Annotated in this window: 81 protein-coding genes, 2 tRNA genes, 1 other RNA gene and 2 pseudogenes; 58 read left to right on the plus strand and 28 right to left on the minus strand. The window is 66.9% G+C overall.

What is annotated here, in order from left to right; all coding sequences use genetic code 11:
* Positions 1 to 717, minus strand: a 717-nt coding sequence (trmB, locus tag ACTIMF_RS09435) for a tRNA (guanosine(46)-N7)-methyltransferase TrmB (protein ID WP_442350030.1), incomplete at its 3' end; no start/stop codon positions are given.
* Between the two features lie 102 nt (positions 718 to 819).
* Here trmB and ACTIMF_RS09440 point away from each other — a divergent pair.
* The 7 genes from ACTIMF_RS09440 to ACTIMF_RS09470 all read left to right on the plus strand — a co-directional run bounded on the left by ACTIMF_RS09440 (position 820) and on the right by ACTIMF_RS09470 (position 9036).
* Positions 820 to 1494 carry a hypothetical protein gene (locus tag ACTIMF_RS09440; protein ID WP_442350031.1) on the plus strand — a complete coding sequence of 225 codons (675 nt, stop codon included), beginning with the start codon at positions 820 to 822 and terminating at the stop codon, positions 1492 to 1494.
* On the plus strand, positions 1491 to 2597 hold the full coding sequence (locus ACTIMF_RS09445) for a hypothetical protein (RefSeq protein ID WP_442350032.1): 1107 nt from the start codon (positions 1491 to 1493) through the stop codon (positions 2595 to 2597). Before ACTIMF_RS09440 ends, ACTIMF_RS09445 begins: the two co-directional genes overlap by 4 nt.
* A 25-nt stretch (positions 2598 to 2622) precedes the next feature.
* Complete coding sequence (locus ACTIMF_RS09450) at positions 2623 to 2952, plus strand: DUF6802 family protein (protein WP_442350033.1); 330 nt, start codon at positions 2623 to 2625, stop codon at positions 2950 to 2952.
* Positions 2953 to 3066: 114 nt separating this feature from the next.
* On the plus strand, positions 3067 to 4887 hold the full coding sequence (locus ACTIMF_RS09455) for a phosphoenolpyruvate carboxykinase (GTP) (RefSeq protein WP_442350034.1): 1821 nt from the start codon (positions 3067 to 3069) through the stop codon (positions 4885 to 4887).
* Between the two features lie 290 nt (positions 4888 to 5177).
* Entirely contained in the window at positions 5178 to 5963 is a 786-nt protein-coding gene (locus tag ACTIMF_RS09460) for an ABC transporter ATP-binding protein (protein WP_442350035.1), read from the plus strand.
* Between the two features lie 2 nt (positions 5964 to 5965).
* Positions 5966 to 8536, plus strand: a complete 2571-nt coding sequence (locus tag ACTIMF_RS09465) for an ABC transporter permease (RefSeq protein ID WP_442350109.1) — start codon at positions 5966 to 5968, stop codon at positions 8534 to 8536.
* A complete protein-coding gene (locus tag ACTIMF_RS09470) occupies positions 8533 to 9036 on the plus strand; it encodes a hypothetical protein (protein ID WP_442350036.1) in 504 nt (167 codons plus the stop codon). The genes ACTIMF_RS09465 and ACTIMF_RS09470 overlap by 4 nt, the downstream gene beginning before the upstream one ends.
* A gap of 42 nt (positions 9037 to 9078) precedes the next feature.
* Here ACTIMF_RS09470 and ACTIMF_RS09475 read toward each other — a convergent pair whose 3' ends face one another.
* Positions 9079 to 9840 carry a class I SAM-dependent methyltransferase gene (locus ACTIMF_RS09475; protein ID WP_442350037.1) on the minus strand — a complete coding sequence of 254 codons (762 nt, stop codon included), beginning with the start codon at positions 9838 to 9840 and terminating at the stop codon, positions 9079 to 9081.
* A 28-nt stretch (positions 9841 to 9868) separates the two neighbouring features.
* On the opposite strand from ACTIMF_RS09475, the gene ACTIMF_RS09480 reads away from it, so the two are divergent.
* Positions 9869 to 10993: a glycosyltransferase family 4 protein gene (locus tag ACTIMF_RS09480; RefSeq protein ID WP_442350038.1), complete on the plus strand. Its 1125-nt coding sequence runs from the start codon at positions 9869 to 9871 to the stop codon at positions 10991 to 10993.
* 39 nt (positions 10994 to 11032) lie between these two features.
* Here the strand turns inward: ACTIMF_RS09480 and ACTIMF_RS09485 are convergent, their stop codons facing one another.
* Both ACTIMF_RS09485 and ACTIMF_RS09490 read right to left on the minus strand, forming a co-directional pair.
* Entirely contained in the window at positions 11033 to 12688 is a 1656-nt protein-coding gene (locus ACTIMF_RS09485) for a hypothetical protein (protein WP_442350039.1), read from the minus strand.
* A 4-nt stretch (positions 12689 to 12692) separates the two neighbouring features.
* Positions 12693 to 13604 carry an HpcH/HpaI aldolase/citrate lyase family protein gene (locus ACTIMF_RS09490; RefSeq protein ID WP_442350040.1) on the minus strand — a complete coding sequence of 304 codons (912 nt, stop codon included), beginning with the start codon at positions 13602 to 13604 and terminating at the stop codon, positions 12693 to 12695.
* 87 nt (positions 13605 to 13691) lie between these two features.
* Here ACTIMF_RS09490 and ACTIMF_RS09495 point away from each other — a divergent pair, with 87 nt between their 5' ends.
* The gene (locus tag ACTIMF_RS09495; protein ID WP_442350041.1) at positions 13692 to 14948 is read left to right on the plus strand and encodes a lipopolysaccharide biosynthesis protein; all 1257 of its coding nucleotides are present in this window, start codon (positions 13692 to 13694) and stop codon (positions 14946 to 14948) included.
* Here ACTIMF_RS09495 and ACTIMF_RS09500 read toward each other — a convergent pair.
* Positions 14920 to 15996 carry a DUF3068 domain-containing protein gene (locus tag ACTIMF_RS09500; RefSeq protein WP_442350042.1) on the minus strand — a complete coding sequence of 359 codons (1077 nt, stop codon included), beginning with the start codon at positions 15994 to 15996 and terminating at the stop codon, positions 14920 to 14922. The genes ACTIMF_RS09495 and ACTIMF_RS09500 overlap by 29 nt on opposite strands.
* Before the next feature lie 67 nt (positions 15997 to 16063).
* Between ACTIMF_RS09500 and ACTIMF_RS09505 the strand changes: the two genes are divergently transcribed.
* The gene (locus ACTIMF_RS09505) at positions 16064 to 17251 is read left to right on the plus strand and encodes an acyltransferase family protein (RefSeq protein ID WP_442350043.1); all 1188 of its coding nucleotides are present in this window, start codon (positions 16064 to 16066) and stop codon (positions 17249 to 17251) included.
* Here the strand turns inward: ACTIMF_RS09505 and ACTIMF_RS09510 are convergent.
* Both ACTIMF_RS09510 and ACTIMF_RS09515 read right to left on the minus strand, forming a co-directional pair.
* A complete protein-coding gene (locus tag ACTIMF_RS09510) occupies positions 17143 to 21525 on the minus strand; it encodes an alpha-(1->3)-arabinofuranosyltransferase (RefSeq protein WP_442350044.1) in 4383 nt (1460 codons plus the stop codon). The two genes, ACTIMF_RS09505 and ACTIMF_RS09510, sit on opposite strands and share 109 nt — an antisense overlap.
* Before the next feature lie 24 nt (positions 21526 to 21549).
* A complete protein-coding gene (locus ACTIMF_RS09515) occupies positions 21550 to 21753 on the minus strand; it encodes a DUF2613 family protein (protein WP_442350045.1) in 204 nt (67 codons plus the stop codon).
* Positions 21754 to 21806: 53 nt separating this feature from the next.
* On the opposite strand from ACTIMF_RS09515, the gene ACTIMF_RS09520 reads away from it, so the two are divergent.
* On the plus strand, positions 21807 to 22985 hold the full coding sequence (locus ACTIMF_RS09520) for a glycoside hydrolase family 3 N-terminal domain-containing protein (RefSeq protein ID WP_442350046.1): 1179 nt from the start codon (positions 21807 to 21809) through the stop codon (positions 22983 to 22985).
* A gap of 30 nt (positions 22986 to 23015) precedes the next feature.
* Positions 23016 to 23630: a TetR/AcrR family transcriptional regulator gene (locus tag ACTIMF_RS09525; protein WP_442350047.1), complete on the plus strand. Its 615-nt coding sequence runs from the start codon at positions 23016 to 23018 to the stop codon at positions 23628 to 23630.
* A gap of 95 nt (positions 23631 to 23725) precedes the next feature.
* On the opposite strand, the gene ACTIMF_RS09530 is transcribed toward ACTIMF_RS09525, so the two are convergent.
* A complete protein-coding gene (locus ACTIMF_RS09530; protein ID WP_442350048.1) occupies positions 23726 to 24607 on the minus strand; it encodes a MaoC family dehydratase in 882 nt (293 codons plus the stop codon).
* Complete coding sequence (locus tag ACTIMF_RS09535; RefSeq protein WP_442350049.1) at positions 24607 to 25968, minus strand: 3-oxoacyl-ACP reductase; 1362 nt, start codon at positions 25966 to 25968, stop codon at positions 24607 to 24609. The genes ACTIMF_RS09530 and ACTIMF_RS09535 overlap by 1 nt, the downstream gene beginning before the upstream one ends.
* 148 nt (positions 25969 to 26116) lie before the next feature.
* Between ACTIMF_RS09535 and ACTIMF_RS09540 the strand changes: the two genes are divergently transcribed.
* From ACTIMF_RS09540 to ACTIMF_RS09565, 6 genes are all read left to right on the plus strand, one after another.
* Complete coding sequence (locus tag ACTIMF_RS09540) at positions 26117 to 27460, plus strand: acetyl-CoA C-acetyltransferase (RefSeq protein ID WP_442350050.1); 1344 nt, start codon at positions 26117 to 26119, stop codon at positions 27458 to 27460.
* A 134-nt stretch (positions 27461 to 27594) separates the two neighbouring features.
* Positions 27595 to 29205, plus strand: a complete 1611-nt coding sequence (locus ACTIMF_RS09545; RefSeq protein ID WP_442350051.1) for an MFS transporter — start codon at positions 27595 to 27597, stop codon at positions 29203 to 29205.
* Positions 29202 to 29669: a MarR family winged helix-turn-helix transcriptional regulator gene (locus ACTIMF_RS09550; RefSeq protein ID WP_442350052.1), complete on the plus strand. Its 468-nt coding sequence runs from the start codon at positions 29202 to 29204 to the stop codon at positions 29667 to 29669. Before ACTIMF_RS09545 ends, ACTIMF_RS09550 begins: the two co-directional genes overlap by 4 nt.
* Before the next feature lie 142 nt (positions 29670 to 29811).
* Positions 29812 to 31506 carry a VanW family protein gene (locus tag ACTIMF_RS09555; RefSeq protein ID WP_442350053.1) on the plus strand — a complete coding sequence of 565 codons (1695 nt, stop codon included), beginning with the start codon at positions 29812 to 29814 and terminating at the stop codon, positions 31504 to 31506.
* Between the two features lie 84 nt (positions 31507 to 31590).
* Positions 31591 to 32367 carry an SDR family NAD(P)-dependent oxidoreductase gene (locus ACTIMF_RS09560; RefSeq protein WP_442350054.1) on the plus strand — a complete coding sequence of 259 codons (777 nt, stop codon included), beginning with the start codon at positions 31591 to 31593 and terminating at the stop codon, positions 32365 to 32367.
* Positions 32368 to 33012: 645 nt separating this feature from the next.
* Positions 33013 to 33528: a glycine cleavage system protein R gene (locus tag ACTIMF_RS09565; protein ID WP_442350055.1), complete on the plus strand. Its 516-nt coding sequence runs from the start codon at positions 33013 to 33015 to the stop codon at positions 33526 to 33528.
* Here the strand turns inward: ACTIMF_RS09565 and ACTIMF_RS09570 are convergent.
* On the minus strand, positions 33499 to 34773 hold the full coding sequence (locus ACTIMF_RS09570; protein WP_442350056.1) for an MFS transporter: 1275 nt from the start codon (positions 34771 to 34773) through the stop codon (positions 33499 to 33501). The two genes, ACTIMF_RS09565 and ACTIMF_RS09570, sit on opposite strands and share 30 nt — an antisense overlap.
* Before the next feature lie 121 nt (positions 34774 to 34894).
* Here ACTIMF_RS09570 and ACTIMF_RS09575 point away from each other — a divergent pair, with 121 nt between their 5' ends.
* A complete protein-coding gene (locus tag ACTIMF_RS09575; protein ID WP_442350057.1) occupies positions 34895 to 35206 on the plus strand; it encodes an ArsR/SmtB family transcription factor in 312 nt (103 codons plus the stop codon).
* A gap of 94 nt (positions 35207 to 35300) precedes the next feature.
* On the opposite strand, the gene ACTIMF_RS09580 is transcribed toward ACTIMF_RS09575, so the two are convergent.
* The 3 genes from ACTIMF_RS09580 to ACTIMF_RS09590 all read right to left on the minus strand — a co-directional run bounded on the left by ACTIMF_RS09580 (position 35301) and on the right by ACTIMF_RS09590 (position 38953).
* A complete protein-coding gene (locus ACTIMF_RS09580) occupies positions 35301 to 37127 on the minus strand; it encodes an acyl-CoA dehydrogenase (RefSeq protein ID WP_442350058.1) in 1827 nt (608 codons plus the stop codon).
* A 151-nt stretch (positions 37128 to 37278) separates the two neighbouring features.
* Positions 37279 to 38046, minus strand: a complete 768-nt coding sequence (locus tag ACTIMF_RS09585) for a deoxyribonuclease IV (protein ID WP_442350059.1) — start codon at positions 38044 to 38046, stop codon at positions 37279 to 37281.
* 40 nt (positions 38047 to 38086) lie between these two features.
* Complete coding sequence (locus ACTIMF_RS09590) at positions 38087 to 38953, minus strand: acyl-CoA thioesterase domain-containing protein (RefSeq protein ID WP_442350060.1); 867 nt, start codon at positions 38951 to 38953, stop codon at positions 38087 to 38089.
* Between the two features lie 24 nt (positions 38954 to 38977).
* On the opposite strand from ACTIMF_RS09590, the gene ACTIMF_RS09595 reads away from it, so the two are divergent.
* Positions 38978 to 39583, plus strand: coding sequence for an HdeD family acid-resistance protein (locus ACTIMF_RS09595; protein ID WP_442350061.1), 606 nt, complete (start codon positions 38978 to 38980; stop codon positions 39581 to 39583).
* On the opposite strand, the gene ACTIMF_RS09600 is transcribed toward ACTIMF_RS09595, so the two are convergent.
* Positions 39580 to 40152 carry a hypothetical protein gene (locus ACTIMF_RS09600; RefSeq protein ID WP_442350062.1) on the minus strand — a complete coding sequence of 191 codons (573 nt, stop codon included), beginning with the start codon at positions 40150 to 40152 and terminating at the stop codon, positions 39580 to 39582. The genes ACTIMF_RS09595 and ACTIMF_RS09600 overlap by 4 nt on opposite strands.
* A gap of 144 nt (positions 40153 to 40296) precedes the next feature.
* Here ACTIMF_RS09600 and ACTIMF_RS09605 point away from each other — a divergent pair, with 144 nt between their 5' ends.
* From ACTIMF_RS09605 to ACTIMF_RS09635, 7 genes are all read left to right on the plus strand, one after another.
* Complete coding sequence (locus tag ACTIMF_RS09605; protein ID WP_442350063.1) at positions 40297 to 41193, plus strand: cation diffusion facilitator family transporter; 897 nt, start codon at positions 40297 to 40299, stop codon at positions 41191 to 41193.
* 17 nt (positions 41194 to 41210) lie between these two features.
* Positions 41211 to 41573, plus strand: a complete 363-nt coding sequence (locus ACTIMF_RS09610; RefSeq protein ID WP_442350064.1) for a DUF5709 domain-containing protein — start codon at positions 41211 to 41213, stop codon at positions 41571 to 41573.
* A 53-nt stretch (positions 41574 to 41626) separates the two neighbouring features.
* A complete protein-coding gene (locus ACTIMF_RS09615) occupies positions 41627 to 42172 on the plus strand; it encodes a TetR/AcrR family transcriptional regulator (protein WP_442350065.1) in 546 nt (181 codons plus the stop codon).
* Positions 42173 to 42203: 31 nt separating this feature from the next.
* Positions 42204 to 44300: a phosphate acetyltransferase gene (pta, locus tag ACTIMF_RS09620; RefSeq protein ID WP_442350066.1), complete on the plus strand. Its 2097-nt coding sequence runs from the start codon at positions 42204 to 42206 to the stop codon at positions 44298 to 44300.
* Positions 44293 to 45495, plus strand: coding sequence for an acetate kinase (locus ACTIMF_RS09625; protein WP_442350067.1), 1203 nt, complete (start codon positions 44293 to 44295; stop codon positions 45493 to 45495). The genes pta and ACTIMF_RS09625 overlap by 8 nt, the downstream gene beginning before the upstream one ends.
* 189 nt (positions 45496 to 45684) lie before the next feature.
* On the plus strand, positions 45685 to 45876 hold the full coding sequence (locus ACTIMF_RS09630; RefSeq protein ID WP_442350068.1) for a hypothetical protein: 192 nt from the start codon (positions 45685 to 45687) through the stop codon (positions 45874 to 45876).
* 150 nt (positions 45877 to 46026) lie between these two features.
* Positions 46027 to 46791, plus strand: a complete 765-nt coding sequence (locus tag ACTIMF_RS09635) for a sulfite exporter TauE/SafE family protein (protein ID WP_442350069.1) — start codon at positions 46027 to 46029, stop codon at positions 46789 to 46791.
* A gap of 15 nt (positions 46792 to 46806) precedes the next feature.
* On the opposite strand, the gene ACTIMF_RS09640 is transcribed toward ACTIMF_RS09635, so the two are convergent.
* Together ACTIMF_RS09640 and ACTIMF_RS09645 are read right to left on the minus strand one after the other, a co-directional pair.
* On the minus strand, positions 46807 to 47076 hold the full coding sequence (locus ACTIMF_RS09640) for a hypothetical protein (protein ID WP_442350070.1): 270 nt from the start codon (positions 47074 to 47076) through the stop codon (positions 46807 to 46809).
* Between the two features lie 213 nt (positions 47077 to 47289).
* Positions 47290 to 47378: transfer RNA gene (locus tag ACTIMF_RS09645), tRNA-Ser, on the minus strand.
* Positions 47379 to 47436: 58 nt separating this feature from the next.
* On the opposite strand from ACTIMF_RS09645, the gene ffs reads away from it, so the two are divergent.
* From ffs to ACTIMF_RS09665, 4 genes are all read left to right on the plus strand, one after another.
* Positions 47437 to 47531: signal recognition particle sRNA small type (gene ffs / locus ACTIMF_RS09650), an RNA gene on the plus strand.
* Between the two features lie 52 nt (positions 47532 to 47583).
* Positions 47584 to 48855: an aminotransferase class I/II-fold pyridoxal phosphate-dependent enzyme gene (locus ACTIMF_RS09655; RefSeq protein ID WP_442350071.1), complete on the plus strand. Its 1272-nt coding sequence runs from the start codon at positions 47584 to 47586 to the stop codon at positions 48853 to 48855.
* A gap of 10 nt (positions 48856 to 48865) precedes the next feature.
* A complete protein-coding gene (locus ACTIMF_RS09660; protein ID WP_442350072.1) occupies positions 48866 to 50143 on the plus strand; it encodes a glycosyltransferase 87 family protein in 1278 nt (425 codons plus the stop codon).
* 9 nt (positions 50144 to 50152) lie between these two features.
* Positions 50153 to 52327: a DNA polymerase III subunit gamma and tau gene (locus tag ACTIMF_RS09665; RefSeq protein ID WP_442350073.1), complete on the plus strand. Its 2175-nt coding sequence runs from the start codon at positions 50153 to 50155 to the stop codon at positions 52325 to 52327.
* Positions 52328 to 52362: 35 nt separating this feature from the next.
* Here ACTIMF_RS09665 and ACTIMF_RS09670 read toward each other — a convergent pair whose 3' ends face one another.
* On the minus strand, positions 52363 to 53631 hold the full coding sequence (locus tag ACTIMF_RS09670; protein ID WP_442350074.1) for a class I SAM-dependent methyltransferase: 1269 nt from the start codon (positions 53629 to 53631) through the stop codon (positions 52363 to 52365).
* Complete coding sequence (locus ACTIMF_RS09675; RefSeq protein ID WP_442350075.1) at positions 53628 to 55043, minus strand: FAD-binding protein; 1416 nt, start codon at positions 55041 to 55043, stop codon at positions 53628 to 53630. Before ACTIMF_RS09675 ends, ACTIMF_RS09670 begins: the two co-directional genes overlap by 4 nt.
* Positions 55044 to 55150: 107 nt before the next feature.
* Here ACTIMF_RS09675 and ACTIMF_RS09680 point away from each other — a divergent pair, with 107 nt between their 5' ends.
* The 6 genes from ACTIMF_RS09680 (at position 55151) to ACTIMF_RS09705 (ending at position 58482) form a co-directional block, all read left to right on the plus strand.
* Positions 55151 to 55588, plus strand: a complete 438-nt coding sequence (locus tag ACTIMF_RS09680; RefSeq protein WP_442350076.1) for an SRPBCC family protein — start codon at positions 55151 to 55153, stop codon at positions 55586 to 55588.
* Between the two features lie 67 nt (positions 55589 to 55655).
* Positions 55656 to 56516 (plus strand): pseudouridine synthase, encoded by an 861-nt coding sequence (locus tag ACTIMF_RS09685; RefSeq protein WP_442350077.1) that lies wholly within the window; start codon positions 55656 to 55658, stop codon positions 56514 to 56516.
* A gap of 57 nt (positions 56517 to 56573) precedes the next feature.
* Complete coding sequence (locus tag ACTIMF_RS09690) at positions 56574 to 56903, plus strand: hypothetical protein (RefSeq protein ID WP_442350078.1); 330 nt, start codon at positions 56574 to 56576, stop codon at positions 56901 to 56903.
* A 23-nt stretch (positions 56904 to 56926) separates the two neighbouring features.
* On the plus strand, positions 56927 to 57280 hold the full coding sequence (locus tag ACTIMF_RS09695; protein WP_442350079.1) for a YbaB/EbfC family nucleoid-associated protein: 354 nt from the start codon (positions 56927 to 56929) through the stop codon (positions 57278 to 57280).
* A 6-nt stretch (positions 57281 to 57286) separates the two neighbouring features.
* Positions 57287 to 57898 (plus strand): recombination mediator RecR, encoded by a 612-nt coding sequence (gene recR / locus ACTIMF_RS09700; RefSeq protein ID WP_442350080.1) that lies wholly within the window; start codon positions 57287 to 57289, stop codon positions 57896 to 57898.
* A 2-nt stretch (positions 57899 to 57900) separates the two neighbouring features.
* Entirely contained in the window at positions 57901 to 58482 is a 582-nt protein-coding gene (locus ACTIMF_RS09705) for a uridine kinase family protein (RefSeq protein WP_442350081.1), read from the plus strand.
* 2 nt (positions 58483 to 58484) lie between these two features.
* On the opposite strand, the gene ACTIMF_RS09710 is transcribed toward ACTIMF_RS09705, so the two are convergent.
* Positions 58485 to 58955, minus strand: a complete 471-nt coding sequence (locus tag ACTIMF_RS09710; protein ID WP_442350082.1) for a hypothetical protein — start codon at positions 58953 to 58955, stop codon at positions 58485 to 58487.
* Positions 58956 to 59119: 164 nt separating this feature from the next.
* Between ACTIMF_RS09710 and ACTIMF_RS09715 the strand changes: the two genes are divergently transcribed.
* Positions 59120 to 59848: a hypothetical protein gene (locus ACTIMF_RS09715; RefSeq protein WP_442350083.1), complete on the plus strand. Its 729-nt coding sequence runs from the start codon at positions 59120 to 59122 to the stop codon at positions 59846 to 59848.
* Between the two features lie 65 nt (positions 59849 to 59913).
* A complete protein-coding gene (locus ACTIMF_RS09720) occupies positions 59914 to 61515 on the plus strand; it encodes an alpha/beta fold hydrolase (RefSeq protein WP_442350084.1) in 1602 nt (533 codons plus the stop codon).
* 10 nt (positions 61516 to 61525) lie between these two features.
* Here ACTIMF_RS09720 and ACTIMF_RS09725 read toward each other — a convergent pair whose 3' ends face one another.
* A complete protein-coding gene (locus ACTIMF_RS09725) occupies positions 61526 to 62239 on the minus strand; it encodes a type 1 glutamine amidotransferase (protein WP_442350085.1) in 714 nt (237 codons plus the stop codon).
* Entirely contained in the window at positions 62236 to 63588 is a 1353-nt protein-coding gene (locus ACTIMF_RS09730) for a MurT ligase domain-containing protein (protein ID WP_442350086.1), read from the minus strand. Before ACTIMF_RS09730 ends, ACTIMF_RS09725 begins: the two co-directional genes overlap by 4 nt.
* Positions 63589 to 63714: 126 nt before the next feature.
* On the opposite strand from ACTIMF_RS09730, the gene ACTIMF_RS09735 reads away from it, so the two are divergent.
* Positions 63715 to 65172 (plus strand): sugar porter family MFS transporter, encoded by a 1458-nt coding sequence (locus tag ACTIMF_RS09735; RefSeq protein WP_442350087.1) that lies wholly within the window; start codon positions 63715 to 63717, stop codon positions 65170 to 65172.
* Between the two features lie 45 nt (positions 65173 to 65217).
* On the plus strand, positions 65218 to 66276 hold the full coding sequence (locus tag ACTIMF_RS09740) for an alpha/beta hydrolase (RefSeq protein ID WP_442350088.1): 1059 nt from the start codon (positions 65218 to 65220) through the stop codon (positions 66274 to 66276).
* A gap of 3 nt (positions 66277 to 66279) precedes the next feature.
* On the opposite strand, the gene ACTIMF_RS09745 is transcribed toward ACTIMF_RS09740, so the two are convergent.
* A complete protein-coding gene (locus tag ACTIMF_RS09745) occupies positions 66280 to 67731 on the minus strand; it encodes an MFS transporter (RefSeq protein WP_442350089.1) in 1452 nt (483 codons plus the stop codon).
* A 130-nt stretch (positions 67732 to 67861) separates the two neighbouring features.
* Here ACTIMF_RS09745 and ACTIMF_RS09750 point away from each other — a divergent pair, with 130 nt between their 5' ends.
* Positions 67862 to 68839: a helix-turn-helix transcriptional regulator gene (locus tag ACTIMF_RS09750; protein WP_442350110.1), complete on the plus strand. Its 978-nt coding sequence runs from the start codon at positions 67862 to 67864 to the stop codon at positions 68837 to 68839.
* A 44-nt stretch (positions 68840 to 68883) separates the two neighbouring features.
* On the opposite strand, the gene leuA is transcribed toward ACTIMF_RS09750, so the two are convergent.
* The 5 genes and pseudogenes from leuA to ACTIMF_RS09775 all read right to left on the minus strand — a co-directional run bounded on the left by leuA (position 68884) and on the right by ACTIMF_RS09775 (position 73605).
* Positions 68884 to 70731 carry a 2-isopropylmalate synthase gene (gene leuA / locus ACTIMF_RS09755; RefSeq protein WP_442350090.1) on the minus strand — a complete coding sequence of 616 codons (1848 nt, stop codon included), beginning with the start codon at positions 70729 to 70731 and terminating at the stop codon, positions 68884 to 68886.
* 283 nt (positions 70732 to 71014) lie between these two features.
* Positions 71015 to 71449 carry an MFS transporter gene (locus tag ACTIMF_RS09760; protein WP_442350091.1) on the minus strand — a complete coding sequence of 145 codons (435 nt, stop codon included), beginning with the start codon at positions 71447 to 71449 and terminating at the stop codon, positions 71015 to 71017.
* A gap of 242 nt (positions 71450 to 71691) precedes the next feature.
* Positions 71692 to 71994: pseudogene (locus ACTIMF_RS09765) on the minus strand (sterol desaturase family protein); the annotation flags it as partial.
* Positions 71994 to 72391 (minus strand): annotated as a pseudogene (locus ACTIMF_RS09770) (MFS transporter); the annotation flags it as partial. The pseudogenes ACTIMF_RS09770 and ACTIMF_RS09765, both read right to left, overlap by 1 nt.
* A 62-nt stretch (positions 72392 to 72453) precedes the next feature.
* On the minus strand, positions 72454 to 73605 hold the full coding sequence (locus ACTIMF_RS09775; RefSeq protein WP_442350092.1) for a hypothetical protein: 1152 nt from the start codon (positions 73603 to 73605) through the stop codon (positions 72454 to 72456).
* Between the two features lie 127 nt (positions 73606 to 73732).
* Between ACTIMF_RS09775 and ACTIMF_RS09780 the strand changes: the two genes are divergently transcribed.
* The 12 genes from ACTIMF_RS09780 to ACTIMF_RS09835 all read left to right on the plus strand — a co-directional run bounded on the left by ACTIMF_RS09780 (position 73733) and on the right by ACTIMF_RS09835 (position 85472).
* Complete coding sequence (locus ACTIMF_RS09780) at positions 73733 to 74998, plus strand: aspartate kinase (protein ID WP_442350093.1); 1266 nt, start codon at positions 73733 to 73735, stop codon at positions 74996 to 74998.
* A 42-nt stretch (positions 74999 to 75040) separates the two neighbouring features.
* Complete coding sequence (locus ACTIMF_RS09785; RefSeq protein ID WP_442350094.1) at positions 75041 to 76066, plus strand: aspartate-semialdehyde dehydrogenase; 1026 nt, start codon at positions 75041 to 75043, stop codon at positions 76064 to 76066.
* 134 nt (positions 76067 to 76200) lie between these two features.
* Positions 76201 to 77493, plus strand: coding sequence for a lipase family protein (locus ACTIMF_RS09790; protein WP_442350095.1), 1293 nt, complete (start codon positions 76201 to 76203; stop codon positions 77491 to 77493).
* A gap of 67 nt (positions 77494 to 77560) precedes the next feature.
* The gene (locus ACTIMF_RS09795) at positions 77561 to 78967 is read left to right on the plus strand and encodes a hypothetical protein (RefSeq protein WP_442350096.1); all 1407 of its coding nucleotides are present in this window, start codon (positions 77561 to 77563) and stop codon (positions 78965 to 78967) included.
* The gene (locus tag ACTIMF_RS09800) at positions 78964 to 79614 is read left to right on the plus strand and encodes a hypothetical protein (protein ID WP_442350097.1); all 651 of its coding nucleotides are present in this window, start codon (positions 78964 to 78966) and stop codon (positions 79612 to 79614) included. The genes ACTIMF_RS09795 and ACTIMF_RS09800 overlap by 4 nt, the downstream gene beginning before the upstream one ends.
* Positions 79615 to 79673: 59 nt before the next feature.
* Positions 79674 to 80105, plus strand: coding sequence for an organic hydroperoxide resistance protein (locus ACTIMF_RS09805; protein ID WP_442350098.1), 432 nt, complete (start codon positions 79674 to 79676; stop codon positions 80103 to 80105).
* 43 nt (positions 80106 to 80148) lie between these two features.
* Positions 80149 to 80607 (plus strand): hypothetical protein, encoded by a 459-nt coding sequence (locus tag ACTIMF_RS09810; RefSeq protein WP_442350099.1) that lies wholly within the window; start codon positions 80149 to 80151, stop codon positions 80605 to 80607.
* Entirely contained in the window at positions 80604 to 82055 is a 1452-nt protein-coding gene (locus ACTIMF_RS09815) for a hypothetical protein (protein ID WP_442350100.1), read from the plus strand. The genes ACTIMF_RS09810 and ACTIMF_RS09815 overlap by 4 nt, the downstream gene beginning before the upstream one ends.
* A 122-nt stretch (positions 82056 to 82177) precedes the next feature.
* Positions 82178 to 82251, plus strand: a tRNA-Pro gene (locus tag ACTIMF_RS09820).
* Between the two features lie 238 nt (positions 82252 to 82489).
* Positions 82490 to 83563, plus strand: a complete 1074-nt coding sequence (locus ACTIMF_RS09825; RefSeq protein WP_442350101.1) for a FecCD family ABC transporter permease — start codon at positions 82490 to 82492, stop codon at positions 83561 to 83563.
* A 5-nt stretch (positions 83564 to 83568) separates the two neighbouring features.
* Entirely contained in the window at positions 83569 to 84663 is a 1095-nt protein-coding gene (locus tag ACTIMF_RS09830; RefSeq protein WP_442350102.1) for a FecCD family ABC transporter permease, read from the plus strand.
* Positions 84660 to 85472, plus strand: coding sequence for an ABC transporter ATP-binding protein (locus ACTIMF_RS09835; RefSeq protein ID WP_442350103.1), 813 nt, complete (start codon positions 84660 to 84662; stop codon positions 85470 to 85472). The genes ACTIMF_RS09830 and ACTIMF_RS09835 overlap by 4 nt, the downstream gene beginning before the upstream one ends.
* 7 nt (positions 85473 to 85479) lie before the next feature.
* Here the strand turns inward: ACTIMF_RS09835 and ACTIMF_RS09840 are convergent, their stop codons facing one another.
* A complete protein-coding gene (locus ACTIMF_RS09840) occupies positions 85480 to 86520 on the minus strand; it encodes an AraC family transcriptional regulator ligand-binding domain-containing protein (RefSeq protein WP_442350104.1) in 1041 nt (346 codons plus the stop codon).
* A gap of 117 nt (positions 86521 to 86637) precedes the next feature.
* Between ACTIMF_RS09840 and ACTIMF_RS09845 the strand changes: the two genes are divergently transcribed.
* The 4 genes from ACTIMF_RS09845 to ACTIMF_RS09860 form a co-directional block, all read left to right on the plus strand.
* Positions 86638 to 88086, plus strand: coding sequence for an aldehyde dehydrogenase (locus ACTIMF_RS09845; protein WP_442350105.1), 1449 nt, complete (start codon positions 86638 to 86640; stop codon positions 88084 to 88086).
* 42 nt (positions 88087 to 88128) lie between these two features.
* Positions 88129 to 88926, plus strand: coding sequence for a maleylpyruvate isomerase N-terminal domain-containing protein (locus ACTIMF_RS09850; RefSeq protein WP_442350106.1), 798 nt, complete (start codon positions 88129 to 88131; stop codon positions 88924 to 88926).
* A 65-nt stretch (positions 88927 to 88991) separates the two neighbouring features.
* The gene (locus ACTIMF_RS09855) at positions 88992 to 89828 is read left to right on the plus strand and encodes an SDR family oxidoreductase (RefSeq protein ID WP_442350107.1); all 837 of its coding nucleotides are present in this window, start codon (positions 88992 to 88994) and stop codon (positions 89826 to 89828) included.
* Between the two features lie 19 nt (positions 89829 to 89847).
* The coding region (locus tag ACTIMF_RS09860) for an acyl-CoA synthetase (RefSeq protein ID WP_442350108.1) at positions 89848 to 91274 on the plus strand (1427 nt) is incomplete at its 3' end.

A 91274-nucleotide genomic window follows, 5' to 3' on the forward strand; every position in this document is an offset into this window, starting at 1 on the left:
CCCTTCGAACTTAGTCGTCGGTCGCTCCAACAGGATGGGCGAATCGAAGGTCAACGGCACCACGTGAGGTCGGTCGGGGTGTTGGGTGGCGAGGAGTTCGGCGATCCACAGCGCGTAGTCCGCGTGGTCGGTCGCGATGTGCAGCACGCCGCCGGGTGCCAGACGGTCGGCGATCAACTCGATCGTCCCCGACTGGAGGAATCGGCGTTTGTGATGTCGCGTCTTGGGCCACGGGTCCGGGAAGAACACTCGGACACCGGTCAGGGTGTTCGACGCCACGAGTTCGCTGAACACGACGGTCGCGTCGCCTCGGATCATGCGAACGTTCTCGAGGCCGCCGCGATCGATGAGGCCGACGAGTTGAGCGAGGCCCGGCTGATAGACCTCGACGGCCACGACGTCGACGTCGGGTTCGGCCTCGGCCATCGCAGCCGTGGAGATACCGGTGCCGCTGCCGACTTCGACGACCAGCGGAGCCTCCCGGCCGAACCACTCCTTCTCATCGAGCGGTGGCTCGTCGACGGCGTCCGGGCCGGTCCGCAGATCGCGGCCGAGCGTCGGCCACAGCGTCTCCCAGTTGCGCCGCTGCCCGGTGGTCAGCGAGCCGCGGCGGAATCGGAAGCTCGTGACGCGTGGGTACAGGCGCGAGTTGTCGCGGGCGGCGGCCGGGTCGTCGACGGGGTTCTCGTCGTTGTTCACCGCTCCATGGTGTCGCACGTCGGGCGGTTATCCACAACCGACACCCGAATGTCTGCAAGCCGCGCCGCGGGCGATCGACGGCGGGTAGCGTCGGGTCCGACCTCGGGGGAAGGCGTCGACATGGGGGAAGTTCAGACGTTCGCAGAGGCTCGCCGACGGCGTATGGCGCCGCTCGCGGTGGCCGTCAGCGGGCATACAGGTGTCGGATCGCAGGCGATGGCCGCAGCTCTGCGGTCACGGTTTCGGTTGTCCTGCACGGTGATCGGTGACAGTGACCCGCCCGGCGCTGCGGATCTGCTCGTCCGGGTGATCGGTGCCGGGGTCCGCAGATGCGATATCCGCGCATGTTCTGCGCAGACGCCGCTGATCGTCGTCTCCGGCAAGGCCGACGTCCGTGACGATGCTGGAGCCGACGCCGCCGCGGCTGCCGAGGTCCTCGGCCGCCCGGTTCTCGCTGTCTCAGCGCTCTGGGCCTGCGCGACTGTCGGCCCGAACGCGCTCGATGTGCTGCGCGCAGGTGAAGCCGATGAGGACCTGCTGGGGCGATACGGAATCGGCGGGGTCGCAGCCGCCCAGGACTGGCTCGCCGCGGAGCCCCTGCTGTCTGGGGACGACATCGCGACGCGGCTGCACGACGCGAGTGGGATCGACGCCGTGGCCGACGCTGTCCGCGCTGTGTCTCGGGAGGTGGCGGCGCTGCGGGACCACAGGCTGCGAGCGGCCCTGCGACTGCTCGCCGCGCGCGGGGTGGCACGTCGCGAAGCCGAACAGTCCCTCGTCGTGGCGTGCTCATGAACGGCGCGCGCGTCGTCGGTGTCATCGGCGCTGATCCGGAAGGACTGGCGGCCGCCCTCGGTGGAGCCGCCGAGCCTGCCGGAGAAGGGGCAGTCGTGCTCGCGCTGGATCTCTCGTGCGCGCCGGGTGCCGAGGAACGTGAACTGTTGTGCGATCTCGCCGACCGGGGCGTGTCGACGGCGCTCGTCGCGACCCGCGTCGACAGATACCACGACTGGCCGGGCCTCGTCGCACGTGCTCGAGAGGCACTCGATCCGGATCGTCGGCTCGCGCTGTTCGCGGTCTCGGTGCAGACAGGTGGCGGCTTGGACGATTTGACGCGCTGGTGTGCGAGCGTCGAGCCGGGGGAGTCGGTGCCGGTGCGCCCTCGGACGGCGATCGTCGCGCTCGGTACTACGCGGTACTCGGCACGAATCGAGCGGCCGCAGGCGGTCGGACCGTCGCGTGCCGACCGGCTGGCCGGGGTTCGCGCCGGAGTCGGTGCGACGCGCGCCGATGTCCTCACCGCCACTCGCGAGAGCATCCAGGGACTCGCGGTGACCGCGGACCGAATGTGCGCGCGAGTGCGGCGCCGCGACGTCGACGCGTATACGCGGTGGATGAGCGATGCGGTCGCCGCCGTCGACGTGGCTGCCGACGCGCTGCTCACCGAGCGACTCGACCGTGTGCGCAGCGTGGCGGCCCTCGGTTCGTCGGACGGCGGTGGCTCCCGGGCTCCGAACTCGCCACCGAGTTCGGCGACGACCGGGGTGCTCGCGCCGCCTCCCGAACGTCGCCCCGGTGCGGAGGACGCCGTGATGTTGTTGTTCGGCGTCACCGCAGGCTTCGGCGCGGGCCGGATGCTCGTGTCGCCCATGGTGCAGTGGGCCGGTCTGGGCTGGACGGGGACGGTGCTGACCGCACTGACCGGCCTGGCCGCGGCGGCCTGGATTGTCGGAGTGCGCCGGACGGCGTCGACTCGCGCAGCACTGCGGCGGTGGACGTCGGACACAGTCGCCTTGCGTCGGACGGCGTTGGAGCATCGGCTCGCCACGCGGCTGAGCGAAGTCGAAACGGTGGTGGGACGACAAGCGTGGAACCGAACGCCTGCGCGGAACGTCTAACTTATAGAGGCAGACGGAAGGCACGATGGAGGACTGGTTCGGATTCGACTCCGCGGACGGCGGCATCGCCGACGCGGAGTCACCTGCTGCCGCGCAAGCCGGTGACGGTCTCTGGATCTACGACGACGGACAGTTGTGGGACCTCGGTCCCGCGGAACTGGACGCCGACGCCGACGGCGTGCCCGACTCGATCACGAGCGACGTCTCGGGCGATCCGGTGATCCTCACCGACACCGACGGAGACGGCCAGGTGGACCGCATGACGCGGCTCGACCAGTCGGGCGGGGTCACCGTCTCGGATGAATGCGACGAACCGCTTCCATGGAGACCTACATCACTCGGTCGCCTACCGTGACGAATTCCTCGCCCAACCGTCTGCCGGAGCGCGGTGCACAACGCGTATCCTCGACGACAACTACGCCTGGACGGAACTACTGGCGTGGGCATTGCCGTTACTGAGGAGATCCGCATGACCGCTGCGACCATTCCGGGCCTCGAACCCGGAAACGCCCCGACCACACACGCCGGACTGCTTGCCTGGGTGGCTGAGGTCGCCGAGCTCACGCAGCCCGACCAGGTGGTCTGGTCGGACGGTAGTGACGAGGAGTGGACTCGCCTGTCCAGCGAGCTCGTCGAATCCGGCACCATGGTGAAGCTGAACGACGACAAGAAGCCGAACTCGTTCCTGGCGCTGTCCGATCCCGCCGACGTCGCGCGCGTCGAGTCGCGCACGTTCATCTGCTCGAAGACCGAGGAGTCAGCCGGACCGACCAACAATTGGGTCGACCCGGACGAGATGCGCGAGACGATGACCGAGCTGTACCGCGGCAGCATGCGCGGCCGCACCATGTACGTCGTCCCGTTCTGCATGGGCCCGCTCGGCTCGGAGGACCCGAAGCTTGGCGTGGAGATCACCGACTCCGCGTACGTCGTCATGTCGATGCGTGTCATGACGCGGGTCGGCCCGAAGGTCCTGGAGATTCTCGGCACCGAGGGCTTCTTCGTGCGGGCACTGCACTCGGTCGGCGCTCCCCTCGAGCCCGGCCAGGAAGACGTGCCGTGGCCGTGCAACCCGGACAAGTACATCGTCCAGTTCCCCGAAGACCGCGTGATCTGGTCGTACGGCTCGGGCTACGGCGGCAATGCGTTGCTCGGCAAGAAGTGCTACGCGCTGCGTATCGCGTCGGCGATGGCGCACGACGAGGGCTGGCTGGCCGAGCACATGCTGATCCTCAAGCTGATCTCCCCCGAGGACAAGGTCTACTACGTCGCCGCCGCGTTCCCGTCGGCCTGCGGTAAGACCAACCTCGCAATGATCCTGCCGACCCTGCCGGGGTGGCGCGCCGAGACCGTCGGCGACGACATCGCCTGGATGCGGTACGGCCAGGATGGTCGCCTCTACGCCGTCAACCCGGAGTTCGGCTTCTTCGGTGTCGCACCCGGAACCGGCATGGACTCGAACCCGACCGCGATGCAGACCATCGAGGCGGGCAACACCCTGTACACGAACGTCGCCCGCACAGACGACGGCGACGTGTGGTGGGAGGGCATCGGCGAGGCACCCGACCACCTCATCGATTGGCGCGGGAACGATTGGACGCCCGACTCGGACGCCAAGGCCGCGCACCCGAACTCGCGGTACTGCACCCCGATGTCGCAGTGCCCGACGCTGGCTCCGGAGTGGGACGACCCGCAGGGTGTGCCCATCTCCGCGATCCTGTTCGGTGGACGCCGCAAGACGACGGTCCCGCTGGTCACGCAGGCTCGCGACTGGGAGCACGCCGTCTTCATGGGTGCGACAGTCGGTTCGGAGCAGACCGCTGCCGCCGAGGGAAAGGTCGGCACCGTCCGCCGCGACCCGATGGCGATGCTGCCGTTCCTCGGCTACCACGTCGGCGACTACTTCGAGCACTGGCTGAACATCGGCCGGCGCAACGGAGCCGACCTGCCTGCCGTGTTCTACGTCAACTGGTTCCGCCGGGGAGCCGACGGTCGCTTCCTGTGGCCGGGATTCGGCGAGAACAGCCGTGTCCTCAAATGGATGGTCGACCGCATCGAAGGACGCGTCGAGGGTGTCGAGACGCCGATCGGTATCGTCGCCAAGCCCGAGGAGATGGACCTGACCGGGTTGGACGTATCCGTCGACGACCTGGCCGAGGCCCTCGCCGTGGACCCCGACGAGTGGCGCGATGAACTGCCGAGCATCGAGGAGTGGTTCTCCTTCGTCGGCGACAAGTTGCCGACCTCGCTCCGTAACGAGCTCGACGGCCTCCGCGAGCGCCTGAGCTGATTCAGCGGTAACTTGCTGATTCAGCGGCAACTTGCTGATCGAGCAGTACCTCTGCTGATCGAGCAGTACCTCTGCTGATCGAGCGGAGTCGAGATCTCTTCGGCTCCGCTCGTTCCATTTCACTGCCGATTCGCACCGTTGTCTCACAACACAGTTCGTCCGTATTGTCCGGCGACCGGTCGCCCTGAACAGGGCAGATCAACGGCGGGGAGGTACCCGCATATGAATCACGATCGTCCTCAGGGAGATTCCGGATAGCGCTTCGCCCCAGTGTTTGGAACTCTTGACCTATGACACACGCAGCCAGCGCCCAGGATGAGCAGATAGCCGCACGCGCCGAGGGCGTGGTCAAGACATACGGATCGGGCGACACCGTCGTCCATGCGCTGCGGGGCGTCACCATCGAGTTCCGGACGGGTGAGTTCACGGCGATCATGGGGCCGTCGGGTTCGGGGAAGTCGACGCTCACGCACTGTCTCGCCGGTCTGGACACCGCATCGGCGGGCGCGGTGCGGATCGGGTCCGTCGAACTGGCCGGGCTGTCCGACAAGGAGATGACCAAGCTGCGGCGCGACCGCATCGGCTTCGTGTTTCAGGCCTTCAACTTGGTGCCGACGCTGACCGCTGAGGAGAACATCACGCTGCCGCAGGGCATCGCGGGCCGCGACGTCGACCGCGAATGGTTCGACACGGTGATCGGCAGGCTCGGGATCAATGATCGGTTGAGCCACCGTCCGAGCGAATTGTCCGGCGGTCAGCAGCAGCGCGTCGCGTGTGCCCGTGCCCTCGTCGGACGACCAGACATCATTTTCGGCGACGAGCCGACCGGCAACCTCGACTCCCGCTCGTCCGGCGAGGTCTTGGACATTCTGCGTGCGGCGACCGACGAGTTCGGGCAAACCGTCGTCATCGTCACCCACGACCCGCGCGCGGCGGCCTACGCCGACCGGGTGGTGTTCCTGGCCGACGGCGCGCTGGTCCGCGAGTTGCGTAGGCCGACCGCCGACGACGTCTTCGAGGTCATGAAGCACCTCGACGACGCAGCGCCCGGCTCTGCGACTACCGGGCAGCAGTGATCATGGCGTCCTCGGTGATGCGGAAGGTCTCGATCCGCAGTCTCTCCTCGCACAAGCTTCGACTCGTCCTCACGGTCTTTTCCGTGGTGCTCGGCACGAGTTTCGTCGCAGCGGCGCTCATCTTCACGTCAACGGTCTCGTCGGCGTTCAACTCGATCTTCGACAACGCTGCGCGCGGCGTCGCCGTCGAGGTGACGGCCGCCGATTCGCAGTCGCCGGGTGTTCCCGTCGACGTCGTCGATCAACTTCGCAAGCAGAAGGACCACCTGGGCATCGACCGACTCGTCGAGAACGTCAGCGGCCCCGTCACCGTTGCCGACTCGTCGGGCAACGCGATCCAGACCGGTGGGGCGCCGAGCGTCGGGTCGGCGTACCTGCCGCCGGATCGAGGCATCGGCGATTCGGCCAATACGATCGTCGACGGTCGTGCGCCGACGAAAGACGGCGAGATCTTGATCAACAAGGACGCGGCCGACAAGGCCGGTCTGCACGTCGGATCGAAGACGACGGTTGTGCTGGGAACCGGTATCTCAGATCCCCTGCAAGTCACGGTCGTCGGGCTGTCCGACATGCCGACGTCCACCGGCGGCTTCGTCGGCATCGCCTTCGACGAGGACACTGCGAACGGGTACTTCTCCGACGGCGAGTACGTCTCCGTCGTCGACATGACCGCCAAGCCCGGTGTCTCCGACACCCAGTTGCGAGACGCCGTCCACGGTGCGCTCGGCGACGCGAAGACAGTCGACGACCTGTACCAGGTCCGCACGGGCGACCAAGTGCGTGAAGACCAGAAGGCCCAGGTCGACCAGTTCCTCACGATCATTCAGGCGGTGTTCCTCGCTTTCGCCGCGATCGGGCTGCTCGTCGGAACGTTCATCATCTACAACACTTTCTCGATGATCGTCGCCCAACGGAACAAGGAGTTGGCGCTCCTCCGTGCGATCGGCGCGAGCCGGAAGGACGTGTCGCGGTCGGTGTTGTTGGAGGCGTCCATCGTCGGCGTGATCGGCGGGCTCGTCGGGCTCGGGCTCGGCATCGGCGTTGCGGCGCTGCTGCTCGCATTCACCGAGTCGCAGGGCTTGCCGTCCAACGGCATTCAGATCGGTGCGACCGCAGTCATCGCCGCACTGTTGGTCGGCATCGTCGTCACCATGCTCAGCGCGTGGATACCGGCGCGTCGCGCGTCGCGCATCCCGCCGGTCGAAGCCATGCGGTCGAGCACGGTGGAACCAGGAGCGGGTTCACTGCGCAAGCGGACGCTCGTCGGCGCGATCCTCGGGGTGCTCGGCATCCTCGCCCTGGTTATCGGAGGCCTCGGCGAGGGTACCGGCCGGGCGTTGATCGTGGGGCTCGGTGCGCTACTCGCGGTGATCGCCGTCGTCCTGGGGGCACCGGCTCTGTCGCAGCCGGTCGTCGGCGCTGTGGGCGCGCTCTTCGCCAAGCCGTTCGGGACCGTCGGCAAGCTCGCTCACACCAACGCAGTCCGGAATCCGCGCCGCTCGGCGGCCACGGCGTTCGCGTTGACCCTCGGACTGATGCTCGTCGTCGTCATCGGCACCATCGGCACCTCATTCAAGGGGACGGTGAACAGCGCGGTCGACAAGGGTGTGACCGCCGACTTCATCATGTCGTCCACCAACAATGGGCCGCTGCCGATCGGCGTCGCCGACACCGTTCGTGCCAAGGTCCCCGACGCCGGAGTCGTCATCAGTCAGGCCGTCGCGACCGCAAAGGTCGACGACAAACCGATCTGGATGACGGCGGCATTGGGCGGATCGCTCAACGAGGTTGCCGTCGTCGACACCGTCCAGGGCAGCATCGACGTCCCGGGCGACGGCCTCGCGATCGACGAGTCGACCGCACGCGACGAGGGGTGGAAGATCGGCGACCCGATCACCTTGACCGCGCCTACCGGCGACGCCGTTCCCGTCACGATCACCGGCGTGTACGAGGACAGCGAAGTCATCGGTCCGCGAATCGTCGGCGCCGAAGCCTACCGGAAGCTGGTGCCGGTCGAGTCGATGCGGCAGGCCGCACCCATCTGGATCAAGGGCAAGGCAGGCGTCGACGTCGACGAGTTGCGCACCCAGATCGTGGATGCGACGAAGCAGTACCTGGTCGTTCAGGTTCAGGACCGCGAAGAGTTCAAGAGTTCGGTGTCGTCCACCGTCGACCAGATGCTGGTGACGCTGTACGCGCTCCTCGCGCTGTCGTTGGCTATCGCCGTCCTCGGCATCGTCAACACCCTGGCCTTGTCGGTTGTGGAGCGCAAGAAGGAGATCGGCATGCTCCGCGCCGTCGGTATGGCCAGGTCCCAGGTCCGCCGCTCCATCTATCTCGAGTCGACGTACATCGCCGTGTTCGGCGCGTTGCTCGGCGTGGTCCTCGGATTGGCGATCGCGATTCCGCTCGTCCGGACTCTCGCGTATTGGGGGCTCGACGGCGTCGTCATCCCGTGGGGGCTGATCGGGGGGACGCTCGTCGGAGCCGCGGTGGTCGGCGTGGTCGCGTCGTTGTGGCCTGCGATCACCGCTGCCCGGACTCGGCCGCTGGAGGCGATCGTAGAATCGTGACGCCTCGACCGAACACCACGCGGACCGTTGTGCTCTCGGTCGTCGCGTTGCTCGCGCTGGCCGCCGTGGTCGTCGTCGCGGTGCTTATCGTCAGGGACAAGACGTCCTCGCCCGATGCGGCCGCGCCGACGACGGTCGTCGTCGGGCCGCCGTCCACCAGCACGTCGACGCCGACCTCGACGTCGACACCGAGATCGACCACCACTTCCGAGCCGACGCACACCCGACCTACCGGTGCGCCGGGCAGCGTGATCTACCAGCTCACCGGCGACGGAGAAGTCGTCGGCGTCGCCTACCGATCGGGCAGCAAGAAGCAGGTGGTCGTCATCACCGGAACCCCGTGGCAGCAGAAGACCACCCTCACCGGCAGGCACGCGGAACTGTCCGGCATCGTCGTCCGCGGCCGGATCACCTGCACGATCATGCAGGGCGAAGAACTGTTGGCATCGTCGACCTCAGGCGGCGGTCCGTTCTCGTGCAAGGCGAACCTGCCGCACTGAGCTGGCCCCCTGGGCCGACCGCCACTGGCTGCGGTGTCACCGTTACCGCTTGACCAGCACGAGTACGAGATTGGTCGCGCCGACTTCCCGCACCCCGGGAACCCTCACCACCGGCCAGGCCCAGCGAGGCAGGTATCGGGGGAAGGCCAGGCACAGCGTCGCGTCGGACGCCGCTCGTGCCCAGCGCAGACCGGCCGCTGCGGTGATCGGGAACAGTGACTCGCCGAACAGGTTCTTCGGCGGATGCCCGTGCCGTCGTTGGTACATGCGTGCCGCGCGGTGGCCGCCCAGGTAGTGGGTCAACCCCATCTCGTGGCCGCCGAACGGACCCCACCACAGGGTGTAGCTGAGGACGATCATTCCGCCGGGCCTGGTCACGCGCACCATCTCGTCGGCCATCTCCCACGGCCGATCGGTGTGCTCGGCGACGTTCGACGAGTAGCAGACGTCGACACTCGCCGTCCGGAAGGGCAGGTGCTGCCCTTGCGCACGGACCGCTGTCCGGTGATCGAGGCCCGCCGCGTGCATCTCGCCCGCGTCGGGTTCCACCGACAGGTAGTCGGCGCCGCGGGCGGTGAACGCGTCCGCGAAGAACCCCGGTCCGCCCCCGACGTCGAGGACTGTGGAACCGGCGATCGCACCAGGGTACAGATCGCCGATCATGGTCGCGGTGTCGTCGGCCAGAGCGCTGTAGAAGCGGTCGGGATCGGTCTGCTCGTGACGGAATTCGCGGAATAGGCGAACTGAACGGGCGACGGTGGCCCGGCGCGCGAACCTCGACCGCATCGATCTCGACGGGGGCATCGCCCTAGCGTCGCATACCCTGGATCGGGTGACCCCGCCGACCGACGTGCTGCTCTTGTGCTGGCGCGACACCGGGCACCCGCAAGGCGGCGGCAGCGAACGCTACCTCGAACGCGTAGGCGCCGAGCTCGCGCGGCGAGGGTCTCGGGTCACGCTTCTCACCGCGGCGTATCCGGGGGCTCCGCGCCGTCAGACGTCCGCGGGAATGCGTGTGCTCCGAGGCGGGGGACGGCTCACCGTCTACCTCCGGGCCGCCGCGACGCTCGTGGCCGCGCGGTTCGGTCGGGGCAGGCTCGCAGGCTATCGACCGGACATCGTCGTCGACACCCAGAACGGGGTCCCGTTCTTCGCACGTCTGCTGGTCGACGCTCCAACGGTCCTGCTGGTCCATCACTGCCATCGCGAGCAGTGGCCGGTTGCCGGTCCGGTGCTGGCGCGCATCGGCTGGTTCGTCGAGTCCGAGGTGTCACCGCGCCTTCATCGCTCGAGCAGCTATGTCACAGTGTCTGAGCCGTCGGCCACCGAACTCGTCGAACTCGGCGTCGACCGCAGTCGGATCACCGTGATCCGCAACGGCGTCGACCCGGTACCCGAGGGCGTTGGCGGGCAACGCCGCCATACCGGGGTCCGGTTGATCGCCGTGTCCCGCCTGGTTCCGCACAAGCAGGTCGAGCACGCGTTGCAGGTCGTCGCGGCTCTCGCCTCGCGGGGTGTCGACGTGCACCTGGACGTCGTGGGCGGCGGCTGGTGGAACGACGAACTACGCACAGCCGCAACCGATCTGGGGATCACTGACCGGGTGAGGTTTCACGGTCACGTCGACGAGGAGCGCAAGCACGAGTTACTCGCTCGCGCCGACCTCCACCTGATGCCGTCCCGGAAGGAGGGGTGGGGGCTGGCCGTCGTCGAAGCCGCGCAGCACGGCGTACCGACCATCGGCTACCGGAGTTCGGCGGGCCTGACCGATTCGATCGTCGACGGCGTGACCGGACTGCTCGTCGACGACCTCGACCACTTCACCGAGGCCGTTGCGGCGCTCGTCGCGAACCCCGACAGACTCACCCGGCTCGGTGACGCCGCTCAGAAGCGGTCCGGCGACTACTCCTGGGCGTCGACCGCAGACGGCTTCGCAGACCTGTTTCGTGACCTCTAACCCTCTCGTTGGTGTCACCAGGTGACATCTACGAGAGGGTTAAGCGGGTTGGGAGCGGCGGCCGATGGCGGCGACGGCCCCGGCGATCACGGCGCAGAACCACAGAGCGAGGGCAGTGATCGCGGCGATCCAGGTCGAGGTGCCCGGTGACGGGGCGGGTGCGGCGCCCGCGATAGCGAACAGGCGGAGGTGGTCGGTCGCGTCGACCCGATCGGCGCCTGCCGCGAGCGGGGGCGGCACGCTCGACTCCTCTACGACCACCCAGCCGACGCCGAGTTCGGCGAGACGGGCCGGATCGCCGCCGGCACCCAGCGTCGAGGCGATCTCGGCGGTCCGACCGCTCGGAGTGTCGAGCGATTCGCCGTCGACGATCAGCGTCCCGTCGACGACGACGGGAGCGTCGATCATCCGAGGGAGCACCGACAACGACGGCCCGTGCGTCCACGACAGATTCCGAACGGTGCTACTCGGCCAGAGCGCGACCGACGTTCCGCCGCCGTCGCCGATCGCGTCGGCGACCTGCGTGTAGTCGGACGGGATCTCGACCGATCGGACCTGGCCACCGACACCCCAGACGAGGTCGGGCAACGGTGCGACGATCAGGAGTCCGACTGCGGCTGCGGCGAAACCCCCGGGGACCAACCGACGGAGCGCGCCGACAGCAGCCGCGCCTGCGAGCGCCGCGAACGGGGCCGCCAACGCCAGATACTTCTGCCCATCACGCAGCAGTCCGGCGCCCGGAACGTGGGCGAGCAGTCCGTCCATCACGCTCACTCCGGGGCCCGTCGACGCGACCGCCGTGAGGATGACGACGGTCACGGCGAGTAGGCCGAGAGCGAGGACGGGGCCCGTCGACTCGCGGCGTTCCCGCAGCAAAGCGAACGCTCCGGCCGCGACCACGGCCAGGAAGACGATCGTGGCGACCGCAGCCCACCAGGAGGATCGGCTGCCGGGTACGGCGTCGGCGTTCCAGATCCCGCCCAGACCGAGCGCAGTGCCGAACGGCCCGAGCCCTGGTTCGGCGCGCAGGGCGAACGCGCTTGCACCGCTCGATGAACCGGCGTTGTCGGAGACCGCTGAGGCCACGAGCCAGGGAGTCGCCGTCGCCACCCAGCCGACAAGGCACAGCAGCGTCGTGCGCAGGCCGGGCCGCGCCGCGATCGCAGTCACGGCCGCGATCGTCAACGCCAGAATCGAACCGGTCGGCGTGAAGCCCGCGACCCCGAACAGGCCGACGAGGATCAGGATGAGCCGCACCGAACGCTCGCGAGCGAGACTTAGGACTGTCGCCACGATGGGACCGAGCGTCGCGTAGCCGATCAGCAGGCTCGGTTGCCCCTGCAGGAGTCGCTCGGCGACGAACGGATTCCAGATCCCGACGACCGCGGCGACGACCGCGCCCGCGGTGCCTGCCTGCGGCACGAGTCGCCGCGCGAGCAGACCGAATCCGACGCCCGCGCCGAACACCGCAGCCGTCGTCAGGAGCGCGACGACCCAGCCGCCGTCGACGGCTCGCGACACCAACCCGAGGACCGCGTCCTGCGGGACGGCGCGCGGCGCCGAGCCGTCGATCCCGAATGCAGCCGCCGACAGCGAGAACTGCGGAACCGATACCGCGTCGCGGTACACGAGGTAGCCGGGGAAGAGCGGTCCACAGATCAGCGCCGTGAGGAGGGCACTGACCAGGTAGAGCATCGGATCAGTAGTGGAAGGTGTCGGTCGACGCGTGCGACTGATCGGACACGCCATAGTCTTTCGACACGATGTTGTACGAGCGGGCCAGGTCGAGGATCTTCGTCGCCCGCGCGATGCGCGGCAGATCCGAGCCGTTGCGGATCTCGCCGCCGTCGTCCTCGAACTCGGAGAAGAACTCGCGTGCCCAGCTGATGTCGTCCAACGAGGGTGACAAGCCGTCGTTGACCGCCGCGCACTGGTCGGGGGTGAGGCAGATCTTACCGCTCATGCCGAACTCGGAGCTGACGGCCGTCGCCTCGTTGAGCTTGAGCGGGCTCGATCCGACGGTCGGTCCGTCGATGGCCGACGGCAGGCCCGCAGCCTTCGCTGCGATGGTGAACCGTGATCGGGCGTACGCGAGAGTCGTCGGGTTGTCGCCGAATCCGGTGTCGCGGCGAAAGTCGCCGATGCCGAACGCGAGGCGGAACGTCCCCTTGGCCGATGCGATCTCGGTGATGCGTTCCAGACCGCGGGCCGTCTCCACGAGCGCGACGACCGGGATGTTCGGCAGCCGTCGTGCCGTCTCGGTCACGTGGTCAACGGATTCGACCATCGCGAGCATGACGCCGCCGACGGACGTCGACGCGAGAGCCGCGAGATCTGCCGACCACCACGGGGTGCCGAAACCGTTGATGCGCACCCAGTCGGCATGTCCGTCGCCCAGCCAGCGCAGCACGTTGTCGCGGGCGGTGTCCTTGTCCTTCGGAGCGACAGCGTCCTCGATGTCGAGGACCACGATATCGGCGCGCGAGTGCGACGCCGCTTCGAAACGATCAGGTTGGGCGCCGTTGACGAGCAGCCAGCTACGTGCGAGTACCGGGTCGATCCGGGATCCGATGTCGGTGGGATCGGGCGCGGTGAATTCGGTGTCGTACATCGACTCTCTGCCTGGTGTCGTGCTCTACGGGTGGTCCGGCGGATGCCGCCGCGCAAGTCTACCCGCCGGTACGGGCACACTGGTTTCATGACGATCACCGCGCGTGCGCAGCGGCCGGGTGGCGCCGTGCGCGCCCTCGGCGCGGTCACCGTCGGAACGCTGCTGGCGAATCTGCTCGCCTACGTCGTACAGGTGCCGGCCAGTCGTGTGCTCGGGCCGGACGGGTTCGGTGAGTTCTCCGTTCTCAACGCGGCGATGCTCGTGCTCTCGGTGCCTGCCCTCGCACTGCAAGCCGTGGTCGCCCGCGAAGTGGTGACCGGGGCCTCGCGGCATCGCCTGTGGCGACTGACCGGAGTGGTCGGCGTGCTCGTCGCGATCGGCTCGGCCATCGGCGTCGGCGTGATGATGCAGATCGCGCACACGTCGTGGTCGACGACCCTTGCCGCATTGGCCGGTGCAGCGCCGTTGGCCGTCGTCGCGGGTGGACAGGGATTTCTCCAGGGCGCTGGCCGCTTCGGCCTCCTCGGCGGTGTGCTCGCCGGGGTCGGCGTCGCAAAATCGGTTCCGATCGTCGTCGCACTCGCCGGGGGCGCGGGCCCGACCGGCGCGCTGGCCGCGGGAACGGTCGGCACCGCGGTCGCCGCGGTCGTCGTCGCAGGCATTGCGGCCGGTGGTGCGCGATCGATCGATGACACTCGTTCGGCACTCGAGACGCCCGCCAGGTCCGGGGCGTCGATGACCGATGTGTTGTCGGCGTCGAGCGTCCAGTTCGTGATGATCGTCGCGGTGTCGGTCGACCTCCTGCTGTCGCGGTCGGTCCTGGCCGCGGGCGACGCCGGTGTGTACGCCTTGGGCGCAGTCGCGACCAAGGCGGCATTCTGGCTGCCGCAGGCGATCGGCGTGGTGGTCTATCCGCGGTTGGCCGATCCCGTCCGGTCCGCCGACGCATTGCGGCGGGCTGTGGGGGTGCTCGCCGCAATCGGGTGCACGGTGACTGTACTCGCCGCCGTCTGCGGGCCGCTGGTGCCGGTGGTGATCTCGCAGGACTACCGCCCCGTCGCCGCGTGGATGTGGCTGTTCGCGCTGACCGGGGCACTGCTCGCTGTGCTGCAGTTGATGCTGCTCGCTGCGATCGCTCGCAACCGGGCCCGCGGCGCGGTCCCGGCCTTCGCGGTGCTCGTTGTCGAGGTGGTGTTGATCGTGACTGTCGCCGACTCGGTGGTCACGCTCGCGACGGTCGCAGCGGGTGCGGCCGCATCCGCCGTGGTGGGGACGTGGGCGTGGGTGCGATCAGCTCGGTCAGTCGTGCCCGCGCCTACGCACGGCGCCGATCCCGCACCGTGACGACGACGCCGAACGCCAGCGCCGCGAGCCCGAGCACGCCGAACGCGATCGGCAGAACCAGCGTGGTCAGCAGGACGGGCCAGTCGCGGGACGATGCGGCGTCGGCGGCGTCGTGAAGACTCTCCCGGTCGCCGTGCAGAGTGGTGTCGACGTTGGTCAGCGCGAAGTCGGCGAGTTCCGGCGACCGCGAGGCGATCGCCGGCGTGAAGCGGTACTCCTCGAGGAGTCGGACCCGCTCGTCGATGACGACGCCGGTCGTCTCGTCGACGAACAGATCGCGTTCGGCCCGATGGTGCAGCGTCGCCGTCAGCGACTCGTCGGGGCGGACACCGGGGAACGAACCGAACCACGACGCCTGCCGGGTGATCACCGCGCGAGTGTCGGACCGCGACAGGTCAGTGTCGGCGATCGACGCGGTGAAATGCGACGTCTCTCGTCCCGCGACGGTCTCGGTGCCCTTGCGCACCAAGGGCACCGAGGAGCGGCTCACGACGTCGAAATACTGCAGGTCCGAACCGGAGAATTCGAAGGGCAGCAGATATGTGAACCCGGTCCGGTCGGGGAGTTGCACGGCTCCCTTCTCGTCGTCGTACTGGACTTCTGACGGTTGCCCGGCGGGGAGCGCGGTGCGGCGGTCGATCGTCACCCGGTCGATCGTCGCCGACAGCGTCTGCTCGTCGCACACGTCGTCGGCGTCCACCGACTTCCCGTCGACGTCGTACTCGCTGACGCCGAGCGACGTGCCCGCCTGCAATGTGAGGACGTCTGAGTCGGCCGGGTGGACCGCGACGATTCGTCGTCGCTGTTGGACCTGCGCGTCGAGTACCTGAGCGCGCGGCTCGTCGATGGAGCAGCGATTCAACACGCGTGAGCCGTCTGAGCTGTCGGCGACCCACGTCAGGTCCACGTCGAGTGGCACCTTCTTCAACGACTCGCCGACGACCGGCCCCACCGCGATCGCGGCGGCGATCAACAATGCACTGAGGAAGAACGCCACCGGTGCCAGCAGATCTCGCGCACGCAGACGTGGTGCCGGGGTCTCGGTCATGACGTCGACTGTAAGGCACGGTGCTGAGCGGGCCGGTTAGTGTGTACCCGACTATGAAAGACCGGACATGACAGCTGCGAGCGCGCCGACCAGGCGCTTCTATCCGCAGCTCGAGGGAATGCGAGCCGTCGCCGCCCTCGGCGTCCTCACCACTCACGTCGCCTTCCAGACCCGATCACTGCACTGGCCGGTGATCGGCCCCGTCCTTGGGAGGCTGGACCTCGCCGTCGCGCTGTTCTTCGCGTTGAGCGGGTTCCTGCTGTGGCGGCCGTACGCGAGCGCGGCTCGGGGCCAGAACGACCTGCCGAACGTGCGTCGATATCTCCGCCACCGATTCGTACGGATCTGGCCCGCGTACGCCATCGTCGTGACCGCGGTCCTGCTGATGCTGCCGCAAGCGCGTGACGCGTCACCGACCGTGTGGATCGCCAACCTGACGCTCACCCAGGTGTTCGTCCCGCTCACGCTGGCGCCCGGGCTCACCCAGATGTGGAGCCTGTCCGTCGAAGTCGCGTTCTACCTGCTGCTTCCGCTCATCGGATACGGACTGATCGCGCTGCGTGGGCGGCGTGCGCGCCGCCGGATCCCGTTGATCGTCGGTGTGAGCGTGCTCAGCCTCGGCTGGGCGTGGCTGGCGAACCTGCTACCGCTCGCAGATGGCGTCGAAGGCAAGAACTGGGTCTTCGGGCATCTGCCGTGGTTCGCTGCCGGCCTCGTCCTCGCCGAGGTGGTGGCCGCGGTCCGCGCGGACGAGATCGCGACGGGGTCGCCGATCGTCCGCGTCTCGACCAACCGGCCGCTGATGATCGCAGTCCTGGTGATCGCCTACGGTCTCGCGTCAACGCCGCTCGCCGGCCCGGTCGGTCTCGCGCCCATGAACGATCCGCAGTACGCCGCGAAGATGGTGCTCGGTGGCCTCGGTGCGTACGCGATTCTCGCGCCGCTCGTCCTGCGCGACGACCCGTTCCGATTCCTCGACTCGCCCGTCATGGCCGCCCTCGGACGGTGGTCGTACGGCATCTTCATTTGGCACGTCGCCGTGCTCACCGTGGTGTTCGGCCTGTTCGGGATCCCCACGTTCGACGGACACTTCGTCAGTGTTTGGCTACTGACCGTCGCCGTCACCGTGCCGGTCTCGGCCGCCAGCTACACCTTCGTCGAAGAACCGTGTCGGCGAGCTCTCACCCGGCGGGAGCAACGGGGTGCCGCTACCGCGAACAGGGCCGCGGACACCGCGACCAGTGCCGCCGACTGAGGCACGACGCCGTATCCGGCATAGGCGGTTCCCGAATTCCACGGACCCGCCGCCAGTGCGATGGTAGCGACCGACATGGCGCCGAAGACCAGCGTGACCCGCGTCGTGGGCGAGGCGTACGCCACGACGACACCCGTGACCGCTGCTATTGCCAGACCCCACGGTCCGGTCAGCAGGTAGGCGGCGGCCAGGGGGAGGGCGGCTGCGAGCGCGACGCGGAGCGGGGTGTCGGCCGCGGCTCTCCTGAGCGGGGTCTCGACTTCGGTTCTCCTGAGCGGGGTCTCGACTTCGCTCGACCGGCGAGATGCGCTCGACCGGCGGGATGCGCTCGACCGGCGGGATGCGCTCGACCGGCGGGATGCGCTCGACCGGCGAGATGCGCTCGACCGGCGGGATGGGCTCGACCGGCGGGAAGAGCTCGACCGGCGGTGAGGCCGCGGGAGGAAGGCCACCGCGAACAGGGCGGCGACCAGGAGGAAGCCGACGAGCAGGGCCCAGCGGTACGGGGCGTCCAGGCCGAAAGTCAGGGCGACGGTTCCGGCGGCGCCCGCGGGGACGATCCAGCCCTGCTGCCAACCGTTGACGACGATCGGCTCCAGTTCGCTGCCGTCGATGCGGGCATGCCAGCCGGAGTTGGTGCTTTCGGGGACCGACAGGATCCGCGGCGAGTCGGCGGCGTCGACGGACACCTCGCGTGAGGTCGTGTCCCACGATCCGGTCTGTGCGGGAACACTCTCGCCGCGCGGATCGGGTACGGGTGTGCGCAGTTCCAGGGAGTCGACGGTGAACGCATCGCCCGGATTGACCGTAACCTCCTGCTCGCCCGCAGGCAGACGCAGCGGCTCCCCGGGACATACGGTGGCGACGACCGGGTCACCGTTGCGCAAGGCGCGCGCCGTCGTCGACATCTGTAATCGTTGGACTCGCCCGCCTGCGGACAATCCGAGACCGAGCGGACCCTGCGGGTCGGTGTCGCACCCGATGGCGATCGGCCGGTCGACATCAGACGACGGCGTCGGGACGGTCGGCAGTACCGCGATCTCGGCGATGCCCGCGGGTGACTGCCGCGCGAAGCCGAGATCGTTGACGTCGATCAGATCGTTGCTCTCGTCGACCGTCACCACGATCCGATCCGTCCGCGCAGGCGCCAACGGCACCGTTCCGTCGTCGCGGACTCGGACACTCTGTTCGCCGTCGCCGAGGTCCACGGTGACGCGGGTCGGCCGCGCCGGATAGTCGTCGGGAAGCGTCAGTCTCAGTCCGGATACCTCGCGCTCGGTCGGCAGATGAAGGGTGAGCGAGGGCTTCACCGGCTTCTTCTTGTCGGTCGTCATCGGCGCCTCGGACGCGGTCCACACGGTGCGCGGGTCTCCGTCGACGGCGGCCGACGCGTTGCCTCGCGGGTCGCTGACATTCGACGCCCCGTCCGCGACGACGACCCCCGACCTGGTGAGGAGATCGCTGAGCGCACCGCCGGGCTTCGGCCGCAACACGAGACTCGGGTTCACCGCGGTGTCGGTGGGAACCGACAGCGTGCGACCGAACGCCCCGGGAGCTTCCGGCGAGATCCCGAGCGTCGGGGCGCACCGGACACGATCGTCGTTCCACACGCATTCGGCACGACTGCCCAGCTCGTTGTGCAGTACCCACGCGTCGACGTGATCGGCCGCATCGAGTTCGGGAAGCACGATCCGGTGTCGGACCGAGTAGTCGAGACCGGTGTCCGCATCCGACAGAGAGACGTCGGCGAGCGCGAACTGGTTGCCTGCCGTGTTGTTCGACGTGCGGGTCGCGCGGATCTCCACCCGTTTGGTCTCACCTGCGGGCGCGACGATCCTCGTGGGAACCCCGGGTTCCACATCGGTGACCACGGTGCTGCCCGCATCGGTCGTCACCAGCAGCGACGACACGTCGGGTCCGAGGGCTTTCGCCGTCGTCACGGTGAGGGCGAGCGCTCGACGAGGCTGCGTGAACTCGAGTGCCACCCATCGGCCGACAGCGGACTCGAGGCCGCGGCTGACCCACGCGGTGTTCGCGTCGCCGTCGAACGCCGCCGCCGTCGATGCGGCGGGCACCGTCCGGCCCGGCTGGGTGGCGTCCGACGCCGACCCCGACGACGTGACCCGTACCTGCCCCGGCTCGTTGTTGAGCAGCCATTCGCCCCGGACGGGCGCCGCGCCGTCGACGGGATAGTCGGCGACCGCGTTCTTGGTCAGCCGCGGATCACCTGCTGCGCGGATCGCCGAGGAATGGTCGTCGACGCGACCGAAGTCGGTCTCCCGGTCGGCCGGGGTGTCGGTGACGGTCAAGCCCGGTCCGTCGCCGACTCCGCTGCGGCGGGCGTCCGGTGTCAGGAGCGCCGTTCCGAGCGTCGGGCGGCCGGCGCGCGCACGGGCCTCATTGATCGCGGCGAGCGACTCCGGGCCGCCGTCGACACGCGGCGTCTCGTCGAGCGGGGTCAGCAACGGGCCGACGCCGCGCCCCGATCCGACGCGATACACGGTCACCGCGGGCATCGTCGGACGCAGACCGTCATCGACCACCACGCCGTCGACGGTCGGCGGAGCCACCTCGGGGCCGAACTGCGCGACCCGATCGATTCCGGGGGAACGGCGCAGCGCGTCGGCGACGACGATCGGTCGCGCCGACCGCGACGTCTTCGGGTCGAGGTCGGCGCGCAGTACGACGTAGCCGACTCCCTGCGCGGTCAGCGTGTCGGCGAGTGCCGCCGACCCGCGTCCCGACACGAGCGCGCGTTGAACGGAGTCCATCGCGCGGATCGCGCCCGGCGGTGTCAATGGGATCGCGTCGCGCACCGCCCATGGCGCATCGGACAACGCTTGGAGGGGTTCGTCGCGGGTCAGCCCCCAGATCTGGTCGGCGAATGGAGCGCCGGGGACGACGAGAGCGCGGGAGTCGCCCGCATGTTCGTCGAGCCAGTCGGCCGTATGGTGCCAGTACTCGGGGATCGCGTCATAACTGGACGTTGGCGCGATTCCGCCCGTCCACGCCAGCGAGCCGGTGCCGAACGCCGCCGTCACGACGACCATCGCCGCGACCGCCGGACGAGCCCAGTCGTTGGCCTTCGACGGCGCCGCCGCCAGCGTGCGGAACGGCACTCGGGCGAGGAGGTGCGCCACGCCGAAGACCAGTGGAAGGCGGACCAGCGGCTCGAATTTGTGGACGTTTCGCAGCGCGGCGCCGCTGCCGTCGAGGAAGCTCCGCACGGTCTCGGCGATCGGCGATCCGAGCGCGCCCGGGTAGCCGAGACACATGCAGGCGAGGCCGATCACCAGTAGTGCCAACCACCGTCGACGGTGTGGCATGGCGCGCATCGAGAGTCCGGCGAGACCTGCCGCCGCGAGCACGCCCGTTGCGAGCACCGCGGCCGACTCGGACACGAGGACGGCGCCTGCCGCGCGCTCGCCGGACACGAACGGCGTCCATGACGACGTCCCACGCAGCACCTCGGTCAGTGACGTCCACTCGGTGGTGACCTGAGCCGACTCAATGAAGTCGAGGAACGGCGGCGACACCCGCGCCGATATGAGAAGCGGGACGATCCACCACAGGCAGGCCGCGGCGAGCGCCGGGATCCAGACTAGGCCGAACCGCAGCCCGGTGCGACGACGAATCCGCTCGCGGGAGGAGGTCGCCGCGATCCACCACAGGACCGAGACGCTCACTGCGGCGCCCGTCGCGACGGCGTTCACCGCGCCCATCAGCGCGACCGCGCATGCCGACCGCGCGGCCTCTCGCCACCACGGCTTGTCCGACGTCGCGTCGAGGGCGCGGATCACTGGCAACAGCACCCACGGCGCCAGCATCAGCGGGAGCGTCTCCGACGAGATGGTGCCGATGGTGGTGAGCACGCGCGGCGACGCGACGAACACGCACGCCGCGATGAGTCGCGAACCGAACGACCCGATTCGCAGGGCCTCGACGACGCGGACGACGCCGACGAACCCCACGGTCAGCAGGATCGCCCACCAGAGCCGCTGGATCACCCACGGCGGGAGGTGCGCGAGGTCGCCGAGCGCGAAGAAGGCGCCGTGCGGGAACAGGTAGCCGTACGCCTGATTCTGGATCTGCCCCATCGGCATCGTGGACGACCACAAATGGGTGGCCCTCGCGAGGAACCCGATGGGATCGGCGGTGAGGTCGAGTTTCGTGTCCGGAGACACCCGACCGGGCGCCTGCCAGAAGGACAGGAGGGTGAGGATCGCCGCTGTGACGCCGATGCCCCGTCGCGTGAGAAGACGGTCGTGGCTCACCGAGATGTCAGGAGACGCCGGGCGTCAGGAGTTGTCGGACCCGGTACCGCCGCGGGAACCGTACTCGACGGAGCCCTGCACGAACCCGTCCTGGCCGTTGAAGCTGTTCACATCGGTCGAGGGCTTCGTCTCGGAGGCGAGTACACCGCCCAGAAAGACGCCGCCGACGCCGACGACTACGCCGACGACCGCGGCGACAATCCCGTAGATCAACCGGTCGCGAACCATGAAGCACAAGGTACCACCCGAGAACCGGTGGACCGTCGTGCGAAACTGGTCGCATGCGTGCTTCTCGTCGCCTCATCGCCGTCGTCACGGCTGCCGGGCTGCTCTCGGTGGCCGCCTGCAGCAGTTCAGAGCCGGAGGCCGCGCCGTCGTCGACGATGACGAGTGCATCCACCGCGTCGAGCACCACGTCGACTCCGGCGAGTACTTCGGCGCCGCAGGCGTGCGGTGCATCCGAGATCAAGTCGATGTCGTTGCGTGACAAGCTCGCTCAGCTCCTCGTCGTCGGAGTCACCGGATCGGCCGACGCGAAGCAGGTTGTGTCCGAGGAACACATCGGCGGGGTGTTCGTCGGTAGCTGGAGTGATCTCGGCATGCTCTCCGACGGGTCCGTCCGCACACTGTCGAAGGCGCAGAAGTATCCGCTGATGGTGACCGTCGATCAGGAGGGCGGCCGGGTGAGCCGACTCTCAAAGCTAGGCATCGACATGCCGTCCGCGCGCGTCCTCGCCCAGACCAAGACGCCCGCTCAGGTCCGTTCCCTGGCGAAGGACGCGGGTCAGAAGATGCGCAAGCTCGGCATCACCGTCGACTTCGCGCCGAGCGCCGACGTCAGCGACGAAGACGACGACGAGGTGATCGGCGATCGATCCTTCTCGAATGATCCGGCCGTCGTCACCGAGTACGCTGGCGCCTTCGCGAAGGGCCTCGAGGACGCCGGGATCATGCCCGTCTACAAGCACTTCCCGGGTCACGGCCACGGATCGGGCGACTCGCACACCGGCAACGTGCAGACGCCGCCGCTCAGCTCGCTCATCGAGAGCGACCTCGTCCCCTATAAGACGCTGCTGAAGAATCCGGGCGACGCAGGCGTGATGGTCGGTCACCTGATCGTCCCCGGCCTGACCGGCCCGGAGACACCGTCAAGCATCAGTCCGCGCGCGATCGGCATGCTCCGTAAGGGGACGCGGTACGGCGGCACACCGTTCGACGGCGTCGTGTTCTCCGATGACCTGTCCGGGATGAAGTCGATCAGCGAGAAGTACCCGATCGAGATCGCGGTCCGAAAGGCGATCAACGCGGGATCGGACGTCGCCCTGTGGCTGAGCACCGACAAGGTCGGTTTCGTGCTCGACTCGCTCGAGAAGGCGGTTGCCGACAAGAAGCTGACGCGACAGCGTGTCGACCAGTCGGTCGTCCGCATTCTGCGCGCGAAAGGCGTGATCACCTGCTGACGCAACTTACCGGGTGGTAAGTTCGAGGGTATGGTGAGCGGGACGAAGCGGCTGCCCCGTGCAGTCCGCGAGCAGCAGATGTTGGATGCGGCGATCGCCGTATTCGCCGAACACGGCTACTCCGACAGTTCGATGGACGCCATCGCCGCGCGGGCGAAGATCTCCAAGCCCATGCTGTACCTCTACTACGGCTCCAAGGACGAGCTGTTCAGCGCGTGCATTGCGCGGGAGTCCGACCGCTTTCTCGAGGCGATGAGCGCAGGCTTCGATCCCGAACTGCGGCAACGTGATCAGGCACGAACGCTGGTCCGCGAGTTTCTGCGGTTCGTGTACGAGAACGCGCAGTCATGGCGCGTCCTGTACCGCGTGTCGATCGGGACCGCGGCGTTCGCGGACGTCGTCATCGAGAGCAGGAGCGGGATCACCCGGATGATCACCGATCTGATCCGTCGCGGCACCACCGTCGAGGGGACGCGCGACATCGACTTCGAGCTCACCGCAGTCGCGCTCGTCGGGGCGGGCGAGGCCGTCGCAGACCGCATCTCCGACGGCGACATCGACCTCGACGACGCCACGGATCTGCTGCTTGGCATCACCTGGCGTGGGCTCGTCGGCGTCGGCTCATCGTTCGACGACGAGACCTGAGCCTGCGGCAACCCCTCGCCGGGAACTGAGAACACTTCGGCACCTTCTTTCGGCCTACGCCGAAAGAAGGTGCCGAAGTGTGTCGAGCTAGGGAATCAGTCGCGCGGACGGACCGTCGCCGTCAGATGCGGGTAGCCCTTCTTGCGATTGAGCAGCGATACGTCGTAGCCGCCGTCGGCCGCCGTGGTGTATTCGTTCACCTTGGCGGGCAACAGAATCGGCTTGCCGAACCGCACCGAGTACGTGACCGCGCCGGGCAACGATCCTTCGATGTTCGCCAGCGCCGTCGCGGCGGACCACATGCCGTGCGCGATGGCCCGGGAGAAGCCGAAGGCCTTGGCCGTCAGATCGGCCATGTGGATCGGATTCCGGTCACCGGAAGCCTCCGCGTACTGCCTGATGAGACCGAGGTCCACCGAGACGATACGGTCGGGCGGCGGCGGCGTGGCGTCCTTGGGTGCGGGGCCGCGCTCGCCGCCGGACAGACTCGTTCGCTGTTGCTTGAGGAACGTGCTGGTCTGGACGGCGACGCGTTCACGGCCTACGAAGAACTCCGAGACCATGTCGACGAGGATGCCCTTGCGGTGCTCGCGCAGGTTCTCGGCGTGTGTCTCAACGGTCAACGGCTCGTCGACACCGATCGCGCGGAACCGCTCGATCGTGTTCTCGACGTGTACCGAGCCGATCGCCCCCAGCGGGAACTTCGGGTCGACCATCACCGTCATCGCGAGCGGGAACGACAGCACGAAGAGGTACGTGACCGGGACCGTCGCCCCGAACGGCAGTCCCGTTGTACGGCAGTACCGCTGCAGCTCGCCGCTGTCGATCCGGACGTCCTCGAGTCGGTAGACGGTGTCCGGAACGACGGCGTCCGCAGCGACGTGAGCCGGCTTGCCGATGACCGGAAGCATCGCGCCGACGGCCTTGGGGTAAATCGTCGCCGGTCCGGGAACCGTGGTGAGGCTGACGGTGGACATCAGGCGCCCAGCAGGCTCTGGCCGCACACGCGGACGACGTTGCCGGTCACCGCGTTGCTTGCGGGGTTGGCGAAGTAGGCGACTGTCTCGGCGACGTCTACGGTCTGGCCGCCCTGCTGCATCGAGTTCATGCGACGGCCGGCCTCACGGGTGGCCAGCGGGATCGCAGCGGTCATGGCCGTCTCGATGAAGCCGGGCGCGACCGCGTTGATCGTGATGCCCTGCTTCGCGAGGATCGGGGCGTAGGTGTCGACCAGTCCGATGACGCCTGCCTTCGAGGTGCCGTAGTTCGTCTGGCCGCGGTTGCCCGCGATGCCTGCGATTGACGAGACGTCGATCACCGCGCCGCCTTCGCGCAGAGCCTTGCGCTCGACGAGCTCGTTGACGAGGGTCTGCGGAGCGATCAGGTTGACGCCGATCACCGAGTTCCAGCGACCCGAATCCATATTGGCGAGCAGCTTGTCGCGGGTGATGCCTGCGTTGTTGACGATGATGTCGAGGCCGCCGTGGCGTTCCAGGACGTGCTCGGCGAGCTTCTCGCCCGCGTCGTCTGCGGTCACGTCCAGGGGCAACGCGGTGCCGCCGACCTTGTTCGCCGTCTCCGACAGGGCTTCGCCCGCGGCCGGGATGTCGGCGGCGATCACATGCGCGCCGTCGCGCGAGAGCACCTCGGCGATCGTGGCACCGATGCCGCGAGCTGCACCGGTGACCAGCGCGACCTTGCCTGCCAGGGGCTTGTCCCAGTTCTCGACTGCGGCACCCGAGGCGTCACCGACACGGATCACCTGGGCGTCGACGTACGCAGACTTGCCCGACAGCAGGAATCGCAGGGTCGACTCGAGACCCGACAGGCCGGTCTTGGCCTTGGGGGAGACGTAGACGAGCTGCGCGGTTGCGCCGTTGCGGAGTTCCTTGCCGAGCGAACGCGTGAAGCCTTCGAGCGCACGCTGCGCGACGTGCTCGTCCGGGCTCTTGGTCAGCTCGGGCGTGGTGCCGAGAACGACGAAGCGTGCGGAGTTGCCGGTGGAACGCATGATCGGCGTGAAGAACTCGAACAGCTCCTCCAACTCGGCGGGCTTGGTGATGCCGGTCGCATCGAACACCGCGGCGCCGAGCTTGTCGGCACTGCGACCGCCCGCGTTGTTCTCGACCAGAGCGTAATCGTCGCCTGCCGAGAGGATCTCGCGGATCGGCTCGACGAGCCGGCCGGAGCCGCCGAGGAGGACAGGTCCGCCGAGCGGGGCCTTCGTCGCCGAGTAGCGGCGCAGGTGCGGCGGCTGCGGAAGGCCGACGCGGCTGGCGATGAAACCGCCGGGGCCCGAGTTCACGAAAGACGAGTAGAGGTCGGTGTTTCCTGCCACGACGGACTCCTTTGATGGGTCGTTGACTGTATGAGTCGTTGCCTTCTTCAGTGACCATAGGTGCGCCGGGTCGTCGCTTGCACGAGTCGAGGCTGTGACCCTAAACGCAGATCACTGAGGTCGACAAACAACTTACTCGGGAGTAAGAATGTTGACAACAGTCGGTCCGATCACAGGAGAGCATGTGGCCTCGTACACGCCCCGCAAGCCCGAAACCCGTCAGCTGCGGCCGGTCGCCATCCTCGGCGGCAACCGCATTCCGTTCGCTCGGCAGGACCGGGCGTACGCCACGGCCAGCAACCAGGAGATGTTCACCGCGGCGCTCCAGGGTCTCGTCAGCCGATTCAACCTGCAGGGCGAACAGCTCGGCATGGTCGCAGGCGGCGCCGTCCTCAAGCATTCGCGCGATTTCAATCTGATCCGTGAGTCGGTCCTCGGCTCCGGCCTCTCGCCGTACACCCCGGCGTTCGACCTCCAGCAGGCGTGCGGCACCGGACTGCAGGCCATCGCCGCAGTCAGTGACGGCATCGCGTCGAGTCGCTACGACGTTGCCGTCGGCGGCGGCGTCGACACCACGTCGGATGCCCCGATCGGCGTCTCCGAGGAGATGCGTCGTCAGATGCTCGAGATCAACCGCGCCAAGAGCACTGCAGACCGCATCAAGGCCGCACTGGGTCTTGCGACCAAGCTCGGCATCGAGATCCCCCGCAACGGTGAGCCCCGCACCGGAATGTCGATGGGCGAGCACGCCGCGATCACCGCCAAGGAGTTCGGCGTCAAGCGCGAGGATCAGGACGAGCTCGCGGCGGCCAGCCACCAGAAGATGGGCGCAGCATACGATCGCGGCTTCTTCGACGACCTGGTCACTCCGTTCATGGGCCTGACCCGCGACGAGAACCTCCGTCCGGACTCGAAGGTGGAGAAGCTCGCCACGCTCAAGCCGGTGTTCGGTGTGGGCCTCGGCGATGCGACCATGACCGCGGGAAACTCGACTCCGCTCACAGACGGCGCATCGACCGTGCTGCTCGCCAGCGACGACTGGGCCGCCGAGCATAAGCTCCCGGTGCTGGCTTACTTGCGCGACACCGAGACCGCTGCGGTCGACTACGTGAACGGTCCCGACGGCTTGCTCATGGCTCCGACGTACGCTGTGCCTCGCCTGCTGGCCCGCAACGGCCTCACTCTGCAGGACTTCGACTTCTACGAGATCCACGAAGCGTTCGCGTCTGTCGTGCTCGCCACGCTCGCTGCGTGGGAGTCGGAGGAGTACTGCCGTGAGCGTCTCGGACTCGACCGGCCGCTCGGCGCGATCGACCGCAGCAAGCTGAACGTCAACGGCTCGTCGCTCGCGGCAGGGCACCCGTTCGCCGCTACCGGCGGCCGCATCATCGCGCAGGCCGCGAAGCAGATCAAGGAGAACGGCGGCGGTCGCGCCCTCGTCTCGATCTGTGCGGCAGGCGGCCAGGGTGTCACTGCCATCGTCGAAGGCTGATCCGCTCGGCGTCACAGACACGTTCGCCGGTCCGACCACACGGTCGGGCCGGCGAACTGTATCTGTGGTGAGGTTCCTCACCCGAAGGCGTTTTCGCTTAGCGCCGTGAATCAAGGGCTTGATTCAATGTCGGGATGAGTGTGCGGAGTGACGAGACGGCATTGCGGTCAGACGAGGGGCCGTCAGAGGAGAATCCGAAGCAGAGAACCGGACCGATCGCCGCGGTCGCGTGCGCGGGGATCTTCGTCGGCTACCTGCCGATCATGGCGGCGACTGTCGGGTTGTCGGAGATCGCCCGCGCGACCCAAGCCAGCGCCTCCGACCTCGAGTGGGTCGTGTCGATGCTCGTGCTGCCGATGGCCGCCCTCATTCTCGCGTTCGGAGCATGGGCGGAGAAGTGGGGGCGTCGACGGGTCCTCACCGCGGGACTCGTCCTCGCCTTTGTGGGCGGGGTCGTTGCCACGTCGGCAGGCCTCGTCGACGGGGACTCCGCCATCTACTTCATCTGGGTCGGTCAAGGACTTGCGGGCGCGGGCGCGGCCGCGTTGATCCCGACGACGTTGTCGATCATCAGCGTCGCCCAGCCGGATCACCGTCGACGCGCCGTGCTCATCGCGGCCTGGTCGGGCGCGATGATGGCGGCGATGGCGGTCGCCGCGTATGTCTCGGCGTTGATCCTCGATCTGCTGTCCTGGTACTGGCTGTTCAGCCCCGTCCTCGTCGCCGCGGCGCTCGTGCTCGTTCTCGGCGTCAGGTTGGTTCCGGAGAGTCGTGGCGGCGCAGGCGCGCCGCTGGACGTTCCCGGGCAGATCCTCACCGCGCTCGGTGTCGCTGCTCTTGTCTACGGCGTGATCAACGGTGGTGCAGAAGGGTTCTCGAGCGGGAAGTCGATCGCGGCATTCATCGTCGCCGTCGTCGCGATCGGCGGTTTCATCGTCGTCGAGCTGCGGTCCACCGCGCCGTTGCTCGACCTCCGGGTGTTCTCCAACATCAACTTCTCGATGTCGGCGTTGGTCGCCGCCATCGCGATGTTCGCGTACCTCGGCGTCAACTTCGGTCTGGCCCTGTACTTCAGCGCCCTCGATCTGAGTCCGATCGAGGTGGCCAACCGGTACATCTTCATCATCGGCGGATCGGTCCTCGGTTCGAACATCGCCGGCCGCACGCTGCATCGGTTCAATGCGCAGAGCGTGCTCGCCGCAGCCTGCGTATGGACCGCGCTCGCCATGGCGGTCCTCTCGTTCATCGATGCTGACGCGCCCGTCTGGCAAGCAGATCTACGACTGCTCCTGACGGGCATCGGTATCGGCGGGGTGCTGGCCACTGTCACGGCTGCAGCCGTCAATGCCGTCCCGTTCCAGCAAGCGGGCATGGCCAGTGCCGCGATCAACGCAGTCCGGCAGACGGGCGGAGCGCTCGGTCCCGCGGTCTTCTCGATCATGTCCGCGTCCTGGGCACTGAGCGCGCTGCCCGACAAGCTGCTCGATGCGGGTGTCGACGGCCCCTCGTCGGCGGCCGTCGAAGAGATCGTCGAGTCCCAGGGGATCCAGCACGGCGGAGCCGTCGCCCAGGCACGGTTCCCTGAACTCGGACTCCACAATGCATTGAGCGGGGCCCAGGCGCACGGGTTCAGCCTCGCCGCCGTCGCCGCCGCGATCGTCTTCGGTCTCCTGGGCATCGGATGCGCGGTTCTGCGCGTCGTCGGCCGACGTGGCGCCTCCGAGGAGACGGTGAGCCTGACATGACCCGACTGTCTTCGTCGAACACCGACGACCCTGCGTTGAGGTTCGCGCTCATGACCCGCGACCTCAACCTCGCCTTGTTCCGCAAGGCTGCGCCCGGCCTGGCCGAGTTGGGTCTGTCGCAGGCTCAGATCCCGGTGCTAGCCGCGATCGACCGACTGCCGGGCAGCACGGGATGTGAGTTGGCCGAAGCCACGCATTCAACGCCTCAGGCGGTCAGTCAGGTGCTGACCAGGCTCGCCGAATGCGGAATGGTTCGCCGCGAGTGGCTCGGTGGGCGGGCGATGGGCCACCACGTCACAGACGATGGTCGAGAGGCGCTGTACGCCGCGCGCACGAGACTGGCGAGCCTGACTGAGAGCTTCCTCACCGGACTCGACGAGGAGGAGCGGCGGGTGATGATCGACGCGATGTGGCGGGTTCTGCGCACGATAACCCGCGATGACCAGGAAGAACCCGACGTGTAACGCAGATCGATAAGAAAGTTTCGCGTGATGTGTAACGTCCACAGAACGCAGAGCTATAAACCTGGTAGCTCCGGCTGAACCGCCAGACCCCCGACCCGGCGGTTCAGCCGGAGTCTTGCTATCCGCATATGATCGAACTGCTGTGAAATCACGACGACGCGAACGCCGCGCGGGCGCCAGATGGTGGGTCGTGCGAGGACTCCTCGCCGCGATCCTGCTCGTCGGCCTCGGATTCGCCCTCGACTACGCGCTCGGGCACGGTAAGACCGCTCGGGGTGTGCACATCGCCGAGTTCGATCTCGGCAACAAATCCGACACCGAGGCGCGGGAGATCCTGAGCCGTCTCGACGTCGTCGCACACGGACCGATCACGGTCCGGACATCGTCGGGGACTGCGACGATCGATCCGCAGACGTTGGGCGCCAGATTCGATGTCGACGCGACGCTCGACGTATTGAAGACACAGCCTCGCAACCCGCTCGCCAGAGCGTCCGCGTTGTTCGGCAGTCACCGCGACGTCCATCCCGTGGTCCGCATCGACCGGGCCGCGTTCGACGCTGCCCTCGACAAGCAGAAACCGGTACTGGAAAAGGCGGCCGTCGAAGGGGGCGTGCACTTCGACGGCATCACGCCGGTCGCGGAGTACCCGGCCAAGGGCATGCGGATCGATCGGGACTCGGCGTTGCATGCCGTCGAAGACGAATGGCTCGCCGGCGGACCGATAGATCTGAAGATGGAGCCGTTCTCGCCGACGGTGTCGGCTCAGACCGTCGACGCCGTCGTCGCCGATCAGGCTCGGACGGTCACGTCGTCACCGGTCCGGTTGGACGGACGTGGTCAGACGATCTCGGTGGATCGGCGAGATCTCGGCGAACTCGTCACGTTCGTGGCCGATGGTCGTGGCGGATTGAAGCCTCGCGTCGACAGGGCGGAGGCCAAGAAGGTACTCGGCGACCGCACTGCGCCTACCGAGTCCGAGCCGATCGACGCGACGTTCCGGATGTCGGGCGGATCGCCCCGCGTCGTACCGTCGAGCGACGGAGCCCGTGTCGACTGGCGCAAGACGGCGTCAACGATCGCCACGGCGGCCCTCTCCGACGACGACCGTTCGGACACGTTGCCGTATCGGATCCGTAAGCCGTCGCTCGACACCGCTGCGGCCCGCAAACTCGGCGTCACCGAGGTGGTCTCGGAATTCACCACCGGTGACTTCACCGGGCCGTCCGGCGAGAACATCCGGCTCGTCGCCGACGAGGTCGACGGCGCCGTCGTACGGCCGGGGAAGACCTTCTCGCTCAACGGATACACGGGAACACGCGGTACCGCGCAGGGGTATGTCGAATCGGGAATCATCGACCACGGGCGGCCGTCGAAGGCCGTCGGCGGTGGCATCTCCCAGTTCGCGACCACGCTGTACAACGCCGCGTACTTCGCGGGTCTCGAGGACGCCGGTCACACCGAGCACGCCTACTACATATCGCGGTATCCCGAGGCACGCGAGGCGACGGTCTTCGAAGGGCTGATCGACCTGCAGTTCACAAACAACACGCCGCACGGAATCTACATCGAGACGCAGTGGTCCCCGTCGAGCATCACCGTGCGTATGTGGAGCACCAAGACGCTCGACGTCGAGTCGGTGACCGGTCCGCGGGTCGCCGCGACCTCTCCGGAAGTCGTGAATGTGCCAGCCGGGGAGGACTGCGTACCGAGCAGCGGCATCGGCGGATTCACCGCGTCGAACACCCGGATCATCAGCGATCACAAGTCGGGTAGGGAGATCTCGCGGCACACCCGCACGGTGAAGTACGCCCCGGAGCCCATCGTCCGCTGCCGCTGAGCCGCTGCCGTTCCGCTGCCCCGGACACGTGGAGATCGCGCACCCTCCCTGTGTCTCCTGTCACCGATTAGTTAAGCTCCGAACATGGAACTGGATGGATCAAGTGCAATCGTCACCGGTGGCGCGTCCGGCATCGGCGCGGCGTCGGCCCGTCGTCTCGCCGCGCAGGGCGCCAAAGTCGTCATCGCGGACCTCAAGGCCGAAGACGGCGAGGCCCTCGCCAAGGAGATCGATGGCGTCTTCGTCTCCGTCGACGTCACCGACACCGAGCAGATCGAAGCAGCGGTCACCAAGGCCACCGAGCTCGGCCCGCTGAAGGCCGTCGTCAACTCGGCGGGTATCGGTTGGGCACAGCGCACCGTCGGCCGCGACGGCGAGTTCGCCTCGGCCCACAACCTCGACCTGTACAAGAAGGTCATCGCGATCAACTTGGTCGGCACCTTCGACTCGGTCCGACTGGCGGCGACCGCGATGAGCCGCAACGAGCCGAATGAGAACGGTGAGCGCGGTGCGATCGTCAACCTCGCCAGCGTTGCGGCGTTCGACGGCCAGATCGGGCAGGCCGCGTACTCGTCGTCCAAGGGCGGCGTCGTCGGTATGACTCTGCCGGTTGCGCGCGACCTGTCGGCAGTCGGCATCCGCGTCAATTGCATCGCCCCGGGCCTGATCAACACCCCGATCTACGGTGAGGGACCGGACGCCGAGGCGTTCAAGGCGAAACTTGGCGAGAGCGTGCTGTTCCCGAAGCGTCTGGGCGTGCCGGACGAGCTGGCCTCGATGGTGGAGGAGCTCATCACCAACTCCTACATGAACGCCGAAGTGATCCGCGTCGACGGCGGCATCCGGATGCCACCGAAGTAGGTCGGAACCAACCGAACACGTAGAACGGCCGCCGCTGTCTCGACAGCGGCGGCCGTTTGTATGCATTACAACTGCCGCCAGCCTGCATGTGCGGCGCGCTCGTGCCAGCCCGGGGGGGATCCACCCTGCCGTGATGAATTGTGGGTGCTGTGCGTACCTGATTCGTGCCCAGATCGTGAATGCTAGTTCGGCCCAACAGGATTCGAGGATCCACGTGATCGGCCCGTTTACGGATTGGCCTGCGAACTGAACTTGGCCGGGCCCCACCATGGTCATGGAGTGGATGGAGCCGAAGTCCCACTGGAAGTACTTGTACGGTGTCGCGAAATGAAGGTGGTGAGTGCTGACCCAGAAGTCTCCTGCATCGATCGGCGTCCACCGTGGCTGGGCCGCGCGTTGTGCGGCGGCACGTCTCTTGCGATTGCCAACGGCCTGCGTCAGTGCGAAACTGCCCGCCGCGGCGATGCCGACGGCGCCGGTGCCGAAGACGAAGCCATTCTGATGCACGTACGATCCGTCGCCTGCATGCGGTCGTTCCCTCGGGTTTCGTGCTTGCGGACGGTGGCGTCCCCTCGTACTGCATGGAGGCTGTCGAAGCTCTGAGAACGCATGTTGTTCGGGGACTGTGCCGGATACGCTTGCGGTATGCGGAATCTGGTGCTGTCAGTGATCGGCGACGACCGTCCGGGTCTTGTGTCGGCGTTGGCTGATGCGGTCGCGGCGAACGGCGGCAACTGGGAACGGAGCCAACTTGCGCAGTTGGCGGGAAAGTTCGCCGGAATCGTCGCGGTGGCCGTCCCGGCCGACCGGGCGGACGGGTTGATCGCCGCGGTCACCGGACTCGACGGTCTGCTGGAGGTCGCGGTCCACTCGGGCGGAGACGTGCGGCGCGACGACGAATGGGCCGGCCTGACCGTCGAGGTGCTCGGCACCGACCGCGCAGGCATCATCCAGGAACTGTCCGCCGCGCTGAGTCGCAGCGGCGTGACGATCGAGAAGCTGACCACGGGCACCCGCGAGGCGCCGATGGCAGGCGGGATGCTCTTCGAGGCGACGATCGACGTGCTCGTTCCGCCAGCCGCCGACCCCGGGGCGATCCGTGACGACCTGGAGAAGATCGCCGCCGAACTGCTAGTGGACCTCGAGTTCGACGGGAGCTGAATCGATCGCGACGGGGGCTTCGGCGAGTGCTGCGGGCTGCTGGCGGGCGCCGACGACGCCGAGAACTGCCGCGCCGAGGCACGCGGTCGACACCGCGCCCGCGAACCACGGGAATGTCGTGGAGGCGCCGTAGGTCGACGAGAGGGCGCCCGCGATCACTGTCGGGATACCCATCGCGAGGTAGCCGAGGAGGTAGTACGCACTCATCACGGCTCCGCGTGAATCAGCGGGCGTCACGTTGTTGAGGTGGCGAAGCGATCCGCCGAACGCGAGGCCGAATGTCGCTCCGAGTACTGCCGAGTCGGCGATGACGAAGACTGTCGAGCCGGTGTTGAGCGCCCAGACCGCGCATCCGAGTGATGCGATGAGTCCGAGATGTCCGATGACCGCGGATGAGCGCGGATCGAACCGCCCGCCGACCCATTGGAACGCCGCGGAGGCGGCGGCCATCACCGCGACGACGACACCGACGAAGATGATCGACTCGTGTCCCGTGGAGTGTTGGGTGAGCGCGGGGTAGAGGCTGAGGAACACGCCGAGGACCGACCACGCGCTCATGATGCCGATTCCGGAGAACCAGAAGTCGGATGAGATGGCAGTCGGCACGCGGGGGCGTTGGATGCGGACGCGGCTGCCGGTCTTCTCGTTGTGGGGTTCGATGAGGATGATGACGCCGGCGAGCATCACGACGACGACGGCCGCGACGATCGCGTACGGGATGCGGAGCGGGTCGGCCGCCCATTGTGCTGCTGCAGCCGCGCCGAACACCGTGATGGCGATGCCGATGTTCAGTGCGATTCCGCTGAACATGCCATTTCGGGCGCCACCATTCGGTCGGACGTCGAGGAGTGCCGCGCCGGCGACGACGGTGATCGCGCCGATCGCGGTGCCGTGCAGGAGGCGAGCGAGGATCAACTCCCACTCGGAGGTGGCGATGAGGAAGAGTCCGAGCCCTCCGAGGATCGCCACGAGCGAGCAGAGGAGGACCGGCTTTCGCCCGACGGCGTCGGAGATGGGGCCGACGGTGAGCGCGGAGCAGAGTGCGCCGATCGCGTACACGGCGAACACGACGGTGATCGACAGCGGTGAGAGATGCCACTCCTGCTGGTAGATCGGGTACAGGGGCGACGGTAGGCCGGACACGCCGAGTGCGAGGGCGAGCAGTGCGAGCAGCAGCGCGAAGGACCATCGCTGCGGATGGTCGGTACGCGACCGTAGGTCTTCGATACCGGCTGCGTTGGCCACGATGCTCCTTCGGTTGGAATGCGAGTATGTTCGATGTTGATCGAACTCTGCTGACGCTAGCCGACTGTTCGATATCTATCAAACTAGTGTGGTGGAGAAGACAGCACGAGGAGAGATTCCGATGACCACAGCCGACGCGGGGGTCGCCGACCTGCACACCGTCCTGAACGCACTCGCCGACCCGGTGCGCCTGGAGATGGCCCGCCGCCTGCATGACGCGGGGCAGTCCCTCGCGTGCACGGCGCTCTACGACACCGTGGGTAAGGCGACGGCCAGTCACCACTTCAAGATCCTGAGGGAGGCGGGCATCATCGAACGTCATGCTGCGGGTCAGGGTGCGATGTTCTCGCTGCGTGACACCGACGTCGAGGCCACCTACCCCGGACTGCTCACCGCGGTGCTGTCCGCGGCGAATCCGCTGCTCGCACCGTAGGTCGGCGCGAACAGCGTCGACACAGACGAAGAGAGCCCCCGCCGGGTTGCGGCGGGGGCTCTCCTTCAGCTTCTTATCGGCTGGTGAGGACCGATCAGAAGGCGGCTTCGTCGAGCTCCATGAGCTCGTTGTCGACGTTGTTCTCGACGATGTGACGGACTGCGGTCAGCTGCGGGAGCATGTTCTTCGCGAAGAAGCGGCCGGTGGCGATCTTGCCCTGGTAGAACGCGACGTCGTCGCCGGTGGCACCGTTGTCCAGTGCGGCCTGCGCGATCACGGCCTGGCGCAGCAGCAACCAGCCGATCACGAGGTCGCCGACGGCCAGCAGGAAGCGGACCGATGCGGTGCCGACGAGGTAGAGCTGCTTCGGGTCCTCCTGGGCGCCCATCAGCCAGCCGGTGAGCTTGGCTGCCATCGCCTGGACGTCGTCGAGTGCGGTCTTGAGCAGTGCGCGCTCGTCGGCGAAGCCTTCGCCGCCCTCGATGAACGACTGGATCTGGCCGGCGACGTGTGCCAGAGCCTGGCCCTTGTCGCGGATGATCTTGCGGAAGAAGAAGTCCTGCGCCTGGATGGCGGTGGTGCCCTCGTACAGCGAGTCGATCTTCGAGTCGCGGATGTACTGCTCGATCGGGTAGTCCTGCAGGAAGCCCGAACCGCCGAGCGTCTGCAGCGACTCGGTGAGCTTCTCATAGGCGCGCTCGGAGCCGACGCCCTTGACGATCGGCAGCAGCAGGTCGTTCACCTTGTGCGCGAGCTCGGCGTCGGCGCCCGACACGATCTCCGCGGCGGCCGGGTCCTGATGCGAGGCGGTGTACATGTACACCGCGCGCAGACCCTCGGCGTAGGCCTTCTGGGTCAGCAGTGCGCGACGCACGTCCGGGTGGTGGGTGATGGTGACGCGCGGTGCGGTCTTGTCGGTCATCTGAGTCAGGTCGGCGCCCTGGACGCGCTCCTTGGCGTACTCGAGGGCGTTCAGGTAACCGGTCGACAGCGTCGAGATGGCCTTGGTGCCGACCATCATGCGAGCGTGCTCGATGACGTCGAACATCTGGGCGATGCCTGCGTGGACCTCGCCGACGAGCCAGCCCTTGGCGGGCACGTCGTGCAGGCCGAAGCTGAGCTCGCAGGTCGCCGACGCCTTGATGCCCATCTTGTGCTCGACGTTGGTGACGAATGCGCCGTTGCGGTCGCCCAGCTCACCGGTCTCGGCGTCGAAGTGGAACTTCGGAACGAAGAAGAGCGACAGGCCCTTGGTGCCCGGTCCGGCGCCCTCGGGGCGCGCCAGCACGAGGTGGAAGATGTTCTCGGTCATGTCCTGGTCGGCGGAGGTGATGAAGCGCTTCACGCCCTCGATGTGCCAGGAACCGTCTTCCTGACGAGTCGCCTTGGTAGTACCCGCACCGACGTCCGAACCGGCATCGGGCTCGGTCAAGACCATCGTGGCGCCCCAGCCGCGCTCGGAGCAGATGGCAGCCCACTTCTTCTGCTCGTCGGTGCCGTTGTCGTAGAGGATGTTCGAGAAGCCAGAGCCTGCGCCATACATGAAGATCGGCGGGTTGGCTCCCAGAATCATCTCGCCGAGCGCCCAGTACAGCGAGCGGGGGGCGGGCAGGCCGCCGAGTTCCTCGTCCACGCCGACCTTGTCCCAGCCGGCCTCGATGAACGCGTGGTACGACTTCGCGAAGCTCTCCGGCATGGTGACGCTGTGCTCGTTCGGGTCGAACACCGGCGGGTTGCGGTCCGCGTCGGTGAACGAGTCGGCGATGACGCCCTCGGCCAGGTTTTTGACCTCACGGAGCATGTCGACGGCGGTTTCATGATCGAGATCGCCGAACTGTCCGGACTCGAGCACCTTGTCGAGTTCGTACATCTCGAAGAGGTTGAACTGCAGATCGCGGAGGTTGGACTTGTAATGGCCCATGAAAACGTTCCTAACCGGTAATTTGGGAGGCTGTCCGGCTATGTTACTTGCCGGTAACGGTTGACACGTTATCGCTCGGTCCTTGTCGAGGCAACTGTGCAGGCATGTGGTTCTGCTAACAAATGCAAGCGTGTGTCGCGGGGTTCGCCGATCACTGGCTGCGCAGGTAGGCGAGGTCGTCGGCCACGCCGTCCGACGGGGTCTCCAAGACGCCGGGCGCGTCCGCCGTCTTCATTAACTCGGCGAGGACCTCCGGCGCGATGTGCCCCGACTCGATGTTCGCGTGCCGGTCGCGCCCGGAGTCGAACTCGTCCCGCGAGTTGTTGAGGTGGATCAGATCGATGCGGCCGGTGATGGCCTTGATCCGCTCGACGAGTCCGACGAGGTCCTCGCCGCCGGCCCACGCGTGGCAGGTGTCCAGACAGAAGCCCGCTTCGGTGTAGTCGCCGACGGCGTCCCACAGTCGCTCGATCGACTCCAATGTGCGGGCCATGGCGTGCGAGCCGCCCGCCGTGTTCTCGATCAGGATGGGGACGCCGAAGCCGCCCTTGTCGGCTTGTCGCTCGAACAGCTTGCGCCAGTTCGCGAACCCCTCGGCAGCGTCCTCACCGTCGCGCAGATGTCCCCCATGAACAACGAGGCCGATGGCTCCGAGGTCCTTGGCCGCGGCGGCCTGCTGCTCGACGGCCTTGCGGGACGGCATCCGGAGTCGGTTGTTCAAGCTTGCGACGTTGATCTGGTAGCTCGAATGCACGACCACGTCGATGGGCGACTCCCGTATCTCCGCGGCGTGCGGGTGCGGCTGCGGCTTGTTCCATTTCTGGGGGTCGGTGACGAACATCTGAAAGATGTCGATTCCCAGCTCGTTAGCGGTGGCGACGGGATTCTCGTCCTGCCGAAGATGTGCTCCGATACGCATGCATCAACGATATGGGTCGCGGCGGTGTTCGACCAGCGGCCTACACGCTGCGGTCGTCGCCGACGGGTGGGCCGTCCGCCGTCAGGGTGGAGCGCGGGGAGAACTTGGTGAAGTCGATCATGGCATGGCTGTTGTCGATGGCGGTGACCATCCCGATCCCGTACTGGCCGTGCTCGTCGAATAAGACGGCGGTGCCTGCCGAGACTCCGGAGTCCTCGAGATGGGCGTCGGACTCGACGCCAACCCGCTCGCCGATCGGCAGTCTGCTCAACGCCACCGTCAGATCGCAGTTGATGAATCCGATGCCGCCTTCGCCCCAGTTCGTAGCCAGACTCGTGGCCTCGGCGGAGATCACGGCCCGTTGGAACGGGGTCAGCCGATCATCGGGAAGGACTCGGATCGGATTGCTCCACATTCGACGACGGTTGCTGTTCTGGAATGCGGACATGTCCTGGCTCCAGTCGTTCTCAGTATCGGAGAACCAGGTGAACTGATCGTCGCCGGTCGACTGCGGGAGCGGGATCGGCTCGGCAGGACGCGACCACCGAGCACCCGGCGGATTGGTGCTCTGTTTGAGGAACACCACGTTGCCCTGGGCGACGAGGGTCCCAGCCGCGTCGTCGCTCTCGTGTTGGTGGATCCGCACCTGCACCACGCGGATCCGTCGCCCGTCGCGCAGCACCTCGGTGCTTGTGCTCGTCGGCACCCGCCGTGCGGACTTGAACAGCTCCAGAGTGAACCGGGCGGGCAGCCATCCCTCCCGAGTGTGCGCCTCTTCGGCCGCATAGGTGGCCAGGGCGCACACGGCAGGTCCGTTCAACGAGTTCGGGCCCCACAGGCTCATCGCGAAATCCGTCGGGTCGACGCGACATGAATCACTCGGGGTGAAGAATGATGTCTGCGGCATGTTCTCCGACGTTACGCTTGGCGTATGACTGTCAACTCTGCCCCGTCCGCTCTGCCTGACGCAGCCGTCAACGCCGTTCGTTCGTTTCTGATCACGACGTCTGTCGTCGGCATCGCGCTCGGCGTCGTCGCGCTGGTGTGGCCGGGCGCGACGTTGGCTGTCGTCGCGGTCCTGTTCGGTGCGGCGCTGGTGGTGACCGGTCTCCTGCGGCTGTTCGTCGCGTTCGCGACGACCTCCGCGCCGTTCGGGAGCCGGATGCTGCTCGCCGTGTTCGGGGTCATCGTGCTCGCCGCGGGTGTCTTGGCGATCCTCAGTCCTGCCGAGTCGCTGACGCTGCTCGGCATCTTCATCGGTGTCGGATGGATCTTCTCCGGATTCCAGGACCTGTTCGGTGCACGGATGTCGGTCTACATCGCACCGCGGTGGCTGGTGATCTTGTCGGGCATCGTGTCGGTCCTCGCCGGTATCGCGATGATCGTTCTTCCGGCCGTCGCGACGCTCGGCACCATCCTGTGGATCCTGGCGATCATGTTGATCGCCGTCAGCGTCGCGACACTGTTGACGTTGCCAGCCAAGCGGAGGTCGCGACTCGCGGATGAGGAGACTGCGGACCAGCGGATCGAAGCCTAGGCGGCGATGACCTGCGGTGACAGCGAGTCCGCTGTCACCGACGTGCGAGCACCGTCGTCGGTGAGTGCCCGGGTCCACCGGGCCAAAGCGGTGACGAGTTCTTCGGCGTGCCGTAGCGAGACGCCGTCGACGAGGCCGGTGTCGGCGAGTTCGGTCGACCCGTACGACTGCGCGGCCGCAGCGCCGAGCAGACGGTCTGCGCCCGGTCGGTCGGAGTCCCACATCGCGTCGGCGGTCGTGATGCATAGCGCCGCGACCGGGTCGCGCTGATGGAGGTGGACCATCGCCCACCCCCAGTGGCGGGCGACGTCTACCGTGTCACTCCCGCCGCGGCCATGGGTGCGCACGTACTTGGCGTGCAGCTCGCTGCACAGCAGATCCGAATCCGTCCACAGCCCCAGCTGCGACATGCACCGTACGCAGTCATGCAGGGCGGCAAGGTATTTCACCGAGTAGGGGCCTTCTCTGCGGGACCGGATCTCACGGAGGACGGAGTAATCGGCGAGCGCGCTGTCGAATTCGCCCGCGTCGTACAGGTCTCGGGCGTGGCAGTTCAACTCGTCGAGCATGGCTTCATTGTGCCCTGAATCACACTGTTGCGCGGGTGAACGGGCACCCTGTCATGCCGCGAGTGGCAGATCTGGAGCGGGTGTCCCGGCGGCTGCGCTCATTCAGGTGAGGCGGATCCGGCGCGTGAATGACACTCTGGAGGCATGACGCAGCGACAGGATCTGAGCCGCTGGGCGGTGCTGTCGATCGCGGCGGCGATCGTCACTATCGCGCTCAAGACGGTCGCCTGGTGGATCACCGGATCGGTCGGTCTGCTGTCGGACGCCGCCGAGTCGGTCGTCAACCTGGTCGCCGCCGTCGGTGCGTTCATCGCACTGCGGATCGCGGCCCGACCGTCCGACGACGACCACAACTTCGGGCATTCCAAGAGCGAGTACCTGTCGGCGGTCGCCGAGGGCGCGATGATCGTCGCCGCCGCCGGGTTCATCTGCTATTCGGCGATCGAGCGACTCATCAATCCTCAGGAACTCGACGCGGTCGGCATCGGCCTCGGGATCTCGGTGATCGCCAGCGGCGTCAACGGGTTGGTGGCCTGGAAGCTGATGTCGGTCGGTCGGTCGCAACGGTCGGCCGCGTTGGAGGCGGACGGCAAGCATCTGCTGACCGACGTGTGGACCACTGCCGGGGTGATCGTGGGGGTCGGCCTCGTGGCGGTGACGGGGTGGTCGCGGCTGGACGCCGTCGTCGCGATCGCCGTAGCGATCAACATCATCGTCGTTGGCTGGCGCCTGGTGCGTGATTCGACGATGGGACTGATGGATACGGTGATCCCCGACGCTGAGCGCGGCGTCGTCGACGAAGTGCTCGACGGCTTCCGAACGAGCGGCGTTGACTTCCACGACGTGCGCACGCGGGAGGCCGGGCACCTGCGATTCGTCCAGATGCACATGCTGGTACCCGGGGACTGGACTGTGCGTCGCGGACACGACCTCGCCGAAGACGTCGAGGAGACGCTGCGCCGGGCCGTCGAAGATCTTCGGTGCACGATTCACATCGAGCCGATCGACGATCCGCGCAGTTACGAGTCGTGGCGGCGGTGACGACCTAGTCTGAAGTCATGACTGACTCGGACGATTTCGGCGACGAGTACTCCGCCGACGACAGTGACCAGCTTCAGCCGGAGGACACGCTGCTCGATCAGGAGGTCGGCGACGTACTCGACCGCGGGTACTCACCGCCCGACTACGAACCGGCCGGACACGAGCACGACACCCTCGACGAGCGGCTCTCCGAAGAGGAGCCGGACGCGTCCGCCGACGGCGACTACGACCCGGATTTCCCTGAAGAGGAGGACGCGGGCGACAAACGGTCGGGCCGACTCGTCTCCGTGGAGGAGGACTCCACCTCGTACGGTCTCGACGCGGGCGTCGACGGTGCGGGCGCGAGTGCCGAAGAAGCGGCCGTCCACATCCAGGAGTGACTACACGGAAGGCTTCGGATACACGCAGACCCTGCGTTCGATAACGTTTTCCCATGGATCGTGACCGAATGCTCGAAGTCGGTGTCGGCCTGGTGTCGCGTTTCGGCGCGAAGGCCTTGAGCCTGACATCGGTCGCTCGACATGCCGGAGTCGCGCGTGCGACCGCGTACCGCATGTTCGGCGGGCGTGAAGCGCTGGTCGACGCGATCGTCTCGCACGAACTCGATCAGTTGCGGCAGCACCTGGTCGAGTGGGGCGCCGACGAGTCCGATGTGGCCGGCAAGGTGCGAGCTCGTGTCATCGGTTCACTCGAGTACATCCGCGCGCACGAGGCCCTGCAGTACGTTCTGCGCGAGGAACCCGAGGAGGTCGTCCGGGCGATCATCTCGACAGACCGGGAACGTCCGAGCCTCGTCCAGCGGGTCGTCGACGTCAGCATCGTCGACGTATCCGATGCGGAAGCGGCTGCGCTGTACCCGGATCCGCGTGCCGCCGCCGAGTTCTTGGTGCGGGTGGTCTACTCGTGCATGTTGGTTCCCGGGAGCGCGATGTCCGACGAGGACGTGGCCGACCTCGTGGTGCGCGCCGTCGTGCGGTGATCGAAACTCGATGACCGATAGGCTGGACGTCATGACAGGCTCTGGCGCCCGCAGCATCTACGTAGCATCGGCCGAAGGCGACACCGGCAAATCGACTGTCGCACTCGGGGTCCTCGCCCTGCTCGCGGCTACCGGCGGACGTGTCGGCGTGTTCCGCCCGATCTCGCGGTCCGAGGCAGGCGAGCGGGACTTCATCTTGGACATGCTTCTGCAGTTCTCGTCCGTCGACATTCCGTACGAGGACTGCGTCGGCGTCACCTACGACGATGTGCACGCCGACCCGGACGCCGCGATCGGTGAGATCGTCGCGCGATTCCACACCGTCGCCGACCAGTGCGACAACGTGCTGGTGATCGGGTCGGACTACACGGACATCGCGTCGCCGTCCGAACTCGGCTACAACGCGCGGATCGCCGCGAACCTGTCGTCACCGATCATCCTCGTCGTCAAGGCACTCGACCGAGAGCCTGCCGAGATCCGGTCGCTCACCGAGATGTTGATGGCTGACATCAAGACCTCGCACGCATCGACGGTCGGTGTCGTTGCCAACCGGTGCAGTCCGGAGTCGTTGATCGACGTAGCCAATGCCTTGCGCGACACCGGTGTCCGTGCGTGGGCGTTGCCGGAGGACCCGCTGCTGACGGCGCCGACGATGGCCGAGTTGTCGGACGCACTGGGCGCAAACCTATACAGCGGTGACGCCGATCTGCTCGATCGAGAGGCACTCGAGGTGATGGTCGGCGGCATGACTGTCGAACACATCCTCGAGCGGCTGAGCGAGTCGATGGTCGTGATCGCACCGGCCGATCGGTCGGACGTGCTGCTCGCACTCGTCAACGCCAATGCGGCAGAGGGCTTCCCGCGATTGGCAGGCATTGTCATGAACGGCGGCATGCGTCCGCATCCGATGATCGAAGGCCTCGTCAAGGGGTTACATCCGACCCTGCCGATCCTGATGAGTCAGCACGGCACGTACGAGACGGCGCGCATCGCGTCACACACCCGTGGCCGCATGTCGTCGGGATCGGTGCGCAAGATCGATGCCGCGCTGGCGTTGATGGAGCGGCACGTGTCGGCGACCGAACTCGTCCATGAGCTGAACCTGCACGTCCCTGAGGTCGTCACCCCACAGATGTTCGAGTACCAGTTGATGACGCAGGCGCGCTCGGACGTCAAGCACATCGTGCTGCCCGAAGGCGGCGACGACCGCATCCTGCGCGCCACCGACCGGCTGCTGCGCCGCCGCGTCGCGAAGCTGACGTTGCTCGGAAATCCGGAATCGGTACGTCGCCGCGGCAACGAACTCGGTATCGACCTCACCGACGTCGACGTCATCGATCCGTCGTCGTCCGAACTGGCCGACGAGTTCGCCGACACCTACACCGAGTTGCGCAAGCACAAGGGGATGACGCGTGAGCGGGCGTTGGAGGTGGTGCGCGACGAGTCGTACTTCGGCACGATGCTGCTGCACACCGGTCGCGTCGACGGCATGGTCTCGGGAGCCGTTCATACGACCGCACAGACGATCCGCCCCGCATTCGAGATCATCAAGACGGTGCCCGGTGTCTCGACCGTGTCGAGTGTGTTCTTCATGTGCCTGGCCGACAAGGTCCTCACCTACGGCGACTGCGCGGTGGTCCCCGATCCGAGTGCGGAGGAACTCGCCGACATCGCGGTCTCCTCGGCCCGCACCGCCGAGGCGTTCGGTATCTCGTCACGCGTGGCGATGCTCTCCTACTCGACCGGCGGCTCCGGATCGGGCAAGGATGTCGAGAAGGTCGTGTCGGCAACGGAACTCGTCCGCGAACGCGCGCCGGAACTGCTCGTCGAGGGGCCGATCCAGTACGACGCCGCGATCGAGCCGAGTGTGGCGGCCACGAAGATGCCCGATTCGCCGGTCGCCGGCCGTGCAACGGTGCTGATCTTCCCCGACCTCAACACCGGCAACAACACGTACAAGGCGGTCCAACGCAGTGCGGGTGCGATCGCGATCGGGCCGGTGCTGCAGGGCTTGAACAAGCCGATGAACGACTTGTCGCGCGGCGCTCTCGTGTCCGACATCGTCAACACCGTCGCGATCACCGCCATCCAGGCGCAGAACATCACGAAAGGGCCGACGCATGAGTGAGGCTATCGAAGGAGCCGTTCTCGTGGTGAATGCCGGTTCGTCGTCACTCAAATACCAGGTCCTGGACCCGAAGACCGAAGAGGTCATCGCCGACGGCCTCGCCGAGCGGATCGGGGAGGAGGCCTCGTCGATCAAGCACTGGTACCGCGGCACCGAGGTCCGACGTGAACTGCCGCTGCCCGACCACGAGGCGGCGATCGCGATGGTCGTGGATCTGTTCGCCGAGGACGGCGTCGACGTAGCGGAATCGGGGCTGGCCGCGGTCGGGCACCGCGTGGTGCACGGTGGCCGCAGCTTCTTCGAGCCGACACTGATCACCGAGCGGGTGCGCTCGGAGATCGAGCGGATCTCATCGCTTGCCCCCCTGCACAATCCGGCCAACCTGACCGGCATCGACGCGGTGACCGCGCTGCTGCCCGACGTACCAGCCGTGGCAGTGTTCGACACCGCCTTCTTCAGCCACCTGCCCGACGAGTCCGCGCACTACGCTCTCGACGCGGACATCGCCACGAAGTACGCGATCCGGCGGTACGGCTTCCACGGAACCAGCCACGAGTACGTGTCCCAGCGTGCCGCCGAGTTCTTGGCTCGCGCGTCGAGCGACGTCAACCAGATCGTTCTCCACCTGGGCAACGGAGCGTCGGCGTCGGCGGTCCGAGGCGGCGTCCCGATCGACACGACGATGGGCATGACCCCGCTCGAGGGCCTGGTGATGGGGACGCGGACCGGCGACATCGACGCGGGCATCGTGTTCCATCTGGCGCGAGTCGCCGACATGTCGATCGAGGATATCGATGTGCTCTTCAACAAGAAGTCGGGGTTGAAGGGGCTGTGCGGGGAGAACGACTTCCGCGCGATCCTCGAACGGGTCGAGGCCGGCGACGACGCCGCAGCCAAGGCCTACCTCGTCTACCTGCATCGTCTGCGTCGGTACATCGGCGCCTACATGATCGAACTGGGGCGGGTCGATGCAATCGTGTTCACCGCGGGCGTCGGAGAGAACGCCGCACCCGTGCGCGCCGACTCGTTGGCCGGCCTGGATCGCTACGGCGTGGTCATCGACCCCGAACGCAACGCGGTCCGCTCCGATGAGCCTCGACTGATCTCTACAGACGACTCCCCGGTCGCCGTCCTGGTGGTTCCGACGAACGAGGAGTTGGCGATCGCGCGCGCCGCCGTCACCGTCACCAGCTAAGCCTCATCTACTGGTCGAGTCCCACCTGCTGGTCGAGCGAGGCCGAGACCCACACAGCCCAAGCTCTCGGCTCCCTTGACGCCGATGCCGACCCGGAGCTGCAATTGCGCGTGGCGTTGATCGGGTCGCATCTACTCGGCGTCGTGCCTAGTGAATCCGGTTCTCCCGACGAACCTCGTCGTCTGACTGTTGGCCATCTTCCTGCTGATCTTCTTCTTGTACGACGGCCTGCTCGCCGTGCCTCTGGTCGCCTTCCTCGACACCGTATTCACATGGTATTCGGCAAAGACGGAGCTCCCACCGCCGAGCGAGAGTCGCTTCACGATATGGCTGCGCGGATGGCTGGGACTGCATCACCACCAGGCATCGTCGACCGAGTGACGGGCCAGGTCATCGTGCCTGGCCGTCAAACCCTGACTGCTCGCTACGAGCCGCGTTACCGGTACGTGGTCACCTGGCTCGCAGTAGCGAGTTCGGTAGCGGCTGGAGTCGCTTCCGCCCGATCGCGCCTTGTATGGAAGGGTCCCCGGTGTGGTTGATATCGGTGGGCTGACTGCGGTGGCTCTGATGGTGCTCGGTCTCCTCGGCGGCATCGGCATCACGGCGCTTGGGCCGGGTGGGGTCCTCCCGACCGTCGGCCTGTTCACGCTCACCGGGCTGTCGGCACCGGTCGTCGCGGGAACTGCCATCCTCACGCATGTCGCGACCGGACTCGCCGGATCTGCGGCGTTCGTCAAATCCGGTCAGCTCCGTCTGGCCCACACCCGGCGGACCGCGCTACTACTCGCTGCGGCCGCGGCGGTCGGGACACCGGTTGGCGTAGTCATCAACGCGTATGTGTCCGAACGTGTCTTCGGAATCGTGCTCGCCATTCTCGTCACGGCGGCGGCAGCCTTGATCTGGGTTCGCGACAGACACGACGGCGGCGAGGGAGCGGGTCACCACCCGCCTACGACGGTGATCATCGGACTCGGCCTGGCGGTGGCCGTACTCAGCGGGATCATCGGTATCGGCGGACCGATGCTGGCGGTGCCGGCTCTGATCGCCTGCGGAGTACCGGTCCTGGAGTCGTTGGCCGCGAGTCAGGTGCAGTCGATTGTGATCGCCGTCGTCGGCTCGGTCGGCTACGCGACGCAGGGCAACGTCGACTGGGTGCTGGCTGTCCTGATCGGTGTCCCCGAGTTGGCGGGCGTCTTCGTCGGCTGGCGAATCGCACACGCGCTCCCGACACGGGTCCTGAAGATCATGCTGGTCGTGGCGCTGTTGGCGCTCGCCCCGTATCTCGCGTTGGCCTAGGTGAACGGGTGACTGTCATGCCCTCGGCGACAGCCAGAGATAGACCAGCCAGAATAGGTAGCCGACGAATGGGAGAAGCATCACTGCCGCACACCAGACGACGCGCTCCGGCGTCGGCAGATTCGATTCGCTGACTGACGACAAGCCGAAGTAGACCAGTGCGAGCCACGAAAGTACGAAGAACGCGATGACTGGCCAAGCGATGGGCAAGCACAGCCAAGCCCATACGGGGAAGGTTCCGGATTCCCCCAATCCAGCCGTGGCAAGGTGCGCACTGCTGGTCATGGATTCGAACATTACTCCTGGGCGTCAGTGGTCGCCGTGTCGCAGAAACTGTGTGTGGCCCTAAGAACGAACCGCCCGACGCCGACGTTAGTCCCCGGTACCGGGCGGGTTCCATGGCGGAGGATCGGGGAGCCGTCACGCTCCTCGGCGAATCCGCTCAACCAAATAAAGCTGTGGACCCCGCCTTCGTTCCTCAGGCGGGGTCCACAGCTTTGGCGGAGGATAGGGGATTCGAACCCCTGAGGGCTATTAACCCAACCCGCGTTCCAGGCGAGCGCCATAGGCCACTAGGCGAATCCTCCACCGAGGATGCTAGCCGGTACCGGCTACCGATCACAAAACGCGACCGCTACACTGGTTTACGGATCCCGCGCGGCGTGCATCCTGTGAACTCCCCCAGGGCCGGAAGGCAGCAAGGGTCAACGGGCTCTCTCGGGTGCGCGGGATCCCCTATTTCCAGGCGTATACAAAGTTGCAGCCGGGACTGGCTTGCGCGAGAGGTTCACGTTGAACTTTCACTCGATGAGTGTCGAAGAACTCCGCCACACCCAGGAAGACTTGCAGAAGCGTTACGAAACGCTGTGCGCTGCAGGCCTGAAACTCGATCTCACCCGCGGGAAGCCGGGCACCGACCAGCTCGATCTGGCGACTCCGATGCTGTCCATGCCTGATGACGACTACCTCACCCCGAGCGGAACCGACTGCCGAAACTACGGCGGCGTCACCGGACTCGCTGAGCTCCGCGAACTGTTCGGCGACCTGTTCGCTACCGGGGCCGACCGAACCATCGCCCTCGGCAACGCCAGCCTCGAAGTGATGCACGACATCGTCGTGTTCTCGCTCCTGCGTGGCAACGTCGACTCCGAGCGTCCGTGGTCTGCCGAGCCCATCAAGTTCCTGTGTCCGGTCCCCGGCTACGACCGCCATTTCGGCATCACAGAGTTGTACGGCATCGAGATGATCAACGTGCCGATGAACCCCAACGGTCCGGACGTCGAAGCCTGCGCCGAACTGCTCGCCGCAGACCCGTCCATCAAAGGCATGTGGCTGGTCCCCACCTACTCGAACCCGACGGGTTACACCGTCACCGAGGACGTCGCCCGCCGCCTCCTCGCGCTCGACGCCGCGCCCGATTTCCGCATCTTCTGGGACAACGCGTACGCGGTCCACACCCTCGTCGATAGTGCGCCTGCTCCGCTGCCGATCCTCGACATGGCCGACGAGGCGGGCAATCCCAACCGCGTCTACGTGTTCGGTTCCACCAGCAAGATCACCTTCGCCGGGGCGGGCGTCGCGGCCTTCGCATCGTCGAAGGCCAACCTCGACTGGTACGTGAAGCACATCTCGGCAGCCACCATCGGCCCCGACAAGATCAACCAGCTGCGCCACCTGAAGTTCCTGCGCGACGCCGACGGAGTCCGCGCCCACATGGCGCGTCACCGCGAGATCATCGCGCCCAAGTTCCGACTCGTCCTCGACATCCTCGACGACCGACTCGGCGCAGCCAAGATCGCTTCGTGGACGACGCCCGAAGGCGGCTACTTCATCAGCCTCGACGTGGTCGACGGCACCGCGGCTCGCACCATCGAACTCGCGAAAGATGCCGGAATCGCGCTCACCGCAGCAGGATCGGCCTTCCCCTACAAGACGGATCCGGACGACAGGAACATCCGCATCGCGCCGACGTTCCCGACGACCGACGAACTGCGCACCGCGATGGACGGTGTCGCGACCTGTGCACTGCTGAGCGCGACCGAGGTCCTGCTCGACACCCAGTAGGCAGGACCATGTGAAGCTCGAACGCTCGACGCCCGCGCTGATCGGGTTCGTGATCGCGGGTGCCCTGTCGCTGTGGCTGCAGTACGTCATCGTCCCCTACAGCACGCCCTACTGGGGTCTCTTCGACAACTTCCTCGACCTCGACGTCTACCGCGCAGGCGCACAAGTCGTCCTCGACCGCGGCGACCTGTACGACACCAAGCTCCTCGGTCAGATGGACTTCACGTACGCGCCGTTCTCGATGGCGCTGTTCGTTCCGTTCGCGTTGATGTCGGCGGCGACCGCACACGCAGTGTGGACGACCGGGATCTTCGTCGCCCTCTACCTGGTGATCGTCCTCGGGTTCCGCAGCCTCGGCCACGACCTCACGTGGCGACTCCGTGTGGTGGCCGCGTCGCTCGTCGCGGCGTCCGCCCTCCTGGAACCCGTGCGGTCAACGATTTGGTTCGGGCAGATCAACGTGTTCCTGATGCTGCTCATCGTCGCCGACCTCGTCCGCCCCGAGGGTAGCCGCCTTCGCGGTGTTGGCGCCGGGCTGGCGGCGGGCATCAAACTCACGCCGATGTTGTTCGTCGTCTACTACGCGGCGATCCGGCAATGGAAGACCGTCGTCGGCGTCATCGGCGGATTCGTCAGCTCAGTGGCTCTCGGATTCATCGTGATGCCGAGTGCCTCGTGGAGGTTCTGGACTGACACCGTCTTCGACTCCGACCGGGTGTCGTCGCCGCAGACCGTCGGCAACCAGTCGATCCGCGGCGGCATAGCCAACGTCTACAGCACCGATCATCCGAGCACCGTCATCTGGATCGCATCGGCGATCGTGGTCCTCGCCCTCGTCATGACCGCAGCCGTCCTCGCGCACCGCCGAGGACAGGAATTGCTCGCCCTCTCGCTGGTCGGGATGGCGTCCTGCACCGTGTCCCCGGTCTCGTGGGGGCACCACTGGGTGTGGGCCGTCCCGCTGCTCGTCGTAGCCGTCCACCACCTGATCGACGGCGCCGGCCGGTGGCGAAGAGGACTCATCGGAGTCCTGACCGTTCTCGGGATCCTGGCGACCGCAGCGTGGAGGACGCATCTGGCCTACCCGATCTGGTACGCCAACCGAAGCGTCGAAGAGGCATACCTGACAGGGCTGTTCTTCAAGCACGATTGGGACGTCATCGGCTGGTTCGCGGTACAGCCGTACAACGTGCTCCTCGTCGTGGTCGCGACGGCCACGATCGGGCTCTGCCTGTGCCCGCCTGCGAGCACCGATCCGCCTGTCACCGCTATCGGTGACCGCCGGTAGTGTGCACATGTGGCCCTCTATCGCACGTACCGCCCGGCGACGTTCGCCGAAGTCGTCGGCCAGGAGCATGTCACCGAGCCGTTGAGCCGAGCCCTCGACACCGGGCGCATCAACCACGCATACCTGTTCTCAGGTCCGCGAGGCTGCGGTAAGACGTCGTCGGCACGCATCCTCGCGCGGTCTCTCAACTGCGTTGAAGGGCCGACGTCGACACCGTGCGGGACCTGCTCGTCGTGCGTGTCCCTCGGTCCGGGCGGCCCAGGGAACCTCGACGTAGTCGAGCTTGACGCGGCCAGTCACGGCGGCGTCGACGACACCCGAGACCTCCGCGATCGCGCCTTTTACGCGCCGGCCGAATCGCGCTACCGGGTGTTCATCATCGATGAGGCGCACATGGTCAGCTCGGCCGGCTTCAATGCGCTCCTCAAGATCGTCGAGGAACCGCCGGAACACCTGATCTTCATCTTCGCGACCACCGAGCCCGAGAAGGTGCTCACCACGATCAAGTCGCGGACCCACCACTACCCGTTCCGACTCCTGGCTCCGCCGGTGATGCGCGGGCTGCTCGAGAGCATCTGCTCGCAAGAAGGCGTCCTCGTCGCGCCTGAGGTGTACCCGCTGGTGATCCGTGCAGGCGGCGGATCTCCACGTGACTCGCTGAGTATCCTCGACCAACTGCTCGCGGGTGCGGGCGACGATGGCGTCACCTACGACCGAGCCCTGAGCCTTCTCGGCGTCACCGACTCGGCACTCATCGATGCTGCTGTCGACGCGCTCGCCGCGAACGACGGCGCCGCTCTGTTCGAGGTCGTGGAGCGGGTCGTCGATGCCGGGCACGACCCGCGGCGCTTCGCCATCGATCTGCTCGACCGCTTCCGTGACCTCATCCTGCTGCAGGCCGTGCCCGACGCCGCCGAACGCGGACTCGTCGAAGCGCCAGACGATCAACTGGTCCGAATGAAAGCCGTCGTCGACCATCTCGGGGCAGGCACCCTGACGCGCTATGCCGAGGTAGCCCACGCATCACTCGGTGACATGCGGGGTACGACGTCACCCCGCCTGCTCCTTGAGGTGATGTGCTCGCGGATGCTGCTGCCCGCAGCGTCCGCCGACGACGCAGCCCTGCTCCAACGCATCGAGATGCTGGAGCGACGTCCCGCCGGTTCTGGCCCCGCGGCGAGCGCATCGCCGCAGGCCGCGCCGGGTGCTCTGGCTGCAGACGGGCAGGAGTCGCGCTTTGTTCGGCCGTCGCAACGTAAGGCTGCCGACCAAGCCAAGGAGACGGTGGCTCAAGCCCAGGCCAAGCCCGAGCCCGAGCCAACCCAGCCTGAGCAGTCTGAGCCGACCCGGCCCGAGCCCGCGGCGCCAGTGGTCCGTGCGCCCGAGCCGACAGCTCCGGAGCCCCCGCAGGCAGACCCCCAGCAGGCAGAGCGCCACCAGCCCGCCGCGCCCGAGCCTCGCCGCGAACCGTCGCTGCCGGGACCGTCTCGCGAGGCCGCTGCGGCGTCCGAGCCGGACGACGGCATCCCGCTGCCGCCGGAGCCGCCGACCGACATCCCGCCCGAGCCGTACGAGGCGCCGCGCCGCGCAGCCGAACCGGCAGTCGAACCCGAATCCGCGCCGGAGCCGGTTGCCGACGGTCTCACCGTGCAGTCGGTGTCGGCGCGGTGGCCCGATATCCGCGCCGCGGTGCGCCTGCAGAGCACGGTGCTCGAGGCGATGCTGTCGTCTGCGGCGGTCCACGACGTCGTGGGAACCGAGATCGTGCTCGGTCACCCGCACACGGCGCTGGTCGGCCGACTGTCCGACGAGCGTGGACTGCGCGCGTTGACGAACGCGGTCGTTGAGGTGTTCGGTCCGGGGCACAGCGTTAGCGTGGTGCAAGCGTCACCGGATACCCCGCGTCCGTCGTCCTCGCGGGCGGCGGCCACTCCGCGCGAACAGGGCAAACCGCGTCAGACGTTCACCAGGCCGAGTCGTCCGCGAGAGGAGCAGGCTCCCGAACCGGAGCCTGAGCCGGAACCCGAACCCGAGCCGCTCACCGCAGACGAGGACCTGACCGATTCCGAACGTGACGAGATGGTCGCGCAGGCCCAGAGCACGGCCGCGGACCCTCGGCTCGATCCACACCAGGTGGCCGTCGACTTGATGACGTCCGAGCTGGGAGCCCGCCCGCTGGAATAGCCGGGGTCCGAGTTCGCCGCTTCAGCGGCGGACTGCTACGGCTGCCACCAGGGGCGGAGCGGCAGTAGGTCGGTCTTGTCGGCCGGCAGCTTCGTCGCCAGCACGTGGTGGAGCTGGACGATGTTGCGCTCGAAGCCGATTCGGCAACCGGCCATGTAGAGGCCCCACAGGCGTGCGGTGCCCTCACCGACCTCGGCGACGGCCTCGTCCCAGTTGTTGACGAGATTGTTGTTCCAGTCGCGCAACGTCATCGCGTAGTGGCTGCGGAAGTTCTCTTCGTGCAGCACCTCGAGGCCTGGCACGTTCTGCATCTTGGAGATGATCGTGCCGCTGCCCGTCAGCTCGCCATCAGGGAACACGTAACGGTCGATGAACGGGCCTGCCTTGCTGCGGGCACTGTTGTCCGGACGCGTGATCGAGTGATTGAGGACCATGCCGCCCTCGCGCACCTTGTCGTGCATGAACGTGAAGTACTTGGGGTAGTTGGCGACACCGATGTGCTCGGTGAGCCCGATCGACGAGATCGCGTCGAACCCGGTCTCGGTGACGTCGCGGTAGTCACTGTGGCGGACTTCACCGAACTCGGTGAGCCCCTGATCGATGATCGCCTGCTGCGCCCACTCGGCCTGCTCCTTCGACAGGGTGACGCCGAGTGCGTGCACACCTTTCCTGGCCGCGTATCGGACCATGCCGCCCCAGCCGCATCCGATGTCGAGGAGACGGTCGCCCGGCTTCAACCGCAGCTTGTCGAAGATCAGCCGGTACTTGTTCTCCTGAGCCTCGTCGAGGCCGGCGTCCGCGTTCGGGTAGACGGCGCACGTGTATGTCATCGAGTCGCCGAGGACCAGTTCGTAGAACCGGTTCGAGACGTCGTAGTGGTAGCTGATGACCTCGGCGTCGCGGTCCTTGCTGTGCCGGAATCCTTCGGCATACCGTCGCCACTTCGGGAGTGACTCCTGTGGCGGCGGCGCGATCGGCTTGAAGTGCTCAACGCCGAGATCGCGGACGAGCTGCGCCATCTCCAGCGGGTTCGGTTTGGTGAACTTGAGGTCGCTCGCCAATGCCTGCAGCGTGTCGTACGGGTCGCCGGGATGATTGCCGGTCAACTCCAGGTCGCCGGCGACGTAGGCGCGGGCGAGGCCGAGGTCGCCGGGTGCGGTCACCAGGTAGGTGGTCCCGCGCGGCGTCTTCAGATCGAGTCCGTACTCGGCGTTCTCGGGTCCGGCGGAGCTGCCGTCGTACGCCGTGATCCGGATGTTGAGTTCCTGGCCGACCAGTTTCTCAAAGATGTTCGCTAGCTTCACTTCTGTTTCACCGTCTTCTCGTACAAGCCGAGGAGCCGTCCCTTCGGGTCGTACTGCGACTTCAATTCGCGGTACGCGGCCCCGCCATACATTTCATAGAATTCGTCTTCGGGATAGAACGACTCCGAGTACAGCGACTTGTGTCCGCCGAGCTCGTCGACCTTCTTCTCGATCCGCCGATTGGTGTGCCCCGGGCTGCCAGGGGTGACGGGCACGGCGGACCAGAACCCGAAATTGACGTATGTGCGGCCGCGCTCCAATGGGTACAGCGGCCAGGGCTGCGCACTGTCGGAGTCCGCGGACGGCTCGGCCAGACGCAGCGGGCAGAGCCAGATCGGTTCGATGGGTACTTCGGCGAGGAACCATTCGGCGAAGTCGGCTGCGGCGTCGATCGGGACTTCGATGTCCTGCACGACACGCTCGTTGGCCGGTAGGCCCTTCCGTGCGTTGAGTCGGTCACCGATGTTCCACCGGTGGTCGTAGCCGATGAGTTTCCAGTAGAAGCTGCTGCGCAGGTACTTCTTCGGCCAGAAACGGCGAACCTTCGGATTCTGTGCGCCGAATGCACGCGAACACCAGAACCAGTCGGTGTCCCATCGCCACAGATAGTCGCGGATCGTCAGACGGTCCCGCTTCGGATTCTCGGTGTCGTCGTGCTGGATCGACCGGTAGTAGATCTCACCGTGGGTGTAGTCGCTGACGGGACCTCGTTCGTCGGTCTGCCGGCCCAGGACGAGGTAGCTCTCGTCGCCGCTGAAGACGACGCCGTCCAGGTAGTCGACGGACTCGCCCTGATATTCGCCCTCGTCGGCGATCGCGGTCATCGTCTCCTGCAGGGTGCGCAGATCGGTGAACCGGACATGGCGCAGCTCGACGAACGGCTTGACTTCTTCGAGGGTGATGGCCAGACGCACCGAATAGCCGAGGGTGCCGTACGAGTTGGGGAAGCCGAAGTACAGGTCGCGGTACTCGTTGTCTGGTCGTGCGACGACGAGTTCTCCTGCGCCGGTGAGGATCTCAATCTCCTGGACGGCTTCGTGAGGGAGGCCGTTGCGGAATGACGTGCTCTCGATGCCCATTCCGGTGACGGCTCCGCCGAGCGTGATCGTCTTGAGTTGGGGAACGACCGTCGGGGCGAATCCGTACCGCAACGTCGCATCGACGAGATCCTCGTAGGTGCACATGCCTGCGACCTGCGCGGTCTCGGTGGCGGGGTCGACGGAAATCACTCGGCCCAGGCCAGACACGTCGAGGCCGGGTACGTCGATGTCGGCACGCTTGCGGAATAGGTTCGAGGTCTTCTTCGCGAGACGGACGGTCGATCCCTCCGGGATCGCGGCATAACTGGCGACGAGCCGCTGCACCGCATCGGTGAATTCCGAGCCTTGATACTCGAGACGATTGACAGCCACAGGACCAGGCTAGACCCAACCCCAGTACCGTGGTTCACGCACGGGTTCGGGCCGCGGACGGCCGGAGCCCACATCGGCAAGAAGTCCATGAAGAGGAGTCACCCACCGTGGGACAGGTCACCGCTACCACCACCGCTCAGATAGCTGCACCGGCACAGACGGTCTTCGCCGCACTCGCCGACTACGCGCAGGTTCGTCCGACGATCCTGCCGTCCAACTACCGTGACTACCGCGTCGACGAAGGCGGTCAGGGTGCAGGAACCGTCGTCCACTGGATCCTGCAGGCCACCGAGAAGCGTTCGCGCGATGTCCTCGCCGACATCACCGTCGCCGGTGACCGCATCACCGAGACCGACCGCAACTCGACGATGGTGACCACCTACACGGTCACGTCGGTCGGCGACGCCGCACAGGTGGAGACCACCACCAGTTGGCAGGGTGCGGGCGGCATCGGCGGCTTCTTCGAGAAGACGTTCGCCCCCAAGGGGCTCAACCGGATCCAGACCGAGCTGCTCGGCAACTTGAAATCTCGTCTCGAGAAGTGATCTGAGCAGGAGGGGGCGCAGACGCGTCAAACCTCTGGCCACCCGGGACGGCGTCGACGCCACCCGGGTGGTTCTTCGTGTCGGCGAGGAGAACCTGACCGTCGCGCACACTCTCCTACGAGCTCCCGTCCTGGCCGGTTGGTCCATCGACGACGTGCGGCGTCGCGTCGAGGCGGGCGAGATCGTCGACGCCGACGGCATCCCGATAGACCCGGACGCCCCGGTCGTGCGACCGATCCCGGTGTACCTCTACCGGGACCTGCCCTCAGAACCCGTGGTCCCGTTCGAGATGCCGGTGCTGCACGTCGACGAGCGGCTGATCGTCGTCGACAAGCCGCACTTCCTGGCGACGATGCCGCGCGGCGCGCACGTCACACAGACTGCTCTGGTGCGTCTGCGCAGGAAGTTCGGCGACGACGTCGCTCCCGTTCACAGATTGGACCGGCTGACCGCGGGCGTCCTGTTATTCACGCGTCGTCCGCACGTACGCGCGGCGTACCAGGATTTGTTCGCGCATCGTCGGGTCACCAAGGAGTACCGCGCGCTGGCGCCCGCCGATTCGTCGCTTGCAACCGTGACGCGTGTGGAGAACCGCATCGAGAAGGGCGCGGGCGATCTGCGTGCTCGGGTCGTCGACGGCGCGGTGAATGCGATCAGCGACATCGCGCTCGAGTCCGTCCGCGACGACGGACTCGGGATCTATCGTTTGGTGCCATCGACCGGCCGAACACATCAACTGCGCCTGCACATGGCGGGCCTCGGGGCCCCTATCGTCGATGATCCGCTGTACCCGGAGGTCGATCGCGAGCGCGTCGCCGCCTCGGTGGACGATTTCACTCGTCCGCTACGCCTCCTCGCGTACAGCGTGGCGTTCGACGACCCGCTCACCGGGGAACGGCGCTGCTTTACGAGCGGCCGAACGCTCTGACACCCGCGGCCTCGTGACGCCAGGCCCGGGCCGAGGCACGTCGGTAGGCTGGCCGATATGGCCATTCTCGGTTCGTACCAGCGACACGCGGATCTCGGATGCGAGGCCGTCGTCTTCTTGGACGAGGAGTCCGATGCCTGCGTGCAGTTGCAGCGGGACCTGCCGGGCGGGCCGCGTGCAGACGAGTACTGCCTGACGACGGGCGCGAGCGCACCGGTGTACGGAGCGGTGTCGCAATGGCGGCGCGTCGGGGACCGGTTCGAGTTCGCCCTGATCCCCAGGGCTGCACGACTGTTCGGCGACGAGGTGATCTCGTTCGCCGTCGTCACCGACGGTGACGCGACCGTCGACGAACTCGCCGAGCACGTCGAGCGACTGCTCCGATAGCGCGACCGACTACCCTGGACCATGTGACTGATGCATTCGATCCCAGTGCACTGCTCGGCGGTAGCGGCGGCGACAACCCCATGTCCGGACTCCTCGCGCAGGTGCAGGAGATGCAGGCCAAGGTAGTCGCGGCGCAAGACGAGATCGCGAACACCGAGGTGACCGGACAGGCAGGCAACGGCCTGGTGACGGTGACGGGCACCGGTGTCGGTGAGGTGACCGGCATCGAGATCGCACGCGATGTCGTCGACCCCGACGACATCGACACTCTGCAGGATCTCATTGTCGGTGCGCTCGCCGATCTCGCACGCAACCGCGACACCATCGCGCAGGACAAGATGGGTCCGCTCGCAGGCGGAATGCCCGGACTCGGCTGACTGCACATGTACGAAGGACCGATCCAGGACCTCATCGACCAGCTCGCGAAGCTCCCCGGGCTCGGGCCGAAGGGCGCTCAGCGGATCGCATTTCACCTGCTGGCAGGCGAGAAGACTGAGATCGATCGTCTGACTGCAGCCCTCGGCAAGGTCCGCGACGACGTCACCTTCTGCGATGAGTGCGGCAACATCGCCGCTGAGCGGCTGTGCCGCATCTGCAGCGACTCGCGTCGCGACGCGACCAAGATCTGCGTCGTCGAAGAGCCCAAGGACATCTACGCGATCGAACGGACCCGCGAGTTCGACGGTCGCTATCACGTCCTCGGCGGTGCCCTCGACCCGCTGTCGGGTGTGGGCCCCGACCAACTGCGGATCCGGGAGCTCCTCAAGCGGCTCGCCGAACAGTCCGACGGTTCGGTCGTCGGCGAGATCATCGTCGCCACCGACCCGAACACTGAAGGCGAAGCGACCGCCACCTATCTGTTGCGCATGCTCAGAGACTTCCCGGGCCTGTCGGTGACCCGTCTGGCCTCCGGCCTGCCGATGGGCGGTGACCTCGAGTTCGCCGATGAACTGACGCTCGGTCGGGCACTGTCCGGCCGCCGGATCCTGGCCTGACCTTGCCGCACGACTGGGCGGCGCGGTGGGCTCGGCTCGCCGACGAGATCGCGGTGCGCGACGGACTGACTGCGGGAGTCATCGCGATCGACGGTCGCTCCGGGTCGGGTAAGAGCACGTTCGCCGCGGAACTCGTCCGTGCGCTCGCCGACCGCGGACGCAGGTCCGTCCTCATCAGTACCGACGAGTTCGCGACCTGGGACGACCCGGCGTCGTGGTGGCCGGAGCTCGAACGCGACGTGATCGGTGCCTTCGAGAAGCGACACGACTACGTCTACCGGCCTCGGATATGGACTGACGGCGTGCCGTCCGTCGGTCCGTCGGTCTGGCTACGTTGGCGGCCGATCCTCATCATCGAGGGTGTGACCGCAGCGCGTCGCACCGTCGCGAACAGACTGACGGCCGCCTACTGGATCGACGGACCCGAGCCGCAGGAACGCTTGGAGCGCACCGTCTCCCGCGACGGCGAGGACTCTCGCGGCCACTTGGCTGCGTGGCAGCAGTTCGAGGACGGCTGGTACGCAGTCGACGGCGCCCGCGACCGCTGCCGGGTGATCGGGATCGATCAGCGGCCGCTCGGCTGACATCACCAGACGGCGCCTGTCCGTTCCTGCGTTCGCGTGCGCCAATGGGCGACCACGCCGATCACGCCGAGCAGCCAGGCGGCGACATATGCCGCCGACAGCCCGAGCGGGACGATCATCGTGCCGTACTCGGTGACGACCGCCGGCGCGAGAACGACGGGCGTCGAGACGGCGAGCAGTGTGAGACTCCACCTGAACGCGGACCGGCGGCCGTTACGCGTCAGGTTCAGGACCGCCGACCAGGCTGCGATACCGAATACGCCGATGCCGTACAGGGCGGCATATAGGGCGCCGGGGTCGCCGTACTTTCCGACCGGATCGTAGATCTCGTGCAGACGGGTGTCGAGTGAGCCGACGACGAACTGGTCGATCGCCACCAGGGCCAGTCCGACGGCGAGTGCGAGCAGGCCCGCGACGTACACGGGTGTCACACGGTCGGTGCGTTCCGACCTCGTCGTGAGTTGAGACATCATGACTCCTATATTGGTATGCGAAGTACCAAACTTGGTACATGAAGTACCGTAGGCATATGGCGAGGAGATTGGAACACGAAGTACCAAGATTGGGGGAGAAGTCAGGGGAATCCCCGACGCCGACTCGGCGGCCCCGGCTGAGCCTCGAACAGACCCGTGCCAGGGTGCTCGAGGCCGCGGTTGCGCGGGTCCTGCGCGATGGCCTGGGATCCGGCCTGGAGCACGTGCGCCTCGAGGACGCCGTCCGCGACGCCGACGTGTCGCGGACCGGCTCGTACCGATGCTGGCCACGGCGGGACGACTTCCTCCTCGACGTCCTCTGCGATCTCGCGATCCGAGCGGTTCCGATCGACGGGCGACGGGGCGGGGCCGCCACCGCATCGCTCCGATCGGTCATCACTGGCGCCGTCGCCGACGTCGCGACAGTCGACGGAAGGCGGACGGTGCTGCGCGACGCCGTGATCGCAGCAGCGTGTGACGAACTAGTCGCCGACGGCGAGGAGATCGAACGGTGGCGCCTGTACCTCGGGCTGGCGATGGCCGCCGAGACCCTGCCCGCAGGCGAGGGGCGTGATCGGGTTCGGGAAGCCGTCGCGTCCGCTGAGTCGAGAGTGCTCGACCGTCTGGTCTCGAACTATCGGACTCTGTTGGGGCTGTTCGCCTTCGAGCCCGTCGTCGGATACCGGGAGCTCGCAGAGGTCGTCGTCGCGATGATGCGCGGGCTCGCGATCGGTGACATGGCATCGGCGGGATCGTCCGCGGCGCTGGTGGCCCGATCGATCGGCATGCTCGTCGACGCAGGCGTCAGGCCGGCCGATGAGAGCGTGTGGGACGCCGATGCGATCGGTCGTCTCGTCGATTCGGTGGGTGTCCCCGATCTGTTCGTCGGCTGAGCGCCGCCGTGCGCGGAGCGATGAGCTCGAGCCCGCCCGAACGCTGTGCGGTATATGTAGTCCGAGTGAACTACCCCCCGCACCGAGGAGTGATCGTCGTCATCCGCTCAACCCGAAGCGCATCGGCTGTTGTCGGCGCCACCGCAGTCGCAGCAGGACTCCTCGTGGCGGCTCCGGCCGCGACACACGCCACGCCCCGAGCTCTGGCTGCACAGACCCTGAACTGGGGATCGTGCGACCCGATCCACGGCGCATCCCCCGACACCCAATGCGCGACGGTCCGTGTCCCGCGCGACTATGCGAAGCCGACCGGTCCGACGATCTCGATCACCGTCAGCAAGCTCCCCGCCACCGGCGCGAAGCGCGGTGTGCTCGTCGGCAACCCCGGTGGCCCGGGCGGCGACGGTATCAGCATGTTCACTGCGAGCGCGCCCTCGGAGGAGATTCGTCAGGAATGGGACCTCGTCGCCGTCCAACCACGCGGTCTGCTGGGGGCGACACCGGTCGAGTGCGACAAGCCCGATACATCGCAGGCGTCCAGCGGTGCGGGCTCGCTCAACCGTGAGCGTTGCGAGAAGAACACACCCGGATACACGAAGACGCTGACCACCGAGACCAACGCCCGCGACATCGAGCAAGTACGGCGGGCGCTCGGCGTCGAGAAGATCAGCCTCTACGGAATCTCATACGGGACCTGGTTGATGTCGACATACGCGACCCTGTTCCCGTCGCACACGGACCGACTCGTCCTCGACTCGGCGATGGATCCCAAACGCGCCTGGGGCGAACTGCTGGCCGATCAGACGGCGGGATACAAGGCACGTGCGCACGCCATGATGGCGTGGATAGCCGATAACGACGACGTGTACCACCTCGGTAAGACCCCGCTGGCCGTGTATCAGCGGTGGAGCGCCCAAGTGGAGCGCGAGGCGGGTGTCCCGCCGTCGTTCAGCGCTCCGCCTGCGCGTGTCGGTGACGTTCCCGAGGGTCTGAAAGTCGTTGCCCAGCAGTACATCGACGGCGTGAACCTGACGGCGGACGCGCGAGCGCGCATCGAGAACCTCGTCGCAACGCTCACCACCGGCAAGGTGCAGGCGACGTCACCGCTCCTCGGTATGACTCGGCAGGTGGCGCCGAGCCGCAACTACTGGCCGCTGGTCGCGTTGCGGATGACCGGCAAGACCAAACAGCAGAAGCCGTCCAAGGCGATGACGGACTTCATCACCAACTCACAGGACATGCAGTCGCTCATGCTGTGCAACGAGGACTGGTCGGCGAAGGATCCGTTCCTGACTCCGGCGGCCATGCTGACGGACCTCGTCACCGGCGACGTCTTCGAGACGGCGGGCCTGACCTACAAATCAGGCCTCGGCTGCGCGGGTACCACTCCCGTCACGAAGCTGATCCCGTTGCGCAACGAACTCGCGGTCCGACCGTTGCAGATCCAGAGCGTCGGCGACCCGCAGACCCCGTACGGTGCGTCGATGGCGACCAGGAAGGCGATGGGCGCGCACCTCATCACCGTCGGCGGCGGGGACCACGGCCAGCTCGGCCGATCGAACAAGCCTCTCGACGCCGCGATCGCGCAGTACTTGCGCACTGGACACACCGGTGTGCAGCGGGTTCCGCAGGCTCCGATCACCGCGCCGTTGACTCGGGCGCAGTAGGCGCCCTCGGCTACCGGCCGACGGCCAGTCGCTCGCGCCGCAGACGATCCACCTGGGGGAGGTCGAGCGGTGCGAGTTCTGAGCCGATCGCCTTCGACAACAGATAGTCGGCGAACTCCGGGTTCCGAGCCAGCAGAGGGCCGTGCATGTAGGTGCCGATCACACTGCCTTGTACGACACCCTCCACCGCCTCGCTCGCGCCGTTGCCGACACCGTGGCGCACCCGGCCGAGCGGCTTCGCCGCTGAGCCGAGAACAGTTGCACCGCGGTGGTTCTCGAAGCCAGACAACGGCTCCGTCAGGCCGTCCAACGTGGGATCGGTGATGAGCTCGCCGATCGCGCGGGTCTCCCGCGGCGTCGTCGTCACATCGAACATGCTGATACCCGAGACGCGCTCGCCCGCGGACGTCTCATACCAGTGCCCGAGTACTTGGATCGCCGCGCAGATCGCGAGGATCGGGGTACCCTTCTCCGCGGCGCGTTGCAGACCCGGGTGCTCAGACAGATGCCGGGTCGCCAGGCGTTGAGCTGCATCCTCCGCACCGCCGAGCGTGTACACGTCCAGTGAGTCGGGGACGTCACCCTCCAACGTCAACTCGACGATCTCGGCGTTCAGAGAGCGCATGCGCGCCCGCTGACGCAGAATCAACGCATTGCCGCCGTCGCCGTAGGTGCCCATCACGTCCGGCAGCACCAGACCGATCCGCAGTGTCGACTCGCTCATCGATCGCCTTTCCCGCTCGCTTCGCTCCCGGCGCCCGGCTCATCGGGCCCGCTCGCTTCGCTCCCGGCGCCCGGCTGATCGGGCCCGCTCGCTTCGCTCCCGGCGCCCGCACGATCCAACGCGATCGCCAGATCGCGGAACGCCGTGTAATTCGCAAGGACTTCCACCCGCCCCGGAGGACACGATCTGATCGCGGCAAGCGGGTCGTCGACCACCGTGTGCTCGGCGCCCGCGTACAGCAGACGCACCGACAGATCGGCCGAGCGCTCACCGGCCGCGATCACCGTCGTGTTCTCGAATGCTTCGAACCGCACATCCCACAGCCAGGACAGGTCCTCACCGTCGGGAACCTGCCCGTTGACCGCGATGATCAGACTGTCGGCGTCCTCGTCGATCATCGACAGCGCCTCCTGCCAGCCTGCCGGATTCTTCGCCAGAAGAGTACGGATGCGGTGGTCGCCGAGTCGTTGGACGCCGTACCGGCCGGCGATCTCGCCGACCGTGCCGACCGCCTGCGCCGCGACAGCGGGATCGACGCCCATCGCGACCGCCGTCGCGATTGCCTGCGTCGCATTGCCGCGGTTCGCCCGACCGGGGACCTTCAGCACCAGCGGTGTCTGGAAACCGTTGGGGCCGTATACGGTGTCGTCGTCGAATCGCCATTGCGGGGTCGGGCGACGGAAGGTCTGGTCTCCGCTGGAGAACCAGTCGTCGCCGCGACGGATGATCGGTTCGCCCGAACGTGGGCACCCGACCGAGTCGCCGACCCAGCCTGCCCCCGCCGCTACCCAGACGACGTTGCGGGAGTCGAACGCGGCCGACGTGACGAGCACGTCGTCGCAGTTGGCGACGATCACCGCATCCGGGTGGGCGACGACCGCGGCGCGGAGCCTGCGCTCGATCACATTGATCTCGCCGACACGGTCGAGCTGGTCGCGCGAGAGATTCAACAGGGTGATGACCTGGGGTGACGTGTTGTCCGCGACATGCGGCACATGCAACTCGTCCACTTCGAGAGCACACAACTGCGCGTCCGGGAGGAGGCTGAGCGTCGCGATGATCCCGGCGTCCATATTGGCGCCGTCGTCCTGGGTGGCGACCTCGCCGAGTGTCGCGAGTGCCGCAGCAGTCATCCGTGTCGTGGTCGACTTGCCGTTCGTGCCGGTCACCAGTGCGGTCTTCTTCCCTGCGGCCAGCCGCCGCATGATCTGCGGGTCGATCTTCTCGGCGACGAGCCCGCCGATCATCGATCCCTTCCCGCGACCGGCGGTGCGCGAGGCCCACCGTGCGGAGGCTGCGGCGGCGAGCGCGGCGCGAGTGCGAAGCGGTAGACGCGAGGCTGCTGGCATTCCACGAGTTTCCCACACACCGCGGGCCGGGCGCGGAGTGCGCCGCGCCAGCGTTTCTCCCGCCGCGACCGTGTCCGCAGATCTACGCTGACTCGACGACATCATCGACAGATCGAGGCACCGAGCATGGCAGAGGGCAGAGGGACTCCCGAGATCGAATCGATCCATGGGGACGGCGGCGGATCGGCGAAGGGTGTCGTTCGGATCGCATCCGTCGCAGCCCTCGGCGGGCTGCTGTTCGGATACGACAGCGCGGTGATCAACGGTGCCAACTCGTCGATCAAAGACCACTTCGACGTCGGTGACCTGTACTTGGGTTTCGCGGTAGCGTCGGCGCTGCTCGGTGCGGCCGCGGGAGCGATGCTCGCCGGGCGCATCGCCGACCGGATAGGCCGTCTGCGCGTGATGCGGATCGCCGCCGTGTTCTTCTTCGTCAGCGCATTCGGCGCGGGACTCGGCGACATGGTGATCGACAACTTGTGGACGCTCGTCTTCTTCCGAGTGATCGGCGGCGTCGGCGTCGGCATCGCATCGGTGATCGCCCCCGCATACATCGCTGAGACGTCGCCTGCCCGACTTCGCGGCAGGCTCGGCTCGCTGCAGCAGATGGCGATCGTCCTCGGCATCTTCGCCTCGTTGCTCGTCGACTGGCTCCTCGCGCATTTCGCGGGTGGAGCGGGCGAAGACCTGTGGCTCGGGTTGGCGGCGTGGCGGTGGATGTTCATCGTGATGGCGATCCCAGCCGTCGTGTACGGCGTGCTCGCCAGCACGATCCCCGAGTCGCCTCGCTACTTGATCTCGCAGCACAAGATCCCGGAGGCGCGCCGCGTCCTCACTCGACTGCTCGGTGAGCACGACCTGGAGATCACGATCGACCGGATCCAGACCAGCGTCGCCACCGAGCGCAAATCGTCGTGGCGTGATCTGATCCGGCCGACCGGCGGCGTCTACCCGATCGTGTGGATCGGTCTACTGCTGTCGGTGTTTCAGCAGGCAGTCGGCATCAACGTGATCTTCTATTACTCCAACATCCTGTGGGAGGCCGCGGGCTTCGACGAGAGCCAGTCGTTCATGATCAGCGTGATCACCTCGGTGATCAACGTTCTCGTCACGATCGTCGCGATCGCACTCGTCGACAAGATCGGGCGCAAACCGCTCCTGCTGATCGGCTCCACGGGGATGTCGATCACGCTTGGCACCATGGCGGTCTGCTTCGCGACTGCCGACGTCGTCGGCGGGGATCCGGTCCTCGGAGACGTCGCAGGTCCGGTCGCGTTGGTGGCTGCGAACCTGTTCGTCATCTTCTTCGGCATGAGTTGGGGCCCGGTCGTGTGGGTGCTTCTCGGGGAGATGTTCCCGAACCGCATCCGCGCTGCGGCGCTGAGCCTGGCAGCGGCCGGGCAGTGGGCGGCGAACTGGGCGGTGACGATCTCGTTCCCCGGTCTCAAGTCGTTCGACCTCGGCGTGGCCTACGGCATGTACACGGTGTTCGCTGTTCTGTCGCTGATGTTCGTCGCGCGGTTCGTCAAAGAGACCAAGGGTAAGACCCTGGAGGACATGGACGAGATGGCGGGGATCACGTGACGACTGCCACCGACCTTGTCATCGACTGGTGATAAGTTCTTGGGTGTGAGTCGCGCTACAACAGTCAACCTATCCGTGCAATCCCGCGTCCAGCGGCTGGCGATGAGGGCGCTCGCGCGGGTCCCGCTCGGCGGGTTCACGCGAAAGACCCGTGTCAACTCCGACGGTGAGCGGTTGGCGCCGGAAGCCGCGGTCGTGGCCTTCGCCTCGCGACACGTGCCGGGCGCGGGGCTGATGAACGGGGGCGTCGACGCGTCGCGCGTCCTGCTTGACCAGACCTCCGTCGCGTTGGCGCAAGACTTTCCGCCGTTCGCGATCGAAGAAGATCTTTCGATCCCGTCGGCGGCCGGGCCGATTCCAGCGACCAGATACCGGTTTGATGAGAAGGGCGCCCGTGGGCTCATCGTCTTCCTGCACGGTGGAGGATTCGTCGTGGGCAGCCGTGCCAGCCACGATTCGCTGGTTCGCGCGTTCGCGGTCGAGTCGGGTGCCGACGTATTGTCCGTCGACTACCGGATGGCCCCCGAGCACGTGTTCCCGGCCGCTGTCGACGACTGCGTCGCAGCGTTCCGATTCGCTGTCGAGAAGGCTGCGGACTGGGGGATCGACCCGCGGAAGATCGTGGTCGCAGGCGATTCGGCCGGCGGAAACCTCAGCGCTGTCATCGCGCAGCAGGTCCGAGACGACGCGGTCCGGCCGTGTCTTCAACTGTTGATCTATCCGACGGTCGACCTGTCGACGAAGCGTCCGTCCGTCCACGAGTTCGGGGAGGGGCTCTTCCTGACCTCGGCAGACATGGACTTCTTCGCCGGTACGTACCTGCCGCTGCCCGAGATGCTGGACGACCCGCGGGCCTGTCCGCTGAAGGGCGATCTCGCGGGGCTTCCCCCTGCTCACATCGTCGTCGCCGGGTTCGATCCGCTCCGTGACGAAGGAATCGAGTACGCGCGTGCTCTTGAGGGGGCGGGCGTCAGTGTGACCCTCGAGCGGGCGAGCGGAATGATCCATGGATTCGCCAATATGGGCCTGATCAGCCCGACCGCGCGCGCCGTGGTCGACCGGATGGCCGACGCTGCGGCGCGCGCAATGGATTCGGTGAGCTGAGTGTCAGGGCAGTGACGCGCTCGGCCGGACGGCCCGCACTGGCGGCATCGTCTGTGCGATGACCGCGCCGAGAGTGAGGAGCGCGATCATGGCAAGCATCGCGGTGCGGTAGGCGTCGTCGAAACCCGACGAGGTCGCGGCCGTCGAATAGACGGTGCCGATGACGGCGGCGCCGATCGCCACCGACAGTGCTTGGACCGTGTTGAACACTCCAGACGCCGCACCCGCCTGTGCCACGGGTACATCGTTGAGGACGAGAAGCCCTGCGGCGCCGACGATCAAGCCGAATCCGAGACCGGCGACGATCAGGGCGACGGTGAACCACACCGCCGGATGCGCTGACTCGCTCGCGACGATCATCGATGTGATCCCAGTGATCAAGATGACCGCACCGACTTGCAGGACGTGCTTGCCGAACCGTTGAGCGAGAACCGTTGCCGACAGACCGGCCGCCACCGGCACCGCGATGGAGAAGGGAATCCACATCAACCCGGTGTGCAGAACCGACCAGCCGTGTGCGAGCTGCATGTGCAGCGACTGGACGAGGAAATAGCCGCCGGTCGGGATGAACAGCGCCGAGAAGGCGAGTACCCCGTTACGGAAGGACGCCGTTGCGAACACCGACGGCGGGACCATCGGCACCGACCCCGTCCGCTCGGCGAGCAATTGGCGGTAGGCGAACAGGGCCAGGCCGGCTACGCCGGCAGCGATGACGGCGAATCCCCACATAGGCCAGTCGTTCTCCGGACCGAGAGTGATGGGGGCCATGACGGCGGCGAGGGATCCGCCGAGCAGTGCGACTGATCCGAGGGTGATCGGGGCGGGCCGGGCGGCGTGGGTCTCCGGAATGAACGTGCGAGCTGCGATCACCGCGACAGCCGCGATCGGGACATTGATGAGGAACACCGGCCGCCACGACAGCCCGAACCAGTCGCCGTCGGTGATGACTGCACCGAGGACGGGGCCTGCGACCGCGGCGATGCCGATGATCGACGTGAACAGTCCCATCGCGCGACCGCGTTCGGCCGGCGGGTACAGCACCTGGATGTTGGTCAGGACCTGAGGGACCATGAGGGCGGCTGCGGCACCCTGCGCGAGTCGGAACACGATCAGTTGTTCGGGCGTTCCGGCGAGGCCGCAAGCAAGCGAGGCCACGCCGAAGGCGACGAGGCCGAGGACGAACAGCCGTCGCCGACCGAACCGGTCGCCGAGTCGCGCGCCCAGGATCAGGCCGATCGCGTAGGCCAGCGGGTACCCGGCCACGATCCATTGAAGCGCGGTGGCAGACGTGCCGAGATCATCGGCGATGGTGTGCAGTGCGACGTTGACGACTGTCGCGTCCATGAGTTCCATGAACGATGCGGCGAGCAGGCAGACGAGCGCGATAGTCCTGGCTCGGCCGCCGATGGAGGGTGGGTCGTCGGGCGGTGATTCAAGTGCGGCAGTGGCGGTCATCGGCAACTCCTGAGGTGCGTTTGGCTTCGGACATCGGTGACGTTACGAGCCGATGTGGCGAGGATCTGTCCGCTATCTCGATCGAGTAATCCGGTCAATTACTGTCCGTTGCATGCGGCATGATCGGGTCATGGCCGATACGACGACGAGAACGCTGAAGCTACTGGCGTTGCTGCAGGCGCATCGATTGTGGGCGGCAGCCGACCTCGCGGTTCGGTTGGACACCACCGAGCGCACCGTCCGACGGGACGTGGAGCGCCTGCGCGAACTCGGGTATCCGGTCGAGTCCGTACGCGGAGCGGGAGGCGGATATCAACTCTCGCCCGGCGGGTCGCTGCCGCCGCTGGTCGTCGACGAAGAGGAGGCCGTTGCGATCGTCGCGGCTCTACGCAGCGCGGCGTCGGGCCCCGCGGCGGGACTTGCCGAGGCGTCGGTACGAGCCCTCGCCAAGGTGACTCAAGTTCTGCCGCCGAAGCTGCGCCGTCGCGCTGATGCATTGCGCGCGATGAGCGTCACGGCATTCGACGGCGGACAGGCACCGGCCGTCGACGCCGAGGCGCTGACCACAGCGGCGCTGGCCTGCCGTGATGCAACGGAACTGACGTTCCACTACGCACCTTCCGCACGGTCGGGGAGCGCTGCTGGTCGTCGACGGGTCGAGCCGCTGCGCCTGGTCCCTGTCGGGCGTCGCTGGTATCTCCTCGCGTACGACCTCGACCGGCAGGACTGGCGAACGTTTCGACTGGATCGGTTACACGATGCACGGCCGGAGAAGCGTCGCTTCAACCCGCGGCGGGTACCGGGCGATGACGCTGCCGCGTATGTCCGTACCAGTCTGCGAGCTGGTCGAGAGCAGCATGCGGTTGTGGTCCTCATCCACGCGGACGCCGATCTGGTGAGGACGCGGGTCGGCCGTCACGCCGACGTCGCGGACCACGCGGACGGTGCGCTGGTCACGATGCAGATCGATGACGCACGGTGGATCGGGGTGGCTGTCGGCGGTCTCGACGCCGACTACGAATTTGTCGACGTCCCGCCGGAGGTGCTCCACGAGCTGCGGGGCCGCAACGCGCGGGAGGCTCGGGCGCTGTACCTGGCCTCACGCTGATCGAGCGGAGCCGAGGACCTCGACTCCGCTCGAGCAGCAGTGCGCTACGGCGCCCAGGTACGCGCGCCTTCGGCGGCTTCCTCGGCGGGGGCTTCGACACGGTTGGCGCGGTTCACAGCGGAGACGACGGCGCGGAGGCTCGCGTTGGTGATCGACGGCGCGATACCGACGCCCCACACGGTCTCGCCGTTGATCTCGGTCTCGATGTACGACGCGGCGCTTGCGTCGTCGCCCGCGGTCATGGCGTGCTCGTGGTAGTCCAGCACGCGGATGTCGTAACCGATGGCGCCGAGTGCGGAGACGAACGCCGCCAACGGGCCGTTGCCGGTGCCGCTGATCTCCTTCTCGACGCCGTCGACCTTCACGACGGCATCGATGCGATCCTCGCCCGCGTCGCCTTCGGAGGTGTGCAGGTTCTTGCGGACACCCTCCAGCGGGGTCACTGGCTCCAGGTACTCCTGGGAGAAGACGTCCCACATCGCCTTCGGGTTCACCTCGCCGCCCTCGCCGTCGGTGATCTTCTGGATCTCGCGGCTGAACTCGATCTGCAGACGACGCGGCAGATCGAGACCGTGGTCGGCCTTCATGATGTAGGTGACGCCGCCCTTGCCCGACTGGCTGTTCACGCGGATGACGGCCTCGTAGTTGCGGCCGACGTCCTTCGGGTCGATCGGCAGGTACGGAACCTGCCAGACCAGGTCGTCGACGTCCTGGTCGGCGGCGTCGGCGTCGACCTTCATCTGGTCCAGCCCCTTGTTGATGGCGTCCTGATGGCTGCCGGAGAAAGCGGTGTACACCAGGTCGCCGCCATAGGGATGGCGCTCGGGGACGTCCAACTGGTTGCAGTACTCGACCGTGCGTCGGATCTCGTCGATGTCGGAGAAGTTGATCTGCGGGTCCACGCCGCGGCTGAACAGATTCATCCCCAACGTCACCAGGCAGACGTTGCCGGTGCGCTCGCCGTTGCCGAACAGGCAGCCTTCGATACGGTCGGCTCCCGCCATGTAGCCGAGTTCGGCTGCCGCGACGCCTTCGCCGCGGTCGTTGTGCGGGTGCAGGCTCAAGATGATCGAGTCGCGACGGGCCAGGTTGCGGTGCATCCACTCGATCGAGTCGGCGTAGACGTTCGGCGTTGCCATCTCCACCGTCGCGGGCAGGTTGATGATCATCGGCCGCTCGGGGGTCGGTGCGATGATCTCGGAAACCGCGTCGCAGACTTCCTTGGCGTAGCTGAGTTCGGTGCCGGTGTAGCTCTCCGGCGAGTACTCGTAGCGCCAGTTGGTGTCCGGGTACCGCTGCTCCTGAGCCAGGCACGCCTCCGCGGCGTCGGTGGCGATCTTGGTGATGGCGCCCTTGTCGGCGCGGAACACCACGCGCCGCTGTAGCACCGACGTCGAGTTGTAGAAGTGGACGATCACGTTGGCCGCGCCCGCGCAGGCCTCGTAGGTGCGCTTGATGAGTTCGGGTCGCGACTGCGTCAGCACCTGGATGGTGACGTCTGCGGGGATCGCACCGTCTTCGATGATCTCGCGGACGAAGTCGAAGTCGGTCTGGCTCGCCGACGGGAAACCGACCTCGATCTCCTTGTAGCCCATGCGAACCAGCAGATCGAACATGCGCCGCTTGCGGGCCGGGCTCATCGGATCGATCAGCGCCTGGTTGCCGTCGCGCAGATCCACTGCGCACCATGCGGGCGCGCGGTCGATCACCTTGTCCGGCCAGGTGCGGTCCGGCAGTGCGACGTCCTCGACCTCGTCGGCGAAACTGCGGTAGCGGTGGGCGGGCATCGCCGAGTTGCGCTGGGGGTTCCAGGTCGGCTGGCCGTCGGGAATGGGGCCGGACGGCGCGATGATGCGGCTCGGTCCGGAAGTGAAAGCGTCAGCTGGTGCCATGATGGTCAATCTCCTGATCAGAACAGATGATGGGGTTGACCGGCGCGTAAAGAGGCCCCGCGACGGAGGGCCGGTCGATCAGACCCCGCCGCGGCAGCCGAGAAGAAGCAATGCACGCATGAGGCTCATCCTAGCACCGGTTCGGTGCCCCTCGTCGAGGCCCGCACATCGCGACCGCGACGACGACGCCGCTCACGAGGCGAAGGCCGCCGCCCGCGACGGCTGCGACGTGCAGGCCGTCGACGAAGGCGGCGCGTGCCGCATCGGCGACGGGGCCGCGGCGTCACCGGCCTGTTTGAGCGTTTCCCCGCGGGAGTCGGCGAAGCCGCGTCCACCGTCGCGTGAGAGGAACACGGCGGTGGCCAGCGAACCGAGCAGTGCCAGGCCGAGGGGCGTTGCCGATCTCGAAGCTGGTCTCCGAGACGCCGGACGCCGCACCCGACTTCTCCGGAGGAGCCGACCCGACGACCGCATCGCTCACCAGTGAGAACTGGATGCCGAAGCCGACGCCTGCCACCGCGGTGACGGTCAGGAAGAACCACAGCGGACTCGACGTCGACAACGACACAAGGGCGATGGCGGCTGCGCCCGCCAACATCACGGAGCCCGCCAACGCGAATCGGACGCCGATCAGGCGGGTGACCCGGTCTGCGTAGATCGAGAACGTGATCGCCATCGGAATGCCGGCGAGCGCTGCAGTGAGGACGTCGTGTCCCATAACTGATTGAAGATGGAGGGGGAACTGCTCGGCCGGGGCCTGACTTCCCAGTAACCTCGTCACCTTCGTCTCTACGGTGTGCACTTCGTTCGACCTGTCGGCCTCGGGCGGGCAGCTCACCACCTGGCGGTGGTTGTGGCCGTGCCGGGCGGGATGTGACTACATAGGACCCTGAGATCCGAGCGCCCCGTCACTGGAATGTCCGCCCGGCCCGGGCGGACGGCACAGCAGATGCAGGAGGATTAGTTCCTGCGCGCTAGTGCCTTGCTGATTCGCTGTCGCACGGTTGTGCGTGGAAGCGGCTGCATTGGGCCGCACGCGCCGTCTTTTGTGAAGGGGGCCGCTAGCTGTTCGGTGTATCGGGCGGGGTAGTTGGGTTTCGCGGCCATACCCAGGTCGGAGCTGGTAAATCGACAGTCGGGGTCGAAGTTGTAGGTGCCTGCGAGGTGATCCCAGATCAAGGTAAACAGGCCGAAGTTGACATCTCCGGCACCTGCGAACTTGAGGTGATGGAATCGGTGCCCTGCGTTGAGAGCCAGAATCCGCCCGAGATACCCGCCGTTCCAGTGGCGCCGTGGACGGCGAACGTCTTCACCGAGTAGACGACAGGCAGGATCCCGGCCAGCGACAGTTCGACGCCGAGGGCGTCGAACGGCTCCGTCTGGCGGGCACGGAACTCCGGGAGCAGTGACGGGTCGACCAGGAACAGGATCGCCAGCACCGGCACGTTGATCAGAAAGACGACACCCCACCAGAAGTAGTGCAGGAGTGCACTTCCGATCACCGGACCGATGGCGGCCCACCCGCGAACGCGGCGGTCCACACGCCGATCGCCCACGCACGTTTGTGGGCCAGCGGGAACATGTTGGCGATCAGCGAGAGGCTCGCGGGCATCAACGTCGCGCCGCCCAACCCCATCAGCGCGCGGGCAGCGATCAACAAGACGGGGTCGCGCCACGGCTGATCGGCGGCGGACCTGACACGCGGCCAGCGTACGTGTCGTCTCAGATGGCGAAGTCGAAGACGGTCAGCATGTAGGCGCCGAACCAGGCCGATGCGAGGGTCGCGCCGACAGCCGTCGATACGGCAGCGAGACGCGACGAGCGGGCGAGTCGCAGTGCGATCGGGATCAGGATGACGAACGCGGGCAGGAGGAGGCGCGGGCGGGACGGCATCAGGCCGCTCGAGAGCAGCACCGACGCGCTGATGAGCGTCCCGTACAGCAGGACCGGCCACGGCAGGCGATCGACGAACGACCAGACGAGCAGGACTACCGCCGCCACGATCACGAACGCGGTCAAGACCGCGACGGCGTCGAGTGAGCCGGTGAATGTCTCGTACAGAAACGATATGACGGCGTTCCCACCGTCGAACGAGGTGTCCCAGCCCTCGGTCTGTATCCGAAACCAACCGGACGGGCTCCCCGTCTTGGCCCAGACGACGCACAGGTATCCGAGGTAGCCGAGGGGTGCGATGATCCCGGCGATCCAGGCGCGGAACCCTTCGTGATGGGTGATCGTGGCGGCGATCATGACGACGACGATCACCGCGATACCAGTCGGTCGGACCAGACCGACCGCGAACGCGCAGAATCCGGCGAGCAGCCATCGTTCCTCGAGGACACCGACGAGCGCCCACGCGGCGAGCGCGCAGAACAGCGCTTCGGTGTACGTCATGGACAAGACGATGCCCATCGGCGCCGCCGCGAACAGGACGACGAGCATCAGCCCGGTGTTGCGTGCAGTGGTGTCCGAGGTCCTCGGGCGGAAGCGTTCGGCGCAGATCGCTCCGAGTCGCGCGACCCCGACGGCAGCGGCGGCTCCGATCATGACGTTGAGTGCGATTCCGGCGCCGAGTGGGCTGACGAACGGGAGCTTTGCGAACAGCCCGACCAGCCCCGGGTATCCGGGAAAGAACGCATACGCGGTCGTATCCGTATGCACGCCTTGGGCGTCTGTTCCCGACTCGGGCACGCCGTCGTACCCGTAGTCGGCGATGTCTAGCATCCACACGCCGTCCCAGCGGGACAGAAGTTCGCCCAGACCTACGTTGTGAATGGTTCCGAACCACGCTAGAACGACGACGCCGACGACGCGTACTGCCAGGTACACGGCGACGGCAGTTGCGGCCGGATGCCGTCGGAGTGCGGGAATCATCCCCGCAGATCTTACGGACCGGTTCGACGTAGCCGATGTCACACAGTTCCGCAGCGTCTGCGCAGCGGCATCTGCGCCCGGTAAGATCGTCGCCTGACCGAAAGTACGACAAGGAAGGGTGCACGACGTGGCACTGGTGGTCCAGAAGTACGGCGGTTCGTCTGTGGCGGACGCCGAGCGCATTCGTCGCGTCGCCGAACGGATCGTGGAGACCAAGCGCGCGGGCAACGACGTTGTCGTCGTCGCGTCGGCGATGGGTGACTCCACGGACGAGCTCCTCGATCTAGCTGAGCAGGTCAATCCGAGTCCGCCGCAGCGCGAGATGGACATGCTGTTGACAGCAGGTGAGCGGATCTCGAACTCGCTCTTGGCGATGGCGATCGAAAGCCTCGGTGAGGACGCGCAGTCGTTCACCGGGTCGCAGGCAGGCGTCATCACGACCTCCAGCCACGGCAAGGCCAAGATCATCGACGTGACTCCCGGGCGCGTTAGTAGCGCCCTCGACGAAGGCAAGATCGTCCTGGTCGCCGGGTTCCAGGGCGTTTCGCAGGACACGAAAGACGTGACGACTCTCGGGCGCGGCGGATCGGATACGACCGCCGTCGCCCTCGCGGCGGCTCTGGAAGCCGACGTCTGCGAGATCTACACCGACGTCGACGGCATCTACACGTCGGATCCGCGTATCGTCTCGAACGCTCGCCGCCTCGACAAGATCTCCTTCGAGGAGATGCTCGAAATGGCGGCGTGCGGCGCAAAGGTTCTGATGCTTCGGTGCGTGGAATACGCGCGCGCCTACAACGTTCCGGTTCATGTGCGCTCGTCGTACTCGACAAACCCGGGCACGCTCGTGTCCGGCTGGATGGAGGACATCCCCGTGGAAGAAGCGATTCTCACCGGCGTTGCGCACGATCGCAGCGAAGCCCAGGTGACCATTGTCGGCATCGAGGACAAGCCGGGCTTCGCGGCTAAGGTGTTCCGCGCCGTCGCCGATGCCGAGATCAACATCGACATGGTCTTGCAGGGTGTGTCGAAGATCGACACCGGAAAGACCGACATCACCTTCACGCTGCCGAAGGAGCTCGGCGAACTCGCCGTGACCGAACTCGGAAAGCTCAAGAGCGAGCTCGGATTCGCCGAAGTCCTGCTGGACGAGAACATCGGCAAGGTGTCGCTGGTCGGTGCGGGAATGAAGAGCCACCCGGGCGTCACCGCGACGTTCTGTGAATCGCTCAGCGAGGCAGGCATCAACATCGAGCTGATCTCGACGTCGGAGATCCGCATCTCGGTCCTTGTCGGTGACGAGGACCTCGACCGTGCCGTGCAGGTGTTGCATGCGGCGTTCGACCTCGGTGGCACCGAGGAAGCCGTCGTGTACGCGGGGACGGGTCGGTAGGGGCATGAGTGCGCAGAGTTCACTAAGCGACAGGAGACATTGATGGGCGTCAAGCTCGGAGTGGTCGGCGCGACCGGCCAGGTCGGTGGCGTCATGCGCCAGATCCTCGCGGACCGCGACTTCCCGGTGGACGAGATTCGGTTCTTCGCGTCGCCGCGTTCGGCGGGCAAGAAGCTGCAGTGGGGCGACGAGCAGATCGTCATTGAGGACGCGACGACGGCCGACCCGACGGGGCTGGACATCGCGTTGTTCTCGGCAGGCGGCACCATGTCGAAGGTGCACGCTCCCCGGTTCGCTGCTGCGGGCGTCACCGTCATCGACAACTCGTCGGCGTGGCGCGGTGATCCCGACGTTCCGTTGGTAGTCGCCGAGGTCAACGGCGAGCTCGCGAAGAATCCGCCGAAGGGTATCGTCGCGAACCCGAACTGCACCACGATGGCCGCGATGCCGGTCCTCAAGGCGTTGCACGACGCGAAAGGCCTCAGACGCCTCATCGTGTCGAGCTACCAGGCGGTCTCCGGCAGCGGGTTGGCGGGCGTCGCCGAGCTCGCGGGCCAGGTTCGCAACGGTGTCGACGAAGCCGAGAAGCTCGTGCACGACGGCAGCGCCGTCGCCCTGGGCGAGCCGGTCAAGTATGTCGCGCCGATCGCGTTCAATGTCGTCGCCCTCGCTGGCGACTACGTCGACGACGGCTCGGGTGAGACCGACGAGGACCAGAAGCTGCGCAACGAGTCGCGCAAGATTCTCGATCTCCCGGACTTGCTTGTGAGCGGCACGTGCGTACGCGTGCCGGTGTTCACCGGTCACTCGTTGTCGATCAACGCCGAGTTCGACGAGGCGGTGACACCCGACGAGGCGCGCGCGATCCTGGCTGGCGCGGCGGGCGTCGAGGTCGTCGACGTTCCGACTCCACTCGACGCGGCAGGCGGAGACGTCTCACTGGTCGGGCGCATCCGGCAGGACCCGGGTGCGCCGGACGGTAAGGGGCTGGCGCTCTTCGTTGCGGGCGACAACCTCCGCAAGGGTGCAGCGTTGAACACGATTCAGATCGCCGAACTGCTGGTCTAGCAAGCGTCTCTGGGAGACTTCCGGGGCGGTGACCGCAGTGCGGTCACCGCCCCGAAAACGTGTGCGGACAGTACTTATCGCCAGGGTGGTGTCCTGCGTTACAGAGTTCGGTGAACGTGCGCTACATTCCTCACATGAGAAAATACTCGGGAGTAGTCTCACGATCTGTCCGCGCGTCTCGACGGGGTGTCGCCGCCGGACTGGTGGCCGTCATCGCGGCCGCCGGGGCCATTGCGGGCGGCGAGGCGGGAACCGCGGACGCGGCTCGGAACTTCTACGTGCCGCCGTCGAAGTACGACGCGACGCCGGGTTCGGTAATCCGAAGTCAGCACAGCGATCTGCTGCTGCAGATCCCCGGAGTCAAGGGGCAGTGGCCGGGTACGGCGACGCGGATCATGTACACCTCGACGCTCCAGAACGGGAAGCCGACCGCGGTTACGGGCACCGTCGTCGAGCCGACCGCGAAATGGACCGGCAAGGGCGAGCGCCCGACCGTGGTGGTCGGCCCGGGCACCGTCGGGCAGGGCGATCAGTGCGCGGGCTCGAAGATGATGAACTTCCCGCTGACCGTCGACGTCACCAAACCGAGCATCGGCGTCAACTATACGGCGCCCGAGATGTACCTGATGGTGCTGAACGGTGTCCGCGTCGTCATCACCGACTACGTGGGGATGGGTACTCCCGGCGTCCACACATACGTGAACCGCCTCGAGTCCGGCCACGCGATGCTCGACGCCGCGCGCGCCGGTCTGAAGGTGGCGAAGGCGTCGAAGGACGCGCCCGTTGCGTTCTCCGGTTACTCGCAGGGCGGCGGCGCGGCGGCGTCGGCCGCGGAATTGGCGGGAACCTACGCGTCGGACCTGAACGTGAAGGCCACCTACGCGGGTGCGCCGCCCGCCGACCTATCGAAGGTCATCACGAAGATCGACGGTACGTTCATCGCGGGTGCGATCGGATACGCGATCAACGGTCTCGACGCCCGCTACCCGGCGTTGCACGCGATCTTGAAGAAGGAGACCAACGCGCAAGGCAAGCGCGCCATGCGTGACGCCGCGACCCAGTGCATCGGCGACTCCGGTCTGACGTACGGCTTCGCGCGGACCAACCAGTGGACGCGGACCGGCGAGTCGCTCGCGTCGGTGATCAGGCGGTACCCCGAGGTCCAGAAGATGATCGACGCCCAGCGCATCGGCGCACTCAAGCCGAACGCGCCCGTCCTGCTCTCGACCGGTGTCAACGACGACGTCATCCCGACCGAGCAGGTCGTCACGCTCTACCAGGACTGGCACAAGCATGGCGCCGACGTGAAGCTCACCCGCGACTACACGCCGCCCATCTTCCCCGGCCTCGTCGTCAATCATGCGGTGCCGATGCTGGCCAAGCTGCTGCCTGCCACGAGTTTCCTGCTGTCCGAGTTCAACCGCTGAGGGAGCGATTGCCGCATCTGGCGCATTACCGTTCCGCGCAGTCACGAAACATGCTCCACTCGATCGTGTGAATCGACTTACTCGAGTCCTGTCCTCGGTGGCAGCGGTCGCGTTGTGCTTCGGCGCCGCGCCCGCTGCGGCGGCGCCGCCGGCAGGGACGGTGCCCGGCGTCGCGACCGCGTGGACGTCGCTCATGCACGGCGACGCGGCGTCGACCGACAGCACCGGGCTGCGCGGCCCCGGTACGTCCGGGCATCTCGCGGCGTCGAGCGTGCCGGGAGGAGTGTGTGCGGCGACGTTTGTGGGGAGCGACGGCTTCCCGGTCTCGCTGTGCACGGCATACCTCGCCGGTGATCCGCCGCAGGTCGCTACGCCGGTCGTCACGCTCTTCGACCCGGACACGGCGAGAGTGATGGCCACTCTGCCGCTCACCAAAGGCGGACTCCTCGGTGGCGTCTACGGGTATCTCGACGAGAAGAACCGGGTCGTCGTCGCCGACGGCAGCGGGTCGATCGTGCACGTCGGTCACCACCGGACTGCGAACGGGTGGCGACTGTCCGTCGACCACCGCGTCGACATCTCGAAGCAGATCGGCGACGACCAGGTGGCCGGACTCGCACCCGACTTTCATGGGCGGATCTGGTTCGCGACGTCGAAGGGCGTGCTCGGGACCGTCGGACCACAGGGACCGATCGCCGCCACGCATCTGCCGCGCGGCGAGCGGATCGGTAACGGGCTGACCGTCCGGCGCGACGGCGTATCGGTTCTCACCACTCACGCGCTGTACGAGATGCGTGCAGGCGACGACGGTGTCCCACGACGCGTGTGGCGCCATGCGTACGACCGCGGTCCGGCCCGCAAACCGGGCCAACTCACGTGGGGGTCGGGGACCACGCCGACCTACTTCGGGCCGAACGGCGACAGTTGGGTGGCGATCGTCGACAGTGCAACGGTGCCGCGGCTCTACGTCTTGGACTCCGACAGCGGTGACACGGTCTGCTCGATGCGGGCGTTCACCCGCTCGCCGCAGGGGACCGAGAACTCGCCGATGGCATGGGGTGACAGCCTCGTGATCCCGAGCACGTACGGCTACCAGTACCCGCCGATGGCAGTCACCGGACAGAGTCGGCCGAGCACGGCGCCGTTCACCGGCGCCATGACGAGGATCGACGTCGTCGACGGTAGGTGCACGCGAGTCTGGGAGAACTATCGCGATCGCATGGCGACCCTGCCACGACTCTCGCGTGCCGACGGCCTCATTCACGGTCTCGCGTACGGACCATATCGTCCGGGGCCGCAACAGGTCGGCCCGGTGAACTACGTCGGCGTCGACTTCGGGACGGGTGCGCGTGTGGCCACTCGGAAGGTCGGTGACGCGCCGATCGACGAGCCGATGCAGTTGACCGGAATGATCGGCCCCGCCGGTGTGCTCTGGCAGGGCACCGTCACGCGAATGCTTAAGATCGCCCCATGACGTTCCCCGACGGCGACCCGGACCGTATCCCGACGCAGGCCGAACTGGATGCCGAAGACCTGGCCGAGATCGCCCGTCGATCCAAGGACACCGCAGAGCGCGACCGGTATCCGACGCGACCGGTCGACCCGGGGCCACCGCCCCTCGCCCTCACCCGGGACGCGCGCGTCGCATGGCTGTTGTCGGCGGTCGCCGGACTGATCTGGGTGGTCTACGGATTCGCGAATCTGTCGGTGACGACATCGCGCCTCGCGAACCGGTTGCGACCGGGCCTCGAAGACGTCCCCGACGTCGACTCCGCGGAGAAGGCCCACTCGTTGGCGCAGTTCTGGCCACCGGCCTTCCTCGTCGGGATCCCGATCGTCGTCGCCGTCTCGGGGCTGATGCTGGTCGGCATCGCACGCGGACACAGCCGCAACCTGCGGAACGTCTACTTGGCCACCGTCGTCGTGATTCTGTTGTTCGTGCCGGTGTCCGCAGACCTCCTGTTCAACTATCCCGATTCGCCTCGATGGGTGTGGACGATGGCGTGGATACAGTTCGCGCTGCTGATCGTCTCTGCGCTGATGACATTGCGGCGCAGCGTAGGACGGTGGTTGCCCACGACGATGCGCGTGCGCCCCATGCGGGTGGCCCGCGGCGGGTAGGTTGGAGATCGTGCGCCGCGAACCCGCCGGCGACGACACGCGAGAACAAGGAGACACCCATGACCGTGAGCCCTGTGTACCGAGTTTCGTCGACGTCCCGCGGCGGTGGCCGTGACGGTGAAGTGGTGTCCGAAACCGGGCGCATCGATCTGAACCTGGCTCCGCCCGTCGAGATGGGCGGCAACGGTGAGGGCAGCAATCCCGAGGAACTGTTCTCCGCCGGCTGGGCGGCATGTTTCATGGGCGCGCTGCGCAACGTGGCCAAGAACGCAGGTGCGACGGTCCCCGAGGGCACCGAGGTCAGCGTGACCGTCGGCATCGGCAAGGACGACGCCGACGACGGATTCGGCCTCACTGCCGACATCTCCGTCTACCTGCCTGGCCTCGAGACCGCACAGGCCAACGAACTGGCACTGGCCGCGCACGGCTTCTGCCCGTACTCGAAGGCGACACGCGGCAACATCGCCAGCACCGTCACCTCGCGTGTGTGAAACACGTTTCAATTCCTTACCCGCTGGCGGTAGGTTGTCCCACGTGAACAGTTGGGCATTTTCAGCAGGCATCGGCCTCTTCGCCATGACCGTCGCGACGATCGCATTCGTCGCCTACCGCCAGCGGGAGTCGGCGTCCCTGCTTCGCGACGCCGAACTCGCACGTAGTCTGCGTGAACTGGCCGACGGCGACGCCGTGCGGCTCGCAGCGGTCGACGAGTTCGAGACGGTCGTTTACCGGCGCCTGTTTTACAGTTCCGTGATCGGCCCGCGTCTGCGCAGCGTCGCGTGGGCGCTCCTCGGCGCGGTCCTTGCGGGCGCGGGCGCACTCGCGCTCGACAACCTCGACGGGATCGTCGCGATGGTGCTGTGGGGCGTGCTCCTCGCCGTCACCGTCGTGTTCGCATTGGCTGCACTCGGATTCGCCGGAGCGGCAGCGTTCCAGGCCGCGACCACTCCGCGCGTGACCGTCGCCTATTCGGAGCCCGCCGAGGTGCAATGACGGGTCAGCGGACGGCGTCTCGAGCGCATCCGGCCATCGTCGCTGCGGTGATCCTCATCGTGGGAGCTCTGACTGCCTCGTCGGTCATGGTGTCCGGCGAGGCCGCGCCACGGGTAGCAGCGTTGAAACAGTTGACGGTCGTCCGCGATCCGGGGGTGCCCGGAGCGGTCCTCGCCAGCCGTACCCTCTTCGATTCCGCGCCGACCGTCGTCGTCCTCGGACCCGATGCGTCGGCCGCAGATGTTGATCGTGCTCGGAGCCTCGCTGCGGCGAACCGCATCCCGTTGTTCGAGGCTCGCGGCGACACCACAGCGGTGAAGGACGAACTCGTACGATTGCGCACAACCGGTGTCATAGCGGTCGGCGACGTTCCCGACCTCGGCGCACCGGTCTCCGACGACGATCCGTCCCCGGCCGTGGTCTCTGGCGCCGCAGGGCGTCACGCGTTGGTCCTCGTCGCAGGCGGACCGGACGCCGTCGCTACGGCGGAGTCGTCCGGCGCATCGGTTGTCGGACTGCCGGTCGGTGATCCGCGTGCGAACGGCGAGGCAGTGGCTGCGCTGAAGCGCGAGCCGGAGCGCCCGGTCATCGCGATCGGCGCATTCGGCGACGATAAGACGGTCGCGACGCAGATCGACGAGGCGCGGACCGTCACCGAACTTCCCGGCGGTGGGCAACTCGTGTTCCCCGGCCGCCGCATCGTCGCGCTCTACGGTGCGCCGGGCACCGCTGACCTCGGCCCGCTCGGCGCACAGGGGGTCGATGCGTCGATCCGCCGTGTACAGCGGGCTGCGCGAGCCTACGACTCGATCTCGGACGTGCCCGTGGTCCCGGCTTTCGAGATCATCGCGACCGTCGCGTCGGCCGCTCCCGGCGATGGCGGCAACTATACGAACATGACCGATCCGGCTGCGCTTCGTCCGTGGATCGATGCGGCGGACCGGGCCGGCGTGTACGTGACGCTCGATCTGCAGCCGGGACGGATGGACTTCCTCGAACAGGCGAAGAAGTATCGCGATCTCCTGCTCCGGCCGCATGTCGGGTTGGCACTGGACCCGGAGTGGCGCTTGAAGCCCGACCAGCAGCACCTGACGCAGATCGGTTCGGTCGATCCCGCGGAGGTCAACCGGACCGCGGGGTGGCTCGCCGATATCGTCCGCAGTGAGAACCTGCCGCAGAAGGCCTTCGTCCTGCATCAGTTCGACGCCGCGATGCTCGGCGACCGTAGGCTGCTCGACACCTCGCACCCCGAGCTCGCGACTGTGATCCACGCCGATGGGCACGGGACGCCGCCGGTCAAGATGCAGACGTGGCGCCGGATCGTGCACGGACTTCCGCCGAACGTCTGGCTCGGGTGGAAGAACTTCTATACCGAAGACAGCCCGACCTTCACTCCGCGCCGGACCCTCCGCGTGAGTCCGGAGCCCTGGTTCATCTCGTATCAGTGAGCGCCGACCGCTGGTCTGCAGGCATCGGTAGCCCGCTCAGCGGCGGACTCGGCGAAAACCTGCTTTGGCCAGCCGATTTAATACTTCGAAGGTCGTCGTTGTACGCTGTATCAGGTTGAACACGGGGTGTGGCGCAGCTTGGTAGCGCGCTTCGTTCGGGACGAAGAGGTCGTGGGTTCGAATCCCGCCACCCCGACGCTAGGTTGAGATAGCAGAAGAGGCCCTCGGGCTGCGGAGACGCAGACCGGGGGCCTCCTCGTTTCTCCGAACGCTCGGCGAAGTTTGTCGTCCGGTACGCAGTGGGTACGCAGCAGATTAAGCGAGCGCGGCGACAGCGGCCGCGTCGAGCGCATCGACGAACGGACTGCTCAGCTCGGACCGAACCGAACCGGGGGCTCTGCACATAGAGTCAGCTAAGGCTAGCATTACTGGCGATGCCTACGACCCTGGAGATCGTGCGCGGCCGTTCTCTCGGAATCAGCGTGCACCGCAAACGGATGATCGGTTTGCTCGCGTTGCTTGCCGGTCTCGTCGTCATGGCCGTCGCGTCCCTCCTGATCGGCTCCAACCCGATCTCGCCGTCCCTGGTGTGGCAGGGCCTGTGGCACTCGTACATCGGCGACGGGATCGCCGAGAATGCTCAGTTGAACGAGGCCGCTATCATCGTGCAGACCGAGCGCATACCGCGCACGCTGCTCGCCCTCATCGTCGGAGCCGCGCTCGGTGTCGCAGGCGGGCTCATGCAAGGGCACACGCGTAATCCGATCGCCGATCCCGGACTGCTCGGCATCACCCAGGGTGCGGCGCTCGCCGTCGTGGTCGCGATCTTCGTCGGTGGCATCACGTCGCCGCTGCAGTACATCTGGTTCGCGTTCGCGGGCGCAGCGGTCGCATCCGTCGTAGTGTTCGGGCTCTCGAGCATCGGCGGAGCCGCGGCGTCGCCGTTGACGCTCGTGCTGGCAGGGACCGGCGTCTCGTTCTTCCTGAGCGCGATGACGTCGGCCGTGGCGCTGAGCGATCAGCAGTCCCTGGAGGCGCTCAGGTTCTGGAACGCAGGCGCGGTGGCCGGACGCGGCTACGACGTGATCGGCGTCGCGGTGCCGTTCATCGTGCTCGGTCTGGTGTTGGCGTTCGCCAACGCGCCCGCGGTCAACCTACTCAATCTCGGCGACGACGTCGCTCGCGGACTCGGACAGAACGTGGCCGCGGCCCGCAGCGTGGGTCTCCTGTCGGTGACGCTCCTCGCTGGGGCAGGCACCGCGGCCTGTGGAAGCATCGCGTTCCTGGGACTCGTCGTCCCGCACCTCGCGCGGTACCTCACCGGCCCGGACCACCGGTGGCTGCTCCCGTACTCGGGTGTCGCGGGCGGGCTGGTTCTGCTCGTGGCAGACATCGTGGGCCGCGTGGTCGCACGACCCGGTGAGCTGGAAGCCGGCATCGTCGTCGCACTGGTCGGCGCACCGTGCTTCGTCGCATTGGTCTGGTGGCGACGGGCGGTCAGGCTGTGATCGATATGAGCAACCGCGAGCCGATCCCGGACGACGTCGCTCCGCCGCCGCATCCGCGGCTGCCCATCGGGATGCGGTTCGGTGCAGTCGTCAGCTTCGTCTGGCGGCCACGACCGGTGATCGTCACCCTGATCGCCGCGCTAGGCGCGTTCGTCTTCTTCTGCATGAGCATCCGGATGGGCGACCTCCCGTTGTCGTTCATGCAGGTCGTCAAGACTCTCATCGGTCAGGGCGACGCACTGAGCACCTTCATCATCAACGACCTGCGTCTCCCGCGGGCGTTGATGGCGGTGATCGTCGGCGCCGGGCTCGCGATGTCCGGTGCGATCGTGCAGTCGATCTCGCACAATCCCCTGGCGAGCCCGGACATCCTCGGAATCAGTGCTGGCGCAGGCGTCACCGCGGTCTTCCTCTTGACAACGGGCGGCGTCGCAACCGGCGTCGTTCGCTACGGGATGCCGGGGATCGCACTCGCCGGAGCCCTGATCACCGGTCTCCTCGTATACGTGCTCGCTGCCCGCGGCGGCATGGACGGGATGCGCCTGATCCTCATCGGCGTCGCCGTCAACGCACTCATGCATGCGCTCATCACCTGGATGATGGTGCGCGCCGACATCAACCAGGCCGGTCAGGCCCAGACCTGGCTGGTCGGCTCGCTCGAGGCTCGCACCTGGGATCAAGTGGTGGGCACCGGAGTCCTCACCGGGATCGCGGCAGTCGTCGCGATCGTCGCCGCGTTCACGCTGCGCGCAGTGCAACTCGGTGACGACGTCGCCCAGGGCCTGGGCGTCGGCCTGGGCCGAACCAGGGCGGTGCTGCTCATCGCAGCGGTCGTCCTCGCCGCCGCAGCGGTCTCCGGCGCCGGGCCGATCGCGTTCGTCGCATTCGTGTCGCCACAGGTGACGATGCGGCTGACCGGCCTGTCGGCCCCACCTCTGATCCCATCGGCTGCCGTCGGAGCGTTCCTGCTCGCCGGTGCCGACCTCGTAGCGCGGACGCTGCTGCCGGTGACGCTGCCCGTCGGCATCGTCACCGCGGCCGTCGGCGGACCCTTCCTCGTATACCTCCTCATCCGACAGAACGTCAGGAGTTCCCGATGACCGATCTCAATCTCGACAGACCACGACTCGGCGCACGATCGGTCTCCTCCGGGTATGGGGGACGCTCCGTCATCGACGACCTCGATCTCGACGTGCCGACCGGCGTCGTCACCACGATCATCGGCCCGAACGGCTGCGGCAAGTCGACCCTGCTGCGGACCCTGGCCCGTCTGATCAAACCCTCGGCGGGGTCGGTGGTGCTCGACGGCAAGGACATCGCCGAATACCGCACCAAAGAGGTCGCGACCAAGCTCGGTCTGCTTCCTCAGTCGCCGATCGCGCCGGAAGGCCTCACCGTCGCCGATCTCGTTGCGCGTGGCCGACATCCGCACCAGAGTTGGATCCGGCAGTGGTCGTCCACCGACGAGGACATCGTCGATGCCGTCCTCACCCAGACCGGTATCCGGGATCTCGCCGACCGCACCGTCGATTCGCTCTCGGGCGGGCAGCGACAGCGCGTGTGGATCTCGATGACCCTCGCGCAGGGCACCGACCTACTCCTCCTCGACGAGCCGACGACCTTCCTCGACCTGTCGCATGCGCTCGACGTTCTGGATCTCGTCAACGATCTCCACGAGGAGGGCCGAACCGTCCTCATGGTGCTCCACGATCTCAACCTCGCCGTCCGCTACAGCGACAACCTCGTCGCCATGAAGGACGGCGACGTCATCGAGCAGGGCCCACCGTCGAAGGTCATCACCGAAGAACTCCTCTTCGAGGTGTTCGGGCTGCGGTCACGCGTCGTCGAAGATCCGGTCAGCGATCGCCCGATGATCGTTCCGATCGGACGGTCCAACACCAACCTCTGACAACCGGCTAGGAGCCGCGGGGGAGACGACCGGTCAGCGCCTGACGCTTGCGAAGGGGCGCCATCTGGAACCAGCGTCGGCAACTCCGCGTCAGGGTGCTCTGCTCGGAGTAACCGATCTGGCGGGCCACCGCGGACAACGCGACGTTCGGGTTCGCGAGGAGCGTGGTCGCTAGGTCCCGTCGCGCGTCGTCGACGAGTCGGTCGAACGTCGTGCCGCACGCGGCGAGTTCCCGCTGCACTGACCTCGGGTGCATCATGAGCAGCCCGGCGATGGTCGACAAGGTCGACGCGCCCGCCGGCAGGGACCGCACGATGAGGCCGGACACCGCGTCCGCGAAGGAGTCTTCTCGTTCGTGTCCAGTCAGGTAGCGGACCGCGACGTCGTAGGCGAGGGGATCGGCGCGCAGCAGACGACGGTGCATCAGTTCCCGCGGAAACGTCAACAGGGTGGCGGGGGCGTTGAACTCGACCGGACAGTGGAAGTAGTCGAGGTAGACCCGGCGCGCTGAGATCGGCGGATGCTCGAATGCGATTCGCGTCGGCCGGAAGTCGGGACCGGCGAACATGTGAAACGTCGAGAGGGTCACCCCCATGGCCAACTCGACCACGTGGGGCCGGTACGGCAGCCGATGCAACAGCGTGGTGAACGCGTAGCCGACGGCGTTCGCACGTCCGCGGTCGGCGTTCTCGCCCGCGTCCTCGCGCAACTCGGTCGCGATGGCGGGGCTGTAGACGTGGGCGTAGTTGGTGACCTGCCGAAGGCCGTCGCCGATCGTGTCGGCGTTGCGGGCGGCGATGGCGAGCGGTCCGAGGATGTCCGGGTCCTGTCGGGCCGCGAGCCGAAGCGCGAAGTCGGGCACGCCGAGTTCGTCGGCGCACAGCCCGAGCAACGTGGACAACACGGTGAACGGGACGAAGCGGTCGTATGCGCCCACTACGGACGGATCGATGCCGACCCTCGCGAATATGGCATCGGCGTCGCCCCCGCAGTCGGTGATCAGTTCGGGTGCTTGACTCAGCGACGACGCACAGATGAGGTCCGACATGGTTCTAACTGTCAAATATTGGTCGTTAGATGTCAAGGAATACTCCGCGGTGCGGGTGATGATGGACACAGTGCGCGAGATGATCGGGCCGACGACACACTGACTGAGGAGTTGCCGATGTCCACCGAGACTGTCCGGACACACTTGTTCATCGACGGAGGATGGCGCGAATCCGCGGGGACGGAGACGATCCCGGTGATCTCGCCGCTCACCGAGGAGCGCATCGGCTCCGTTCCCGAGGCGAGCGTCGACGACGTCGACGCGGCCGTGGCCGCTGCACGCGCCGCATACCGGTCGGGCTGGCGCGACCTGTCGCACGCGGAGCGCGCCGCGCACCTGAGACGGTTCGCCGACGAACTGGAGTCCCGCGCGGAGGAACGTGCACGCACCGTCACCAGCGAGAACGGCATGCCGATCGCGCTCGCCCGGTTCGCCGAAGGTCAGGCGCCGGTCCAACTGCTGCGCTACTACGCTGACCTGATCGAGGCGACCCCCGCCGAAGAAGAGCGCACCAGCACACCGCTCCCCGGGACGACGATCGTTCGGCGGGAGCCCGTCGGAGTCGTCGGGGCGATCGCACCCTGGAACTTCCCCGCCGTGCTGTCGATGTTCAAGATCGCGCCCGCGCTCGCCGCCGGATGCACCGTGGTGTTGAAGCCCTCTCCCGAGACCAGTGCGGACTCCTACGTCCTCGCGGAGGCCGCGATCGCCGCCGGTCTCCCCTCGGGCGTCCTCAACATCGTCAACGGCGGTACGGAGATCGGCCAGTATCTGGTAGCTCACCCGCAGGTCGACAAGGTCGCTTTCACCGGATCGACGGCGGCGGGCCGACAGATCGGTCGAGTGTGCGGCGAGCTGATCCGTCCGGTGACGTTGGAACTCGGCGGAAAGTCATCGGCGTTGATCCTCGACGACGCCGACCTCGAACAGACCGTGGCGGGACTGGCGAGCGCATCCCTGCTCAACTCCGGCCAGACCTGCTACATGTCGACCCGAATCCTGGTGCCGGAGAGTCGATACGACAACTACGTCGACGCGATCACGGCTATGTCGTCGTCATTGCCGATCGGCGACCCGATGGACGAGAACGTCGCAGTCGGGCCGCTCGCCAGCGAACGCCACCGCAACCGTGTCCTGTCGATGATCGATCGTGGTCGCAACGACGGCGGAACCGTCACCACCGGAGGCGGGCGACCAGCCGATTTCGACCGCGGGTTCTTCGTCGAGCCGACGGTCTTCGCCGGCATCGACAACTCCGCGAGCATCGCGCGGGAGGAGATTTTCGGACCGGTTCTGACCGTCATCGCCTACGACGGTCTCGATGAGGCGATCTCGATCGCCAACGACTCGTCGTACGGACTCGGCGGCACGGTCTGGACCACCGACCCCGATCGTGGCGTGGATGTCGCCCGACGCGTCGAGACGGGATCGTTCGGCGTCAACTATTACAACCTCGACTGGGGCTCACCGTTCGGCGGCGTCAAGGAGAGCGGCGTCGGCCGCGAACTGGGACCTGAGGGACTCGCCGCCTACCAGAGTCTCAAATCGATCTTCCTCCCTGCCTGAGCCGGGTGCTCACAGAACTTTCACGTAAGGAGATATCGACACATGTCCGAACACGGAGTGCGCGCCGCGCACGAGCTGGTGAGCGATGCGCTGGCGTTGCTGGACCGACTCGACGAGCAACGCGACTGGTCTGCCGACAGCGCCTGCCACGGGTGGCGGGTCCACGACGTCGTCACTCACATGGGCTTCTTCTTCAACTTCATCTCCGACCCCGGCCTGGTGTTCCCGGACAATCCGAGCGGCACGTCCGAACGACTGAACGACGCGGCAGTGCGTGAACGCGCCGAGTGGACCAGTCGTCAGGCGGCCGACTACTACCGCGAACAGTCCGCAGCCGGACTCGCGACCCTTGAAGCACTCCAAGGTGAGGATCTGCGGGACGCTCCGCTGGAGATGCTCGACCTCGGGACCTACCGCATGAGCCAGCTCAGTGACGCCGTCGCGTTCGACCACCTGGTTCACCTCACATGCGACCTGATGCAGCCGTTCGGGCCGCGGGCCCCGTTCGACGTCTCCGTCAGCGAGGCGATCGACCCGGCCATTGACTGGATGCTCGCAGGCCTGTCCCAGATGAACGGTGCTGCGTTGCACCCCGTGCTGGAGCGGCCGCTCGGTCTGCGTCTGACCGGCGCGACCGACCGCACCTTCGTCATCGAGCGCTCCGATGACGGCGCGGTCGCAGTCCGCGAGAGCGGCGACCTCCCGGAAGACACCGCGACCTCGTCTGCCACCGACTTCCTGCGGTGGGGGACTACCCGCACCGCTTGGCGTTCGGCAGTCACCCGCTCCGGCGACCCCGCGCACGTCGCGGCGGTGCTCGACGTGATCGACATCGTCTGAACACCCGTACGCCGTATCGCCTCGACCGACCACTACCCGACTCATCGTCCAAGGAGCACTCGACCATGTCTGAATACTTGACCGGAAAGGTCATTCTGATCACCGGAGCCGGCAGCGGCTTCGGCAAACTGATCGCGGAGAAGACCGCAGCGGCCGGCGCCCGCATCGTCGGCGTCGACATCAATGGCGACAACCTGAACGCGGTCGTCGACGGCATCACCACGGCCGGAGGTGCGGCGATCGGGCAGGTCGCCGATGTCACGAACATGGAGCAGATGACCGCGGCTGTGACAGCTGCCGTCGACCAGTTCGGCGCCGTCGACGTCCTAGTCAACAACGCCGGCGTGATGCCGCTGGCGTACTTCGCCGACCATGCGCGCGCCTGGGAGAAGTGGCATGCGGCCATCGACATCAACATCAAGGGCGTGGTGAACGGCATCTCCGCGGTCTACGACCAGATGATCGAGCAGGGCCGCGGCCAGGTGGTCAACATCTCGTCGATCTACGGCAACGCGGGTATCGAGGGGTCGGGTGTGTACTCCGCGACCAAGGCCGCCGTCACCACCATCTCCGACTCCCTGCGTATCGAGGCGAAGGGCAAGATCAAGGTCACCACGGTCAAGCCGACGGGCGTCACCGGCACCAACCTCGCGAGTTGGATCGTCAACGATTCCGCGGTGACCGGTCTAGTCGGCCAGCGAGCCGAATCGTTCGGTGAGCACGCCAGTGCGCTGGTGAACGGCGAACTGGCTCCGGAGCTCACCGATGTGGACTCGATCAAATACTGGCTGATCACGCCGGACGACCTCGCGGACGCCGTCGTCCACGTCATTGATCAGCCGTGGGGGATCAGTCTCTCCGACGTCACCGTTCGGGCCAGCGGCGAAGACTACTTGTACTGAATCGACATCAGGAGGACCGATGTATCCCGGAGCGCACCTCTCCACCCGCGGAACCGACCCTGCGGTGATCATGGCCGACAGCGGCGAGACCGTCCTGTTCGGTGAACTCGAGGATCGATCGATCCAAGTCGCCCGGGCGCTGCAAGCCGGCGGGCTCGCCCCCGGTGATCACCTGGCGGTGCTCGCGACGAACACCGCCCGCGTCTTCGACATCTATTGGGCCGCAATGCGGTCGGGTTTGTACCTGACGATGGTGAACTGGCATCTGACCGCCGAGGAAGCCGCGTACATCGTGTCCGACTGCGGTGCCCGGACCATCATCGTGGACGCCGCGCTCAGCGATCTCGCCGCCGAGTTGGTTCCGCTCACCGAGGGCGTACAGACGCGATTCTCCTACGGTGGGGTCATTCCCGGTCACGACGACCTCGACGCGGCCGCGTCAGCGGAGCCCACCGTCGCATTGCGCGATCAGCCGCGTGGAGCCGACATGCTCTACTCCTCGGGCACCACGGGACGTCCGAAAGGCATCAAGCCCGAACTGCCGGGTCGTCAGATCGACGAGCCCGGCGACACGATGGTCGCGATGAACCAGCAGGTGTGGGGCGTCGGGCCGGACACCGTCTATCTGTCACCGGCCCCGCTCTATCACGCGGCCCCGCTGCGGACCTGCGCCTCGGTCCAAGCGCTCGGTGGGACGGTCGTCGTGATGGAGCGCTTCGCCGCGGGGCGTGCGCTAGAACTCGTCGAACGCTACCGGGTCACCTACAGCCAGTGGGTGCCGACCATGTTCGTTCGGATGCTGCGACTCCCGCAGGAGGTGCGCGAGAGGTACGACGTGTCGAGCCTGCGGACTGCGGTACACGCCGCCGCGCCGTGTCCAGTCGACATCAAACGGCAGATGATCGACTGGTGGGGACCGATCCTGTCGGAATACTATTCGTCGACCGAACTCAACGGGCTCACCATCGTCGACACCGAAGCGTGGCTCGCCCGACCGGGAACGGTCGGCCGTACCGTGCTGGGGACGGTGCACATATGTGATGCGAGTGGCGCCGAGGTCCCCGCCGGGTCCATCGGGACGATCTACTTCGAACGCGACCGGCTGCCGTTCGAGTATCACAACGCACCGGAGAAGACGCGCGCCGCGCAGCATCGCGCGCATCCCACGTGGACGACGACCGGTGACGTCGGCTACCTCGACGAGGACGGATACCTGTTCCTGACTGACCGGGAGTCGTTCCTGATCATCTCCGGCGGCGTCAACATCTATCCGCGCGAGATCGAAGATGCGCTCGCATCGCATCCGGGGGTGCTCGACGTCGCCGTCGTCGGAGTCCCCGATGAGGACCTAGGAGAACGCGTCGTCGCCGTCGTCCAGCCGGTTTCGGAGTACGAGGCGCACGGCGGACTCGCTGACGACCTGCTCGAGTACCTGTGCCCCACGAT

The sequence above is a fragment of the Gordonia sp. (in: high G+C Gram-positive bacteria) genome (assembly GCF_052106715.1).
Classification (GTDB): domain Bacteria; phylum Actinomycetota; class Actinomycetes; order Mycobacteriales; family Mycobacteriaceae; genus Gordonia.

What these genes read in the sequence shown, in the direction of transcription:
- ACTIMF_RS09440 (WP_442350031.1), top strand. Translation starts at nt 820, where the DNA reads ATGGGGGAAGTTCAGACGTTCGCAGAGGCTCGCCGACGGCGTATGGCG.
- ACTIMF_RS09445 (WP_442350032.1), top strand. Translation starts at nt 1,491, where the DNA reads ATGAACGGCGCGCGCGTCGTCGGTGTCATCGGCGCTGATCCGGAAGGA.
- ACTIMF_RS09450 (WP_442350033.1), top strand. Translation starts at nt 2,623, where the DNA reads ATGGAGGACTGGTTCGGATTCGACTCCGCGGACGGCGGCATCGCCGAC.
- ACTIMF_RS09455 (WP_442350034.1), top strand. Translation starts at nt 3,067, where the DNA reads ATGACCGCTGCGACCATTCCGGGCCTCGAACCCGGAAACGCCCCGACC.
- ACTIMF_RS09460 (WP_442350035.1), top strand. Translation starts at nt 5,178, where the DNA reads ATGACACACGCAGCCAGCGCCCAGGATGAGCAGATAGCCGCACGCGCC.
- ACTIMF_RS09465 (WP_442350109.1), top strand. Translation starts at nt 5,966, where the DNA reads ATGGCGTCCTCGGTGATGCGGAAGGTCTCGATCCGCAGTCTCTCCTCG.
- ACTIMF_RS09475 (WP_442350037.1), bottom strand. Translation starts at nt 9,840, where the DNA reads ATGCCCCCGTCGAGATCGATGCGGTCGAGGTTCGCGCGCCGGGCCACC.
- ACTIMF_RS09485 (WP_442350039.1), bottom strand. Translation starts at nt 12,688, where the DNA reads ATGCTCTACCTGGTCAGTGCCCTCCTCACGGCGCTGATCTGTGGACCG.
- ACTIMF_RS09490 (WP_442350040.1), bottom strand. Translation starts at nt 13,604, where the DNA reads ATGTACGACACCGAATTCACCGCGCCCGATCCCACCGACATCGGATCC.
- ACTIMF_RS09495 (WP_442350041.1), top strand. Translation starts at nt 13,692, where the DNA reads ATGACGATCACCGCGCGTGCGCAGCGGCCGGGTGGCGCCGTGCGCGCC.
- ACTIMF_RS09500 (WP_442350042.1), bottom strand. Translation starts at nt 15,996, where the DNA reads ATGACCGAGACCCCGGCACCACGTCTGCGTGCGCGAGATCTGCTGGCA.
- ACTIMF_RS09505 (WP_442350043.1), top strand. Translation starts at nt 16,064, where the DNA reads ATGACAGCTGCGAGCGCGCCGACCAGGCGCTTCTATCCGCAGCTCGAG.
- ACTIMF_RS09515 (WP_442350045.1), bottom strand. Translation starts at nt 21,753, where the DNA reads ATGGTTCGCGACCGGTTGATCTACGGGATTGTCGCCGCGGTCGTCGGC.
- ACTIMF_RS09520 (WP_442350046.1), top strand. Translation starts at nt 21,807, where the DNA reads ATGCGTGCTTCTCGTCGCCTCATCGCCGTCGTCACGGCTGCCGGGCTG.
- ACTIMF_RS09525 (WP_442350047.1), top strand. Translation starts at nt 23,016, where the DNA reads ATGGTGAGCGGGACGAAGCGGCTGCCCCGTGCAGTCCGCGAGCAGCAG.
- ACTIMF_RS09530 (WP_442350048.1), bottom strand. Translation starts at nt 24,607, where the DNA reads ATGTCCACCGTCAGCCTCACCACGGTTCCCGGACCGGCGACGATTTAC.
- ACTIMF_RS09540 (WP_442350050.1), top strand. Translation starts at nt 26,117, where the DNA reads ATGTTGACAACAGTCGGTCCGATCACAGGAGAGCATGTGGCCTCGTAC.
- ACTIMF_RS09545 (WP_442350051.1), top strand. Translation starts at nt 27,595, where the DNA reads ATGAGTGTGCGGAGTGACGAGACGGCATTGCGGTCAGACGAGGGGCCG.
- ACTIMF_RS09550 (WP_442350052.1), top strand. Translation starts at nt 29,202, where the DNA reads ATGACCCGACTGTCTTCGTCGAACACCGACGACCCTGCGTTGAGGTTC.
- ACTIMF_RS09560 (WP_442350054.1), top strand. Translation starts at nt 31,591, where the DNA reads ATGGAACTGGATGGATCAAGTGCAATCGTCACCGGTGGCGCGTCCGGC.
- ACTIMF_RS09565 (WP_442350055.1), top strand. Translation starts at nt 33,013, where the DNA reads ATGCGGAATCTGGTGCTGTCAGTGATCGGCGACGACCGTCCGGGTCTT.
- ACTIMF_RS09575 (WP_442350057.1), top strand. Translation starts at nt 34,895, where the DNA reads ATGACCACAGCCGACGCGGGGGTCGCCGACCTGCACACCGTCCTGAAC.
- ACTIMF_RS09580 (WP_442350058.1), bottom strand. Translation starts at nt 37,127, where the DNA reads ATGGGCCATTACAAGTCCAACCTCCGCGATCTGCAGTTCAACCTCTTC.
- ACTIMF_RS09585 (WP_442350059.1), bottom strand. Translation starts at nt 38,046, where the DNA reads ATGCGTATCGGAGCACATCTTCGGCAGGACGAGAATCCCGTCGCCACC.
- ACTIMF_RS09590 (WP_442350060.1), bottom strand. Translation starts at nt 38,953, where the DNA reads ATGCCGCAGACATCATTCTTCACCCCGAGTGATTCATGTCGCGTCGAC.
- ACTIMF_RS09595 (WP_442350061.1), top strand. Translation starts at nt 38,978, where the DNA reads ATGACTGTCAACTCTGCCCCGTCCGCTCTGCCTGACGCAGCCGTCAAC.
- ACTIMF_RS09600 (WP_442350062.1), bottom strand. Translation starts at nt 40,152, where the DNA reads ATGCTCGACGAGTTGAACTGCCACGCCCGAGACCTGTACGACGCGGGC.
- ACTIMF_RS09605 (WP_442350063.1), top strand. Translation starts at nt 40,297, where the DNA reads ATGACGCAGCGACAGGATCTGAGCCGCTGGGCGGTGCTGTCGATCGCG.
- ACTIMF_RS09610 (WP_442350064.1), top strand. Translation starts at nt 41,211, where the DNA reads ATGACTGACTCGGACGATTTCGGCGACGAGTACTCCGCCGACGACAGT.
- ACTIMF_RS09615 (WP_442350065.1), top strand. Translation starts at nt 41,627, where the DNA reads ATGGATCGTGACCGAATGCTCGAAGTCGGTGTCGGCCTGGTGTCGCGT.
- pta (WP_442350066.1), top strand. Translation starts at nt 42,204, where the DNA reads ATGACAGGCTCTGGCGCCCGCAGCATCTACGTAGCATCGGCCGAAGGC.
- ACTIMF_RS09625 (WP_442350067.1), top strand. Translation starts at nt 44,293, where the DNA reads ATGAGTGAGGCTATCGAAGGAGCCGTTCTCGTGGTGAATGCCGGTTCG.
- ACTIMF_RS09640 (WP_442350070.1), bottom strand. Translation starts at nt 47,076, where the DNA reads ATGACCAGCAGTGCGCACCTTGCCACGGCTGGATTGGGGGAATCCGGA.
- ACTIMF_RS09690 (WP_442350078.1), top strand. Translation starts at nt 56,574, where the DNA reads ATGGCCATTCTCGGTTCGTACCAGCGACACGCGGATCTCGGATGCGAG.
- recR (WP_442350080.1), top strand. Translation starts at nt 57,287, where the DNA reads ATGTACGAAGGACCGATCCAGGACCTCATCGACCAGCTCGCGAAGCTC.
- ACTIMF_RS09710 (WP_442350082.1), bottom strand. Translation starts at nt 58,955, where the DNA reads ATGATGTCTCAACTCACGACGAGGTCGGAACGCACCGACCGTGTGACA.
- ACTIMF_RS09725 (WP_442350085.1), bottom strand. Translation starts at nt 62,239, where the DNA reads ATGAGCGAGTCGACACTGCGGATCGGTCTGGTGCTGCCGGACGTGATG.
- ACTIMF_RS09730 (WP_442350086.1), bottom strand. Translation starts at nt 63,588, where the DNA reads ATGCCAGCAGCCTCGCGTCTACCGCTTCGCACTCGCGCCGCGCTCGCC.
- ACTIMF_RS09735 (WP_442350087.1), top strand. Translation starts at nt 63,715, where the DNA reads ATGGCAGAGGGCAGAGGGACTCCCGAGATCGAATCGATCCATGGGGAC.
- ACTIMF_RS09745 (WP_442350089.1), bottom strand. Translation starts at nt 67,731, where the DNA reads ATGACCGCCACTGCCGCACTTGAATCACCGCCCGACGACCCACCCTCC.
- ACTIMF_RS09750 (WP_442350110.1), top strand. Translation starts at nt 67,862, where the DNA reads ATGGCCGATACGACGACGAGAACGCTGAAGCTACTGGCGTTGCTGCAG.
- leuA (WP_442350090.1), bottom strand. Translation starts at nt 70,731, where the DNA reads ATGGCACCAGCTGACGCTTTCACTTCCGGACCGAGCCGCATCATCGCG.
- ACTIMF_RS09760 (WP_442350091.1), bottom strand. Translation starts at nt 71,449, where the DNA reads ATGGGACACGACGTCCTCACTGCAGCGCTCGCCGGCATTCCGATGGCG.
- ACTIMF_RS09775 (WP_442350092.1), bottom strand. Translation starts at nt 73,605, where the DNA reads ATGATTCCCGCACTCCGACGGCATCCGGCCGCAACTGCCGTCGCCGTG.
- ACTIMF_RS09785 (WP_442350094.1), top strand. Translation starts at nt 75,041, where the DNA reads ATGGGCGTCAAGCTCGGAGTGGTCGGCGCGACCGGCCAGGTCGGTGGC.
- ACTIMF_RS09790 (WP_442350095.1), top strand. Translation starts at nt 76,201, where the DNA reads ATGAGAAAATACTCGGGAGTAGTCTCACGATCTGTCCGCGCGTCTCGA.
- ACTIMF_RS09800 (WP_442350097.1), top strand. Translation starts at nt 78,964, where the DNA reads ATGACGTTCCCCGACGGCGACCCGGACCGTATCCCGACGCAGGCCGAA.
- ACTIMF_RS09805 (WP_442350098.1), top strand. Translation starts at nt 79,674, where the DNA reads ATGACCGTGAGCCCTGTGTACCGAGTTTCGTCGACGTCCCGCGGCGGT.
- ACTIMF_RS09815 (WP_442350100.1), top strand. Translation starts at nt 80,604, where the DNA reads ATGACGGGTCAGCGGACGGCGTCTCGAGCGCATCCGGCCATCGTCGCT.
- ACTIMF_RS09825 (WP_442350101.1), top strand. Translation starts at nt 82,490, where the DNA reads ATGCCTACGACCCTGGAGATCGTGCGCGGCCGTTCTCTCGGAATCAGC.
- ACTIMF_RS09830 (WP_442350102.1), top strand. Translation starts at nt 83,569, where the DNA reads ATGAGCAACCGCGAGCCGATCCCGGACGACGTCGCTCCGCCGCCGCAT.
- ACTIMF_RS09835 (WP_442350103.1), top strand. Translation starts at nt 84,660, where the DNA reads ATGACCGATCTCAATCTCGACAGACCACGACTCGGCGCACGATCGGTC.
- ACTIMF_RS09840 (WP_442350104.1), bottom strand. Translation starts at nt 86,520, where the DNA reads ATGTCGGACCTCATCTGTGCGTCGTCGCTGAGTCAAGCACCCGAACTG.
- ACTIMF_RS09845 (WP_442350105.1), top strand. Translation starts at nt 86,638, where the DNA reads ATGTCCACCGAGACTGTCCGGACACACTTGTTCATCGACGGAGGATGG.
- ACTIMF_RS09850 (WP_442350106.1), top strand. Translation starts at nt 88,129, where the DNA reads ATGTCCGAACACGGAGTGCGCGCCGCGCACGAGCTGGTGAGCGATGCG.
- ACTIMF_RS09855 (WP_442350107.1), top strand. Translation starts at nt 88,992, where the DNA reads ATGTCTGAATACTTGACCGGAAAGGTCATTCTGATCACCGGAGCCGGC.